Origin of the sequence: Duganella sp. Leaf126 (assembly GCF_001423125.1) — a bacterium.
Taxonomy (GTDB): Bacteria; Pseudomonadota; Gammaproteobacteria; order Burkholderiales; family Burkholderiaceae_D; genus Rugamonas.
The window spans coordinates 115,344-228,278 of record NZ_LMNW01000023.1; the positions used below are offsets into that span (position 1 = coordinate 115,344).

The window sequence follows — 112,935 nt, forward strand, 5'->3', positions numbered from 1 at the left end:
TCGTGTTCGGCAACCAGTGGACCGCCGAGAGTATCGACGCACCCGACCTCAACCTGCCCAACAAGCAGGATGACCTGATCGCCGCCGTGGCCAAGGCCAACGGCAAGACCGTGGTGGTGCTGCAGACCGGCGGCCCGGTCGTGATGCCATGGCTGAACAACGTGGCGGCCGTGCTGGAAGCGTGGTACCCCGGTTCCAACGGCGGCGCCGCGATCGCCCGCGTGCTGACCGGCGAAGTCAACCCGAGCGGCCGCCTGCCGGCCACCTTCCCGGCGTCGGTGTCGCAACTGCCACGCCCGAAACTCGATGGCGATGCGGTGACCAAGGACGAGAACATCCTCAACAGCCTGACCACCAACTACAACATCGAAGGCGCGGCGGTCGGCTACAAGTGGTTCGACCTGAAAGGCCACAAGCCGCTGTTCCCGTTCGGTTACGGCCTGTCGTACACGACGTTCGCCATGTCGGACCTGGCCGCGGCCAAGCGCGACAAGGGCATCGAAGTGACCTTCAACGTGACCAACACCGGCAAGCGTGACGGCAAGGCCGTCGGCCAGGTGTACATCGCGCCGGCCAAGGGCGGCTGGGAAGCGCCGAAGCGCCTGGGCGGCTGGGACAAGCTGGCAGTAAAAGCCGGCGAAACCGGCAAGGCCACGGTGAAAGTCGATCCGCGCCTGCTGGCCATGTATGACAGCGCCAGCAAGACCTGGAAGATCGCACCGGGCGAGTACGTGGTAACGCTGGCCGAATCGGCCGGCGCCAAGCCTGCCGCCACGGTCAAGGTCAGCCTCGACGCGCAAACCGTCGATATCCACGGCAAGTAAGCACCGCAGGACGCCTGCCAGCAAGCAGCAGGCGCCAGCAATAACGGGGCACAGCGGACATCCGCTGCGCCCCGTTTATTTTTGCACTGGTGAATCCTCACCCGTAGCTGCCGGAAATCGTTGCGCGAACGATCCGGCCCGCGCAGTTATTTCTCTTTCCAGAACACGTCCACCGTATCGATACGGTCGGCGCGCCAGGCCAGTACTTGCGCTTCTACGAACGTGCCTTCCATGTCGTCGCGCGGGGTGAGTTTGCTGACGTGGTAACGGTACTGCTCGCCGTGCTTTGCGCGGGCCAGGAATTCGGCCTTGCGCAGCAGACCGGCGTCGCGACCCAGCTGGTGGCCGCCCAGCGCCAGCAGCGCCAGGACCACGCCCGCGCCCAGCGCCAGGTGGTCGGCCGGCGGGCGGCGGCCGCTGACAACCATGGCGGCCCGCACCGGCTGGCGCAGCAGCGCGGTGCGCAGCCAGAACAGCGCGGCGCAGAACAGCACCACCGGCAGCAGCACCGCCAGCTGGGCGCCCGGGTCGAGCCGCCACTGGGTCAGCGTGAGGTCGGGCGGCTGCAGCAGGGTCAGCGCGGCCATGGCCAGCGCCAGCGGCAGCAGCACGCTGGCGATCCAGACCAGGAGCGCGGCGGCGCGCAGGCTGGCACGCAGCAGGAAGGCGGCGCAGACCATGGCCGGGACGATCATGGCGAGCGAATAAACCCACTGCGCCGAATGAGCGGCGCCGCCGGCGACGCGCCACGCCATCCAGGCCAGGTCGCACGCGCACAGCACGAGCAGGACTGCGCCGGCGCGGCGCAGGATCGAAGAAGCAGATTGTTCGGACATCAGGTGGGTGCAGTGTTCTTGCGGCGGCGCCGCGCATTCTTGGGATCGGCGATCAGGGGACGGTAGAGTTCTACCCGGTCGTGGGGGCGCAGCAGCGTGTCGGGGGTTTTCTTCTTGCCGTAAATGCCGGTCTGCAGGGTGGCGACATCGAGTCCGGGGATGGCGGCAGCCACGCCGGACAGCGCCAGCGAGTGGGCGATGGTGGCGCCGGCCGGCACCTGCACGGACTGCAGGAACTGCACGGCGTCGCTGGCATAGCACACCTGCACCGCGAATGACCCGGCGGCGCTCGCTGCAGTCATGTCATTGTCCGACCGGGGCGTTTCCATACACCGTCTCCGCGCGCTTGCAGAAGGAATCGACCATGCTGTTGGCAATCATGCCGAACACCGGACCGACCAGCTTGTCGAGCAGGGTGCTGGAAAATTCGTAGCGCAGGTCGAGCTCGATCTTGCAGGCATCTTCGCGCAGGGTCTTGAAGGTCCAGACGCCGTCGAGCGTCTTGAACGGCCCGTCCACCAGCTTCATGCGGATCGATTCGAACGGCACGTTGTCGTTGGACGTGGTAAAGCTCTGCTTGACGCCATGGTAGTTGATGCCGATGCTGGCCACGGTGCGGTTGTCGCTGCGCTCGCGTATCTCGACACCGCCGCACCAGGGCAGGAATTTGGGATAGTCCTCGATGCGGGCCACGAGTTCGAACATCTGCTGGGCGCTGTAACCGAGGAAAACTGATTTGTGCACTACTGCCATTGTCTAACCATTTGCTATGATGGGGGTTAACATTCTTTACACCGCAATTTTATACGCGAAACCGAAATTTAACCGACCCGCTACGGGTTTATCGTCGATTTACCGAATTCATGACCATAGCTGATAATAAAAAAGCATTTTTTGACTACTTCATCGAGGACCGCTTCGAAGCCGGCATCGTGCTCGAAGGCTGGGAAGTCAAAGCCATCCGCGACGCCCGCGTGCAGATCAAGGAAGCCTACGTGACCATCCGCGGCGACGAATTGTTCCTGTTCGGCGCCCACATCAGCGCCCTGCCCACCGCCTCCACCCACATCAGCCCGGAAGCGGTCCGCACCCGCAAGCTGCTGCTGCACCGCGCCCAGATCGACAAGCTGATCGGCAAGGTCGAGCGTTCCGGCTACACGCTGGTGCCGCTCAACCTCCACTACAAGGAAGGCCGCGTCAAATGCGAGATCGGCCTGGCCAAGGGCAAGAAGCAGCACGACAAGCGCGCTACCGAAAAAGACCGCGACGGCAAGCGCGAGGTCGCCGCTGCCATGAAGACGCACCGGCGCTGACCGGCTGCAGCGCATGCGCTGTTGCGCGCCCATGACACAACCCGGCCCCGCGCCGGGTTTTTTACGGGCCTGCTAATTTCCAACGAGAAACAGCCATGTTACACTTGCTCTCGAAGAATTTGTCATTCGTGGTCCGCGCAGGTCCGTATGACAAAGTTTAAATTTAATAAAGAGGCAATGTATGGTGCTGAAACTTACCATGGCTGTCGCAGCCGGCTTGATCCTGTCCGGATGCGCGGCCCGCTATACGCCCACGCCGCTGGCGGCCAACTTCCCGTCCACCAAGCAGGCCAAGCTGCAGGCAAGCTACCACTGGAGCATTGTCGCTGGCGCGGTCGAACGGCAGCTGGCGGTGGAGCTGAAGAAGACGCCCACCCGGCCGCTGTTCATCGCCATGCCGGCAGATCCGAGCCCGTTCCAGCGCGCGCTGGTCACCCAGCTGACCACGGCGCTGGTCAACGATGGCTATACGGTAGCGCGTGCGCCGGCCGGCGCCCTGAAAATCGATCTCGAGGTCCAGGCGCTGGTGTTTGCCGCCAACCGGCCCCAGTACCGGCAGTATTTCGGCCAGCGCATGCCGCTGGCCAGCGGCGTGTGGATGGCGCGCGAACTGACCGCGCCGCCGGTGGAAAACGAACCGCTCGATCCGGTCGACTCGGAATTTGCGCCGGGCGCCACGCCGCGCACGGAGATCATCGTCACCATCTCGGTGTCGGACCAGTACCGCTACCTGGCGCGCAGCACGTCGGCCTATTATGTGGCCGATGCCGACCATGCGCTGTACGGCATCACCGAACCGGAACCCGACAGCACCAGGCTGACGCGGGTGTTCAAAGTGCGCGGAGACCTGTAATGATGAACTCGACCCTCGTCCGCGTCCTTGCATTGGCAGCGCCGCTGCTGCTGTCGGCCTGCGCCACCAACAAGGACAAGGAGCAGCGCGACTACACCACGATCTCGTCGAACCAGTTCATCGACGCCAATTACAAGGCGGCCGATTCGCTGATGCGCCAGCTGACCGGCAAGCTGGCCGGTGACAAGCCGCTGATCATGGCCACCATCGTCAATATCGACGAGCTGGAACAGACCACCACGCTGGGCCGGCTGGTGTCGGAACAGCTGTCCACCCGCCTGGCCCAGGGCGGGCTGTCGATGGTGGAAATGAAGTTGCGCAGCAATGTCTATCTGAAGCGCAACCAGGGCGAACTGATGCTCACGCGCGAAATCGGCGAAGTGGCCACCGCCCACAATGCCCAGGCCATCGTGGTCGGCTCCTACGCCGAGACCAGCGACATGGTGTTCATTAATGTGAAAGTGATCCAGCCGAACACCAATTTCGTGCTGGCCGGCCAGGATTATGTGCTGGCCAAAGAGGCCGTTGTTCGGTCCATGCTGCAGCGCAATTAGCGCTGCGGATCGCCGCCGTCGCGGAGCGCGTCGACGGCCCCTGGCCCGGAACCGTCCTTGCCGCCGGTTTATTCGAGCAGCAGCGGCAGCACGTCGATGGCCGACGCTTCCACCTTCAGGCCGATCAGGTCATCGGCGCGGGTCTTGCCCAGGTTGATCGCCGCGATCGGCTTGCCGGCGGCGGCCGCCAGCTTGCAGAAGCGGTAGCCTGAAAACACCATCAGCGACGACCCCACCACCAGCAGGGCATCGGCCTGCTCCGCCAGCGCCAGCGCGCACGCCGTGCGCTCGGCCGGAATGTTATCGCCAAAAAAAATCACGTCCGGCTGCAGCACGCCGCCGCAGCACGAACAGACTGGCATGTGAAAGGTCTGGCCGTTCAGTTCCAGCTCGGCGTCGCCGTCGGGGCGCGCTTCCGGCACCACGCCATCGACCGGTCCGGTGTGGACCATGTGCGGATTCTCGCGCGCCAGCCAGGCCTGGATCTCGGCGCGCGGATGGACGGTGCGGCACGCGAGGCACACCACGCCGTGGATATTGCCGTGCAGCTCGATCACCTGCCGGCTGCCGGCCTTGTGGTGCAGGCCATCGACGTTCTGGGTGATGATGGCGTCGATGCGCCCTGCCGCTTCCAGGTCGGCCAGCGCGTAATGGCCGAGATTGGGCGCGGCCTGCGACATCACCGGCCAGCCGGCCATGCTGCGCGCCCAGTAACGGCGCTGCACCGCGACGTCGCGCCGGAAGTCCGGACCCTGGATCGGCGCCCGGCCGCGCCGCACGCCTTCCTTGTCGCGGTAATCGGGAATGCCGGAGGCGGTGGACAGGCCGGCGCCGGTCAGCACCAGCACGCGGCGGTGCTGGTGCAGGAAGGTCTGGAGCTGATCGATCTGGGCGTGGAGGTTCATGGGCCACATGGTAGCACCGTGCCCGCCAACCGGCAGGCGCACGCACGAGAGTGTTACCATCGACCAATTAAAAATTTCCCGATTGATAGAACCGTTAGTCAGCAAGCAGGTATCAACGGTGACAAGGAGGATGGCGGATGCAGCATCGACAGGGCCACACGGCGGCCGTGCAGACAGACAGCGACGAAACATGCCTGCTGGCCAGTATCGCTGCCGGCGACCGGTTGGCGTTTGAAAGATTATATAAAATGTATTTTTCCAGGCTGACCCGGTTCGTCGGCCGCATGACGCGCAGCGCGCCGCTGATCGAAGAGGTGATCAACGACACCATGCTGGTGGTATGGCAAAAGGCGGCCACTTTCGACGGCACCTGCAAGCCGTCCACGTGGATATTTGCGATTGCCTACCGAAAGACCCTGAAGGGCTTGCGCGCCAGCGACGAACCGGTCGAATCCGACGCCGCACTGTACGAAGATGAAGACGGGTTGCAGCCCGAGCAACACATGCACCGCCAGCAGTTGCAGCAAGCCGTGGCCGAAGCGCTCGACGCGCTGCCTGCGGCGCAGCGCGCGGTGATGGTGCTCACCTATTATCACGAGATGGCCTACACCGACATCGCCGACATCGTCGCCTGCCCGGTCAATACGGTCAAGACGCGCATGTTCAACGCGCGCCAGAAATTGAAGGAAGTGTTGTGGAACGAAAGAGAGTACAAGCGATGAACGCGGGTGTTTTCAACATCGATGGATCGGGCCCCGAACACCGGGCGGCGCAGGAACTGCTGCCCTGGTATGCGGCGGACACGCTGTCGTCCGACGAGCGCCAGCGCGTGGCGCGTCACCTGCAGCACTGCGTGGTCTGCCGCCGCGACCTGGCGCACGAGCGCGCGCTGCTGGCCGCCGCCAACGACGACCGCGTCGCGCCGCCGGATCTGGACATGGACGCCGCCCTGGCGCGCCTGCTACCCCAGCTCGGGCCGCAACTGCCCGCGCAAGCGGAACCGCCCCAGGCATGTACGCAGCCGTCCGGCGACGCCGACACGCACACGCGACTGCAACCACCGTCCCGTGACGCCGACATGCAGCAGGGACCGCAACAACCTTCCGGCGACGCGGACACGCAGCACGGACGGCAACAGCCGCGCGGGAACGCCGAGACGCAGCCGCTGCCTGAGGCCGCAGCACCGGGCATGCCGCCGCCGGCGCCGCTGCGCCCTGTCCTGCCCTGGTGGCGCCGCGCCGCCGCCAACGAGCCGTCGTGGCTGCGCTGGGCTGCTGCCGCCCAGTGCGCGCTGATCGTCGGCATGGCCGCCATGCTGGCCCGGCCCGACGCGGCCGATACGGCCAATGCGCCGGCCTACCACGCGCTCGGCAATGGCGCTGCGCCGGCCGGCGGCAACCTGGTGGTGATGTTCGCCCCCACCACCACCGAGCGCGAGCTGCGCCACATCCTGCAGCGCCATGGCGCGCGCGTGGTGGACGGGCCGACCGTCACCGATGCCTACCTGCTGCGGGTGCCCGATGCCGAGCGCCAGCGCACGCTCGACGCGCTGCGCAACGATCCGGCGATACGCCTGGCCGAAGCGCTGGACGAAAGCGGCGCGCCATGAGCGCTTGCCGGACCCGGCGCCTGCCCGCCTGGGCGACAGCGGCAGCAGCGGTTGTACTGATTGCCGCCGCGGTATGCGCGCCTGCCCACGCCTGGCAACGCGACAGCCAGGACGGCAGCGACCTGCCGCTCAGCGCCGCGGTCGGCGACGCTGCCGGCGCGCTGCCGGCCGGCAGCACCAGCCAGGCCGATGCCGAGACGGCAGGCGATCCGAACCGCCGCCAGCTGCTGGTCATGCTGCGCCTGCCCGCCCCCCACTACCGGCCGGACGCCACCTACGGCGGGCGCTACATGGACGACAACGGCAATGGCGCGCGCCGGCGCCGCGCTGAAGCGCTGGCGCGCGAGCATGGGCTGACGCTGGTCGAGAGCTGGCCCATGTCGCTGCTCGGCATCGACTGCTACGTGATGCAGTACGGCGCCAGGGACGACCCGCAACAGCTGATCGCCCGGCTCAGCCGCGATCCGCAGGTGGAATGGGCGCAGACCGTGGCGCGCTTCGACGGCATGGCGCAAGTGCCCGATGCGGCCGCTGCCGATGCTGCCGATGCGCTGTACCAGGTGCAGCCGGCCGCACGCTACTGGCATGTCGCCGACCTGCACCGCTACGCCACCGGCCGCGAAGTGCGGGTGGCCGTGGTGGACAGCGGCATCGACGGCGACCATCCCGACCTGGCCGGCCAGCTGGCCGTCAACGCCAATTTCGTCGATGCCGGCGCGCCGCCGCCCGAGCTGCACGGCACGGCAGTCGCCGGCATCATCGCGGCGCGCAGCGGCAACGGCGGCATCGTTGGCGTGGCCCCGCGCGCGCGCCTGATGGGACTGCGCGCCTGCTGGCAGACCGGCAGCCAGCGCACGCGCTGCAACAGCTTCACCCTGTCCAAGGCGCTCAATTACGCCATCCTCAACAACGCCAAGATCATCAACCTGAGCCTGTCCGGGCCGCCCGACAAGCTGCTCGACCGCCTGCTCGACGTGGCGCTCGAACGCGGCATCAGCGTGGTCGGCGCCATCGATCCGCAGGGCGAGGGGCCGGCATTCCCGGCCAGCCATCGCGGCGTGCTGGCGGTGGCCTCGCAACCGCGTCCCGGCCTGGCGCGGACCACGGAGCTCAGGCAAGCCAAGGCCGAAGCCGGCGCGATGCCCGGCCTGCTCGCGCCAGGCAACGACATTCCGACCACCTCGCCCGGGGCACGGTGGTCGTTCGTCAATGGCAGCTCCTACGCGGCGGCCCACGTTTCCGGCATGCTGGCCCTGCTCGAAGAACTGCGGCCGGACGCCTCGCCCACGCAACTGCGCACCATGTTGCAGCCTGTGGGCGCACTGAAGGCTGCTAATATTGATGCATGCGCCACCATTTCCCGCCTGATCCGTCAATGCAGTTGCAGCTGCCCCGTTCCCGCCATCCGGCAAGCACCGCTGCCGTGACCCGGCGCCGGCCGGCCTGCCAGGCCCTGGCGCCCCTGTTGTTGATGCAATCGATGCTGCTGGCGCCCGGCCCAGCGCTGGCCCAGCTCGACGTCACCGGCAGCGTTGCCGTGCAATCGGAATACCGCTACCGGGGCCAGAATCCGGGCGAATATGGCCTGACGCCGCAAGCGACCATCAATGTCGATACGGACCGCGGCTGGTATGGCGGCGGCTTTGCCAGCGCGATCACCGTCGGCGACGTGCGCGGCTACAAGCTGCAGGGTTACGCCGGCTATGCGCGGCGGCTGCAATCGGGGGGCAGCTGGGAACTCGGTTGCAGCCACATCAACTACACCCAGGCCCACGAGAACAATTTCAACGAATGCTATGCGGGCCTGAGCTTCGAGCGCGGCAGCACCCGCCTCTATTATGCGCCCCGGTACCTCGGTTACGATGCGCGCGTGCTGTACGGCGAAATCAACGCCTTTTATCCGGTCCACCCGCGTTTCAACCTGGTCGGGCACCTGGGCCTGCTGCACAACCTCAGCGGCGGTTTCTTCCCCGGCATTCCCGATGCGTGGCGCTACGATGCCCGCATCGGCGTCGGCATCCCCTTCGGCCGCGCCACGCTGCAGCTGGCGCGCGAGCACGTGCAGGATGACGGCCGCCGTTACACGATGTACCCGGTCCATCCGCCACGGCGCTGGAGCTGGGGTCTGAGCTACGCGTTCTAGGTGCGGTCGTGACCAAGTCCGAGGCTTATCCGCACACGCCCGACGGGCGCTACTTCGTGGTCCGTGGCCGGCTCTGGCGACTGAGCAATCCAGGGCTGGCGCCCGCACAGCGCGAGGTGCTGGTCAAGCAGCTGATGGCGGCCCGGCGCGAAGTGGGCGCCGCCCGCAAAAGCCAGGATGCGGCGCGCGAACGCGCAGCACGCGCCGCAGTGGATCAGGCCAAGCATGGACTGGGCGAACGCGGACCGGTCTGGTGGACCGATGGCGCGCCCGACTTCAACCGCCGCATGGTCAGGAACACCCCCTACGCGCAGTGGTACGACGCGCTGACCGCATCCTGACGCGCGCTGCGGGCGCGCGTGTCAGCCGTGCCGTTCGCGGCCGTCATGCCGGTCGCGATTCTGGTGGCTCTCATGATTTTCATGGTTCTCACGGTGCGGCGCATCATGCCGTTCCATCTGGGCGGCCTGATGCGGTTCGGCCTGGTGCGGCGGCGCGGCATGCATGGCCACCATCTCCTGGCGGTTGAACTGTGGCTGGCCGCGATCGGGGGCAGCGTCGCGGTGCGGCGCGGGCGCGGAATGCATCGCCTGCTCCATGCGCGGCGCCGGCTGCATCGGGACCGACGCAGCGTGACGCTCGCGTGCCATGGCGTCGGCATGCTGGCGCTCCATCTGTGCCTGCATCTGGGCCTGGGCCTGCATGCGCTCGGCGCCGCGCTCGTCATGCACGGGCCGCGCTGCCTGCGGCGCTGCCATCCCTGCCGCCTGCGGCGGCGCGATCCGGGCTGCCTGCAGCATATGCGGCGCCTGCTGCTGGGCCGGCTGAATGTGTTGGGCTTGCTGTGCCGGTGGTGACGGCGGCGACTGCCGGGCGTCGCGCCAGGCCTGCTGGCCCTGCTGCGCTGGCTGCCAGCGCTGGGCCTGCTGGCCCGGCTGGGCGGAGGGCATCGCGTGCTGCGGCATCGCCGGCATGGTGTGCGACGCGAACTGGTTCATCTGCGGCGCGGCGCCGGCATGCAGCGACTGTGCCGCTGCTGCAGGCAACGGACGGGCGCCGGCCACGGTGTCGCGCTGGCTGAAGTGCGGCATGGTCATCATCGCGTTCTGGTGCGGCTGCGCTGGATTGGCAGCCATCAAGGCATTGCGTCCGGCGCCGAACGGGGAGCCGTGCTGTGCGCCATTGGGCGCAAAACTGGCGGCGGCAGCCGGGCCGGCATGCGTGCCGAAGCTGGGCCCGAAATTGGGCGGGTTCGCTGCCAGGCGCGACGCGCCCATCACGGCGCCGGGACGCATGCCGCCATTGTTACCGGCAAAATTTTGCGTACGGTTGTTGACGTTGTTGGTCGTCGCGACATTGGTCCGGTAGTTGTTGGTGTTGACGCTGTTGTTGAAATTGTTGTTGGTGATGTTGTTGACGCGGTTGACCACGGTGACCGACTTCGACACATAGGTCGTGTTGTTGTACACCACGGCCGGACGATGCCAGCCGCCGTTGTAGCTGTTATAGCCGTTGTAACCGCCATACGGGGCGGGACCGCCCCAGTTCACGCCCCAGGCATTCCAGCCCCAGTCGTGGTGATGGCTGACGGCCGCGCCCACCAGCACACCGATGCCGAACGACAGCGCCCCGGTTTCCACCAGCGTTTCGGTGCTGTACGACGGACGTGTCTCGACCCAGCCCGGATACACGGGCACCGGCGCACCGTAGACCACGGTCGGATTGTAATGCGGTACGTACACCACATCGGGCTGGGCCGGCTCGATGATGATGGTCTGCTGCGGCGGCGGGATCACGGGCGGGCCGCTGTACACGACCGGATCCGGGGACGAGCGTTCGATGTAGGTCGACGATGAGTTCGACGCCGGAGCCGTGGCCGGATAGGCGGACTCCGTGGTGCGGCTCACCGTGGCCACCCGCAAGTGCTGCGAGGTTTTCAGGTTGCCCGATTGCTGGGCGCGTGCGCGCAACAGCTGGATCGCGTTCATCACGTCGTTGGGATCGTTGACATAGGCTTCGCCGAGCGCCGTGGTCCATTGGATGTTGCTGGCCATCTGGCCCAGTACCGACGGGAACGTGGTCAGCGACTTGACGCTGACATCCCAGGGCTGGCCCGCCTCGGCATTTTGCAGCGCATCGCCCTTGAGCGTGGGATTTTGCGCCAGCCACTGGTTGGCGGCCGTGATCTGCTCGGGGTAGGTGGCGCCAGCCAGCACCTGGCCGACCAGCTTGTCGGGGAATAACGCGATCGGCGCCACCATCTGCGACAACTGCTCGGCCGTGGGCGGCGTATAAGGTGCAGGTTGGGGCTGCGCGGCGGCGGTCGCGCCCGCTTGCGGCGCATCGCCCGGCTTGTTACAACCGGCCAGCACCAGCAAGCTCAGTATCAATGACGACGACACCGCTGTGTTGAATTTCCTGGCATGAGCGTCCATGACCCACATCCTTCCTCGTTAAAAGTATGAATGCAGATTAACAGGAGCCCGCTGTTTAAGCTGTTACCTGTTGTAACGAACGTAACGCGCGCGCCCGCGCTCAGTCCAGCCGCGCCGCCAGTTCATCAACCGCAGCGCGCCATGCGGCGTAATGGTCGCTCTCTTCCCACAGCTGGCGCAGCTCGGACGAATCGGAGACGATGCGCGCCAGCGCCAGCTGCGCCTTGGCCGTCAGGTCGGAGCGCGGCTTGCGCGGGCCCTTGGCCTCGGCCTTGGCCTTGCGCGCATCGACCCATTCGTCGACCGATGCGCTGTCCTCGGTGCGGGCGCCGCCCCTGCCCTGCAGCCGTGCCAGCACCTCGATTGCGACCAGCGCTTCGGCTGCCAGCGGCGCTTCGAGTTCCGCGCCCGTGTCACTACCGGCCAGCGCCGTGTCGAGCGTGTTCTCGATCGCGTCCATATTGCTGGTCTCGTGCAGGTCTTCGGCCCAGTCCTGCGCGAAGTCGTTGCCGAAAGCGTCTACCGCCCATGTGCCCATGTCTTCTTCCTCACGTCGTGCTGTTTATAGGGTGCTTCGTGTGTTCTGCTGTCTACGCCCGCGCCGGCTTGACCAGCGGCGCTCCCTGCGGCGCCGTGGTTTGCGTACGGACCACCTGCATCGCGGTGGCGATCAGGCCGCTCATGTCACCCAGGTTGGCCGGCACGATGATGGAATTGTTGGTCTTGGCCAGCTTGCCGAACGCTTCCACGTACTGCTCGGCCACCTTCAGGTTGACCGCATCCTCGCCGCCCGGTTCGCGGATCGCCGCGCCCACCTGGCGCAGCGCGCTGGCGTTGGCCTCGGCCAGCGCGACGATGGCGGCCGCCTCGCCGTGGGCGCGGTTGATCGCGGCCTGCTTGTCGCCTTCGGACCGGGCGATCTGCGCCTCGCGCTCGCCGTTGGCGATGTTGATCTGTTCCTGCTTGCGCCCTTCCGACGCCGCGATCAGCGCGCGCTTGCCGCGCTCGGCCGTGATCTGGGCCTGCATCGCGTGCAGGATCTCGGCCGGCGGCGTCAGGTCCTTGATCTCGTAGCGCAGCACCTTCACGCCCCAGTTGGCGGCCGATTCGTCGATGGCGTTGACGATGGTGGTGTTGATGTGGTCACGCTCTTCGAAGGTCTTGTCGAGTTCCATGCGGCCGATCACCGAGCGCAGCGTGGTCTGCGCCAGCTGGGTGATGGCGGCAATGTAGTTGGACGAGCCGTACGACGCGCGCATGGCGTCCGTCACCTGGAAATACAGGATGCCGTCCACCTGCAGTTGCGTGTTGTCGCGCGTGATGCACACCTGCGGCGGCACGTCGAGCGGGATCTCCTTGAGCACATGCTTGTAGGCGATGCGGTCGACGAACGGGATCACGATATTGAGGCCCGGGCCCAGCGTCGCATGGTACTTGCCGAGCCGCTCCACCACCCACGCATGCTGCTGCGGCACCACGTTGATGGTCTTGAACACGAACACCAGCGCCAGCACGAACAGCACCAGCGTGACATTACCGAAACTGAATTCCATCGAGGTCTCCTTAATTTGACATTGAACAGCGGACTGCCATCTGGCAGAGAGAATCGGACAGTGAAAATCGGGCAGTGGATCAGGCCGCGACGATCAGGCGGCTGCCGCGCACTTCGCGGATCACGTACTGGCCGGGCGCCGCCGTGGTGGGGCCGACCGATGCAGTGCGCTCGAGCTCCACGTCCCACAGCGCGCCGCGGTACATCACGCGCGCCACGCCGTCCTGCCAGGCCGGCACGGTGATGGTCTGGCCGATGTCGAGGTTGACATTGGGATCGCGCTCGGCATCGACGCGCGTGCCCATGCGGCCGAAGCGGCTGCGCCGCAGCGCCAGCGTGGCGGCCACGCCGACCAGCGCTGCCACCAGCGTCTGCACCGGCAGGGCGAGGTTCATGGCAGCAGCGAGCGCGCCGAACAGCAGGCCGACCGCGATCATCAGCAGGTAGAAGGTGCCGACGAACAGTTCGATCGTCACCGCGACGCCGGCCGCGATCAGCCAGAAACTCCAGTCAGCCATGATGTCCTCTCCCGTGGTGAGCAGCGTTCAAATATAAAAACCCCCGCAGCCCAATATGGGCCACGAGGGTTTCCGGCGCAAGCGCGATTTTCGTGGAGTAAAGAGCAATATTGTTCATTCACTCCAGTCTAAATCATTTTTTGTCCTGCATAAACTTTTTATTTGGGCTGCAGGCTGGCCAGCTTCTGCCAGGTGTCGATCACCGAGTCCGGATTGAGCGACATCGACTCGATGCCCTGCTCCATCAGCCAGACCGCGAAGTCCGGATTGTCCGATGGACCCTGGCCGCAGATGCCGATGTACTTGCCCTGCTCGCGGCAAGCCTTGATGGCCAGCGACAGCAGCGCCTTGACTGCCGGATCGCGCTCGTCGAAGTCCGCTGCCAGCAGCGCCATGCCGGAATCGCGGTCCAGGCCCAGCGTCAGCTGGGTCAGGTCGTTGGAACCGATCGAGAAACCGTCGAAGTGCTCGAGGAACTGCTCGGCCAGGATGGCGTTCGACGGCACTTCGCACATCATGATCAGGCGCAGTTCGTTTTCGCCGCGTACCAGGCCGTTCTTGGCCAGCAGGCTGACGACTTTTTCCGCCTGGCCCAGGGTGCGCACGAACGGCACCATGATCTCGACGTTGGTCAGGCCCATGTCGTTGCGCACGCGCTTCATGGCCTGGCATTCCATTTCGAAGGCGCCGGCAAAGTCGTCGGCCAGGTAGCGCGCCGCGCCGCGGAAGCCCAGCATCGGGTTTTCTTCGTCCGGCTCGTAGCGCGAACCGCCGATCAGCTTCTTGTACTCGTTGGACTTGAAGTCCGACATGCGCACGATGACCTTTTTCGGCCAGAAGGCGGCAGCGATGGTGGCGATGCCCTCGGCCAGCTTGTCGACGTAGAATGCCTTCGGCGAAGCGTGACCGCGCGCCACCGACTCCACCGCCTTTTTCAGGTCGGCGTCGATGTTCGGATATTCGAGAATCGCTTTCGGGTGCACACCGATATTGTTATTGATGATGAACTCGAGGCGTGCCAGACCCACGCCGGCATTCGGCACCGACTGGAAATCGAACGCCAGCTGCGGATTGCCGACGTTGAGCATGATCTTGGTCGGCAGCGCCGGCAGTTCGCCGCGCTGCACTTCCGACACTTCCGTCTCCAGCAGGCCGTCGTAGATCATGCCTTCGTCGCCTTCGGCGCACGACACGGTGACAAAGGTGCCGTCCTTGAGCACCTCGGTGGCGTCGCCGCAGCCGACGACGGCCGGCACACCGAGTTCACGCGCGATGATGGCCGCGTGGCAGGTACGGCCGCCACGGTTGGTGACGATCGCCGAGGCGCGCTTCATCACAGGTTCCCAGTTCGGGTCGGTCATGTCGGCCACCAGCACGTCGCCCGGCTGCACGCGTTCCATCTCCGACGGATCGGTGATCACGCGCACCGGACCGGCGCCGATCTTCTGGCCGATGGCGCGGCCCGAGGTCAGCACGGTGCCGGTCGACTTGAGCTTGAAGCGCTGCTGGACATCGGTGGCCTTCTGCTGCGACTTCACCGTTTCCGGGCGCGCCTGCAGGATGTACAGCTTGCCGTCGCGGCCATCCTTGCCCCACTCGATGTCCATCGGACGGCCGTAGTGGTTCTCGATGATGACGGCGTATTTGGCCAGTTCCACCACTTCGGTGTCGTTGAGCGAATAGCGGTTGCGCAGCTCGACCGGCACGTCCACGGTTTTCACCGAGCGGCCGGCCTTGGCCTCGCTGGTGAATTCCATCTTGATCAGCTTGGAGCCAATGTTGCGGCGGATGACAGGCGACTTGCCCTTCTCCAGCATCGGCTTGTGGACATAGAATTCGTCCGGATTGACGGCGCCCTGCACCACGGTCTCGCCCAGGCCGTAGCTCGAGGTGACGAACACCACGTCCTTGAAGCCCGATTCGGTATCGATGGTAAACATCACGCCCGAAGCGCCCAGGTCCGAGCGCACCATGCGCTGCACGCCGGCCGACAGGGCCACTTCGGCGTGGGTGAAGCCCTTGTGCACGCGGTAGGAAATGGCGCGGTCGTTGTACAGCGACGCGAACACGTGCTTCATCGCGTCGAGCACGTTGTCGATGCCGACCACGTTCAGGAACGACTCCTGCTGACCGGCGAACGATGCGTCCGGCAAGTCTTCGGCGGTGGCCGACGAGCGCACGGCAAACGACACCTCGGTGGTGGAATCGGCCACCAGGCGCTCGTAGAAGGCCGTGATCTCGGCCTGCAGGCGTGGCTGGAACGGGGTTTCGACGATCCAGCCGCGGATCTCGGCGCCCGCCTGCGCCAGCGCGCGCACGTCGTCGATATTGAGGTCGGCCAGGCGGTCGGCGATGCGCTCGGCCAGCGGCTTGCCGCCGTCGACGCTATGGGTGAGGAAATCGCGGAATGCCTGCGCCGTGGTGGCAAAGCCACCGGGCACGCGCACGCCGGCGCCAGCCAGCTGGCTGATCATTTCGCCCAGCGATGCATTCTTGCCGCCGACCGACTCGACGTCGGTCATGCGCAAATTTTCAAACGATGCGACGTAGACTGCCTCGCCGGTCTGCTCCTTCATTGCTGCGTTAGACATAAAAACACCTTTTTGATGATAGAAATCTGTCGCCGGGTGCAGACGTCTCCGTTTGGCTTGTTCTTGTTATTCTGTTCGTCGTGCACCACAATCTCGCTGTTGGCAACTATTCTACAGCCTGTAGCAAGAATTGACGATTCCCGATCAACACCGGCAGAAAATCTCATGACACAAGAACAACGTCCTACCTTCCCGACCGCCTCGCGCACCGTGTTTTTCGTCTCCGACGGCACCGGCATCACGGCGGAAACCTTCGGCCACTCGGTGCTGACCCAGTTCGAACTGCGCTTCCGCCAGATCCGCCTGCCGTTCATCGACACCCTCGACAAGGCGCACGAAGCGGCCCGCAAGATCAACGATGCGATGGTGGCCGACGGCCAGCGGCCGATCATTTTTTCCACGCTGGTGCAAACCGAGTTGTCGGACGTGATCCGCCGCTGCAAGGGCATGTACATGGACCTGTTCCAGACCTTCGTGGCGCCGCTCGAGCAGGAGCTCAACGTCAAGTCGACCCATACCATCGGCCGCTCGCACAACATCGTCGACAGCGAGGAATACAAGAACCGCATCGAGGCGATCAACTTCTCGCTGGCCCACGACGACGGCCAGTCGCACAAGAACCTGGCCTCGGCCGACATCATCCTGGTGGGCGTCTCGCGCTCCGGCAAAACCCCGACCAGCCTGTACCTGGCGATGCAGTACGGGATCAAGGCCGCCAATTACCCGCTGATACCCGACGACTTCGAACGCGGCCGCCTGCCGTCGCAGCTGTACGAATTCAAGCCGAAGATCTTCGGCCTCACCATCACGCCCGAGCGCCTGTCCGAGATCCGCAACGAGCGCCGCGCCGGCAGCAAGTACGCCTCGATCGAGAACTGCCGCTACGAAGTGAACGAGGCGGAAATCATGATGAAGCGCGAAGGCATCCGCTGGCTGTCGTCCACCACCAAGTCGATCGAGGAGATCTCGACCACGATCCTGCAGGAGATCAAGCCCGACCGGCGCGACTATTGACCGGGGAGCGCGGACCGGGGACCGCGGACCGCGGACCGCGCAGGCGCCGCTAGAAGAAGTGGCGCCAGTCCGACAGCCAGTCGGGAAATTCGTCGACCGGCATCGGCTTGGCGATGTAATAGCCCTGGGCATAGGTGCAGCCGAGCCCCTGCAGGAAGTCCCAGTCCTGCTTGGTCTCCACGCCCACCGCCACCGAGCGCCGTTCCAGGCTGCGGGCCAGGCCCAGGCAGGAGCGCAGCACGGTGGCGATGGCCGGCTTGCGGAACGCACCATCGACGAAGCTGCGGTCGATCTTCAGTTCCGAGAACGGCACCCGCGCCAGCAGTTGCAGGTTGATCAGGCCGGTGCCGTAATCGTCGATGGCCAGGCCGAAGCCCTTCATGCGCAGCCGCAGCAGCCGCTCGAGAAAGTGCGGCGTGGTGGTCAGCACCGCCTTTTCCGTCATCTCGAAGGTCAGGTAGTCGGGCATGATGCGGTGCCGCTCCAGGCAGGCGTCGATCTGCTCCATGAACTGCGGGTGCGCCAGCGTGCTGGGATCGACATTGACCGAGAACGAAATCGGAATACCGTCGTCGTGCAGGCGGCGGCAGGCCTGCACCGACTTGTCGATCAGCGCCCAGTCGAGAAAATCGATGCGGTGGTTTTCCACCAGGGCCGGCATGAACGATGCGGGACCGAGCAGGCCGTAACGCGGATGGCGCCAGCGCGCGAACATTTCCAGGCCCTTCACGCGCCCCGTCTCGAGCTCGATCTTGGGCTGGAAGTGCGGCGCGAACTCGTTGTTGTTCAAGCCGTGGCCGACCTCCGCGAACGACAGCGTGGGCACGCGCTCGCGCCGCACCTCGGGCGGCTTCAGGTAGCTGGCGATCACCGCTTCCAGGCGGCCGGCGATCAGCGGCTTGGTCATTACGCCCAGCACGTCGAGGCCGAAGGCGTCGGCCATCGACTCGATCGAGAACAACACGGAATTGGTCTGCGAGCCGAAGATGATCAGGCCCGCGCGGCTTTGCAGGTCGCCCATGCGGCGGATCACTTCCAGCGCATCGGTGCCGGGCAGCTGCAGGTCGAGGATGATCACATTGACCGCCGGCTGGTAGCGCAGCCCAAGGCAGCGCAGCGCGGTGTCGCCATCGAGCGCCTCGGTGATCTGGACGGCGCCCACGCGGTGCAGGATATCGACCATCACGCGGCGCTGCGCGTCATCGCCTTCCGCTACCAGAAAGTGCAACTGCCCGATATCCATAACCGCTCCGTTCGAAACTGCCTGCCCTGTCGCCTGCTGCCTGCTGCCTGCTGCTGCGCTAGGCTTGATTTTGCCTCAGTTGCTCGAAAAAGCATACTGCCGCGCAAGCGGCGACGTTGAGCGACTCCACCCGGCCCGCATGCGGTATGACGACCTGGTGCGTAGCGAGCGCCAGCAGGTCGTGCGCCACGCCCTGCCCTTCGTGGCCGAACAGCCATGCCACCGGCTGGCGCAGGTTCACATCGTAAAGGCGCTCGCTGGCGTAGCCGCTGGTGGCCAGCGACATCACCGTCGCGGTGGACACCAGCGCGGCCAGGTCCACGTTCTCGAAGATATCAAGCACGAAGTGGGCGCCCATCGCTGCGCGCAGCACCTTGGGCGACCAGCAGAACGCGGTGCCGGCGCTGCAGTACACTTGCGTGATGCCAGCTGCGGCCGCGCTGCGCAGGATGGAGCCGACGTTGCCGGGATCCTGCACGCCGTCCAGCAGCACGGCCGACACCGCCAGCGGCGCGGTGACTGCGCGTTCCGGCGTGGGGATCGAAAACAGCACGCCCACGCCGTGCTCGACCTGGCTCAGTGCGTTGTACAGCGCGTCGGGCAGGGCCAGCACGTGGGCCCGTTGCGCTTCGAGCTGGCCGACGATTTCCATCACTTCCGGATTGTGCAGCGCGCTTTCGCTGACCACGCACTGTTCGGGCAGGCCGCGCAGCTGCAGGTAGGACTGGCACAGGTGCACGCCGTCGAGCAGCGTGCGGCCGGCCTTGCGGCACGCCTGGGCGCTGCCGGCCAGCTTGACCAGTTCCTTGTACTGCGCATTGTCGCGCGAGGTGATGGTCTTCATGCGCCCACCTCGACTGCGATGGTGGCGCCGTGCACGCCCAGCACGGCCCGTACCGGCGCGAACGAGCGCCGGTGCACGGGCGAGGCGCCGTGTTCGCGCAGGCGCGCCAGGTGCAGCGCCGTGCCGTATCCCTTGTGCTGGTCGAAGCAGTAGTGCGGGTACTGCGCGTGCAGCGCCACCAGCGCGGCGTCGCGCGCGGTCTTGGCCAGGATCGAGGCGGCCGAAATGGCGTCCACCTTGTCGTCGCCGCCGATCACGGCAATCGACTGGATTTTCATCACCGGGCAGCGGTTGCCGTCGATCAGGGCCAGGGTCGGCACCGTGCTCAGCGCCTCAATCGCGCGCCGCATGGCCAGCATCGAGGCCTGCAGGATATTGAGCTGGTCGATCTCGTCTTCCGACGCCTGGGCAATGGCCCAGGCCAGCGCCTGCGACTTGATCACCGGCGCCAGCAGGTCGCGCCTGGCTTCGGTCAGCTTTTTCGAATCGCGCAGGCCGAGGATGGGACGGCCGGGATCGAGGATCACGGCCGCCGCGAACACGGGACCGGCCAGCGGACCGCGGCCCGCCTCATCGACACCGCAGATGATCTCGTCGGGGGAAGATGGCAGGTCGTCGAACAGGCCGGGAGTGGGGTTTTTCATGGTTTTACTTCTCTTGTTGCTGATGCATAAAATTGGATCGCCGCCTGCGCGGGGATGACGTTCCCGGATCCGCGCCTGCGGGCGGATGACGACGTCAAAGCCGTCATTCCCGCGCAGGCGGGAATCCAGTCATTTCAGCCGCGACCGATCACCCTGAGCACCGCCGCCGCGCTTTCGACCGCGCTGTTGCGCAGCAGGCTGTGGTGCATCTCGGTGAAGCGCTGGGCCAGCTGCAGGCGGTGCGGCACGTCCGACAGCTGCTGCCACATGGCGTCGGCCAGCGCCTGCGCACTGGCGGCGTCCTGCAGCAGCTCGGGCACCACGAATTCGCGCGCCAGGATGTTGGGCAGGCCCACCCATGGCTGGTAATTGCAGTGGCGCAGGATCTGCCACTCCAACGCCATCATTTTATAGGCGATCACCATCGGCTTCTTGAACAGCGCCACTTCCAACGACGCCGTGCCCGAGGCCACCAGCACCGCATCGGCAGCGGCAATGGCCGTGTGCGACTGGCCGTCGAGCAGCAGGATCTCGACATCCTGCAGGCCCGCCTGCGCCACCAGTTCCAGGAAATAGCGGCGCTGGCGTTCGCCTGCCATCGGCGCGACAAAGCGCAGCGAGCGGTCGCGCTGCTGCAGCAGCCTGGCCGCCTGCACGAACGCCACCGTATTGTATTTCAGCTCCGACATGCGGCTGCCGGGCATGATGGTCACCACGTTGGCGTCCTGCGGCAAGCCGAGCTTGACGCGCGCGCCCGCCTCGTCCGGCGCCAGCGGAATCACCTCGGCCAGCGGATGGCCGACATAGCTGACCGGCACCCCGGCCTGGCGGTAGATCTCCTGCTCGAACGGGAACACCACCAGCATGTGCGACACGGCGCGGATGATCTTCTTGATGCGCCCGCCCCGCCAGGCCCAGATCTGCGGCCCGATGTAGTGGACGGTGGGGATGCCGGCCGCTTTCAGCTGCTCTTCCAGTCCCAGGTTGAAGCCAGGGTAGTCGGCGCCGATGAAGGCGGCAGGCGGGTCGGCCAGCAGCCGGTCGCGCAACTGGTTCTGGATGCCCTTGATCTCGCGGTAGCGCGGAATCACGGCCAGCAGCCCGCGCACGGTCAGCTGGTCCATCGGGAAGTGCGATTCGAAGCCCTGGGCGATCATGTGTTCGCCGCCGATGCCGTGCAGGCGCGCGCCCGGCAGGTGCGGCTTGAGCCCGGAAAGCAAACGGGCGGCCAACAGGTCGCCCGAGGGTTCTCCGGCGACCATCGCCAGCGACAGCCGGTCAGCGGACGATGCCACGCGTTGCCGTATCGAGGAATTCGCGCATGGCGCGGATATGCACCGCGCCGGCCGGCGAAGCCTGCTCTTCGGCCAGCAGCGCGGCCTTGGCTTCCTCCAGCGTCAGGCCCGAGCGGTACAGCAGCTTGTAGGCGGTGCGGATGCCGTTGATCTCTTCGCGCGTAAAACCGCGGCGCTTGAGGCCTTCGATGTTGACGCCGTGCGCCTGCGCCGGGTTACCGTTCAACAGCACGAACGGCGGCACGTCCTGGGTCAGGCTGGTGCTCATGCCGACGAAGGCGTGGGCACCGATCTTGCAGAACTGGTGGACGTTGGCGAAACCGCTCATGATCACCCAGTCGCCGATTTCGACGTGGCCGGCCAGCTGCGCATTGTTCGAGAAAATCGTGTTGCTGCCGACCTGGCAGTCGTGCGCCAGGTGCACGTAAGCCGAAATCCAGTTATCGTTGCCGAGCGAGGTGACGCCCCGGTCCTGCACGGTGCCGGTGTTGAAGGTGCAGAACTCGCGGATCGTGTTGCGGTCGCCGATGGTCAGGCGGGTCGGCTCGCCGGCCCATTTCTTGTCCTGCGGCGCGGCGCCGATCGACGAGAACTGGAACAGCTTGTTGTCGCGGCCGATCGTGGTGTGGCCTTCGATCACCACGTGCGGGCCGACCACGGTGCCGGCGCCGATTTGCACGTGGGGACCGATGACCGTGTAGGCGCCCACAGCGACGCTGCTGTCGAGCTGCGCTTGCGGATCGATGATGGCGGTGGGGTGGATGGTGCCCATGGTGGTCGCCATTACGTGCCGGTGGCGAGCTGGCTGGGGTTGCTCGCGCTGCGGATGGTGCACATCAGTTCAGCTTCGACCGCCACCTGGCCATCGACCGTGCCCACGGCCTTGTACTTCCAGATGCCGCGCGCATGGCGCACGATTTCCACGTCCATTTTCAGCTGGTCGCCGGGACCGACCGGGCGCTTGAAGCGCGCGCTGTCGATGCCGACAAAATACACCACCGAGTTTTCGTCGGGCGTCACGCCCGAGGTTTTAAACGACAGCAAGGCGGCGGTCTGCGCCATCGCTTCGATCATCAGCACGCCGGGCATGACCGGCTTGTGCGGGAAGTGGCCGTTGAAGAATTCTTCGTTGACGGTGACGTTCTTGATGGCGGTGATGAACTTGCCCTCTTCGTAGGCGAGAACGCGGTCCACCAGCAGCAGCGGGTAACGGTGCGGCAGGTAGGACTTGATCTCGCAGATGTCCATGGTCTTGGCTTGGGGTGTGTTCATGATTCGTTTTCTTTATTGGTCTTGATGTTTTTTTCCAGCGTGCGCACCTTTTCGCGGATCAGCGGCAGGTTGCGCAGGATGGCGGCCGACTTTTCCCAGTCGGCGTGCTTGGCCATCGGGTAGAAACCGGTGTAGTGGCCCGGTTCGGTGATCGTGCGCGAGATCATGGTCGAGGCGCCGATATGGGTGTGGTCCGGTATCGTGATGTGGCCGTTGATCATGGCCGCGCCGCCGAACGTGCAGTACTTGCCCACGGTGGTGCTGCCGGCCATGCCGACGCAGCCAGCCATGGCCGTGTGCGCGCCGATGTGGCAGTTATGGCCGATCATGATCTGGTTGTCGAGCTTGACGCCGTCCTCGATGACGGTGTCGGCCAGCGCCCCGCGATCGACCGTGGTATTGGCGCCGATATCGACATCGTCGCCGATCACCACGCGCCCGGTCTGCGGGATCTTGATGTACACGCCGTTCTCGTTGGCGAAGCCGAAGCCGTCGCTGCCGATCACGGCGCCCGAGTGGATGATGCCGCGCGCGCCGATGATGCAGTGGGCGTGGAACGTGACGTTGGCAAAGAAGTGCGTGCCCTCGCCCACTTCGGCCTCGCGGCCGATGTAGCAGCCGGCGTCGATCACCGCGTGTGCGCCGATCACGGCGCCCGCCTCGATCACCACCCGCGCGCCGATGTGGGCGCTGGGCGCCACGTGGGCGCCGTCGGCCACCACCGCGCTCGGATGCACGCCGGCCGGCGGCACGTAGGCGGTCAGCGCGTCGAAATACTGCGCCACGCGGGCAAAATACACGTAAGGGTTGGCGGCGACGATGCGCGCGCCCTGGTAGCCGGCAGCGATGAATTCGTCATCCCTGGGCGAGACGATCAGCGCCGCCGCCTGGCTGTCGCGCGCCTGGACGCGCAGCTTGCTGTTGCTGAGAAAGCTGATGTGCGAAACGCCGGCCTGGTCGAGCGGCGCGATCCCGGACACTTCCAGGTTGCCGTCGCCCACCAGTTGACCTCCGAAACGTTCGACCAAAGTGCCTAGTCGAGTGCCCATCCTGATTCCTTTATTTGCTTGATTTACTTGTCTTTGTCGAGCGCTGCGAGCACCTTGTCGGTGATGTCGATGCGCTTGCTGGCCCAGACCGCGTCCTGCAGCACGATGTCGAACCCTTCGGTATCGGCCATCTGGCGGATGATCTTGGTGGCGCGGTCGGAAATGGCCTGGCGTTCCTCGTTGGTGCGCTGGCTCAGGTCTTCGCGGAACTCGCGCTGACGGCGCTGGAATTCCTTGTCGAGCTCGAACAGGTCGCGCTGGCGGCGCGTGCGCTCGGCCTCGGCCAGCGACGGCGCGTCTTTTTCGAGCTTGGCGGTCGCCGCCTTCAGGCGCCCTTCCATCTCCTGCATGGCTTTTTCACGCGACTTGAACTCTTCCTGCAGCTTTTCGCTGGCCAGCTTGGCCAGCTTGGATTCGTTGTAGATACGCTCCGGGCTGAGCCAGGCGATGCGCGACAACGAAGTCTGCGCCTGCGCCGGCGCCATCGTGCACCAGCCCAACGTTGCCAGCGCCAGCGAAGCGGCAAGCGAGGTCGCAAGCGAGAAGCCCAAAGATTTGGTGTTCGTGGCAGATGCAGTCTTCAACTTGTTTCTCCGATTAAATATAAATAGCCGAGTACGGCACTGGATGCGGGGGCGGCCAGGCCGGTCAGAAACCGGTCCCCATCTGGAACTGGAAGCGCTCCAGACGGTCGCCCGGCTTGGCATTGAGTGGCTTAGCATAGCTCAACTTGAGCGGGCCCACCGGCGAAATCCAGCTGATACCAAGACCGGTCGAGTAACGCAGCTGCGAATAGCGCATCTTTTCGCCTTCCTGGTACACCTGGCCCGTATCGAGGAAGCCGAACCAGCGCAGGCTGCGGTCCTGGCCGGAGCCGGGGAATGGCAGCTGCAGTTCGGCGTTACCGATCAGGCGCGAGGCGCCGCCCAGCGCATCGCCGTAGCGCGAGTCGACCGCGCCCAGCGACGAACTCTCGTAGCCGCGCACCGAACCGATGCCGCCGCCGTAGAAGTTCTTGAATACCGGGTAAGGCGTGTCGCCCAGGCCGCGGCCGTAATCGACCTCGCCCTTGAGCGCCAGCACGGTTTTCCAGATCAGCGGCTTGAAGTACTGGTGTTCGTAGATGGCGCGGTAGTATTTCTGGCGGCCGATCACGTCCAGTTCGAGGTTCAGGCGCTGGTAGCGGCCGGCGGACGGGGTCAGACCCGAGTCGCGGCTGTCGCGCGACCAGGCCAGCGTGAACGGCACGGCCGTGGTTTCGGCCTTGCCGATGCCGCTGCGGTTGCCGGTGACGTCGGCCACGTATTGCTGGAAGCGCGTGGGCGAGGTGGAATCGGTTTCGATCGACGAGCGTTCGAGGCCGATACCGAGGAACACGGTGTCGGTTTCCGAGAACGGCACGCCGTAGCTGATGCGGCCGCCCTTCTGCTTGATGGTGTAGCTGCCGATGTTGAGCGCGGGCGGACGCTGGGTACGCAGGTACACCTCGTACGAGCGCGAGATGCCGTCGTCTGTGTAGTACGGGTCGAACTGCGAGAACGAGATCGTGCGGCTGTACTTGGACGTATTGAGTTCCATGCCGACGGTGGTGCCCGAGCCGGCGAAGTTGGCCTGCTGGATCGCCGCCTGGAACGTGAATTTTTCCGACTGCGAGAACGCGCCGCCGATGGTGAAGTTACCGGTCGGCTTTTCCACCACGGTCAGGTTGACGTCGACCTGGTCGGACGTGCCCTGCGCTTCCGGGGTGTCGATGGTAACATCCTTGAAGTAGCCGAGGCGGTCCACGCGGTCGCGCGAGAGCTTGATCTTGTTGGCGTCGTACCAGGACGATTCGAACTGGCGGAATTCGCGGCGGATCACCTCGTCGCGCGACGTCGTGTTGCCGGCGATGTTCATGTGGCGCACGTAAGCGCGCTTGCCCGGGTCGATCATGAAGGTGAAGCTCACTTCACGCTTGGCCTGGTTGATGTCCGGGTTGGCGTTGACGTTGGCAAAGGCGTAGCCGAACGTGCCGAGGCGGTCGGAAATGCGCTTGTTGGTGGCGGTCAGCAGCTCGCCCGAATACACGGCGCCCTTGCGCAGCAATACCAGCGAGCGCAGTTCGTCCTCGCGGCCGAACGTCTCGCCTTCGAACTTGATATCGGCGACATTATATTTTTCACCCTCGGTGATATTGATGGTGATGTAAATGTCTTTTTTATCGGGCGAGATCGAGACCTGGGTGGAATCGATATTCATCTCGATGTAGCCGCGATTGAGATAAAACGATTTGAGCGACTCGATATCGCCGGTCAGCTTGGTCTTCGAATACTGGTCGGCCTTGGTGTACCAGCTGAACCAGCCGCCCGTGTTGAGCGCGAGCTGGTCGAGCAGCTCCTTGTCCGAGAATACCTTGTTGCCGATGATGTTGATCTGCTTGATCTTGGCGACCTCGCCCTCGTCCACCGCGAACGTGATGTTGACGCGGTTGCGCTCGAGCGGGGTAACGGTGGTCACCAGCTTGACGCCGTACAGGCCGCGCGACAGGTACTGGCGCTTGAGCTCCTGCTCGGCGCGGTCGACCGAGGCCTTGTCGAAGATTTTCGCTTCGCCCACGCCGATGTCCTTGAGCGCCTTGACCAGCACGTCCTTTTCGAATTCCTTGGTGCCGGTGAATTCCACCTTGGCGATGGCCGGACGTTCCTCGACCAGCACCACCAGCACCTGCCCGTCCGCCTCCAGGCGCACGTCCTTGAAGAAGCCGGTCGCGTACAGCGCCTTGATGGCGGTCACGCTCTTGTCGTCGTTGAAGGTCTCGCCCACGCGCACGGGCAGGTAGCTGAAGACCGTACCGGCTTCCGTCCGTTGAATGCCTTCGACACGGATGTCCTTGATCACGAACGGTTCGATCGCCATGGCGTTGCCCGCGCACAGCGCCAGGACGGCGGTGCCGATCAGACTGCGGCGCATGGAAGATGGAGTAATACGGTCAGAATATAATTTCATCGGGGTTATTCAATGTCTCATTCAACGAACTGCTATGTCACTGTCGGTGCGTACCGCGCCGCTGGCGCCTGATTACATGAGGCGGGTGATATCGTTAAATACCGCCAGCACCATCAAGGTCATCAATAAACCGATGCCGATGCGCTGAGCAAACTCCGCGACGCGCGCCGATACCGGACGGCCGGTCAAAACTTCCAGCGAATAATACAGCAAATGCCCCCCGTCCAGAACGGGAATCGGTAGCAAATTCATGACGCCCAGGCTGATACTGATAAAGGCGATGAAGCTCAGATAACTGGCCAGGCCCATGCGCGCGGTCTGGCCGGCATAATCGGCGATGGTGATCGGGCCGGTGACATTTTTGAGCGAGGCTTCGCCGGTCACCATCTTGCCGATCATCTTCAGCGTCATGGTGCAGGTGTCCCAGACCCGCTGCACCGCCTTGCCCAGCGCGGCCAGCGGCGCCGCGGGCACGGTGATCATATCGGGCTGCAGCGCCACGTAAGCGCCGATCTTACCGACTGTTACAGCTTGTTGACCGGGCTTTTCACTGTGCGCGACGTCGGCCTGCGGCGTGACGGCCAGCGTGCGCAGCTGGCCGGCGCGCACCACGTCCACCGGCAAGGTTTTGCCGGGCGCAGCGCGGATGAGCTCGATGAACGCGACGCCGTCCTGCACCGCCACGCCATCGACCCTTTTGAGCAGGTCGCCCACCTGCAGCCCGGCGCGCTCGGCGGCCCCGCCCGGCAGCACCTGCTGCACCACCGGCGACGGCCGCGCCAGCCCGATGCCGAGGTTGCCGACGATGTCGCCGTCGAGGTCGAGCGTAGACAGCACCGACGCCGGCAGCACGGCGGTCAGATAGCCGTAACCGGGACGCTCGATGGCCAGGCGCGCATCCTTCTTGTCGATGGCGGCCTGCATCAGGTTCCAGCGCAGCTCGGACCACGCGGCCACCGCTTCGTCGTTGACGGCAGTGATGTGGTCGCCGCTGCGCAAGCCGGCCAGCGCGGCGGGCGTGCGGTCGGCGTCGGCCTGCTGGCCGGCGGCGCGCACGCTGATCTTGCTGCTCGGCTCGGCCACGCCGTGCAGATACAGGCCGGCAAACAGCGCAATGGCCACCAGGAAGTTGGCCAGCGGTCCGGCCGCGACGATGGCGATGCGCTTCCACACGTTCTGGCGCGTAAATTCGCGCGCCAGGTCTTCTTTGCTCACGCTGGAGAGATCGCCCTCGCGGGCGTCGAGCATCTTGACGTAGCCGCCCAGCGGCAGCGCCGACACCGCCCACTCGGTCTGGTCGCGTCCGAAACGGCGCGACCACACGACCTTGCCCATGCCCACCGAAAAGCGCAGCACCTTGACGCCGCACCAGCGCGCCACCAGGTAGTGACCGAGCTCGTGGATCGTGACGAGCGAGCCGAGGCAGACGGCAAACGCCAGGATGGTGGTCAGCAGGTTCATGGCGTCGGTCCGGTCAGTGGAGCGCGGCGATGCAGCGCCCGGCGGCAGCGCGCGCCGCCACATCCTGCGCCATCACGGCGTCGATGCTGTCGGCAGCGCCGTGCGGCAGCTGCTGCACCACCTCGGCGATCACGCGGTCGATCTGGCGGAAGCCGATCTGGCGGTCGAGGAAGGCCTGCACCGCCACTTCGTTGGCGGCATTGAGCAGCGCCGGCGCCGTGCCGCCGGCGCGCAAGGCGTCGAAGGCCAGCGCCAGGCACGGAAAGCGCGCATAGTCGGGACGGTGGAACTGCAGCGTGGCGAACGCGGTGATATCGAGCTGGGCCACGCCGGACGCGATCCGCTCCGGATAGGCCAGTGCATGGGCAATCGGCGTGCGCATGTCGGGGTTGCCGAGCTGGGCCAGCACCGAGCCGTCGACATACGACACCATCGAGTGGATCACCGACTGCGGGTGGATCACGACCTCGATGCGGTCGGCCGGCGCGCCGAACAGCCAGTGCGCCTCGATCACTTCCAGGCCCTTGTTCATCATGGTGGCCGAATCGACCGAGATCTTGCGGCCCATCGACCAGTTTGGATGCTTGCAGGCCTGCTCGGGCGTGACGTCCTCCAGCGTGGCGACATCACGCGTCAGGAACGGGCCGCCCGACGCGGTCAGCAGGATCTTGGCCACGCCGGCGGCCGCGTCGCGCACGGCCGGCATGCGGCTGCCGAACTGCGGCATCGACTGGAAGATGGCGTTGTGCTCGCTGTCGATCGGCAGCAGGATGGCGCCCGATTCGGTCACCGCGTCCATGAACAGCTGGCCCGACATGACCAGCGCTTCCTTGTTGGCCAGCAGGACCTTCTTGCCGGCGCGGGCGGCAGCCAGCGTGGGCGCCAGGCCGGCGGCGCCGACGATGGCCGCCATCACGCTGTCCACTTCCGGCGCCGCGGCAATCGCGCACAGCGCCGCTTCGCCGTAATCGATGTCGGTGTTGACGCCGGCGTCGCGCAGCAGCGCGCCCAGGCGAGCGGCCGCCTCGGCCGTGCCGACCACCGCGCGTTGCGGCCGGAACGCGATGCATTGCGCCGCCAGTTCATCGACACGGCTGTGCGCCGACAGCGCGTAGACCGCGTAACGTTCGGGATGGCGCGCCAGCACGTCGAGCGTGGACACGCCGATCGAACCGGTGGCGCCGAGGATGGTGATGCGTTGCATAGGAAAGTCTTTCAGAGCCAGGCCGACAGCAGCGCTGCAATCGGCAGCACGGGGATCAGCGCATCGACGCGGTCGAGCACGCCACCATGGCCGGGCAGCAGGTTGCTGCTGTCCTTCATGGCAGCGCGGCGTTTGAGTTGGGATTCGAACAGGTCGCCGATGATGGACGCAGCCACGATCACCAGCAGCGCCAGCACCGTCACGGCCCAGCCGAAGCGGGCCTGCAGGTGCACGGCAAAGGTGTCCTGCAGCCACGGTGCGGCAGGCGCGGCCAGGATCGAGACGGCGGTAATGACCAGCACGGCAATGCCGCCGCCGATCGCACCTTCCCACGATTTGCCGGGCGAGATGGTCGGCGCCAGCTTGCGCTTGCCGAAGGCCTTGCCCGAGAAATAGGCGCCGATATCGGCAATCCACACCAGCACCAGCACCGACAGCAGGTACACGGGCGAACGCAGGTACAGGCCGACGATGGCAAAGAAGCAGACGAACACGGCAAAGCTGAAGGTCAGCGCCATCGACCAGTTGGCGGCCGTGCCGAGCTTGGGCAGGCCCAGGCCCAGCGACGGCGCATAGCGGATCAGCCACAGCAAGGCGGCGATGCCGTACAGCGCGATGACCGAGCCCGGCTGGGCCTTGTACATCAGCAGCACGAACAGCAGCGCGCCGACGATGCCGGCGATGCGTGCCGGACCGTCCTGCAGGCCGAACAGGCGCGCGCCCTCCCACACGGCAGCGCCGAGGAACAGCGTCACCACCACGGCAAACGCCGGGAAGTACTGGAAGAACAGCACCGGCAGCAGCACCGCCAGCAAGACCAGCGCAGTTATGATCCGTGTTTTGAGCATCAGGTTTTCTTTTCTGCCAGTTGCGCGCCGGTGCGGCCAAAGCGGCGTTCGCGGTGCTGGTAGGAGGCAATCGCCTCGTCGAGGCGTTCGATCGAAAAATCGGGCCAGTAGGTGTCGGTAAAGAACAGCTCGGTATATGCGAGCTGCCACAGCAGGAAATTCGAGATACGCTGTTCGCCGCCGGTGCGGATGAACAGGTCCGGCTCCGGCGCATACGCCATCGCCAGGTGCGGCGCCAGCTGCGCTTCGGAGAAGTCGGTCATGCCGGGATGGGCGGCGACCATCTTGCCGACGGCCTGCATGATGTCCCAGCGCCCGCCATAGTTGGCGCAGACGGTGACGGTCAGGCGGGTATTGTTGGCGGTCTTGCGCTCGGCGTTGGCGATCATGGTGCGCAGCTTGTCGTCGAAGCGGGACAGGTCGCCGACCACGCGCAGGCGGATATTATTGGCGTGCATCTTGGACACTTCGCGCTCGAGCGCGGTCATGAACAAGCGCATCAGCAGAGAGACTTCCTCTTCCGGGCGGCGCCAGTTTTCGGAACTGAAGGCAAACAGGGTCAGGTATTCCACGCCGCGGTTGGCGCAGGCCTCGACCACGGTGCGCACCGCTTCGACGCCCTTGACGTGACCGGCAACGCGCGGCAGGAAGCGCTTGGTGGCCCAGCGGCCGTTACCGTCCATGATCATGGCGACGTGGCGCGGCACCTGCGGTGCGTCCGGTACCTCGGTGGTCGAACTCGTATATTTCATGAAAACTTTACTGCCAAAGGATAAAGTATTGCAGGTACGACGAAAAAAGACAAGACGCCAGCACCAGGCTGCCCTTCGCGCGGCGCGAAGTGGCAAAGTGGTCGCTGGCGTCCCGGCATGACGGCTGAAGCTTACACCGTCAGGACTTCTTTTTCCTTCTCCGCGACCATCTTCTCGATGTCGGCGATGAACTTGTCGGTCAGTTTTTGCATCTCGTCGACGGCGCGGCGCTCGTCGTCTTCCGAGATCGACTTGTCCTTGACCAGCTTTTTCAGCGACTCGTTACCGTCGCGGCGGATGTTGCGCACGGCGATTTTCGCATCTTCGGCTTCGCTCTTGCACAGCTTGACCATTTCCTTGCGGCGCTCTTCGGTCAGCGGCGGGGTCGGCACGCGGATGATGTCGCCCTGGGCCGACGGGTTCAGGCCCAGGTCGGCGTCGCGGATGGCTTTTTCGATGGTCGAGGCCATGCGCTTCTCGAACGGCTGGACGCCGATGGTGCGGGCGTCGATCAGGTTGATGCCGGCCACCTGCGACAGCGCGGTCGGCGCACCGTAGTACTCGACCATCACGTGGTCGAGAATACCGGTGTGGGCGCGGCCGGTGCGGACCTTGGCCAGGTCGGCGCGCAGGGTTTCCAGCGATTTGGTCATGCGCTCCTGCGCATTCTTTTTAACGTCAGCTACGGACATTGCTGCTCTCCTGTATACGGATAGGTGAATCTTAAACGTGAACCAGTGTACCCTCATCCTCGCCCATGATCACGCGCATCAGCGCGCCGGGCTTGGTGATCGAGAACACCTTGATCGGCAGTTTCTGGTCGCGGCACAGCGCAAACGCGGTAGCGTCCATGACCTGCAACTGCTTGGCGATCGCTTCGTCAAAGCTGATCTTGTGGTACAGCGTGGCGCTCGGGTCTTTCTTCGGATCGGCAGTGTACACGCCATCGACCTTGGTTGCCTTGAGCACGATTTCGGCGCTCACTTCGGAACCGCGCAGGGCGGCGGCGGTGTCGGTGGTGAAGAACGGGTTGCCGGTGCCGGCCGCGAACACGACGACCTTGCCTTCTTCCAGGTACTGCAGCGCTTTCGGGCGCACATACGGCTCGACCACCTGCTCGATGCCGATCGCCGACATCACGCGCGCGGTGATGCCGACATGGCGCATGGCGTCGGCCAGCGCCAGCGCGTTCATCACGGTGGCCAGCATGCCCATGTAGTCGGCGGTGGCGCGGTCCATGCCCTGGGCGCCGGGCGCGACGCCACGGAAGATGTTGCCGCCGCCAATGACGATCGCCAGTTCCACGCCCAGTTTCGCGACCTCGGCCACATCAGCTACCATCCGCTCGATGGTGCTGCGGTTGATGCCGTACGGGTCATCCCCCATCAGCGCTTCGCCGGACAGTTTGAGGAGGACACGCTTGTAGGCTGGTTTGGACATGAGACGGGGCTCCTAAAGTTGGTGGTTTCGGGTGGCTGCCGGCGCCTATCATACCCCGAGACTTCCCCGAGGCGGCGCCAGCAGCGCTCTAATTGCATTACAGATAATATTACGTGTTCAGGCTAAAAAAACGGGCCTCGCGGCCCGTTTTCTGATCTTGCAAAGCGATTAAGCCTTGTTGGCGGCCATTTGAGCGGCCACTTCTGCTGCGAAATCGTCTACCTTCTTCTCGATGCCCTCGCCTACCACGTACATGGTGAACGATTTGACCGTGGTGCCTTTTTCTTTCAGCATCTGCTCGATCGACTGCTTGTCGTTTTTCACGAAAGCCTGGTTCAGCAGCGACACTTCCTTCAGGTACTTCTGTACCGAGCCTTCCAGGCGCTTGGCGACGATGTCGGCAGGCTGGGCTGGCTTGCCGGCGGCAACCGCAGCGGCTGCATCTTCGTCGGCCTTCAGCTGGGCCACCGAACGCTCTTTTTCGATCAGTTCGGCTGGAACGTCGGTCGACGACAGCGCGACCGGCTTCATGGCGGCGATGTGCATGGCCACGTCTTTACCGACCTGCTCGTCGGCGCCGTCGAACTCGACGATCACGCCGATGCGCGAACCGTGCAGGTACGATGCCAGCTTGGCGCTGGTGTCGAAGCGCTTGAAGCGACGGATCGACATGTTTTCGCCGATTTTACCGATCAGGGCGGCGCGCACTTCGTCCAGGGTCTGGCCGTTGCCAGCTGGCAGAGCCAGCAGGGCTGCGACGTCGGCCGGGTTGTGCTCGGCGACCAGCTTGGCGGCGTTGGCGGCCAGTGCCAGGAAGTCGTCGTTCTTGGCAACGAAGTCGGTTTCCGAGTTCACTTCGACCAGTGCGCCGACGCCGCCATTGATGAAGCTGGCAACCACGCCTTCGGCGGTCACGCGCGACGATGCTTTCGACGCTTTACCGCCCAGCTTGACGCGCAGGATCTCTTCGGCACGACCCATGTCGCCGTCGGCTTCGGTCAGTGCTTTTTTGCATTCCATCATAGGCGCATCGGTTTTCGCGCGCAGTTCGCCTACCATTGCTGCAGTAATCGCTGCCATGTGTTTTCTCCTGTTGTTCGGTATTCGGGGGGATGGGGAACCGTTATGGCTCTAACCCATTGATGTTAAAAAAAAGGGGGAGCTGGTGGCCACCCCTTTTTTCCGCGACCGGCCACGAAGGGAAGCCCTTCGCGGCCGGCGACAAACGATTAAGCCTGCTCGACTTCGACGAATTCGTCGCCGGCGGCAGCTTTAACCATTTCAACTACTTCGTTACCGGCAGCAGCACGGCCTTCCAGGATCGCATCGGCCACACCGCGAGCGTACAGGGTGATGGCTTTCGACGAGTCATCGTTACCTGGGATGACGTACTTCACGCCTTCTGGCGAGTGGTTGGTATCGACCACGCCGATGACCGGGATGCCCAGTTTTGCGGCTTCGGTGACAGCGCCTTTGTGGTAGCCGACGTCAACGACGAAGATTGCGTCAGGAACGCCGCCCATGTCCTTGATGCCGCCGATCGATTTTTGCAGCTTGGCGATCTCGCGCTGGAACATCAGCGCTTCTTTTTTCGACAGCTTCTCGACCGAACCGTCTTCGAGCTGAGCTTCCATGTCTTTCAGACGCTTGATCGAAGTCTTGATGGTCTTGAAGTTGGTCAGCATGCCGCCGAGCCAGCGCTGGTCGACGAAAGGAACGCCTGCGCGTTGCGCTTCAGCAGCGATGATATCGCGCGCCTGGCGCTTGGTGCCGACCATCAGGATGGTGCCGCGGTTTGCAGCAACTTGCTTAACGTGCTTCATCGCTTCCTGATACATACCCATCGTCTTTTCCAAGTTGATGATATGGATCTTGTTGCGGTGACCGAAGATGAACGGTGCCATCTTTGGGTTCCAGAAACGGGTTTGGTGACCAAAGTGGACACCGGCTTCCAGCATTTCGCGCATCGTTACAGACATTTTTTAACTCCAGGGTTGGGTCTGGAATCCGACCAGTGACCCGGTGATTAGGCCAGGCACCCTTGTCGATCGGATTCGAGTTTATTAACAAAAATAGTTTATTTTTACTACATTGCCCGGATCGGAATTCAGGCAACCCGGGATTATATGCTGAAGCGGCGCTTCATGGCAAGCGCTGCACTACCGCGCCCCTGCCGCTGCCCGCGGTCCGCCGCTACCCCACGCTGTGGCGCCGATGCGTCGCCACCGGCGCTGATGACGCAACAAATCGTCACTTTCATCAAAAAATTGTTACACGGAAGTGTTTCGCATGTAATATTTGTGCGTGACCAATATTTTTATCACAGCGACAATATTGCTGTCATCATTTCCAATGAGCGTCAGCGATCAACCGTCGTTTTCCGGAGTATAGATGTCCGTCCTGTCTGCCGTAGCCTTGGCTTTCGCCACCACCACAACCACGCCGATCGACTGCTCCTGGGACCAGCCTGGCGTCAATCCCTACACCGGCAGCATCGCCGCAGCGATCGACCGCTACCCGGACTTGCCCGACAAGGTGCGCGCCAGCCTCAAATACCGTCTTCAGTATGGCAACCCGGACGACACGGTCACCATCACGCGCGACGCCATCACGGGTGGACACACGTATGACGCGGCCATCCGCGACATGCATTTCGGCAAAGACCAGTTGTGCCACACGGTCAGCCGCGCCAGGTGGAGCCCCCGCCACACCGAACCGGGCGCCGTGTATTGCGCCGATGGCCATTGCATCCTGGTGCCGCAGATCTGCGGCAATGTCAGCCGCATCGTCCGGCGCGACGGCCGCCCCGCGGGCGGGCCCGAGCTTGGGTCCGATGGGCGGCCCGAGGCGCAGCGCGACCCGCGCCAGATGCCGCCATCGGAACCGCCCGCGGTGGCGGCCCGGCAGCCGGTCGAAAAAACACCGGAGATCGACTGGACCGGCCACGTGGGTACCTATGAACTCGGCCTGATCGACGCGCCGGAGCAGGACGACGAGCGGGTGCGCGTCATGCTCGGCACGCCGGTCTTGCCGCCGGCGTGGGCGCCGGTCGCGGACTATGCGGCCCTGCCGCACAAGCCGCGCCAGCTGGCCGGCACCCGCGGCCCGGTCACCGACCAGCCGGCCACGCCGGTCCCCGAGGCCGGCACCTGGACCATGCTGCTGGCCGGACTGGGCTTGATCGGCTGCCTGCGCGTACGCCGGCGCCGCCGCCGTTAGCCTGCGCGGGCGGCGCCGACGGCGTTCTTCCGTGCGGCGGCGCGGCCCGCGCACAGGGCAAGGCTGGCGGCGCCGGGGCCACAAGCTGCCACCGCGCGCACGCCTCGTCTATAATTCCACCTTATCAGCTGGCGCCGGGCCGACCCGCTCCGTTCGCCGCCCGCGCCCGTTCAGCCTCCATACACAGAATATCCAGCTTATGTCCATTTCCATCAAATCGCCCGAAGACATCGAAGGCATGCGCGTGGCCGGCCGCCTCGGCTCCGAGGTGCTCGACTACATCACCCCGTTCGTCAAGGCCGGCGTCACCACCGGTGAACTCGACCGCCTGTGCCACGAGTACATGACCAATGTGCAGGGCACGATCCCGGCGCCGCTCAACTACCAGCCGCCCGGTTACACGCCCTACCCCAAGGCCATCTGCACCTCGGTCAACGACGTCATCTGCCACGGCATCCCCGGCGACAAGGTGCTCAAGAGCGGCGACTCGGTCAACCTCGACATCACCGTCATCAAGGACGGCTACCACGGCGACAACAGCCGCATGTTCCTGATCGGCGAACCGTCGATCATGACCAAGCGTTTATCGGAGATCACCTACGAGTGCATGTGGCTCGGGATCGCCCAGGTCAAACCGGGCGCCCACCTGGGCGACATCGGCCACGCCATCCAGCAGCATGCCGAGAAGGCCGGCTACAGCGTGGTGCGCGAATTCTGCGGCCACGGCATCGGCAAGGTGTTCCACGAGGAGCCGCAGGTGCTCCACTACGGCAAGCCGGGCACGCTGGAGGAACTGAAGCCGGGCATGATCTTCACCATCGAGCCGATGATCAATGCCGGCAAGCGCGAGATCCGCGAGATGGGCGACGGCTGGACCATCAAGACCAAGGACCGCAGCTTGTCGGCGCAGTGGGAACACATGGTGCTGGTGACCGAGACCGGTTACGAAGTGCTGACCCTGTCGGCCGGCAGCCCGCCGCCGCCGGCCTTCATCACCAACGCCGGCAAATAAACCGCCCCATGGACAAGGAACTCCGGGAACAGCGCATCGCCGGCCTGCGCGGCCAGCTCAAGGCCGAGCGCCAGGCCATCATCGACACCTTCCGCGCCGACGGCATGCCGGAAAAGCTGCTGCGCAGCCTGCGCCAGAGCGTCGATGCGGTGCTGACCACGGCCTGGCACCATGCGCGCCTGCCCGCCAACACGGCGCTGGTCGGCGTCGGCGGCTATGGCCGCGGCGAACTGTTCCCGTATTCCGATGTCGATCTGCTGATTTTGCTCGAGCACGCGCCCGACGCCGCCACCACCGAAAAGCTCGAGGCGCTGGTGCAGCTGCTGTGGGACCTGGGGCTGGAAATCGGCAGCAGCATCCGTACCGTCGATGAATGCCTGAGCGAATCGAAGGCCGACATCACCGTGCAAACCAGCCTGCTCGAAGCGCGCCTGATCTGCGGCGACGAGCCGCTGTTCGACCAGCTGCAGCAGCGCTACCGGGCCGCGATGGATCCGCAAGCGTTCTTCCAGGCCAAGCTGCTGGAGATGCGCCAGCGCCACGCCAAGTACGAGGACACGGCATTCAGCCTGGAGCCGAACTGCAAGGAAAGCCCGGGCGGCCTGCGCGACCTGCAGGTGATCCTGTGGCTGGTCAAGGCGGCCGGCCTGGCCAACTCGTGGCGCACCCTGTCCACCAGCGGCCTGATCACACAGACCGAAGCCAAGGGCCTGATGGAAAAGGAGCGCGCGTTCAAGGACATCCGCGTGCGCCTGCACCTGCACGCGGGCCGGCGCGAAGACCGCCTGCTGTTCGACGTGCAGACGGCGATCGCCGAATCGCTGGGACTGGAAAACACGGGATCGGGGGCCGAGCTGCGGCGCGCCAGCGAGTACCTGATGCAGCGCTACTACTGGGCCGCCAAGGCGGTCACCCAGCTCAACACGATCCTGCTGCAAAACATCGAGGAGCGGCTGTTCCCGCGCGCCGGACACGCGGAGCAGATCAATGACCGCTTCAACGACGTCAACGGCCTGATCGACATGCGCGACGACGACACGTTCACGCAGACGCCGTCGGCCATCCTCGAAATTTTCGTGCTGATGACGGAGCGCCCGTCGCTCACGGGCATGACCTCGCGCACCATGCGCGCGCTGTGGAACGAGCGTTTCCTGATCGACGCCGCGTTCCGCGCCGATCCGGCCAACCGCGCGCTGTTCCTGCGCATCCTGCAGGCGCCGCAGGGCATCATCCACGCGCTGCGGCGCATGAACGACCTGTCGATCCTGGGCCGCTACCTGCCGAACTTCCGCAAGATCGTCGGCCAGATGCAGCACGACCTGTTCCACGTGTACACGGTGGACCAGCACATCCTGATGGTGGTGCGCAATATGCGGCGCTTCTCGATGGCCGAACACGCGCACGAGTACCCGTTCTGCAGCCAGCTGATGGCCAACTTCGGCCAGCCCTGGCTGCTGTACCTGGGCGCGCTGTTCCACGATATCGCCAAGGGCCGCGGCGGCGACCACTCCACGCTGGGCAAGGTCGATGCCGAGCAGTTCTGCCGCGACCACGGCATGAGCGAGGCCGACACCGAACTGGTGTCGTTCCTGGTCGAGCACCACCTCGACATGTCGCAGGTGGCGCAAAAGCAGGACCTGTCCGATCCCGACGTGATCGCCGCCTTCGCCCGCAAGGTTGGCGACGAGCGCCACCTGACCGCGCTGTACCTGCTGACGGTGGCCGACATCCGCGGCACCAGTCCCAAGGTGTGGAACGCCTGGAAGGCCAAGCTGCTCGAAGACCTGTACCGCGTGACGCGGCGCGTGCTGGGCGGCCAGCCGCACAGCGCCGACCACGAGCTGCAGAACCGCCAGCAGGAGGCGCTGGCCACGCTGCGCCTGTACGGCCTGGCGCCGGAAGCCCACCTGCCGTTCTGGCAGCAGCTCGACGTCGCCTATTTCCTGCGCCACGACGCTTCCGACATCGCCTGGCAGACGCGCGCCCTGTACGACCGCTTCACCGGCGAGCAGCCGGTGGTCAAGTGCCGCCTGGCGCCGATCGGCGAAGGCCTGCAGGTGGCCGTGTACCTGCGCGACCAGCCCGACCTGTTCGCGCGCATCTGCAATTATTTCGACCGCAAGAACTTCAGCATCCTCGACGCCAAGATCCACACCACGCGCCATGGCTACGCGCTCGACACCTTCCTGGTGACGGCGCAGAATTTCGCCAACAGCTACCGCGACATCATCAGCCTGATCGAGCACGAGCTGTGCGCCGCCCTCACCCGCGCCGAGCCGCTGTCGCCGCCGGCCAGGGGCCGCCTGTCGCGGCTGTCGCGCACGTTCCCGATCCAGCCCACCGTGGATCTGCGCCCGGACGAGCGCGGGCAGTACTACCTGCTGTCGATCGCCGCCAACGACCGCACCGGGCTGCTGTACGCGATCGCCAACGTGCTGGCCAAGTATCGCCTCAACCTGCACACGGCCAAGGTGATGACGCTGGGCGAGCGCGTGGAAGACGTGTTCCTGATCGACGGCGCAGCGCTAGGCAACCCGCGCCACCAGCTGCAGCTGGAAACCGACCTGCTCGAGGCCATGAAGGTCTAGCGCACATCACCACTCTATAAAGAAGCATCATGTCAGAAGAATTATTACGCCTGTCCAAACGCATGTCCGAACTGGGCCTGTGCTCGCGCCGCGAAGCCGACGAATGGATCGCGCGCGGCTGGGTACGCGTCGATGGCAAGGTGGTGTCCGAACTGGGCACCAAGATCTACCCGAGCCAGCGCGTGTCGGTCGAGCGCCAGGCCGCCGCCGAGCAGTCGAAACGCGTGACGGTCCTGATCAACAAGCCGGTGGGCTATGTCAGCGGCCAGGCCGAAGACGGCTACCAGCCGGCCGTGGTGCTGGTCAAGCCGGAAAACCGCTGGGCCGACGATCCGTCGCCCGAGCAGTTCCACCCGACCCAACTGCGCTCGCTGGTGCCGGCCGGCCGGCTCGACATCGACTCGGTCGGCCTGCTGGTGCTGACCCAGGACGGCCGCGTGGCCAAGCAGCTGATCGGCGAGACCACCGAGGTGGACAAGGAATACCTGGTGCGGGTCGAATACACGAAGCCGGGCAAGCTGCCCGACAGCGACCTGAAAAAGCTCAACCACGGCCTGTGGATGGACGGCAAGCCGCTGCTGCCGGCCAAGGTGCGCTGGCAGAACGACGACCAGCTCAGTTTTACGCTGCGCGAAGGCAAAAAGCGCCAGATCCGCCGCATGTGCGACATGGTAGGCCTGAAAGTGGTGGGCTTAAAGCGCGTGCGCATCGGCAAGGTCAAGCTGGGCGACCTGCCGGTCGGCCAGTGGCGCTACCTGCGCGCCGACGAACAGTTTTAGGCAAATCAGCACCGCGAGTTAAAATAACTTGCCGCACTGCAAGCCAAACGCCGATTTAGGCGATACACTGTCCGATTTCGGCCTTGCAGGGCAAAGTTAGAGAAGAGATATGCCGTCGTGAACGATCACCTCCCCATTACCATGCGCCGTGGACCACCGCTGCTGAAAGACGCGGTGGAGCCGATCGCGCCGGGTTCCCATCAGCACGACATGAGCGACGAGCAGGACATCGCCGAAGCCCTGTCGCTGATGGCGCAGAACGGCGATCCGGTCTCGGTGTACCCGGCCAGCACCGGCACCGTGGTGCTGGGGCGCATCAAGGCCGTGCACCCCGAGCTGCCCCACTTCACGTTCGAACTGAACGAGGGAGAGTTCATCCCGCCGGGCGAAGCGACCTTCGTCGCCTGGCTGCGCTCGTCCAAGATGCAGTTCAGTCTTGCCTACGACAACTGGACGCCGGTGCCCGACCAGCCCACCCTGCTCCCGCTCGACTTCCCGCTGCATTGCCAGGTGCTCAACCGGCGCTCGTCGACCCGGCTTGAGACGCCGCTCGGCATCTATTACATGGCGTCGTTCGTCCTGAACGGCAAGCCGTACGAACTGCAGCTGTACGATTTTTCGGCCGGCGGCGTGGGCATGCGGGCGCCGCCACGCGACACCGTCGGCCTGCACGTGGGACGCAAGTTACAACGGGTGCGCCTGGAACTGGGCCCGGACGCGGTCTTGATCGCCGACCTCGAAATACGGCTGTCGCGCACGTTCCGCTCCTTCCTGCTCGGCGAGCAGGTGCAGATCGGCTGCCAGTTCGTCAACCTGTCGCCGGCCATGCAGCAAGACCTGGACCGCATCCTGATCGAGATGAACGCCAGCCGCCAGCGCTGACCGGCTGCTGCGTCACCGCGACGCTGTTGCCTGCCGGCGGTGACGCTGTATTGCGGCTTGTTGCCGGCTTATTGCGGCGTTGCCGCAGCCTTGGCCTGCGCAATCCAGCCATCGAACTGCTTCTGGTGGAACTTGATCCAGCCGGCCGTGTGGCGGGCGATGTCGGCCTCGGTGTTCTGGCCGCTGCGCATGCGTTCGTTCTGGGCGTTGATGTCGGCGATCGGCAGGCGCATCACTTCGAACAGCTTCAGGGCAGCCGGATTCTTTTCGGCCCAGGCGCGGTTGACCACGATGCGGGTGGTGTTGACGGCAAAGCCGTAATCGCTGCCGTCGGCCATGCGGGTATCGGTCTTGTCCGGGTTGGACGAAAACGGCACCTGCAACCACGTCACGTCCTTGCCCGGCACCAGCACGCCGCTGACCCAGTACGGGGTCCAGGTGTAGTACAGGATGGACTGGCCGCGCTTGTAACGACCGATGGTGTCGGCAATCAGCGCCGAGTAGCTGCCCTGCACGTGCTGCACGGTGGCGCGCAGCTTGTAGGCATCCATGTGGTTCTCGATCATCGCCTCGCAACCCCAGCCCGGATTGCAGCCGGTCAGGTCGGCCTTGCCGTCGCCGTCATGGTCGAACAGCTTGGCGATCTTCGGGTCGCGCAACTGGTCGATGTTGGTGATGTGGTACTTGTCGGCGGTGGCCTTGTCGATCAGGTAGCCCTGCGCAGCGGGACCGGCGTACTGGCCCACGCGCATCAGCTTGGCGTCGCCGCCGGCGTTGTCATAGTAATCCTTGTGCAGCGGGTCCCAGTGCACGGCCAGGAAGGTGGCGTCGCCATTGGCCACCGCGATGTGCGCGGTCGGGTACTCGACCTCCTTCACCGGCTGCATCTCGTAGCCGAGCTTTTCCAGCGCGCGCTCGACCAGCATGGTCTGGAAGGTCTCCTCCGCGATCGGACTTTGCAGCGCCTGCACCTTGATGCCCTTGCCGGGCAGGCTGGCGTTTGGCGTTTGCGCCATGGCCAGGCTGGTGCCGAGCACCAGTGCCGCGATGCCGAGGAACGACAGCCACTGGAACTTGCGCTGCGACTTGCGGGTGACATTGAAGTGTTTGACTTGATTCATGCTGTTCCTTTCTTATTGGGTGGCCAGCTTGGCCGGCACGGTATCCTTTACGGGCGCTGCGTCTTCGGCCGGTGCAGCGCTCGACGCGGGGCCCCGGCCCAGCAGGCGCATCACCAGGCCGGCGGGGCCGGTGTGGTACCAGTGGCGCACGCCGCGGCGCGGCTGGCCCATCGCCTGCGTCAGGCGGTCGAGCGTAATGGCCAGCAGCACGATACCGAGGCCGCCCACGGTGGCCAGTCCCATGTCAAGGCGGCCGATACCGCGCAACACCATCTGGCCCAGGCCGCCGACCGCGATCATCGAGGCGATCACCACCATCGACAGCGACAGCATCAGCGACTGGTTGATACCGGCCATGATCGACGGCATCGCCAGCGGGAACTGCACGCGCGAGAGCAGCTGCCACGGCGAAGCGCCGTAGGCGCGCGCCGCTTCGATCAGGTCTGGACGCACCTGGCGGATGCCGAGGTTGGTCAGGCGTACCAGCGGCGGCAGCGCGAAGATGATGGTGACGATCACGCCCGGGGCGTTACCGATACCGAACAACATCACCACCGGCACCAGGTACACGAATGCAGGGGTGGTCTGCATGGCGTCGAGCAGCGGACGCAGGATGTTTTGCGCGCGATCGCTATTGGCCAGGAAGATCCCCAGCGGCAGGCCGATCACGATGCAGAACGCCAGCGAGGTCAGGACCAGCGACAGCGTGATCATCGCCTCGGGCCAGATGCCCAGCATCGCCACCACCGCCAGCGCGACGACGGTGCCGATGGCCAGCGCGCGGCTGGTCAGCTGCCAGGCCAGCAGGCCGACGATGGCGATGATCGCCAGCGCCGGCACGGCCAGCAGCATGTCGCTCACGCCGTTCAGGGTAGCGTCGATCGGCGTGCGCACCGCCTGGAAGAACGGCCGGAAGTTGGCGACGACCCAGCCCAGCCCCTGGTTGATCCACGATTCGAGCGGCAGCGAACCGTCGAACAGCTGCGAGACGTGGAAACCGCTGGCGTGCGCCGGCGCGGCTGCCGAGCCGGCGGCGTCGAGCCACGAGGTGTCGGTGGGCGGCTGCGGCAGCCACGGATTCTGTGCCGCCTGCTCGGCGGTCGACTGGGCGACGCTGGCCGCATTGGCCGCATTGGCCGCATTGGCGGTAGCTGCGTTAACGGTGTTCATGCTTGTCCTTTCTGTACTTGGGGTTCGGCGATGGCTGGCGTCTCGCGATCGAGGAACTTCAGCAAGGTGGTCTTGCTGATGGCGCCTCGGAAGGTGCCGTCACTGGACACCACGGGCACCGCGTACGGCAGCTGCGCCACCTGGCCGAACAGGCCGGCCACCGGTTCGTCGGCATCGATGGTCTGCACGTCGGGCAGATAGGCGTGCGCCAGGCCGAGCGGGCCGACATGGCCGTCGAGCGCAGTGCGCAGCGAATCGGCCGAGACCACGCCCAGGTATTTGCGCTGCGGGCTGACCACGTAGGCGTAGGCGCGGTCCTGCTCTTCCAGCATCGACAGCGCAGCGCGCGAGCCGCGGCTGGGCGACTCCGACACCACGATCTGGCTCTTGCGGGCGATATCGCTGGCCTTGAACACGGCAGCGGCATCGACGCCGCGCACGAAATTGCGCACGTAGTCGTTGGCCGGCTTGCGCAGGATCTCTTCGGGCGTCCCGACCTGCACCACGTGACCGTCCTTCATGATGGCCACGCGGTCGCCGATGCGCATCGCCTCATCGAGGTCGTGCGAAATGAAGACGATGGTGCGGCGCTTGATCTGCTGCAGGCGCAGCAGCTCGGACTGCATCTCGGTGCGCATGATCGGGTCGAGCGCGGAAAACGCTTCGTCCATCAGCAGAATCGACGGGTCGCAGGCCAGCGCCCGGGCCAGGCCCACGCGCTGCTGCATGCCGCCCGACAGTTCGTCCGGATAGCTGGCAGCGTAGCCGGCCAGGCCCACCTGCTCGAGCGCCTCGAGCGAGGCCGCATGGCGTTCGGCTTTCTGAATGCCGGCCAGTTCCATGCCGAAGGCGGTGTTGTCGAGCACCGTCAGCTGCGGCAGCAGCGCGAACGACTGGAACACCATGCTGATGTCCTTGCGGCGCAGAGCGCGCAGCTCCTTGTCGGGCAGCGTGTTGATGTCGCTGCCATCGACCATGATGCGGCCGTCGGTCGGCTCGATCAGGCGGTTGAGCATGCGCACCAGCGTGGATTTGCCAGAACCGGACAAGCCCATGATGACGAAGATCTCGCCCGCCTCGATGGTAAAGGTGGCGTCGAACACGCCGATGGTGCAGCCGGTCTGCGCCAGGATCTCCTGCTTGCTGGCGCCCTGGCGGACCATGGCCAGCGCTGCGTCGGGCTGGTCGCCGAAGACCTTGAAGATATGGTCGATAATAATTTGTTTAGCCACGTCGTGGTTCTCCCTCGATTGGACGAATGGATGGAACGCTGCAAGCCATGAGGCTGCGGCGGCGAATGTGTAGCGAATAGCGTCGGCGATGTCGCGGCGCGAATGCGCACGCAAGCAAGTGACGTACAAGGGGCGGGCGCCGCTCCAGCGCGGCGCCAGGCAGTCCTGATATGGGCGGGGAGCCCGTGAGTCGCGCGCCACGCTGGAGGTGGCGTACAACCGGCAGCAACGTTGCGTGAAATTGTTACAGCACTGGCGCGTGTCAGTGCGACTTATCTGTTGCTACTTGTTACAGCTGTTGTAAATATGCATCAATTATAACAACAAAAAGTTCGCCTGTCCAATAGCTTTCCAAATCGAAATGTGCTAGCAATGTTATTTAGCGTACATAACTTCGCTTATGCATGAGACTGGTTTAATGCGAGACGAGGCCATCGCGATGGTGACAAGCGCAGCGCCGCAAGGTTCAAAACTGTCCGGCTGCCGGATCGGTTCCCGAATCCGGATGGGTCAGCGCCAGCGGGACGCCGCGCGCCCAGCGGTTCGACGACAGCGAGAACGTCAGGGCGCGGACCTGATGGTACCAGCCGGCGGGGACGAACAGCAGGTCGCCGGGGTGGACGATGACCTCCGTGCAGCGGGCCTGGCGGGCCAGCGGGTAACGGTCGTAATCGGGGGCTTCGGGGTCGAAGGGCGAGCCGAACAGGATGGCGTTCGCTTCCTTCGGATACAGGAAGGCATCGTGGTGCGGTGGCGCCAGGAAGATGCGCTTGCTTCCCCAGATCTGGGCGAAGACGTTGTCGTCGTAATCGCAGTGCAGCGGCGTCATGGTGCGTACGGGGCCGAGCCAGAATCGCGGCGGGCCCATTTTCTGAAAATAGCCGGGCCAGTGACACATGCCGTTCAATTCGCGCAGTTCGAGATTGCCGACGTACGGCGGCAAATCATCGGTGCCGGCCAGGGAGATGTCGAGGTAGTCGCGCATTGTCATGTCGCGCATCGGGCGGTCGGCGGCAAAGGCGTTGCCGATGTAGTCGCCCACGCGGGCGCGCACCGGCACGTCGCCGTATCGTTCGCGCAGCTGCTGCGGCGTGAACCGGCACAGCGGCCAGCGCCCTACCACGTCCGTGATCAGGAAGGGCAAGCCTTGCGCGGCGCGGGTGCGGAACGCCGCCGCGTCGAGCTGACCGTAGCGTGGCACGTCGGTGAGCACCGGCAGCGCGCGGCTGGCGTGGCGGATGGCCTCGCGCATCTCGGCGATCGAGCGCACGCCGCGGATCTGTGCGTCCTTCTCTTCCCGGGCGATTCTGCGGGCCTGCGCCTGTTCCGGTGTATCGCTTGTCCTGCGCGGCGGCAGGCGTGATTGTTTTAACATGCTGGGTAATCGGTGACGAGGAAAACGCGCCAGTATAGAGCCTGCGGCGCCTGCGCTCGACACCGGCTGGTGTTAGCATAGGGAAACTCCTCTTTACCCACTGTTCGGAGCGCAATGATGGACACCGGCGGCAGCCGTATTCTTTTGACGGTCATGGCAACAGCGCTGCTGACCGGCATCGCGCGCGCGGACGACATCGCCGTGACCATCTACGCCGATGCCGGTTACCCGCCCTATTCCTATGACCAGGGCGGCAAGGCTGCCGGCTTGTACCACGAGATCGTCACGGCCGCGCTAGCGCGCATGCATGGCTACAAGGTGGCGATCAAGCCGCTGCCATGGAAGCGCGGCATGGCGCTGCTGCAGTCGGGCGCCGGCTTTGCGCTCTACCCGCCCTACATGAATACCCGCGATGAACCGTGGACCTGGCCCTATTCGCGCCCGCTGCACGAGGAACATGTGGTTGCCGTCTGCCGCAAAAGTGTGCTCAAGGGACGCGGCAGGCAGTGGCCGCAGGATTTCTAAGGGCTCACCATCGGCAACAACGCCGGCTTCATCGTCGGCGGCGAGGCATTCGACCAGGCCGTGCGGGCGGGCCGCATGCGCGTGTCCGAGGCGCGCGACAGCGCCGCCAACATCCTCAAGCTCAAGCTCGGGCGCATCGACTGCTACATCAACGACCGCTACGCCATCGCGTGGACCACGCGCCAGCTCGAAGCTGACGGCCGGCTGACCGACGCCGCGCTGCGTACCGAAGTGGTGGAGGCTGCAGTCATCGCGGTCAAGAGAGGCTACCTCGGGTACACCAGCCGCGACCAGGGCCGCTTTCCGTTCAAGGCGGACTTCGTGCGCCAGTTCGACACCGCCATCGACGATCTCAAACGCAGCGGCCAGCTCGATCACATCGTGCGCAGCCATCTGCAGCAGACGCTCAAATAAAGCCGGGCCCCGCGCACAGATCGACCATCAGCAGCGGCACGCACGACCAGGCGATGGCCACCAGCGCCAGCGCCGCAATCGCCAGCGCGGCCCAGTCATGCAGTGCGGCGCCCCCCTGCCCCCGGGCGCACACGCGGCGCAGCGCCCGCGCCAGCAGCACCGCCGAGACCGCGGCAGCCAGCACGGACGCTGCCGCCAGCGCCAACGTGGCGCCGGCGCCGCGCTCGCACGCCACCGCTGCCCAGGCATAGCAAAAGAAGAAATGCACGCCCCAGACCAACAGCGGCAGCGTGACGGTCAAAACGCGGGACAATAAACGGTCGCGGGTGCGCATCATCGCTCCATCAGCCAGGGCAGCGCCTGCAGCACCACGGCGATGGTCACGCCCTGCAGCGTGGCGTAGTGCCAGACCAGCGCGCAGTTGTCGAGCGTGGCGCGGTTGACCGCAGTCAGCCTTCCGCTCCACGTGCGCGCCACCAGGTACAGCGCCAGGATGGTCAGCACCACCACGTGCAGTCCCTGGTACGACAGCATGGCGGCAATCGTCGCTGCCCAGGCATTGGCGGTCGGTTCGAGCCCGGCCAGGAACTGGCTGCGCAAGTCGCCGGCAAATGCACCGAGCACGCAGGCCAGCGCGGCCAGCACCATCGACACTTTCAGCCGACCGTTACCGACGGTGGCGTCGATGCGGCGCACCCACTCGATCAGCGCCGAGCCGGCGGCCAGCAGCGTGCACGACAGCAGTGGCCAGAACGCGTCCGGCACCCGGCTGCCCGGCGGTGGACAGACGTCGAGCCGCATCGTGGTGTGGATGTGGGCAAACAGGAACGACGCGAAGATGGTCGCATCGACCACCAGCATGATCATCGTGCCCCACCAGGAATGGGCGGCGGGTCCGCTGGCGCCCACCGGCAGCGCCACCGTGTCGCTCACCTGGGCCGTACGCTGCATCGGCAGCCGGTCCGACTGCCACATCCAGATCACCACGCCGGTCACGGCCACGATGCCGCAGGTGCTTGCCACCAGCGTCCACTCGATCGTCAGCAGCAGGAAAAAACCGGCCGTGCCGACGGCCGCGATCAGCGGCCACCAGCTGTCGCCGGGGAGGATCTGCAGGTATAGCGGACGGGCGCTGACCGGGCTGGTGATGATGGTTTCGCGGCGGCCGGTGGCGGTGCCGGGCAGCCAGTGAAGCCCGGCCGGCACTTCGGTCATCAGCTCGGGGCAATCCCACAGCGGCTCGTGCGACCGCACGTCGGGAATGCTGCGTGTCGCGTAGTCTTCATTCGGCAGCCATTCGAGCGTGGCGGCCTGCCACGGATTGCCCGCTGCGCGCGCGGGCCGGCGCAGCGTGCGCACGGCGTCCACGATAAACAGCAGCACGCCGAGGGCCAGCACCAGCGCCCCGACCGACGAGGCCAGGTTGTAACCATCCCACTCCATCTCGGCGCCGTAGGTGTACACGCGGCGCGGCATGCCGAGCAGGCCGGCGATATGCATCGGGAAGAACGCCAGGTTCATGCCGACGAACATCAGCCCGAACACCCAGCGCCCGACCTGTTCGGAGAGCTTGTTGCCATTGATGAGCGGCATCCAGTAGTACATGGCCGCGAACATCGGGAACACCAGCCCGCCGATCAGCACGTAGTGCAGGTGGGCCACGATGAAATAGGTATCGTGGGCCTGCCAGTCGAACGGCAGCAGCGCCACCATCACCCCGGTCAGGCCGCCCAGCACGAAGATGAACAGGAAGCCGAGCAGGAACAGCGTGGGCGCAACCATGCGCAGCTGGCCGCGCCACATGGTGGCCAGCCAGGCGAAAACCTGCACGCCGGTCGGTATCGCCACCGCCATGCTGGCGGCCGAGACCAGGCTGGTTTCCAGCACGCCCAGGCCGGCCGTAAACATATGGTGCGCCCACAGCGCGAAGCTGAAGAAACCGACGACCACCAGCGCGGCGACGATGGAGCGGTGGCCGACCAGCGGCGTGCCGGCCAGCGCCGGTATCATGGTCGAGACCATGCCCGCCGCCGGCAGGAAGATGATGTACACCTCGGGATGGCCGAAGAACCAGAACAGGTGCTGCCACAGCACCGGGTCGCCGCCGCGATCCGGGATGAAGAATGGCCAGTCGAAGGCGCGCTCCATTTCCAGCAGGGTGGTGCCGGCGATGACGGCCGGGAAGGCGAACACGATCATCACGCCGACCACCAGCATGGCCCATGCATACACGGGCATGCGCGCCAGCGTCATGCCCGGCGCACGCGTAAACAGGATGCCGACGATCAGTTCGATGGCGCCGGCAATGGCTGAGATTTCGATGAAGCCGATGCCCAGCAGCCAGAAGTCGGCGTTGAGGCCCGGCGAATATTGCTTGCCGGTCAGCGGCGGGTACATGAACCAGCCGCCATCGGGCGCCAGGCCGACGAACAGGCTGGTGAAAAATCCGAGGCCGCCCACCGCGTAGGCCCAGTAGGCATAGGCGGACAGGCGCGGAAACGGCAGGTCGCGCGCGCCCAGCATGCCGGGCAGCAGATAGACGGCGATCGCCTCCACCACCGGTATCGCAAACAAGAACATCATCACCGTGCCATGCATGGTGAAGACCTGGTTGTAGGTGGCAGGCGTGAGCAGGCCGGCGTCGGGCACGGCCAGCTGCGCGCGGATCAGCAGGCCCAGGATGCCAGCCAGGATGAAGAACAGCAGCGCGGTGCCGATGTACAGCAGGCCGATATTGGTGTTATTGACGGTGCTGAAGAACGCCAGGCCGCGCGGCGTGCGCCAGACGCGTTCAAGTTTTTCCAGCTCGTCGGGCGGTCGCGGCAGTGAGCTGGGCAGCTCGCGCGGGGATTCGGTGGCGGCGGTCATTGCAGGCTTTCCAGGTAGGCGGCCAGCGCTGTGAGCGTGGCCGGGTCCATGTCGGTGCTGGCGGGCATGCGCACGCCGGGTTTGGCGATGTGCGGGTCAGCGATCCAGGCGGCCAGGTTGGCGCGGTTGTTCGGCCGCGCGCCGGCGCCCAGGTACAAACGGCTGCCGAAGTGGGTGAGGTCGGGCGCGCCGATATCGGCTGCGCGCACGGTGGACGCTGCCGCCGCCGGATCCGTCACCCCGCGCACCGTGTGACAGGCGCTGCACCGCTGCGCGACAAAGGCGCGCCGGCCGTGCGCCACCTCGGCCGATGACGGCGCCTTGGCCGGCTGCGCCTGCGCCATCAGCCACGCCCGGAACTGTTCGGGCGGCTGGGCCACGATGTGCAGCGCCATGCGCGCATGCTGCTCGCCGCAGTACTCGGCGCACTGGGCGCGATAAACGCCGGCGCGGTCGGCCTGCAAGGTCATGCCGTGCACGCGGCCGGGAATCATGTCGACCTTGCCGGCCAGCGCAGGCGCCCAGAAACTGTGGATCACGTCCGCGCTGCTCAAGCCCAGGTACACGGGCTGGCCCACCGGCAGCCGGATTTCGTTGGCAAGCACCACGTCCTCGCGGCCGCCGGGATGGCTGTAGCGCACTTCCCACCACCACATGTGGCCGATCACGGCAATCTTGACCGCGTGCTGCGACGACGGCTGCGTCAGCTGGACCGAGCGCCACGTGCCGAACACCAGCAGCGCGGACAGCAGCACCAGCGGCAGCAGCACGCCGCCGCCGAGCAGCCAGACCATCGGCTTGATCTTCGGCCTGCCGGCGCTGCCGCGCCGCAGGCTCACCGCGCACAACGCCATCACCGCGACGAACAGCACGGCGCCGCCGATGAACAGGATCCATGTCAGCTGCAGGATGATGGCCGCATCGGGGCCCGCCGGGTGCAGCACCGATTGCCAGGCGATGCCGGGCACCGGCGCGTCGGACGCGTTCATCGCAACTCCGTCAGGTAGGCGGCCATATCGCGCGCATCGTCGGGCGACACGCCCATCGCCGGCATGCTGGTGCCGGGTTTGAGGGCGGCCGGATCGACGATCCAGCGCGCGAGCGCCTCGGGCGCGTTGGGGATGTGGCCGGCGATGTAGCTGCGCCGGCCATAGCCGTCAAGCGACGGACCCACCACGCCGCGCGCGGCAGGCACGCCGGCGATCGCATGGCAGGCGCCGCACTGGTACTGCGCCATCAGCAGCTTGCCGCGAGCGGCATCGCCGCTGGCTTGGGCGAGCGGCGCCTTTTTGCCATTGTCGCAGGCGGCAAGCAGGGCGCAGCAGGCGCACACCAGCGGCAGTAAAGTCAGGGTCATGCGCACGATAGGAACCTGGTATCAGCTAGTGTCCCGATATAATACAAGAAAGATATTAATTTATTAACAGCAACAGAACATGCGTTCGCACGGCTTCCTGCCACTTTGCCGCCACTGGACCAGCCCATGATCGATTCCCGCCGCCGCCTCGTTATCCGTACTGTTGCCGCCACCCTGGCAGGCATCGGCGTCGTGGGCGGCATCATCGGCACGGCGGTGCTGTACGGCGGCTTGTACGACATCAGCGCAACCAAGTCGCATTTCCCGCAGGTGTACGAACTGCTCGAACGTGGCCTGCTGCAGTCGGTGCGTTTTCACGCGCGCGACGTCGATGTGCCCGGGCCCATCCTGCAGGAGGCGCAGACCGCGCCGGGCGCCCCGTCGGCCGCGTATCGGCGTTCGCCCCAGGTGGTACGCGGTGCGGGCCTGTACCGCGACAACTGCGTGGTCTGTCACGGCGCGCCGGGCGTGGCGCAGGACGATATCGGCAAGAGCATGCAGCCGGTACCCGGTCCCCTGTCCGATGCGGCGCGCCGCTGGCGCCCGAATGAGCTGTACTGGATCACGCGCAACGGCATCAAGATGAGCGGCATGCCGGCCTGGCAGTATCACCTGGCCGAGGAAGACCTCTGGGCCGTGGTGGGCTTTCTGGTGGCGCTGCCCTCGCTCACGCCCGCCGATTACGCGGACATCAGCGCGCAGGCGGGGCCGCAGCCGCGTGCACCGCGGCCGTCGTACGCCCGGCCGGACGTGGCGCGCGGCCGGCTGGCGCTGTCCCAGTACGCGTGCCATGCCTGCCACATGGTGCCGGGCGTGATCGGCTCGCCGACTGCGGTGGGGCCGTCGCTGTTCGACCTGCAGTCGCGCCAGTTCATCGCCGACGACTTGCCCAACAACGCCGACAACCTGGCGCGCTTCATCCGCGCGCCGCAAACTTTCAGCCCCCATGGTGCCATGCCGGCCATGGGTGTGACGGAATCGGATGCGCGCGACATGGCGGCCTACCTGCTGCAGCACTAGCCTGCGGCCGGTTGAGAACAGTCCGGGCGCCGCGCGCGATCCTGCCCAACCTGGCGCGCCGTGGCAAAATACCGCCTTCTTCGTAAAGGAACCGCCATGACCATATTTGCTGCCGCCGTGTTCGATGCCACCGTGATCTACGAGGGGATGGAACTGTTCAAGGGCCAGGGCGCCGCGCGCGGCTGGGCCGAGAAGCTGTCCAAAGAGCTCGAGTGCCCGATCGGCGTCGAGAAGATCGGCACCGGCTGGGCGCTGGTGGGCACCGTCGATGGCGCGCCGCGCAAGTGGGGTATCGTCGGTCAGCGCCTGAAGAGTCTGGACTAAGTCTGGACTAAATAAGGTGCGTTCGCGCACAACGCGCGGTCAGCGCCGGGGGTAGCATCGTGCCGATACTGCTCAACGAGGACTGCGATGAAGCGCGACGACATCACTGAGGCACCAGGCGGCGTGGCCGACGCACCGGCTGCCGCCAAGTCGGCCGGACTGCGCTATGTGCACGACGACCAGCCCGGCATCGTCCGCAAGCAGCGCGGCAAACATTTTTATTATGTCGACGCCGACGGCGCCGCGGTCAAGGACGAGGACACGCTGGCGCGCATCAAGTCGCTGGTGATTCCACCGGCTTACCAGGATGTCTGGATCTGCAAGCATGCCAACGGCCACCTGCAGGCGACCGGCCGCGATGCGCGCGGGCGCAAGCAGTATCGCTACCACCCGAAATGGCGCGCCGTGCGCGACGAATCGAAGTACGAGCGCATGCTCAGCTTCGGCAAGGCGCTGCCGAAGATCCGCCGCGCGGTGGACGAGTCGCTCAAGCTGCCCGGCCTGCCGCGCGAAAAGGTGCTGGCCACCATCGTCTACCTGCTCGAAGCGACCATGATGCGGATCGGGAATGAGGAATATGCGCGCGAAAACAAGTCGTTTGGCCTGACCACGCTGCGCGAGCGCCACGTACGGCTCGACGGCACCAGGGTCGAATTCCGCTTCCGCGGCAAGAGCGGCGTCAACCACTCGGTGCAGGTGCAGGACCGGCGCCTGGCCAACATCATCCGCCGCACGCTCGACCTGCCGGGACAGGACCTGTTCCAGTACATCGATGACGACGGCAACCCGCACACGGTCGGCTCGGCCGACGTCAACGAGTACCTGCAGTCGATCGCCGGCGAGGATTACACGGCCAAGGATTTCCGCACCTGGTCCGGCACCGTGCTGGCGGCGGTGGCCCTGCTCGAATACGAAAAATTCGACTCGGAAGTGCAGGCCAAGAAAAACGTGGTGGCCGCCATCGAGTCGGTGGCCAAAAAGCTCGGCAACACGCCGACCATCTGCCGCAAGTGCTATGTGCACCCGGCCGTGATCGAGACCTACCTGAGCGGCGCCATGAAGACTGCCTTGCGCAAGCGCGCGCAGCAGCAGTTACAGGACGACGTGCACGCGCTGCGGCCCGAAGAAGCGGCGGTGCTGGCGCTGCTCCAGCGCCGCCTGCAGACCTGAGCGCGAATGCAGCATACGGTGCGCCGGCGCGGTAGAATCGGTTTTTTCACCCGCCCGCGTGTTGAGACATGCCTGCTGCCCTGCCCTTCCCGATCCGCAAGGAGTGTCCGCCCGGCGCCTGCGTCTGCCGCCAGGGGGAGCTGCTCGACGCGTGGGAACGCGACCCCGCCACCGACATCCGCATCCTGCGCCTGACGCGCGACGAGGAAAAAGCGCTGATCGCCCGCATCGAGGCGATCGACAGCTATGAGGCGCTGGGCCGTATTGCGCAGCGCCTGTACGACCTGCTCGGCATCCGGCTGACGATCACCCCCAGCGCCAACGGCGTACGCACCGTGATGGGCCTGAACATCAAGCTGGCCGACCAGCCGGGCCTGTGCCGCCGCACGCACGAAAGACTGCCGGCAGCGGTGCGGCGCTGCCTGGGCGAGCATCCGGAAATCGTCTATGCGCTGCTCAATGCGCGCGACTTGCTGGGAACCTCGTAAAACCTACTGCGCGACGGTTTTTCGAGGTCCCCTTGCTGGGCAGCGGCCCGGAGCAGTCTCAGGCCGGCTGGCGATCAGTCGTCGTCGTGCGGATCGAGCTCCGGGAACATCACCGAAGTAAAACCGAACTTCGAAAAATCGCGGATGCGCGCCGGGTACAGGATGCCCAGCAGGTGGTCGACTTCGTGCTGCACCACGCGCGCGTGGAAGCCGTCCACCTCGCGCCGGATCGGCTGGCCGTGCTGGTCCACGCCTTCGTAGCGCAGGCGGGTGTGGCGCGGCACGCTGCCGCGCAGGCCGGGCACCGACAAACAGCCTTCGAAGCCCTCTTCCATTGCGTCCGATAACGGGGTGAGCACCGGATTGATCAACACGGTTTCCGGCACCTGCGGCGCCTCCGGGTAGCGCAGATTCTGCTTGAAGCCGAAGATCACCAGTTGCAGGTTGACGCCGATCTGCGGCGCGGCCAGGCCGGCGCCGTTGGCCGCGTGCATGGTGTCGAACATGTCGTCGATCAGTGCGCGCATGGCTGGCGTGTCGAATTCGGTGACCGGTTCGGCCACGCGCAGCAGGCGCGGATCGCCCATTTTCAAAATCTCGCGTACCGTCATGGCGCGTCCTTATTTTGCCGCCAGCAGCGCCAGCAGGCCTGCTTCGTCGAGGATGGTCACTTCCAGTTCCTGGGCCTTGGCCAGCTTGCTGCCGGCGTCGGCGCCAGCCACCAGGTAGTGGGTCTTTTTCGACACCGAGCCGGACACCTTGCCGCCCTCGGCCTCGATCAGTTGCGCGGCCTGGTCGCGGCCCATGGTGGGCAAGGTGCCGGTCAGCACAAACGTTTTGCCGGTCAGGTGGCCGGCGCTGGCCACCGTCGCCGGCAACTGCGCCAGCAGGTCGTCGCGCAGCGCCGCCAGCGCCTTGACTTGCTGACGGTTGGCCGGCACATCCATCCACGCCTGCAGCGCATCGGACACCGTGGCCGGCAGCCCGAACACATTGTAGATGGTCAGGTGGGCCAGCACGTCGAGCGTGACGTCCTGCTCGACCAGCTGCTTGCTGCGCGCCTCGGTCAGTTTCGGGATGCCGAGCGCCGCCATCAGCTTGACCGGTTCGAGCTTGTCGCGCAGCTTGGCGCTCGGTGCATGCTCGCCCTTCGGCGTGACGCCGGCAGCGAGCAGCGCGTCGATCGCCTGCTGGTTCTTCGGCTCGGCAAAGAACTCGGCGATCGCGATGGCGACCACGCCGCCGATGTCGGGCAGCACGCGCAGCAGCGCGGCCGGCACCCGGCGCACCAGGTCGAAACGGCCGAGCCACTCGGCCAGCGTCTTGGCGGTCGATTCGCCCACGTGGCGGATGCCGAGCGCGAACAGCAACCGTTCGAGCGGCGGATTCTTGCTGGCCTCGATCGCTTCCAGCAGGTTCTCGGCCCACTTGGTGGCGATCTTGCCGTTGGCGACCGTCTCCGGGACGGTGCCGTCGCGCTCGTCGGCCAGGCGTTTCATTTCCAGCAGGTCGTCAAGCGTGAGCGCGTACAGGTCGGCCACGCCCTGCACCTTGCCGTGTTCGACCAGGTTGTCGATGTAGCGGTCGCCGAGTCCTTCGATGTCCATCATGCGCCGGCCGGCAAAGTGGCGGATCGCTTCCTTGCGCTGGGCCGCGCACGTCAGGCCGCCCGAGCAGCGCGCCACGGCCTCGCCCTCTTCGCGCACCACGTGCGAGCCGCACACGGGGCAGGTTTTCGGCAGCACGTAGATCGGCGGCGCCGGCTCGGGGCGGCGTTCCATTACCACCGACAGCACTTCCGGGATCACGTCGCCGGCGCGGCGCACGATCACGGTGTCGCCCACGCGTACGTCCTTGCGCCGCACTTCATCCTCGTTGTGCAGCGTGGCGTTGGTGACGTTGACGCCGCCGACGAACACGGACGCCAGGCGCGCCACCGGCGTGATGGCGCCGGTGCGGCCCACCTGCACCTCGATGGCCTGGACGATGGTCAGCGCTTCCTCGGCCGGGAACTTATGGGCCAGCGCAAAGCGCGGCGCGCGCGAGACGAAACCGAGCGTGCGCTGGTCTTCCAGGCGGTTGGCCTTGTAGACCACGCCGTCGATTTCGTACGGCAGGGTGGGACGGGCGGCGCCGATGGACTTGTAGTATTCGATCAGGCCATCGTAGCCGCGCACCACGGCCGCCTCTTTCGCCACCGGCAGTCCCAGCGACCGGAACCAGTCCAGCAGCGCACTGTGCGAGGCCGGCATCTCGGCGCCTTCGAGCAGGCCGACGCCGTAGGCGAAGAAGCGCAGCTTGCGCTGGCGCGTGATGCGCGAATCGAGCTGGCGCAGGCTCCCTGCCGCCGCGTTGCGCGGGTTGACGAATTCCTTCTGGCCCGCTTCGCGCTGGCGCGCGTTGAGCGCGGCGAAGTCGCTCTTGAACATCAGCACTTCGCCGCGCACGTCGAGGATGGCCGGAGCATTTTTGGTATCGAGGCGCAGCGGGATCACGCTGATGGTGCGGATATTGGCGGTGACATCCTCGCCGGTATAGCCGTCGCCGCGCGTGGCGGCCTGCGTCAGCAAGCCGTTTTCGTAGCGCAGGTTGATGGCCAGGCCGTCGTACTTGACTTCGGCCGCGTATTCCACGGCCGCCGAGGTATCGAGGCCGTCGCGCACGCGGCGGTCGAAGTTCTCGATGTCGTCGTCGCTGAAGCCGTTGTTGAGCGACAGCATCGGCACCGAGTGCGTCACCTGGTCGAACTGCGGCAGCGGCGCCGCACCCACGCGCCGCGTGGGCGAATCGGGCTGCACCAGGTCCGGGTGTTCCTGTTCCAGCTGCTGCAGGGCGAGGAACAGCTGGTCGTACTCGGCGTCCGGTATGGTCGGTGAATCGAGCACGTGATAGGCGTGCAGGTGCCGATTGAGTTCGGCGCTCAGCGCCGCGATGCGCGCCTGGATATCCACTTCGGTCATCTCAGTTCCCGCTTCAGCTGAACAGGCGCAAGGCGCGGGTGGAACCGGCCGGGATGTCGGCGTCGTTCATTTCGGCGTAAAAGTCCTGCACCTGCTTGGCGATTTCGGCCAGGGCAGCATCGGACAGTGGCTGGTTGTAGTCGTCCACGATGGTGGCGTCGAGGCGGCTCATCAGCGAGCGCGCGCAGGCGACCATGGCGCCGAAACCGTCGCGCGCGGGCGCCACGCACGGCACGTCGAGCAGCAGCGTCAGGCGCGACGTGGTTTCCTCGGCCAGCGTGACGTTGGTCGACAGCGAGAACAGGAAGCCGCCGTCACCGTCGGGCATCACGTAGCGGCCGTCCGGACGCAGGTCGAAGCCCTGCTTTTCCAGCGCGCCGATCAGGGTGTTGATGGCCCATGGCGCGCCGTTGCTCTGCAGGTTGACGCCCAGCTGGGCGTCGTGGCTGGCGACGAAGCGGTGCAGGTTGCGCGCTTCGGCCATCACTTCGATCATGTCCGGCACTTCCGGCTCGGCGCCGATTTCGTCGGACATGGCGCGCAGGCGCGTGACCAGTTCCGAGTATTCGAGTTCATTGAGGGCCGTGCTGCGGCTGGCCAGCTGGATGCCGCCCTGCAGCTTGGTGTAGACGCCGCCGTAGGCGATCGGCTCCCAGTCGCCGGAGACGGCCAGGCCGATGTAGTGCAGCGGCTTGTTGCCGACCATGCGCAGCGTCTGCAGCACCGGCAGCAGCTTGTCGCCGCGCAGCGGGGTTTCCAGCGCCAGCGGCAGCAGGCAGTCGATCAGCGGATCGACCAGCGCCGTGGCCTGCTCGGCGGCAGCAGCGGCGGCGGCATTGGCGCGCGCGGCCAGTTCGTCCACGTCCGGTTCGGGCGCACCGGGCGCCACCGGGTCGATGGTGAATTCGGGGATGGGCGGTAGGGCCGGGCTCACGGGCGTGGTGACCGCGCTGAACGTGTCGGCGCTCGGCGCTGCCGGTGCAGCCGACGACTCGGGCGCAGGTTCATCGAGCGAGAAGCTCGGTTCCTGGCGCATGGCGGGATCGCGCCCCGACGCCGGTGACGGTACGGCGGACGGTGCAACCGCCGGGGCATTCGACGGCGCGGGCGCAGTTGCGCGCATCGCAGGCGACGCTGCCGGCACTGCGGGCGTCGGCTGCTGGGCGTAGGATGGTCCCGGCGGCAGGTTGGGGTCGCGCATCAGCACGTCGTCATGATCGGTGCCGAAGGCGCGCTCCACGCTTTTCTTGGCCTTGTATTCCTGGACCTTGTTATAGGTGAAGACGCCGGCCACGAACACGCCGGCGAGTCCGATCAAACTCAGTTGGAGATCTGTCATGCTGCTTGTACCTCAGTTGCAAAATTGGCGGCGGACTGCATGTCCACGGCCACGATGCGCGACACGCCCTGCTCCTGCATCGTCACACCGATAAGTTGATTGGCCATCTCCATCGCAATCTTGTTGTGCGAAATGAAGAGGAATTGGGTATGTTCCGACATGCGCTTGACCATGCGGCAGAAGCGCTCGGTATTGGCGTCGTCCAGCGGCGCGTCGACTTCGTCGAGCAGGCAGAAAGGCGCCGGATTGAGACGGAACATCGAGAACACCAGCGCGGTTGCCGTCAGCGCTTTTTCGCCACCGGACAGCAGGTGGATGGTGGCGTTCTTTTTGCCCGGCGGCTGCGCCATGACCTGCACGCCGGCGTCGAGGATCTCGTCGCCGGTCATGATCAGTCTGGCCTGGCCGCCGCCGAACAGGATCGGGAACAGCTCGGAAAAATGGCCGTTGACGCGGTCGAAGGTATCCTGCAGCAGGTCGCGGGTTTCCTTGTCGATCCGGTGGATGGCGTCTTCCAGCGTGGCGATCGCTTCGAGCAGGTCGGCATTTTGCGCGTCAAGAAAATTCTTGCGTTCCGAGGCCGTGGCCAGTTCGTCGAGTGCAGCCAGGTTCACGGCGCCCAGCAGCGAAATGGCGTTGGTCAGGCGCGTGACTTCTCCCTGCAGATAAGACGCCTTCATGTCGGGCTGGAGCTTCTGTGCCAGCGCCGCCACGTCGGCCTGCACCTCGGCCAGCTGGGTCGCGAACTGTTCCTGGTTCAGGCGCGCGGCCTGCTCCTTGAGCTGCAGTTCCGTGATCCTGTCGCGCTGCGGCTGCAGTGCGCGCTCGGTGGTCATGCGCCCTTCCTCGAAGGCGCGCATCTGCTGCGCCACCTGGTCCAGTTCATGGCGGGCGTCGGACAGCGCTTGTTCCTGCTCGGTGCGGCGGTCAAGCAGCGCCTGCAAGCCGTCGTCCGCGGTGCCGGCATCGAGGCTGGCCAGTTCCGCCTGGCCCGCTTCCATGCTGTCGCTGACCTGCACCACCTGGGCGCTGGCGGTGGCAATGGCGCGGCGCAGTTCCTCGATCTTGTTGCGCTGGGTTTTCTCGGCAAACGCGATTTCCTGGGCCGTGCGCTCAAGGTCGCGGGCGGCATCGCGGGCGTCGGCCAGGCGCTGCTCCTGTTCCAGGAACGCCGTCTGGCCGTCTTCGTGTTCGCCTTGCAGCTCGCCGAGTTCCATGTCGAGCTGCTCGAATTTTTCCTCCGACGCGAGCTTGATCTGGGTCTGCTCCTCCTCCTGCGCCACGATCTCGGCCAGGTCGGCGTCGATCTGCGTGCTGCGCTGGTTGAAGCGGGCCTCGATCTCGGACAGCTTGACCACCTCGATCTGCAGCCGGTGCACCGACTGCTGCAGGCTTTGCAGCTTGACGCGGGCGCCGCCGAGCTGGCGCGTGTGGGCGCTCAGCGCCGCGTCGGCGCGCGTGGCGCGGGCGCGCGCCTCGTCGGCCAGCATCTGCTGGGCGCGCAGCTGGCGCGTGAGGTTGTCGATCTCCTGCTGGCGGCCCAGCATGCCGTCCTGCTCGGCGTCGGCCGCATAAAAACGTACGCTGGCAGCGCCGATCAGATGGCCCTGCGGCGTGACGAAACAGCCGCCCAGCGGCAGGCGCGCGCGCTCGGCAAAGGCGCTGGCCGCATTGGGCGCCTGGTAGGTGTTGTGCAGCCAGTCCTGCAGCAGGCCGCGCAGGCCGGGATCGTTCAGTTTCAGCAGGTCGATGAATGGCGTCAGGCCGGACGGATCGGGCAGCGCTGGCGCGGTCACGGGCGACGGTGCGTAGAGCGCCAGCCGGGCCGGCGGCGCGTCGCTGAAGAAGGCTTTGGCCCACTCGATATTGGACAGTTGCAGCGCCGCCGTGCGTTCGCGCAGCACGGCTTCAAGCGCGGTTTCCCAGCCCGCTTCGATCTGCAGCGTTTGCCAAAGGCGCGGCAAGGCGTCGAGTTCGTGCTTTTGCAGCCAGGGCGTGACCTTGCCCTCGGTCTGCACCCGCTCCTGCAGCTGGCGCAGCGCCGTCAGCCGCGCTTCCAGCTGGGCGTTGGCGGCCGTCTCGGCATTGACCTGCTGCTGGGCGTCGCGCCGTTCCTGCTCGAGCGCCGGCTGCTGCGCCACCAGCTCCTCGACCAGTCCGGTCTGTTCTTCGAGCTGGCATTGCTGCTCTTCCTGCTGTTCGCGCAACTGGGCCAGGTGTGCGCTGTCGGGCAGGCTCAGGCCGTGTTTTTCCTGCTGCAGGCGCTCGCGCCGCATGGCCAGGCTGCTCAGGATATTGCTGGCGTTGCGCTGGTGCGCCGATTCCAGTTCAAGCTGCTGCTGGGCCTGCATGATGCGGGCGCGCGACTCGGTACTTTTTTGCTGCGCGGCGCGCCAGGCCTGCTCCAGCAGCGGCAGCGATTCGGCTTTCTGTTCGGCGCGCAGTTGCGCCTCTTCCACCCTGGCGCCCAGTTCCTCGAGCGTGTATTCCGCTTCCTCGATCTGGCCGCCGTACTCGCGCGCCTGCTGCTGCCACTGCTCGCGCTGGGCCGTGAGCGTAGCCAGCTGCGACTGCAGCCGGCTGCGCGACTCGATCACGAACTTGATCTGCGCTTCCAGGCTGCCGATTTCGGCATTGGTCTGGTACAGCGCCCCCTGCGCCGTGTGCAGGCGGTCGCCGGCGGCAAAATGCGACTGGCGCAGGTGTTCGAGCGAGAGCTCGACGTTGCGCAGCTTGGCGGTCTGCTCTTCGAGGTCGTTCTGGGCCTGCTCCATCTCGCGGAACAGGCGCTGCTGCTCGTTTTCCGCTTCGACCTTGCGCAGCAGCCAGAGCAGCCGCTGCTTCTCTTCCTGGTCCGCCTGCAGCTGGTGAAAGCGGGTAGCGACGGCAGCCTGGCCTTCGAGCTTTTCCAGGTTGCTGTTCAGCTCGCGCAAGATGTCTTCCACCCGCAGCAGGTTCTCGCGCGTGTCGTGCAGGCGGTTCTCGGTCTCGCGCCGGCGTTCCTTGTACTTCGATACCCCGGCCGCCTCTTCCAGGAACACGCGCAGCTCTTCGGGGCGCGACTCGATGATGCGGCTGATCATGCCCTGGCCGATGATGGCGTAGGCGCGCGGCCCGAGGCCGGTGCCGAGGAAGATATCCTGGATGTCGCGCCGCCGCACCGGCTGGCCGTTGATGTAATAGGTGGACGTGCCGTCGCGCGTGAGCGTGCGCTTGACGGCGATCTCCGCGTACTGGCCCCACTGCCCCGCTGCCTTGCCGGCGGAATTGTCGAATACCAGTTCTACCGACGAGCGGCCGGCGGGCTTGCGGTGGGTGGAGCCGTTGAAGATCACGTCCTGCATCGACTCGCCGCGCAGCTCGGACGCCTTCGATTCGCCCAGCACCCAGCGCACGGCGTCGATGATGTTGGACTTGCCGCAGCCGTTCGGTCCCACCACCCCCACCAGCTGCCCCGGCACCTGGAAATTGGTGGGATCGACAAACGACTTAAATCCCGACAATTTGATCGATGAGAGACGCACGTTGGATAGACTGGAAGATCGGCTGTAAAGGTTCGCAATAATACCATTTAGATTATGGCGTCACGCGAAATCCCGCGCCAGCAAGCGTGCGGCGCCAGCGTCCGTACCCTAGTTCGCCGTGCTGGCGTTATGGTGGTGCCACATCGCGCGCGAGTACGGATGGTCGCGACCGGAGAGCTTGAGCGCAGCCTGCGTGATCCAGTCTTCGGCCGGAATCGGTTCCACGTTCGGGGCCACCAGCACGATGGGCAGGCACAGCACGGCCAGCATGCGGCTCAGCGCCCAGCGGTGCTCGCGGCTGGCAAAATAGATGAAGACGCCGGCAACGGCCAGGCCGAGGATGGCGCCGCTGACCACTTCCGAGACCGAGTGGGCCAGCGTGGGCACGCGCGAGATCGAAATCAGCACCGCCAGCAATACGCCGACGCCGGCGCCGACGTAACGGGCGTACGGGCCGCTCGAGCGCAACACCAGGTAGCCTGCCACCGGGTACACGGCGGCCGCGCGCATGGCATGGCCGCTGATGCCCGCGAACTCGACGGACTCGATGCCGATGCCCCAGCCGACGAACAGCATCTTGGTGACCACGACGACTGCCATGCCGACGCCGAACAGCAGGCCCCAGGCCAGCGTCAGTCGCCATTGCTTGCCAGCGATCAGGTAAATGGCGATGGCAGCGCCGACGGGGCCCGTCACTGCCAGGCTGCCGATCAAACTCAGGAGGTGCCAGAAATACATCATCCGTATAGCCTTTCATTTATTGCATTGCACCATGCTATTTAAACACAGCGGACTCGACGAGGCCAATTAATGCCGCGAAGCAACGAAATGAATGACAGGGAAACGGGCGTCTCAGATATTGGTCACGCGCTGGCCGCGCGGCGGCACGAAGTCCTTGATACCGCTGACCATGCCCACGTCGCGCGCGTCCGACGCCGTCAGGTGCAGGTCGGAATACGCGTGCGTGCGCCAGTGTTCTTCGGACAGCTGCACGTGTTCGCGCAGGATCTGCTCGGTGCGGGCGTCGTCGGCCTGCAAGCCTTCGACGATGATGCGCAGCGCATCGGGGCGGGCGCCGTGCGGCGCACTGGCGTGCGACTTGTGCACCATGAAGCGCGCGGTCTCGCTGGCGTAGCGCTCTTCGCCGGCCAGGAACAGGATCACGGCGATCGACGCTACCGCGCCGGCGTTATACGTGACGATCTTGATCGGCAACTTGCTCAGGTAGTTGTACAGGCAGATGCCGTCGCTGACATAGCCGCCGTTGGACTGGATCAGGATGTGGGCGGTGGTGATGCGGTCTTCGGTCATGTCGGCAACCGCGTCGAACACGCGGCGCACCATGTCGCTGTTGACGTCGCCGGACAGCGTAAACCATGCCTGCCCTGCGTGCTCGTCTAATATTTGTTGGTCTTGGCTCATGGCTGGGCTCTCAAAATGTGTTTTTTATTCTAGCAAATAGTTGTCTTTTGAGCTTTTTCGCCGTGCGCCAGTCGTGCGCCCTGCGACGGCCTCGTCTGTGCGCTGGGCCACCACCCTGCAAGATTGACTTATGCACCCTTCTGACTTATATTCCCGAGTCTTGATCGGGAGAGGGCAACCAGCGTTGCCGCCGAAGGGGCACTACCCAAAAACTCTCAGGCAAAAGGACCGGTCAAGGGGCGTCGCATGGCAGCATGCGCGGCTCAAACTCTGGAGAGCGATTGCTGCCGCAATCCACCGAAGGGGCGCACGGGACACTTCCCGTTATCTCTCAGGTACCAAGGACAGAGGGGTTTGCAACATTGCGGTACGGCCCGGGCCGTGCCTTGTCAGCTCTGTTAACCCCCTTCGATTCTGGACCGCCATGACGCTCAAAGCCACTCCCCTCAACAACGCACACCGCGCAGCCGGCGCCCGCATGGTCGATTTCGGCGGCTGGGACATGCCGGTCAACTACGGTTCGCAGATCGAGGAACACCATGCCGTGCGCAGTGACGTCGGCATGTTCGACGTCGCGCACATGTGCGTGGTCGACATCAAGGGCGACAACGCGCGCGCCTTCCTGCGCGGTCTGCTGGCCAACAACGTCGACAAGCTGCAGGTATCGGGCAAGGCGCTGTACTCGTGCATGCTGAACCCGCAAGGCTTCGTTATCGACGACCTGATCGTCTATTTCATCAACGAAGGCTGGTTCCGCCTGGTGGTCAACGCCGGCACCGCCGAAAAGGACGTGGCCTGGATGCAGGCGCAGAACGACGCCACCGGCAGCGGCCTGACCATCACCGAGCGCCGCGATGGCGCCGACGCCATGGCGCTGATCGCGGTGCAGGGTCCGAACGCGCGCACCAAGGTGTGGCAGGCGATCCCGGAAGCGCAGGCAGCCACCGCCGAGATGAAGCCGTTCAACGTGGCGTTCGTGCAGAGCGCGCAGTTCGGCGAGGCGATGGTCGCCCGCACCGGCTACACCGGCGAAGACGGCTTCGAGATCGGCGTCGCTGCGACCGAGGCCGAAGCGTTGTGGAACGCGCTGGTCGCCGCCGGCGTCAAGCCGGCCGGCCTGGGCGCGCGCGACACGCTGCGCCTCGAAGCGGGCATGAACCTGTACGGCCAGGACATGGACGAAACCGTCAACCCGCTCGACGCCGGCCTGGCCTGGACCATCGACCTGGTGTCGGAGCGCGACTTCATCGGCAAGGCCGCACTGCAGGCGATGGGCCAGAACAGCCAGTTCGTGGGGCTGATCCTGCGCGAAAAAGGCGGCGTGCTGCGCGCCCACCAGAAAGTCATCGTGGCCGGCAGCGATGCGGTCGGCGAGATCACCAGCGGCACCTTCAGCCCGACCATGCAGCAGGCCATCGCGCTGGCGCGCGTGCCGAACGGCGTGCAAGTCGGCGACACCGTGCACGTCGAAATCCGCGACAAAAAGCTGGCCGCCTCGGTCGTCAAGCTGCCGTTCGTGCGCAACGGCAAGATCCTGGCCGTTTAATTTTCAAGTACCACGAGTACCGTTTTCAGCAGCCCTCACCCTACCCACTGGAGCTTTACATGAACATTCCTGCCGACCTGAAGTACACCGAATCCCACGAATGGGTACGCACTGAAGCCGACGGCACCGTCACCGTCGGCATCACCGAGTTCGCGCAGGATGCGCTGGGCGACATCGTCTTCGTCGAACTGCCGAAAGTGGGCACGACCTACGGCGCCGGCGAGGACGCCGCCGTGGTGGAATCGGTCAAGGCGGCCAGCGACATCTATGCGCCGGTGGCCGGCGAAGTGGTGGCAGTCAACGACGACGTGGTCAACGCGCCGGAATCGATCAACAGCGACGCCTACGCCAGCTGGCTGTTCAAGATCAAGCCGAGCGACGCTGCTGCCGTCGACGGCCTGCTCGACGCCGCTGCCTACGGCAGCGCGACCGCTTCCTGATTCATCAGGCGCGTTAGCCACGCGTTCCGCTGCGGCGGACCGCCGCGCTCGCGGGAACCCAGTTGTTGCCGCTCCGCCGCAATGCCGGCTACCTTGGATCCCCGCCTGCGCGGGGATGACGGATTTTCCGTTCCGTGTTCTTCAGTCACCCTTAAAGCTCCCCGACCTCATATGACCCGCACCAGCCTGACCCAACTCGAAGCCCGCGACGCCTTCATCGCGCGCCACATCGGCCCGGACGCCGCCGAACAGCAAGCCATGCTGGCGACGCTCGGCTATGCCAGCCGCGCCGCCCTGATCGACGCCATCGTTCCGGCCAATATCCGCAACAAGGCCGCCCTGCCGCTGGGCGCCTACTCGGCGCCGCTGCCGGAAAGCGAAGCGCTGGCCAGGCTGAAGAAGATCGCCGCAAAAAACAAGGTGCTCAAGTCGCTGATCGGCCAGGGCTACTACAACACCACCACGCCGGGCGTCATCCTGCGTAACATCTTCGAAAACCCGGCCTGGTACACCGCGTATACGCCGTACCAGCCCGAGATTTCGCAGGGCCGCCTGGAAGCGATCCTGAACTTCCAGCAGACCATCACCGACCTCACCGGCATGGGCATCGCCAATGCCTCGATGCTCGACGAAGGCACGGCTGCTGCCGAAGCGATGACGCTGATCCAGCGCGTGGGCAAGTCGAAATCGACGACCTTCTATGTCGCCGACGACGTGCTGCCGCAGACGCGCGAAGTGCTGGAAACGCGCGCCAAGCCGCTCGGCATCACCATCAAGTCGTTCCACCCGGCCGAGCTGTCGGGCATCAGCGATGCGTTCGGCGTGCTGCTGCAATACCCGGGCGTCAATGGCGTGGTGCGCGACTACCGCGCTGGCGTGGAAGCGGTCAAAGCGGCCGGCGCGATGGTGGTGGTGGCGGCCGACCTGCTGGCGCTGACCCTGCTCACGCCGCCGGGCGAATGGGGCGCGGACGTGGTCGTCGGTAATAGCCAGCGCTTCGGCGTGCCGCTGGGCTTCGGCGGCCCGCACGCCGGCTACCTGTCCACCCGCGACGAATTCAAGCGCAGCATGTCGGGCCGCCTGGTGGGCGTCACCGTCGATGCGCAGGGCAACAAGGCCTATCGCCTGGCGTTGCAAACGCGCGAACAGCACATCCGCCGCGAAAAAGCCACGTCCAACATCTGCACCGCGCAGGTGCTGCTGGCCGTGATCGCCTCGATGTACGCCGTGTACCACGGCCCCAAGGGCCTGCAGCAGATCGCCCGGCGCGTGCACCGCTACACCGGCATCGTCGCCGCCAACCTCAAGGCGCTCGGCTATACCGTCACCAACGAAACCTATTTCGACACGCTGACGGTGGCCACCGCCAATGCCGAACAGCTGCATGCCTCGGCCCACTCGCACGGCGTCAACCTGCGCGTGATCGATGCGTCTCACGTCGGCATCTCGCTCGACGAGACCACCACCCGTGAAGACATCGCCCTGCTGTGGACCGTGTTTGCGCACCCGGTCGGCGGCCCGGCCCATGGCCCCGATCTCGACAGCGTGGAAGCGGGCATCGCCGAAGCCTTCCCGGCCAGGCTGGCGCGCACCAGCGCCTACCTGACGCACCCGGTCTTCAACCGCTACCACTCCGAAACCGAGATGCTGCGCTACCTGCGCAGCCTGGCCGACAAGGACCTGGCGCTGGACCGCACGATGATCCCGCTCGGTTCGTGCACGATGAAGCTGAACGCGACGTCCGAAATGATCCCGGTCACCTGGCCCGAATTCTCGAACATCCACCCGTTCGCGCCGGACAGCCAGACCGTCGGCTACCGCGAAATGATCGCCCAGCTCGAAGAAATGCTGTGCGCCGTGACCGGCTATGCCGCCATCTCACTGCAGCCCAATGCCGGCTCGCAGGGCGAATACGCGGGCCTGCTGGTGATCCAGGCTTACCACCAGTCGCGCAATGAGGGCCATCGCAACATCTGCCTGATTCCCTCGTCGGCGCATGGCACCAACCCGGCTTCGGCCAGCATGGTCGGCATGCAGGTGGTGGTCACTGCCTGCGACGCCAACGGTAACGTCGACCTGGCCGACCTCAAGGCGAAAGCCGAGCTGCACTCGAAGAACCTGGCCTGCGCCATGGTCACCTACCCGTCCACCCACGGCGTGTTCGAGGAAGGCATCCAGGAACTGTGCCAGATCGTGCACAGCCACGGCGGCCAGGTGTACATCGACGGCGCCAACATGAATGCCCTGGTCGGCGTGGCCGCACCGGGCGCGTTCGGCGGCGACGTCTCGCACCTGAACCTGCACAAGACCTTCTGCATTCCGCACGGCGGCGGCGGCCCCGGCGTCGGCCCGATCGGCGTCGGTGCGCACCTGGCCAAGTTCCTGCCGAACCAGCGCTCGAACGGCTATATCCGCGACAACGCCGGCATCGGCGCCGTCAGCGCCGCGCCGTACGGCTCGGCCAGCATCCTGCCGATTTCGTGGATGTACATCGCCATGATGGGCGCCGAGGGCCTGACCGCGGCCACCGAGAACGCCATCCTGGGCGCCAACTACATCGCCCGCCGCCTGGCGCCGCACTACCCGGTGCTGTACACGGGCCACGACGGCCTGGTGGCGCACGAGTGCATCATCGACCTGCGTCCGCTGCAGGATGCGACCGGCATCACCAACGAGGACGTGGCCAAGCGCCTGATGGACTTCGGCTTCCACGCGCCGACCATGAGCTTCCCGGTGCCGGGCACCCTGATGATCGAGCCGACCGAGAGCGAATCGAAAGCCGAGATGGACCGCTTCATCGACGCCATGATCGCCATCCGCCACGAAATCGCCAAGGTCGAAAGCGGCGAATTCGACAAGCTCGACAACCCGCTCAAGCACGCCCCGCACACGGCCGAAGTGCTGACCGCCGACAAGTGGGAACGCAAATACAGCCGTGAAGTCGCTGCCTACCCGGTACCATCGCTGCGCAAGCAGAAATACTGGCCACCGGTCGGTCGCGCCGACAACGTCTACGGCGACCGCAACCTGTTCTGCGGCTGCGCCCCGATGAGCGACTACGAGTAAGCCACACCTACTTCGGGGTCAAATCCTGTTGCTGTTTAAGTTAGGGTCTACATAGCCGTCGTACCCGCGTAGGCGGGTACCCAAGTTTTGCGAGATACATCGGTATGTCAGCCAATTGGGTCCCCGCCTGCGCGGGGACGACGTTTTTACGCTAACGAAATTAACACTTTTCGCTTAACTTGGCGGCATGAGGAACTGCCCCCGAAGTTTTTGTTACAGCGGGATACTGATAATGCGGTCGTCACCGGTGCGTGGCGTGCCGCGGCCGTCGGTGTTGTTGGTCATGATCCACAGCTTGCCGTCAGGTGTGATGACGGCGTCGCGCAGGCGGCCGTAGTCGCCGGTGTAGCGTTCGGTGGCGGTCGATGGGGCCGCCAGCGGGATCTGGCGCAGCCGTTCGCCGCGCAGGTTGGCGATGTAGATCGCACTGCCCTGTATCGCCATGCCGCTGGGGCTGGCTGTCGAGGTGGGCCATTGCTGCAGCGGGTTGGTGTAGCGACTATCGGTGCCGGTGCCCTCCACCACTGGCCAGCCATAATTGGCGCCGGGCGTGATGCGGTTCAATTCGTCCCAGGTGTTCTGGCCGAATTCGGACGCGTACATGGTGCCATCGGCAGCCCAGGCCATGCCTTGCGGGTTGCGGTGGCCGAGCGTGTAAATATACGAGCCGGGGAACGGATTATCGCGCGGCACGGCACCGTCCGGTGTCATGCGCAGGATCTTGCCGCCCAGGGAAGCCAGGTCCTGCGCCCGCGCGGTGTTGGCGGCATCGCCGGCCGTGGCGTACAGCATGCCGTCGGGGCCGAAGGCGATGCGGCCGCCGTTATGGGTGCTGGCCGCCGGTATGCCGCCCAGTATCGTCTGCACCGCGCCCAGGCGCAGATTGGTACCGTCGCCTGTCAGCGGATAGCGCACGATGCGGTTCTCGGTGCCGGCCGTGAAATACACATAGAGGTAATCGTCACGCACGGCAATGCCGAGCAGTCCGCCCTCGCCCGTGCCATTGACACCGGCGATCACTGCCACCTCGCTGAGGGTGCCGTCGCTGCCCACGGCGACGATGCGGTCGGTATCGCGCTCGCTGACCAGCGGCACGCCCTTGTAAAATGCGATCGACCACGGCGCGCGCAAACCGCTGGCCACGATCGTGGGCGTGGCTGGAGCAGTCGGCGTACCGGGATTGGCAGGCGGGTTGACCACCACTACGGTGCCATCGCTGCCGCCGCAGGCGGCCAGGACCAGGGCTGTGGTCATCACGCAGCCGTACCTGGCCAGGCGGACTGCGGTGATGGTGTGGCGGGTACAGGTATCGCGGGTAAAGGTGTGGCGGGTGAAGGCAAGGCGGATCATGGCGGTCTCCTGGATTCCTGGTAAAGGTGCAGGGCGTACCATGTCAAGCTACAGGTTTTCGCCGCAGGCAGGCGCACCGCTAGCGGTCGCTCGCGCGGTGTCTTGCACGTGGCGCCTTGCCTGGCTGGCCAGTCAGCGCAGCAGGCAAGCGGGACGCGCCTGGCGCCGTGCGGCGGGTAAGATGGCGCTGCCGTGCAGCGATCGCCATGCAAGTTTTGTCCCGGCCTGCACCGCCAAGAACATCAGACAGGAGCGCAGTTCATGAAAGCAAAAACCAAGGCCGTCCTCATTTCCGCGCTGCTGTTTCCCGGGCTGGGCCATTTCGTGCTCAGGCGCGCCATGCGCGGCTGCCTGTTCATCGTGCCCACGCTGCTGGCGATCGGCGTGCTGTTGCGCACCACGCTGAACCTGGCCGACCAGCTGGTGGCGGAGATCCAGAGCGGCGCCCTGCCGCTCGATGTGCCGCTGATCATGGAACGCATCAGCGCGGCCGGCGGCGACGACACCAGCACCAATGCGGCCTCGCTCGTGATCGTCATCTGCTGGGTCGGGGCGATCGTCGATGCGTGGTGGCTCGAGCGGAACAAGTAAGAGACTTCGAAAACCGTAGCGAACGACCCGCTACCATCTTGCGTAGCGCAAGCGTACGCAGGTACGCTGAGCAAACGAGCGGCGATAGCGGGTGGCGTAGCAGCTGTTTGGAGGCCCCGGTAGTCAGCCGGTTTTGCCGTCGTGATCGTCGTTCTTGAAAGCCCCGCGCACATTGGTCACCACCAGGCACAGTTGCAACGCGATCAGCGCCCAGGCCTGGTCGTGCCAGCCCCAGGCCACCCACAGCGCATTGCTGGCCAGGAAGCACCAGAAGCCGAGCTTGCGGCGCCGGTGGTGTTCCGAACCCACCAGCCAGGCGGCCAGCAGGGTGACGGCCATCGCAGGCCATTGCAGTAAATTGATCAAATCGTCCATCAGGGCAGCGTAACGTCGCGCCGACCTGCGCAATGTTAGCGAACCCACCTTCAGCGCGACACAGTGATGCCTATAATGCATCCGATTGCGAGGAGATCCCATGTTCGACCTGGACTTGCCCTGGTGGGAGCTGGTGCTGCGAGCCGGCCTCATCTACATCGCCCTGCTGGTCATGATGCGCTTCACCGGCAAGCGCACGGTGGGTCAGTTCACGCCGTTCGATCTGCTGGTCGTGATGCTGCTGTCGGAAGCGGTGTCGAATTCGCTGTCGGCGGGCGAGGACTCGGTGGCCGGCGCGCTGATCTCGGCCGGCACCCTGATCGTGCTGAACATGGCGATTGCAATCGGCACGTCGCGCAGCGAGAAGATCGCGCGCCTGGTCGACGGCGAACCGGTGCTGCTGGGTCGCGACGGCACCATCTTTAAGGACGCCATGAAGCGCGAGCACGTGGCAAAGGGAGACGTGGACCAGGCATTGCGCGAAGCCGATTGTCCGCTTGATAAAATGAAGTACGTTTTCCTCGAAGCGAACGGCCAGATCACCGTGCTCCAGGAACAGTCATCATCCACATAAGGAATTCCATGCGCATTGCCTCCTTCAATATCAACGGCATCGGCGCCCGCCTGCCAGCCCTGCTGCAATGGCTGCAAGACACCCAGCCCGATGTCGTGTGCCTGCAGGAGCTCAAGGCGCCGCAGGAAAAATTTCCCGAAGCGGCGATCCAGGAGATCGGCTACGAAGCGATTTGGCATGGCCAGAAAAGCTGGAATGGCGTCGCCATCCTGGCGCGCGGCGTGAAACCGATCGAAGTCGGGCGCGGCCTGCCGGGCGACCCTGAAGACGAGCAGAGCCGCTACATCGAGGCAGTCGTCAACGGTGTACTGATCTGTGGGCTGTATCTGCCGAATGGCAATCCGGCTCCCGGCCCCAAGTTCGACTACAAGCTCAAGTGGTTCGAGCGCCTGATCAGCCACGCGGCCGGCCTGATGGAGGCAGGCACGCCGACCGTGATCGCCGGCGATTTCAACGTCATGCCCACCGACCTCGACGTCTACAAGCCCGAGCGCTGGGTCGACGACGCCCTGTTCCGCCCCGAAACGCGCGAGGCCTTTCACCGGCTGCTGGCGCAGGGCTGGACCGACGCCCTGCGCACCATGCACCCGGGCGAAAAGATCTACACGTTCTGGGATTACTTCCGCAACGCCTATGGCCGCGACGCCGGCATCCGCATCGACCATTTGCTGCTCAGCCCCGACCTGGCGCCGCGCCTGAAACAGGCCGAAGTGGACCGTGACGTGCGCGGCCGCGACAAGCCCAGCGACCACGCGCCGGTATGGATAGAACTCGACCTGGACGGAGACCATTGATGGGCATACTGACTGACCAGCCGGACGACGACGTCGCCGACATCTTTACCGAGACACCGTCGCAGAAATGGCCGCAGACCATCTGGCTGGTGCGCCACGGCCAGAGCGCCGGCAATGTCGCGCGCGACGCAGCCGAAGCGGCGCAGCAGTTCCTGATCGATATCGCCGACCGCGACATGGACGTGCCGCTGTCGCCGCTGGGCGAATGCCAGGCCAGCGCAATGGCCGACTGGCTGCTGGCCCTGCCGGCCGACCAGCAACCGACCGTGGTGCTGTATTCGCCCTACGTGCGGGCACGGGCCACTGCCAGGGCCGTCATCGACCGCATCGGCCGCGACGCCCTGGTGGCAGCCGTGATGGACGAACGCCTGCGCGAAAAGGAATTTGGCATCCTCGACCGCCTGACGCCGCTGGGCATTCACGACAAGTACCCGGAACTGGCCGAACAGCGCCAGCACGTCGGCAAATTCTATTTCCGTCCGCCCGGCGGCGAGAGCTGGTGCGACGTGATCCTGCGCCTGCGCAGCGCGCTCGACACCATCGTGCGCGAGTACCGCGGCGAGCGCGTGCTGATCGTCGGCCACCAGGTGATCGTCAACTGCCTGCGCTATCTGCTGGAACGGATGGACGAGGAGACCATCCTGGCCATCGACCGCGAGGCCGACGTACCGAATTGCGGCATCACCGAGTACCGCTTCGATCCCGCGCTGGGCAAGCGCGGCAAGCTGGCGCTGGTGCAGGCCAATTTCGTCGCACCGCTGGAGACCACCGGCACGCCCGTCACCGACCAGCCGGACATGCCGGCGGCGCCGAAGTCATGAACGCCGCCACCTCGTCAGGCGGCGCTGCCGGCGCACTGCGCGACGTCACGGCCGCCATGCTGCGCGACTGGCCACTGCCCATGCCGGGCGCGCACGCCGACAAGGAAGTGCGCGGCCATGTGCTGATCGTGGCCGGTTCGCCCGAAATGCCGGGCGCCGTGCTGCTGGCCGCCACCGCCGCCCTGCGCGCGGGCGCCGGCAAGCTGACCATTGCCACCGCCGCCAGCGTGTCGGCCGCGCTGGGCGTCGCGCTGCCGGAGGCGCGCGTGATCGGACTCGCGGAAACGCCGGACGGCGGGCTGCTGGCCGGACCGGCTGCCGACGGCGCCGCGATCGTGCCGTCGCTGCAGCAGGCCTGCGAACGCGCTTGCGCCATCCTGATCGGGCCCGGCATGCAGGACCAAGCGGCGTGCACCGCGCTGGTGACGGCGCTGCTGCCGTGCTGCGGCACGACGCCGGTGATCCTGGACGCCGGCGCCATGTGCGTGGCCGGCGGCGACGACGGCATGCGCTTTGCCACGCCGGTGCTGCTCACACCGCACGCGGGCGAACTGGCAGGGCTCAGCGGCGCCGACAAGCAGGCGATTGCGGATGACCCGCATGCAGCGGCGCACGCGGCCACGCAGCGCCTCAACGCAGTGGTCGCGCTCAAGGGCGCCACCACCGTCATCACGGCGCCGACCGGTGAAACCTGGTCGCACACGGGCGGCAATACGGGACTGGCGATATCGGGATCGGGCGACGTGCTGGCCGGACTGATCGCCGGTCTGGCCGCGCGCGGCGCCGCGCTGGAGCAGGCCGCCGCCTGGGGCGTGGCCCTGCACGCACTGGCCGGCGAACAGCTGTCGCTGCGCCACGGCCCGCACGGCTACCTGGCGCGCGAGATCAGCGCCGAGGTGCCGGCGCTGCTGCGGGCGCTGTCGGCGCATTGATCAGAAGGTCGATTAAGGGAACCTCGTAAAAGCTGGTGCGCGACCCGCTATCGCCTTTCCGTTGCTCAGCATATTTCCGTACGCTTGCGCTACGCAAGACGATACGGGCCGCTCGCCACGGTTTTTCGAAGTCCCTTTGAGCAGCGATCTGGCCTGCAGCGAGTTTGTTACACCAGCTTCGCCGAGTGCTCGCGCGTGGCATGGAACTGCAGCTTGGGCCAGCGCTCCTGGGTCAGGCGCAGGTTGACGCCCGACGTGGCCAGGTAGGCCAGGTTGCCGGCGGCGTCGTAGGCGACGTTGTGGCCCAGTGCATCCTCGAAGTCGGCCAGCGCCTTCTTGTCGTCGCTCGACACCCAGCGCGCGCTGCTGATGCTGGTGCCTTCGAAGACGGCATCGACGCCGTATTCGTTGAGCAGGCGACTCGCCACCACCTCGAACTGCAGCACCCCGACCGCACCCAGTACCAGTTCGCCGCCCTGCACCGGCTTGAAGACCTGCACCGCGCCCTCCTCGCCCAGCTGCTGCAAGCCCTTGTGCAGCTGCTTGATCTTGAGCGGATTACGGATGCGCACCGAGCGGAAGAAGTCCGGCGCAAAATACGGGATGCCGGTAAAGGTCAGCATCTCGCCCTCGGAAAAGCTGTCGCCGATCTGCATGTTGCCGTGGTTGGGCAGACCGATGATGTCGCCGGCATAGGCCTCTTCGACCTGCTCGCGCGACGACGCCATGAAGGTCACCACCGACGACACCTTGATCTCGCGGCCCAGGCGCAGGTGCTTGACCTTCATGCCGCGCTCGAAACGTCCCGAGCATACGCGCAGGAACGCGATGCGGTCGCGGTGGGCCGGGTCCATATTGGCCTGGATCTTGAACACGAAACCGGTGAACGGCTGCTCTTTCGGATCGACCTCGCGCACGGTGGCGTTACGCTCGCGCGGCGCCGGCGCCCAATCCACCAGCGCCGACAGGATTTCGCGCACGCCGAAGTTGTTGATGGCAGAGCCGAAGAACACCGGCGTCTGCACGCCGGACAGGAATTCCTCGAGATCGAACGGATGCGACGCGCCCTTGACCAGCTCCACTTCCATGCGCAGCTGATCCATCTCGAGCGGGAACATCTGCTGCAGGCGCGGGTTGTCGATGCCCTCGATGATTTCGAAAGCGCCGTCGGCCTTTTCCTCGCCGGCCTTGAACAGCATGATGGTGTCGTTGAGCAGGTGATACACACCGCGGAAGTTCTTGCCCATGCCGATAGGCCAGGTCACCGGCGCGCACTGGATCTTCAGCACCGATTCCAGTTCGTCGAGCAGCTCGAGCGGATCGCGGGTTTCGCGGTCCATCTTGTTCATGAAGGTGACGATCGGCGTGTTGCGCATGCGGCAGACGTCGAGCAGCTTGATGGTCTGCGCTTCCACACCCTTGGCGGCGTCGATCACCATCAGCGCCGAGTCCACGGCCGTCAGCACGCGATAGGTATCTTCCGAGAAGTCCTGGTGGCCCGGGGTATCGAGCAGGTTGACCACGTGATCGCGGAACTCGAACTGCATCACCGACGAGGCAACCGAGATGCCGCGCTGCTTCTCGATGTCCATCCAGTCCGACGTGGCGTGGCGGCCCGATTTGCGGGCCTTGACGGTACCGGCCATCTGGATCGCGCCCGAGAACAGCAGCAGCTTTTCGGTCAGCGTGGTTTTACCGGCGTCCGGGTGGGAGATGATGCCGAAGGTGCGGCGACGCAGCACCTCGCGCGCGATCAGCGCCGGCGTCTTGGTGCTGGCAACGGCGACAACCGGTGCGCCATCGTCGTTATTCTCGGGTATTACGTTTTCGATATCGTTGGACATGTGTGCGCGATCTGAGGCGGTTCTGCAAAACCCTCGATTTTACCGATAGTTCTCGCTGCTGTGTGAACTTTCCCGGGGTTGATCAGGCGCCCCGGCTGGAACCTTCAGCCCCGTGTCAGATGGCACGCTGAAAAAGTCGAGTTGCGATTGCTGGAGCTTTTTTCACCAGTTCCGCCATATTGGACATGGTGTTGCTGACCATTTTCGGCCTATCGCTTTAACGCCGCGTGGTCGAAGTGACGAAGTAAATGGCCGCCCCACTTGCAATCCCCGGCCCGAGGCCAAGTGCAAGATTGCCGATTGCGACGCCGATTGCGCATCCAATCGCCACGCCAAAAGCAATCCAACGGCCCATGGATTTTCGTTTGTTTTTGTCAGCTGTATAGTTCATCGATCGTTTTATGCGGATGTCGATCGTTGCCCGATGTTGGGCAAAGGTAATCAGGATAACAGCTTACGCCATAATCAAAAGCGTTTTTGGCTGCATGTCGAGCCATTAGTCGGCGCATGGAAACGTCTGCTGTTGGCCGCTATCAGACCTCTTGCAACACGCCCCATGATTCACATACGCCACCAAACTGGGCCGCCATTTCAGAGACGGATTTTTGTATAGACATCACTAATTCGTATGTCAGCACGGCATTTAAAACGAATTGGACATAGCCATCATCGTTCGAGTCGGGCGAATAAATCTTTACATTTTTGAATTGCGAACGAAGCGTATTCACCAGTTCTGCGGAAGGAGGGCACGCATCAAAATCTACATTAAAGTCGATATCGACAGGCTTATCGAAGTCAAACCCACTTTTCTGCATTCTACGAAAAACATCCCCATCTGCGTCATTGGGCCAACTTGGATTTGAAAACACCCATTTTCTCCTTAAAATACGACCGGCTGCTCTTGGCCGAATGCTGTAGCCTATTGTGGATTGGGAAGCATTATTCGCGCATTTTCCTTAAACGCGTCGCAGAAAAAATTATGCTACCGAGCGCTGAAAACAGGCCGACGAACGCAGCACGACTCCAATCCAGCTCATGCACATCGCTAAGAAAGCGGGTATATAGCAACGTTCCAACTGCTGCCCCAAGAAGAAGAGCAATAAACCGTTTCATTAATTTCCTTTCGTAGGAACGACATGGTGCGCTTCTGGCCGGTTGCTGCCGCCCCAAAGCGAACACCCCCGACAAAAGGCAGTGATCTTATGAAACCCATGTCAACCTTTCTTCGATGACTAGCCATTTGCCGCCGCGCTTTTCTAGCTGGTAAACGTGGCCCGATCCATTTTCCGCGCCACGAAAATATCTGCCTGTAATAGCCATACTTGTATCGGTTTTCCAAGTCACGCCTTCTACCCACAGCCGTGACCCAGGGCTATTCGAACCCTTCACAACAACACCGTACCCTCGGTTGTAATCACAGTCGGACCCCTTTCGTACTTTATGACGCCCATCGTTAAGACGTTGAATCATTTCCTGCGGCGGGTCCGATCTGGTTTCTGCGGCAGTATCAATAAATTCAACACAGAAGGTATCGACACCATCTGCAAGTGCAAACTCACTACTTGTCAGCTGATAACGAACAACCGCTTCCCTGGCAGCGAGCAAGTCCTCGGGCGTACCAGCTTTTCCAGCAATAAGCAAAAGCGGTGGAAGTGAAAGTAAAAGCGCAAGTGTAATTACAAAGTAGCTGCGCAGCGTTAAAGTCGAAAACATACGCCCCTGTCTGGAAAAGTGAACTAGCGTCCGCTCCTGGCCGACACCCGAAGTTCAACCAGTGTACCGCAATCATTAACTATATCGCAACAAACGACCTTGCCTGCGCAATTTTCCAGCGTTTGTATCACATTAAATCAGCACAGCTGTCATATTCTGCGTCAGCCGACAGCAAGCCACGGCGATCGAGGTTTTGAAAATGCCCGCTCACTCGCCACGCACGCGGCGCCAGCCAACGCGGTGCGCCTCGGCCGATACTTCTTCCACGCCGCGGTCGGTTTTCTTGGTGCCATCGGCCAGCGTGGTGATGATCTTTTGCTGGCCGTCCGGGAGCCGCACCACTACATAGCCGACCGCTGCAGACGCGTTCGACAGCGTGCTGCCCGCCGGGTAGCTGCGTACCGCGTGGCCGTTGCAGACATTGAGCTGGTACAGATTGCTCGAGCCGCCGACCGAACAGGATGACGACGAGGTCGGCATATTGGTCACCAGGTTGGCCACGCCGCTGACGATTTGCGGATCGAGGTTGATGCGCTCGCCGGCATTGAGCGAAAAGTCCAGGTACCAGCCGTCGCGCTGCGCCAGGTCCACCGCGTTGTCCGTGATCGCGTACACATTGGTGTTGGTGCCGGTGCCCGATAAGCTCAGCGACTGCTTGACCATGGTCGGGCCGCGCACGTCGACGGCAGCGCCGCTGTCCTTGACCACGTACAAGCTTTGCAGGTCGGTGTTGGCCGTGTCCGGAATATCGAGCAGCCTGCCCGTTCCCCACAACACCATGCGCACGCCCTGCAGCACGGTGCTGGTGACGCCGTTGCTGGTGCTGGCCGTCGGCACGCCGCACAGCGTGACATCGGGCCGCGTGGTGATCGGCTTGAGCGCGCCGCCATCGCCCATCTTGAGGACCGCCACCGCGCCGCTGGCGGCGGTAAAGTCGAAGCGCCACATCTGGCCCAGCAGGTCGCCGCCGTACACATAGGTGGCGCGCGGGTCGGCGGACGGATCGGCGGAGATGGCTGTGATGCGGGCCAGGCCCGAGGGCGTGGTGGTGTCGCCGGCGCCGGTGCCGATCTTGTTCAGCAGTTCGCCCGTGTAGGCGTCGAGTACATACAGATAGCCCTTGCCGTCGCCGCCCGCCACGCCGTCGATGCCGGGCACGTTGTTATAGCCCGAGGTCAGGAACACCACCCAGCGGCCGTTGGCCAGCGTGCCGAATTGCGGATTGCCGAACGTGAGGCCGATGTCGGCGTCGCTGCGCGCACACACGCTGGCGTCGGCGCAGAACTCCCACAACTGCTTGGGCGGCGCATGGGTATCGGTGATGTCGAGCGCGTAGTAGCCGCGACCGCCCGCATTGAGGCCCGCCACCAGGATCGTGCGCCACTGCTTGCCGGCGCCGATGGTCACCTTGACATCGGCCACTTCGGGCGAGCCGTCGGTCGTGTACTGGTGGTTGGTGCCGTAGGTGCTGCTGGCCAGGCCGGGCAGCTTTTTCATGGTAATGCGCGGCACATACGCCCACAGCTCGTTGCCGCTGGGGCCATCGAAGGCGTGCAGCATGCCGTCGTTGGCGGCCACGAAGACGGCGCCGCGCCGGTACAGCGGGTTGCCGGGATCGGTGCGCGCGTCCTTGAAGCTGTCGTAGCTGCTGTCGGGGTAGGCCGCCAGCGGTGCGCGCACATAGGCCGGTTTCGAGGATGCGATATCGCCGAGCACGATCGGCAGCGGGCCGGTGGCGCCGGCCGGCGTGTTGACCGTCACCGCGTAGGCGCGCAAGCGGATGTCGTCGGCATACTGCTGCTGGCCGCGCAGCCAGTTGACCATATTGGTGCCGTCGTTGACGATGGCCTTGTCGGCGGCGGACAGCTGGGTGCACTGCGCCAGCGCGCTGCACTTGTTGCTGAACCAGCCGGCCACGGCGCCGCTCATGTTGGCGTAGGTGAACGGCACGGTGTCGCTGCCGGCCGTGCCGGCCGGGTTCAGCATGACGATGGTGCGTGCATCGGTGGCGGCGGCCACCTGTGCGCCCAGCGTGCCGTGGCTGCTCCATATCGGCGCCGAGTTGGCGGTGCCGTCGGTGATGTCGATCTTCTGGTCCAGCAGCTCGCCGTACCATTTGACGGTGGTGAAGGTGCTGGAAAAGATGTCGTTGTCGGACTGGGTCACGTTCGGGGTGGACGTGGCGGCAGCCGCCGCCGCGCCGGTGCGGATCTGCATATTCGACAGCGCCTCGCTCAAGCCGCTCACCACGTCGCGCGGCTCCTGGGCGCTGAAGTACTTGCCATGCCCGTTGATGGCCGCATGCCACAGATCGTCCACCCGCTCCTGCACCGTGTTGGCCGACAGGCTGGTCTGCGGATCGGGCCAGACATAGGGGCCGTTGTTATTCCACGGGCAGCCGCTGGCGGCAGCCGTGATCAGGTTGTAGAAATCGCCGCCGGGCCGCGGCGACTTGTCGTAATTCGGTTCATACGTCATCACGCCGTCCACGCCCAGTCCGAGCGTATAGGTGTTCATGTGCAGGTGGGTGTTTTCGCCGGCGCCGGCCGGGACCGAACCGGCCCTGGTCATGTCCTCGAGGTCGGGCCGCAGCGACGTGGTGCCGGTGCTGGAGCCGCCGTTATACCAGTGCAGCGCCACGTCCGAAATCGACGGCTGCGTCTGCGCGCGCGGATCGACGCAGCCACGCGCCTGGGTGCAGAAGCGGGCCGGATTTTCCACGTTGTCGTTGTTGCGCACATTGGCCGTGCTGCTGCCGTTCCAGTAGCCGTCGGTGGTGAGGATCATGAAATTCTGCTGGCACGGGTACTGCACCACCTCGGCGCCGCTGGCATACGCATACGGCGACAGATTGGCGAACATGCGGCCAACGTTGTCCATCGCGGTGCGGATCGGCGTCGAGCCCGAGGACGTGGTGTTGTACAGCATGGCATACCAGTTCTCGCGCGCGCTGCCGGTAAAGTCGGCCGGCTTCATATCGATGGCGCCGCCCACGCCGGCCGTGGACAGTTTCACGTAGCCGACCTTGTAGTTGCTGGTGATCGGCGAAAACGCGATGCCCAGCGACGTCTTCATCATCTGCAGCCGGGTCTTGTAGTACACGTACCAGTTGGCGAAGTTGGTCATTTCTTCGGCATAGGTGCAGCTGGTGCCGGCGCAGTCGCTGCGGTCGGTGGCCTTGGGATAGGTACGGCCGCTGACAATATTCACGCGCACGAAGGGATTGGGAGCGCCAAGGCCGCCCGAGATCGAGGCCGTGGTGACGGGGATGCTGTCGTTGACGGGCGCCGCATAGCCGCTGGTGGCGCCGCGCACCCAGCTCAAGCCGCCCTGGTTGTCGATGGTGAAATTGCTGATCGCGGCGTTGTTGGAGGTGGCGTTGTAGTCGAGCAGGCAGACATTGGCCGTGGACAGGTTCGGGCACAGCGCATTGCCGCCGATGTAGGCGCGGATACTGCCGCCGGTGCCGATCCGGGTGGCGATGGCGTTGGCCACGTAGGCGGCATTGCGGTTGCGCCCCAGGTCGAGGTAGGCGGGACTGGAAAAGGCGCTGTTGCCGATCAGCGTGGTCGAACCGAACGCCAGGTTGCGCACCACGGCGTTGAGTACCGTCGACGTATTATTGCCGGCAAACGTGATCACCGAACGCGCCGGCGTGGCGGCGCTCACCTGCACCTGCGTGGTATCGACCGTCAGTCCCCAGCCCTGGCGACTGAGATCGTTGACCGGCACGCAGCTGCTCAGGCTTTTGGTCGTGCCCACGCACAGCAGCGGCACCACCGCCACCACGTTGTCGGCGCCGATGGTGATGCCGAACTGGCTGCACGGCGGCACGGTGGACTGCCCGGTGGGCGTCTTCACACAGGCATACATCTGGCGCCCCGACGCGTTGGGCGTGGCGATGATGGCTGCGGCCAGCGCACTGGCCATGGTCTGCTGCTTGAACGCGGTATTGGTGCCGGCCGGTGCGCTGACGGTATTGCCGATCAGGGCGCTGCTGTTACCCTGCGCATCGGTCAGCGTCACGGCGCGGATGCCGAGCGCGGTGGCGGTGGACGAGGCGCCGATCGAGATGGTGCCGTAGGCGGCCAGCGCGCCGGTCGGCTGCGAATAGGCGGGATAGATGAAATTGCCCACGCGTTTGCCCTGGCATTGCGTGAGCTGGCGGTCGCTGCACCAGCGCACCTTGACCGGCACCGGGTAGCCGGGCGGCGCGTTGGCGCCGATGGCGGTCGAGACGCAGCTGCGCAAGGTGTCGTCGGCGCAGTACTGGCCGACGCCGATGGTGTAATAGTACGGGCCGGACGTGGTGGCGTACGGCGTCTGGTACACGAGGTCCGGGTAGGTGTAGCTCGACGTGTTGGTCTGGCAGGTCAGCACATTGTTGACCACCACGCACCAGCGCAGGTCGGGAAAGCCGGTCACCAGGTTGATATTGCCGTTGACAGGATTGCCGGCCAGGTCGGCGCGGCTGACGCCATAGCCGTCCGGGCTGACCGACGTCCAGTTGCTGGTGGTGGCGGCATTCTGCACCGGGTAGGCGCTGCCGTCGGCGCGCAGCGGCACGGCGTAGCGGATCTGCGGGTTGTAATACTGCTTGTTGAAGTCGGGACTCATGAACGGCGGATGGCCGACCGCGCACGCCATGGTGCCGAAAGCGAGCGTGAGGCTGCTGCGGCAGATATTGTCGTCAACGTAGTCCGGCGTGTAGGTCTGGTCCATCGAGCCGGAATTATCGAACAACAGCATCAGGTTCGGTTTTACCGTGCCGGTGCCGGTGATGTTGAGCAGCGGCACCTGGGCAATCTGGGTTTGCGCGGCCATGGCGGACCATGGCGCCAGCGCCAGCAGCAGGAAAAACCGGAAGATGTGCATCATGTGTAGTTTCATGGTCAGGGTCCTTTCAGCACCACCGCCTGCGTCACCACATTGCCGCCGCGCGGGCCGGCGATGCGCGCCGTCACCAGGTAGTGCAGCTGCGGTTGGGTGGCATAGCGGGCGCTGCCCAGCGCCAGCGAACTGCCGAACGCCACCGGCGTCGGTGCGTCGGGCCGGGCCGAGGTCTTGATGCAGTCGTTGCCGTTGTACGGGCCGGGGAACACGCACAGCCGGTGGATCACGTATTCGACCCGGTCCCCGGCCGCGTTGGGCGCCATGGTGACGGAGCCGGTCCAGAACGCCGGCGTGCTCACGGTCCAGGTGGAGGTCAGCGTGGCGACGTACCCCTGGGCCGGCTGGTTGGTGTCGAGGTCTGCCTTGTTGACCACCGTGCGCAGGTAGGCAAAACCGGCGTGCAGGCCGGCGTCGGCCGCCTTGGCCAGCGCCGAGTCGTAGGCCAGGTTGGCCGTGGTCAGCGTGCTGGACGTGCTGGACTTGATCAGGTAGATGCCGCTGACCATCATCACGGTCAGGATGATCAGGATGACGGGCAGTGCGATGCCGCCCTGGCGCGCGCTGCTGGCACGGTGGCGCATCATGGCCGCCACTGGGCGTTGCGGATCGGGACGATGGTCTCGAACACGCGGTAGCGGTAGCACTTCCAGTCCACCGGGTCGCCGGCCACCGCCACGTTGACCTGCACCGGCGCCGCCACCACGCCGGCCGGCGCGGCCTGCGCAAACACGGTAGGCAGCACGGGGGTGGCCGTGCATGCGCCGTTGGCGCCGGGCCGTTGGCTGCTCTTGCTGCGCGCCACCACGGCCAGCCGCACCGCCCCCACCCGCTGGTAGTCGCCGGCGCCGCCGACCAGGCCGTCGCCATCGGCGTCGATCATGGTAGCGCTCCAGACGCCGATGCGCATGCCGCTGGTCGTGGTTTCGCCCCAGCTGCTGTTGCCGGGCGTATTCGGGTTGTAATTGGTCACGGACCGGTTGTCGAAGCCGTACTGCGCCTTGATCGACACGATGTTGTCGCTGACCGAGGCGCCGTTCGCTTCCGAACCGGGCATGTCGGTGGCGCGCAGCAGCAGCACGCCGGCGCGCACCGACCAGGTATGAAAGTGCAGCTGGTCGGCGCTGCCAAGGTTGTACAAGTAGGCGAGGTTGAGCGCATACGGCAGGCCCAGCCCGGCCTGCGGATTGAAGCGGTACGGGCCGCCGGTGGCAATGGTCAGCCGCGTGGCGGCGGCGCCGGTGCCGGTACCCGACATCTGCATCAGCGTGCAGCGCGCATTCGGGGACGCCAGCGGCGCCACCACCAGCACGTCGCCTGCGTTGAAATCGTAGGGGCTGCGGCTATCGACCGCGATCGAGCTTTCGCCCGGCGTGTAGTCGGCCGCCAGCTTGACCGAACCGATGCCCGTTTGCGACGTGCCGCTGTAAAACGTCACCAGGTCCGGATCGGCGCCGCGCGACTCGATCACCACCGGCGCCAGCGGCGTGATGTCGAGCCCGGCGCGCTGGGCGACCGCCATCCGAAAACCGCGGCTGTCGGCAAACTCGGTATTGCAGCCGGCCAGCATCGGGTCGTTCAGGCCCCAGCCGGCGTCGCCGGCGTCGTTGCTGAGCGAGTACAGCGCCAGCATGCCATTCTGCATCGCATCCGAGCCGCCCACGGCCGCATCCTTGGCCTTTTCGCCGCCGATCACCAGGCGCGTGGCAAAGGTCAGCGCCAGCATGCCGATCACGATGCTGACCATCAGTTCGACAATGGAAAATCCGTGGCGGCGGAGGTGATGGCGTGCGCGGCGCATGGCGTCAGTTGGCAATGTAGGCGGTGACGACATGGCGGTTCTGCTGGCCGCCGGCCTTGCGCTGCCAGCTGATGCCGATATCGACCTGCGACTGCTGCGGCTGATTTTGTACGCGCACCGAGAGCCGCGCGCCGGGAATCGCGCGCTGCGTCTCCTGCGCCCACGGCGCCAGCAAGGCGTTCGGCGCCGCCCCTTCGGCCAGGTTGTAGCTGGCCAGGTTGGCGATGTCAGTATTCATCACGCCCAGCAGCTTTTCAGCGGCCATGGTGGCCTCGGCGCGCATGCTGGCGTCCGACAGTGCCGCGTAGGCGCGCGCCTGCAGACCGATCATTCCGAGCAGTCCGATGCCGAGGATGACGATGGCGATCAGCGCTTCGAGCAGCGCGATGCCGGACTGGCGCCGGCCACGTCTTGCGGTCGCTGCGGGTCCGGCAGCGCGCACCGGCGCGACCACGCCCCTGAATCGAGGCAGGCTGGGGCGTGCGGCGTTCATGGCGGACAGCCCCGGCTGTCGGTACTGGCCACGACGGGATTGCACTTGGTCGGCATGCCCGCCAGCGTGACCACCAGCGCCACCGGCGGCACATCGGCCGCATAGGCGCTGGCCGGGAGCAGGCGCAGGCTGACCAGCCGGTTGCCCACCACCGGATCGACCCAGCCCAGCGCCGTGTAGTACACGCCGCTGGCGCCGTCGGGCAGGATGGCCGGCGCCAGCACCTCGCTCGGCGGCAAGGTATCGGCGGCGCGGAACACCGATTTCCAGCCGGCCGCACCGAGCGGATCGGCAGCAGAGGCCGCGGTCGTGGTGGACCAGGCGCCTTCGGCATCGGTACAGCGCGCATCGGGCGTCGGGAAGCAGATATCGACCTGCCAGTCCATCTGGCCGGTCGTCACGTTCGGCGTCAGCGTGATGCGGCTGTGGCTGTTATGGGCAATGGCCTGCCGCCGCGCCAGGCTGAAGCCGTCGGCATAGAACTCGCTGGCGGCACGCGCGCGGTTGGCCAGCAGCCAGTGGCTGGCGCTCGGTATGCCCACGGCCAGCATGATGCCGATGATCGATACCGTCACCAGCAGCTCGATCATCGTCAAGCCATGCTGCACGCCGGGGGCGACGCTCAGTTGGAACACGTGCCGCCCTTGTGATCGACCCAGCACGAGGCACTGGTGCCCCACCCCGGCGGACTGGCAGTGGTGGCGCGGGTGCCGTTCTGGTCAACGGTATAGACGAAGCCGGCAGTCTTGCCGACGCCGGTGGCGGTCAGCGTGTAGCCGGAAGCGCTGGCGTTGGCGAGCGCGTAGGTGAAATTGGCGGTATTGGCGGGAAAGCCGGTGGCGGCCGCGAAGCCGTCGTAAGTGCGGTTGTTCGACCAGAACTGCTCGGCCGCCGGCTGCGCCCCGCCCAGCGCCGAGAAGGCCTCGCTGAGCCGGCTGCGGGTCACGTAATCGGTGTACAGCGGAATCGCCACGGCCAGCAGGATGCCGATGATGGCGACGCTGACCATCAATTCGATCAGGGTAAAGCCGCGTGGCTGGTGATGCTTCATGGCTGTCTCCCAAGGCATGATTACAGGAAACAGTGTACCGCAGAATGCTTGCATTTCCCTGAGGGAATGCTGACGGATTGCTGACAATGCTGCTGACACTGTGGCCGGCTGTAGTGGCGGAACAGCAGCGTGGCCTGCGCCATGGCGCAGGTCACTGCGCGGGCCCAGGAGGTCAAGCGTATTGCGCGGCCCGATGGGCACCCGATGACCGGTATGATGTTTCGCTCCTGGAAAACGGTACCGATATCGAAGCCTTCGTCTGTGTGACCTGATTGCCAGGCCGTCAGCTCGACCGGCGCCAAATCAGGTGCCTCCTGCGAAGCGCACCGCAAACAGCGCCCCCCGCCCTTGCGCCCCATGCCCCACCGTCAGCCCCGCCCCGTGCACGGTGGCGATGTCGCGCACGATTGCCAGGCCCAGGCCGCTGCCGTGGGATTTATCGTCGAGCCGAACGTAGCGGCTGAAAATATCCGCGCGTCGCGCTGCCGGGATGCCGGGACCGTTGTCTTCGACTTCCAGCAGCGCGCCCTCGCCGGCCGGGCCGCAACGCACGGTCACCGTGCCGCCGGCCGGCGTGTAGCGCAGCGCGTTGTCGATCAGGTTATCGATCAGGTCGCGCAGCAGGAAGCGGTCGCCGCTCACCAAGGCCGGCTGCAGTTCGAAGCCGAGGTCGATGCCTTTGCGGGCGGCCTGTTCGACGAAGGGCTGGATCGCCTCGCCGACCAGCGCGTCCAGCGCCAGGGGCTCGAGCCGGGCCTTTTCGAAGTGGTGCGGCTCGGCGCGTGCCAGCGACAGCAACTGGTTGGTCTGGCGGATCATGCGCTCGGTGGCGGCCTGCATCAGGCGCAGCGATTGGGCCGTTTCAGGTTCGGCGTGGCGGGCATCGAGCCATTCAAGCTGGGTTTTCAGGCCGGCCAGCGGCGTGCGCAGCTGGTGCGCCACGTTGGCCAGGAAGTCCTGGCGCGCTCGGGCGCCCTCGCCCACTTTTTCCAGCAGCCCGTTCATGGCGGACACCACCGGCACAAGCTCGTACGGCACGCGCGCGGGGTCGAGCGGCGCCAGGTCATCGGCTTCGCGCGCGCCCAGGTCGGCGCGCAGGCGGCTCAGCGGTCGCAGGCCGTTGCTGACCGAGAACCAGACCAGGCCGATGCTGGCAATGGCAAATACGCCTTCCATCATCAACAGCGCGCGCAGCAGCGCCGTTTGCAGCTGCGCATGCTTACGATCGGCGCCGGCCGGCGCGCCAGCTGCGGCGGTAGTCCCAGTGGTGGCAGGGGCAGTGGTAGCAGTTTGGGCAGACAACACCGCCATCTTGTAGGCGAGCACGCCACCGACCACATTGATCAGCAGGACAGGCGCGATCAGCCACTTGAGCAGCCGCAGCCGGATGCTGGTCATGGCGCGTCGTGCGCGACCGGTTCCAGCATGTAGCCGAAACCGCGAATCGTGCGGATGGCCACGCCGGCGTCGGCGATCTTCAGCCGCAGGCGCGACACGTACACCTCCACGGCATTCAAGGTCAGGTCGTCGCCCCATGGCAGGATCGCGTCGATGATCTGCTGCTTGGACACGACCCGCGCCCCATGTTGCAACAGGTATTCGAGCACGGTCCACTCGCGCACCGAGAGCTCGATCACGCGGTCGCGCACGCGCGCGCGCCGGGTGGCGCAGTCGAGCGTGAGATCGCCCATTGCCAGCAGCGCCGGCGGTGCGCCATGGCGCCGCGCCAGTGCCCGTACCCGCGCCACCAGTTCTGCGCTGGCAAACGGTTTGACCAGGTAATCGTCGGCGCCCGTCTCCAGGCCGCGCACGCGGTCCGCCACCGCATCGCGCGCGGTGAGCAGCAGCACCGGCACCCGCCCGCCCCGTGCCCGCAGGCGCCGCACGACCTCGAAGCCGTCGAGGCCCGGCAGGCCGATGTCGAGCACCACCACCTCGGGCGTGTCAGCGCGCTGCAGCAGCAGGTCGGCGGTCGCGCCGTTATCGACCACCTGCACCGTCATCCCCTGTGCGGTCAGTACCCGGCACAAGCCGTCGGCGATCACGCTGTCGTCTTCCGCTACCAGTATCTGCATCGGGTGCGCCGTATTTGTTGGATATGTGCATTATGCGCTGAAACCAAAAAGTCCTCGTAGGACCAGGACTACAAACCTTCGTAGTCCTCGCCTACAACGGGGCGCCGCCTGGTCTTATGTTCGGGAATTAACATTGGCCATAAAGTGTCAGCTGTACGTGAGGTAGCTCACACAACGCTGCAAAAGCAGGGTTTGCAACACCGAATACATCAGTAAGCAGTCAGAAATTGTTTCACACAAAGCGAGGAAAAATATGATCAACGTCCACAACAACGCCACCATTGCACCGGTACCGCGCCGCCTTCCGGCGGGCACCGATCCTGCCAAGGCTGCGGCGCGGCCGGTGATCAGCTACAGCGGCGCCCAGCAAAACGAATTGCTCGCTGCCCTGCCGCGCGACGTGCTCGAGTCGCTGTTCGAACACCTGGAACTGGTGACCATGCCATTCGGTAAGGACCTGTTCACGTTCGGCGGCGCCATGGACTACGTGTATTTCCCGACCACCGCCATCGTCTCGCTGCTGTACGTGATGGAAGACGGCGCCACCACCGAGATCGCGGTGGTCGGTCACGAGGGCGTGATCGGCGTGTCGCTGTTCGAAGGCGAGCGCGCCATGTGCAGCGCCGTGACCCAGTCTGCCGGCTACGGTTACCGCATGAAAACCCAGCACCTGCGCCAGGCATTCAGCCAGGGCGGCGCCCTGCCCGCCCTGCTGATGCGCTACAACACGGCCCTGTTCGCGCAGATGGCGCAAAACGCCGTGGGCGGACGCCACAGTTCGATCGAGCAGAAGCTGTGCCGCTGGCTGCTCGACCGCCTGGACCGTTCGCCAGGCAATTCGCTGAAGGTCACACAGGAGATGATTTCGACCATGCTCGGCGTGCGCCGCGAAAGCATCACCGCTGCAGCCGGCAAGTTGCAGGATGAAGGATTGATCACCTACCGTCGCGGCAATGTCACCGTGCTCGACCGCGCGGCGCTGGAAGCCTATGCCGGCGAGTGCTACAAGGTTGCCAAGACCGAATACGACCGCCTGCTGGTCGATGTCGGCCGCTGCTGACCGCCAGCCTGGCGCGCCGGCACAACGGTACACGCCGCAGCCATCTTGTTGACGGCGTTACTGCTGCAATAAGGTTCAGGCGGCCGGCGCCGCCCGGCGATCCACCATCTCGAAGACGGGCGCAGCCCGTCTTTCTTCTTGTGGCGCCACATTATTACGCACGGGAATCGCCACCTCGATGCAGGTACCGCAATCGTTGCGGCCACGGCGGATGTTCAGGGTGCCACCAAGCAGCAAGGCGCGTTCGCGCATGCCCAGCAAGCCGTGCGACATGGGCTTGGCGATGTTGGCGGCAGAAATACCGACGCCATCGTCGATAATGCGCAGCATCAGGCCATCGGGATTACGGTGCAGCATGACCGACACGCGGCTGGCCTTGGCGTACTTGCGGATGTTGTTGAGTGACTCTTGCACGATGCGGAACAGCGCGATCGACAGGTCGCCCGATTCGCGCGTGAGCAGCTCGATCTCGTCGTCCACGTCGCAGTCGCAGCGTACCGACGCCATCCGGCTAAATTCCTGGCAATAGCTCTCGATTGCTGCGCACAGCCCGAGGTTGTCGAGCAAACTGGGGCGCAAGTTCTCGACGATGCGCCGCTTCATTTCCACCACTTCCACCAGCGAGCCGCGCGCCCGCTTGAGCTGGGCAGCCAGTTCGGGATCGGATTTTTGCAGCTGCATGGCCACTGCCGCGATGTCCATGTTGATCGACGTCAGATGCCCGCCGATCTCGTCGTGCAGCTCGCGCGACAACCGCACCTTTTCTTCCTCGCTGATGCTGATCAGGTGGCGCGACAGCACCGACAGCTGTTCGGTGCGCTGCTCGACCTGCGACTCCAGGCTTTCGTTGGCCAGTTTCAGTGCGTGCTCTGCCTCGGCACGGTTGGCAAAGCTGCGGCCCACCAGCTGGTAGAACATGATCAGCACCACGATGGCAACCGCGTTGATGCCCATGCCCAGCAACACGGCCTTCTGGTATTCCTCGTAAAACATGGCGCTGCGCGCCTTCAGCGTTTCGTTCTGTTCCTGCTCCATGATCACCACCTGCAGGCGGATTTCATCCATGCTGGCGCGGCCGTCGCTGACGCGCGCGATCTTGACGATCTCGTTCAGCCCGCCTTCGCGGTACACGTCGAGCGACTGCGACATGATGGTCAGGCGCCGGCGCACCAGGTTTTTCAGCTGGGCCAGGTTTTTCAGCTGGTTGGGATTATCGGCCAGCAGCTTTTCCAGCTCGCGAAATTCGGCCTCGCTTTCGGCCAGCGCGGTACGCGTGGGGCCAAGATAGGCATCGTGGCCGGACAGGAAATAGCCGCGCATGCTGCTCTCCGCATCGAGCACCAGCACATTCAGGTATTGGAGGCGGTCGGCGACGCGGGCGGTCTGGCCGATCAGCAGCTGGGCGCCGCGCAGCGCCTGCAGGTTGTGGAACAGGCTGAAGCCGTTGACGATCAACAACAGTGCGCAGGTGACACACAGGACGGTCTTGTACAGCGGCAAGCGGCGATGCGGCGCTGAATCGACGGTGAAATACATCCTCTTCCTTCTATCAGTAAGGCGACGACACGCCCAAGCCGGTCAATTATAGACGGGAAGTAAGATAAATGCGCACCGCAACAGTGCAGAAAGAAAAGATTGTCTTTCGTGAACACCACGAAGATTTCTCTTCGTGGCATCACCTCAGGCGGGATTAATCGAGCAGATTATTTTTCATGGCGTAATAGGTCAGGTCGCTGTTCGACTGCATGCCCATTTTTTCCATGATGCGGGTGCGATAGGTGCTGACGGTCTTGATGCTGAGCGACAGCGCCACGCCGATGTCCGACACGGTGGCACCGCGCGCCAGCCGCAGAAAGACCTGGAACTCGCGGTCCGACAGCTCGGTATGCAGCGCCGTGTTGGGATCGCGGTCGAAGCTCTGTGCCAGCAGTTCGCCGACGGTGGAGCTGACATAACGCCGGCCCTGGTACACGGTACGCACGGCGGTCATCAGCTCATCCGCCTCGCATTCCTTGTTCAGGTAGCCATTGGCGCCCATTTTGAACAGATTCAGCGCGTATTGCTGCGCCGGGTAACCGGACAGGATCAGCACCGGCAGGTCGGGCTGGCCCTGACGGATGGTGCGCAGGGTATCGATGCCGCTCTGATCGGGCATGGCGATATCGAGCAACAGCACATCGCAGATTTCGCGCCGCGCGATATCGAGCGCTTCACGCCCGGTGCCAGCTTCTGCCACCACGTCGAAATCGTCCGAAGACGAAAAAATCTGTTTGAAGCCTGCTCTTACTATTTGATGGTCGTCACAAATGGCAACGCGTATCATTGTTTCCTCTCGTCGTGTCCGGCTCAGCGCCCTCGGGGACCGGGCCAGACTTCACGCCACCGTATTTCAGCAGTCGCTGACTTATTGAATAATATTGAAAGTATATCAGCAATCGCACTGTTGACGCATCGTTCGCCAGCGGTGCGCACCAGGCAGAGGCGACTAGCCTTGCCTGAGCAGCGCCAGAATACCGAGCAACTCGCCGCGTATCAATTCACGGTCCAGCGGCGCCGGCGCCGGCGCCTCGACCGCAGCGCTGTCGCCGCCCGCTGCCTGTGCATCAAGCTCCTCCGCCATCTCGCCGGAGGCCCGGCGGTCGAGTTTGTTGCGTGCGCCGCTGATGGTGAAACCTTGTTCGTACAACAGTTCGCGGATACGGCGTATCAGCAGCACTTCGTGGTGCTGGTAATAGCGGCGGTTACCGCGCCGCTTGACAGGTTTGAGCTGGGTGAATTCCTGCTCCCAATAACGCAGCACGTGCGGTTTCACGCCACACAGCTCGCCCACTTCGCCAATGGTGAAGTAGCGCTTGGCGGGGATCGGTGGCAGAGCCACCAGCTCGGACTTGGCGGGACGATCGTTCATCTACACTCGGCTCCGGTCAGGCGGCGCGCGCCATCGGATTGCTCTCTTCGACCATGCCCTTGAGTTTTTGGCTGGCATGGAAGGTCACGACGCGGCGCGCCGTGATCGGAATTTCTTCACCGGTCTTGGGATTGCGGCCCGGGCGCTGCGGCTTGTCGCGCAGCTGGAAGTTGCCGAAGCCGGACAGCTTGACGGCCTCGCCGCGCTCGAGCGCGTTACGGATTTCGTCAAAGAAGGTTTCCACCATGTCCTTGGCCTCGCGCTTGTTCAGGCCCACCTGCTCGAACAGGAGTTCGGCCAGTTCTGCCTTGGTGAGCGTGGGCAGATCTTTTTCTGCATCCTGGCGTACCTTGGCCACCTGCATGGCCCGGTGCAAATCGGCAGCCAATGCTGACTGGAGTACGGCGGAATCAACGTCGTGATTATTAATTTTCCTGCCCTGCCTTCAAAAACGCATGCGCCCGGCCAAGTGGCCGGACGCCCGGATGATAAAAAGAAATGGGTGCTGCCTGATGCAGGCCCGCTATGCTATCACGCCCGCAGCCGCGCGCCGTTCTTCTGCTGTGCGGCACTGCCTGCGGCAGCCATGATGGCTTCGACGACATCGTCCTGCAAGGTGTTTTGAGTATCTTGTAAGCTAAAGCGGAAAGCAAGCGATTTCTCGTCCGCCTCCAGTCCCTTGCCGCGATATTCATCAAATAAAACAATGGCTTGCACCAAGTTCCCTTGCGGACTTGCTTTCACCGCGGCATGGAAAGCATCGAGCACTTCCTGCGCCGCCACGTGCTGCTTGACCACCACCGCCAGGTCGCGCGTGGCGCCCGGGAACTTGGAAATCTCGGCATACACGGGTACCGGGCGCCGCTGCAGCGCATCGGCGTCCACCTCGAACACGACCGGCGCATTCGGCAGTTCGTACTTCTGCAGCCAGCGCGGGTGCAGTTCGCCGATGAAGCCGATGACCTCGCCGTTCAGCAGCACCTGGGCAGAGCGGCCCGGATGCAGCGCCGGGTGTGCGGCTTTTTCGAACCGCAGCACGTGCGGCGCGAACAGGTGCTCGAGGTCGGCCTTGAGGTCGAAGAAATCGACCGCGCGGCTGTCCTGGCCCCACTGCTCGTCCGCCACGCCGCCGTAGGCCATCGCCGCCACGCGCTTGGGCTGGCGATAGCCGGCCACCGTCAGCGGACCGTCGGCCACGCTGTCGTCGCGCTGGTACACGGCGCCCACTTCGAACACGCGCACGCGATTGGTTTTGCGGTTCAGGTTGTAGCGCACATTGGCCACCAGGCTGCCGACCAGGGTCGAGCGCATCACGCTCATCTGGCTGGCGATCGGATTCTGCAGCTTGATCGGCTGGTCGTTGCCGCCGAAGTCCTGCTCCCAGGCCGCTTCCACAAAGCTCATGTTGACCACTTCCTGGAAACCGAGGGCGGCCAGCTGGTGGCGCACCGCGAACAGCGAGCGCGTATCTTCCGGCGCGATCACCATGGTGTTGGCAGCCACCGGCGCCACGGCCGGGATGTTCTCGAAGCCGTACACGCGCGCCACTTCCTCGATCAAGTCTTCCTCGATCTCGATGTCAAAGCGGTAGCTGGGCGCCGTCACCGAGAACACGCCGTCGGCCAGCGTGAACGGCAGCGCCAGGCGGGTGAAGATGTCGGCAATGACCTGGTCGTCGAGCGGCACGCCGATCACTTTTTGCGCGCGTGCCGTGCGCAGCTGCACCGGGGCGCGCTGCGGCAGGTTGACCACTTGGTCGTCGACCGGGCCGACGGCCGTTGCCGGCGTACCGCAGATCTCCACCAGCAGCGCCGTGATGCGCTCGAGGTGCTCGACCACGGTGGCGTAATCGACGCCGCGCTCGAAGCGGTGCGCCGCATCGGTGGAAAAGTTGTACTTGCGGGCACGGCCCTGGATGGCGCTCGGCCACCAGAATGCCGCTTCCAGGTAAATCGATGTGGTGTCGAGCGAGACGGCGGTGGAATCGCCGCCCATGATGCCGGCCAGCGATTCGATCTGCTGGGCGTCGGCGATCACCCCGACCCACTCGTTGAGGGCGACGGTGTTACCGTTGAGCAGCTTCAGGGTCTCGCCCGGCTTGCCCCAGCGCACGTCGAGGCTGCCGTGGATCTTGTCCAGGTCGAACACATGGCTGGGACGGCCCAGCTCCAGCATCACGTAGTTGGAAATATCGACCAGCGCCGACACCGAGCGCTGGCCGCTGCGCTCGAGGCGCTGCTTGATCCAGTCCGGCGTGGCGGCACGGGCGTTCAGGTGACGGATCACGCGGCCGGCGAAACGGCCGCACAGGTCCGGCGCCGAAACCTTCACCGGCAACACTTCGTCGCTGGTGACCGGCACTGCGCTGAAGGTCGGCGCCGTCAGTGCTGTACCCGTCAGCGCCGATACTTCGCGCGCCACGCCGAGCACCGACAGGCAGTCCGCCTTGTTCGGGGTGAGCTTGATGGTGAACTTGAGGTCGTCGAGCGCGTAGTAGTCGCGGAAGTTCCGGCCCACGGGCGCATCGTCGGGCAGTTCCAGCAGGCCACTGCCCTCTTCCGACAGTTTCAGTTCCTTGGCCGAGCACAGCATGCCTTGCGACTCGACGCCGCGCAGCTTGCCGACCTTGATGTGGAACGGCTTGCCGTCGGCGCCAGGCGGCAGCACCGCGCCCGCCATCGCGCACACGACTTTGAGGCCGGGGCGCACATTGGGCGCGCCGCAGACGATGGTGAGCAGCGTGCCGGTGCCGACATCGACCTGGCAGACATTGAGGCGGTCGGCGTCCGGGTGCTTGACCATGTCGCGCACATGGCCGACGACCACGTTCGAGAACGGCGGCGCCACCGGTTCGACCTCTTCCACTTCCAGGCCGGACATCGTCAGCAGGTGGGCCAGCTCGTCCGAAGTCATCTTCGGATCGACCATGGTGCGCAGCCAGTTTTCGGAGAATTGCATAATCTCGCTTTCTAAGAATAGTTCCACGGGAGCGCCGGCAAGTGCCGCGCTCAACCGTCGCTGGGATGTTAGTTGAACTGCTTCAGGAAGCGCAGATCGCCTTCGTAGAACAGCCGCAGGTCATTTACGCCGTAACGCAACATGGTCAGGCGCTCGAGGCCGGAGCCGAAGGCGAAGCCGATGTATTTTTCCGGATCAAGGCCGAAATTGCGCACCACCGAAGGATGGACCTGGCCGGAACCGGAAATCTCGAGCCAGCGGCCCTTGAGCGGACCGGAGCCGAACGCGATGTCGATCTCGGCCGACGGCTCGGTGAACGGGAAGTACGACGGACGGAAGCGCACCTGCAGGTCGTCGGTCTCGAAGAAGGCCTTGACGAAGTTCAGGTACACGCCCTTGAGGTCGGCGAAGCTGATGTTCTCGGCGATCCACAGGCCTTCGACCTGATGGAACATCGGCGAGTGGGTGGCGTCGCTGTCCACCCGGTAGGTGCGGCCGGGGGCGATTACCTTGATCGGCGGCGTGTGGCTGCGCGCGTAGCGCACCTGCATCGGGCTCGTATGCGTGCGCAGCAGCAGCGGCTTGCCTTCGCTGTCGTTGCCGTCGATATAGAACGTATCCTGCATCGAACGGGCCGGATGGTTTTCCGGGCTGTTGAGCGCAGTGAAATTGGTCCAGTCGTTTTCGATCTCGGGGCCGTCGGCCACCTCGAAACCGATCGAGCGGAAGATCGCTTCCACCCGCTCCCAGGTACGCATCACCGGGTGCAGGCCGCCGCCGGCGCGTCCGCGGCCTGGCAGCGAGACGTCGATCGCCTCGGCATTCAAACGGGCTTGCATCTGGGCGTCGGCCAGCGCCTCGCGCCGGGCCGTCAGGGCCGCTTCGATCTGCTGTTTGGCCGCGTTGATCAGGGCGCCCTGCGCCTTGCGTGCCTCCGGATCGAGCTTACCCAGGCCTTTCATCAGTTCGGTGATCTGGCCGGTCTTGCCCAGGTATTTGGCTTTGGCGTTTTCCAGTGCGGCGGCATCGTCCTGCGCCACCGTGAAGTCCTGCACTGCTGAGGCAACGAGTTGTTCCAGGGAGTACATGCGTTTCTTTTCCTCAATCAAAAACGGGGCACAGGTTCACACCTTTGCCCCGTTCTTCGCGCTGCCCGGTAACGGGCAACGATCATCAAATCAGTGCTTACGCAGCGATTTTAGCTTTTACGACGTTGACAATCGCAGCGAATGCTGGCTTGTCCATCACTGCCATGTCGGCCAGGACTTTACGGTCCAGTTCGATTGCAGCTTTCTTCAGACCGTTCATGAATACGCTGTACGTCACGCCATGCTCACGCGAAGCGGCGTTGATACGGGCGATCCACAGGCGGCGGAAGACGCGCTTCTTGTTACGACGGTCGCGGTAGGCGTACTGGCCAGCGCGCATGACTGCTTGCTTGGCAATACGGTACACCTTGCTGCGACGACCGCGGTAACCCTTGGCCAGGTTCAGTACTTTTTTATGACGGGCACGAGCTGTAACCCCACGTTTTACTCTAGGCATAGTAACTCCTTAAATTGAGTGTGAGATTAAGCCGATGGCATCATTGCATAGACGCGCTGGACGTCCGTTGCATCGATGTTGCGGGTGCCGCGCAGTTGACGCTTGTTCTTGGTCGTCTTCTTGGTCAGGATGTGGCGTTTGAAGGCCATGCCCGATTTAACGGTACCACCTGGGCGCACGCGAAAACGTTTTTTCGCGGAGCTTTTGGTTTTCATTTTTGGCATAGATATTCTGCCCTCTCGGACAGCTCCTATTAAACAGGATTACAGGTGGTGACCCACTGTCACGCTTAGATGCCTGCTCTCACTTGTTTGTGCAGCGGATGCGAGTCCACTACATTGACTACAGCCGGCGATTATAGCCGACTTTGTGGCGAAGTGCAGCAAATAAAAAAGGCGCCAACCTGGCGCCCTTCCTTCACGCAGCCGGGGCTGCACGGGCCTCGAGAACCGTAGCGAGCGGCCCGATATCGTCTTGCGTAGCGCAGGCGTACGGACGTACGCTGAGCAACGGAGAGGCGATAGCGGGTCGCGCAGCAGGTTATCGAGAATCCCTTTTACTTCTTCTTTTTAGGGGCCAGCACCATGATCATCTGGCGGCCTTCCATTTTGGGGAACTGCTCGACCTGGCCATGCGGCTCGAGGTCGGCTTTCAGGCGTTCCAGCATACGGAAACCAATATCCTGGTGCGCCATTTCACGGCCGCGGAAACGCAGCGTGATCTTGGTCTTGTCGCCGTCCTCGAGGAACTTGATCAAGTTGCGCAGCTTGATATTGTAGTCGCCATCATCGGTACCCGGACGGAACTTGACTTCCTTCACGGAGATGATTTTCTGCTTCAATTTCGCCTCGTGAGCCTTCTTTTGCTCCGAGTACTTGAATTTGCCGTAGTCCATCAAACGGCATACCGGCGGGACCGCCGTAGGGGCGATCTCGACCAGGTCGACGTTTGCCTCTTCCGCCAGGCGGAAGGCTTCGGCCAAAGTCACGATACCGAGTGGCTCGTTATCGACCCCGCTTAAACGCATTTCAGGGGCAGTGATTTCGCCATTGATGCGATGCGACTTGTCAGTAGCTATGGTGATTCCTTTTTAAAATCTGAAGATAAAGCGCATGCGATCAGGCTTTGTTGGCGACGTCTTGCTGGAGTCGCTCGATCAGGGCATCGATGGACATGACGCCCAGATCGACATTGCCCCGCGCCCGCACGGCCACGGTGTTGGCATCCCGCTCCTTGTCGCCCACCACGAGGATGTACGGCAGTTTTTGGACGGAATGTTCACGTATTTTATAGTTTATTTTCTCGTTGCGCAAATCCACCTGTACGCGGAACCCGCTGCGGCGCAGCTTTTCGGCCACTTGCTGCACGTAATCGGCCTGCGCATCGGAGATGTTGAGCACCGAGACCTGCACCGGCGCCAGCCATGCCGGCAGCGCGCCCGCATAGTTTTCGATCAGGATACCGATAAAGCGCTCCATCGAACCGACGATCGCCCGGTGCAGCATGACCGGCACCTGGCGCGTGTTGTCGGCCGCCACGTATTCGGCGCCGAGGCGCTCCGGCATGAAGAAGTCGACCTGCATGGTGCCGACCTGCCATGGACGGCCGAGCGAATCCTTCAGGTGGTACTCGATCTTCGGGCCATAGAACGCGCCCTCGCCCGGCAGCTCGGTCCAGGTCACGCCGCAGGCACGCAAGCCCGAACGCAGCGCCTCTTCCGCCTCATCCCACACGGCGTCGGTGCCGATCCGGTTATCGGGACGCAGCGCCAGTTTCACCTCGATGTTATGGAAGTGGAAATCGGCATACACTTCCATGGCCTGGGTATGGAACGACACCACTTCCGGCTCGATCTGCTCGTGCGTGCAGAAAATGTGGCCATCGTCCTGGGTGAAACCGCGCACGCGCATGATGCCGTGCAGTGCGCCCGACGGTTCGTTGCGGTGGCACTGGCCGAACTCGCCGTAGCGCAGCGGCAGGTCGCGGTACGAGCGCATGTTGCTGTTGAAAATCTGCACGTGGCCGGGGCAATTCATCGGCTTCAATGCATACGAGCGGTTTTCCGACTCGGTGACGAACATGTTTTCGCGGTAGTTGTCCCAGTGGCCGGTCTTGCCCCACAGGCTGGCGTCGAGAATCTGCGGCGCCTTCACTTCCTGGTAGCCGTTGACCTGGTACTTGTGGCGCATGTACTGCTCGACCTGCTGCCAGATGGTCCAGCCCTTCGGGTGCCAGAACACCAGGCCCGGCGCCTCGTCCTGGAAGTGGAAGAAATCGAGCTGCTTGCCGAGCTTGCGGTGGTCGCGCTTTTCCGCCTCTTCCAGCTGGAACAGGTATTGTTCCTGGTCTTCCTTCCTGGCCCAGGCGGTGCCGTACACGCGCTGCAGCATTTCATTGTTGCTGTCGCCGCGCCAGTAAGCGCCGGCCAGCTTCATCAGCTTGAACACCTTCAGCTTGCCGGTGGACGGCACGTGCGGTCCGCGGCACAAGTCGGTGAAGCCGCCTTCGCTGTACAGCGACACATCCTGGTCGGGCGGGATCGAGGCGATGATTTCCGCCTTGTAGGCTTCCCCGATCGACTTGAAGTACGCCACGGCCTCGTCGCGCGGCAGGACCTTGCGCGTCACCGGCTCGTCCTTCTTGGCCAGTTCCGTCATTTTCTTTTCGATCGCCACCAGGTCGTCGGGCGTGAACGGGCGCTTGTACGAAAAATCGTAATAAAAACCGTTGTCGATCACGGGACCGATGGTCACTTGCGCGTCGGGGAACAGCTCCTTGACGGCGTAGGCCAGCAAGTGGGCGGTCGAATGGCGGATCACGTCCAGTCCTTCCGGATCCTTGTCGGTGATGATGGCCAGGTCGACATTCTTGTCGATCAGGTGGGAAGTATCGACGACCTTGCCATCGACCTTGCCGGCCAGGGCAGCCTTGCCGAGGCTGGTGGCGATGCTGGAAGCGACCTGGGCAACGGTGACGGGGCCGTCGAATTCGCGGGCGGAGCCATCTGGAAGGCGGACTGAAAGCATGGAGATCTCCCTCTCGGCGCGCAGCGCCGCTGGTAATGGTGGATACTGGACAATACAACAAAAATGCGGACGAAAAAAAACGCGGACTAGCCGCGTTTTCTCTTTTTTCAAGCAAAAGAATCCCGTTCGACTAGCGTCACTCCCAAAGCTTGGTAGTAGTTCGCGGTGTCATAACCGGGATGCCTTTCTCGCTCTTACTGACAGGCTGTTCAAAACGACTGCGGTGGCGCGCCTCGCTGCAATCGCCTTGAACAACCTTTATTGAATTCTGGTGGGCGGTGAGGAATTCGAATCCCCGACCCCTTGGATGTCGACCAAGTATTCTAACCAGCTGAACTAACCGCCCTTTTTTACTGCACTTTACGACTCGATACCACGATACTGCGAATTCTGGTGGGCGGTGAGGAATTCGAATCCCCGACCCCTTGGATGTCGACCAAGTATTCTAACCAGCTGAACTAACCGCCCGAAGACCAGCATTATAGAGAGCGAAAAGCAGAATGACAAGGGGCATTCAAGGGAAAGATTTACGATACGCACGATGGCATCGGCAACAGCAGCCACGGCAGCAACAGGCGCGCGTTGGCGCCACGCTTGCAGTAAACTGCATCCATCATCGATCACTGCCCGCCCCCATGTCCGCTGAACTTCCCGCCGCCTCACCGTCCGCCCATTTACACGAGCACCGCAGCGACGACGCCAAGTACAAGCACGTGAGCGTGCAGCGCAGCCAGAAGGTGCTGGCCTGGGCGCTGCTGCTGACGCTCGGTTTCGCGGTGGTGGAAGCGGTCACCGGCTTCATGGCCAATTCGCTGGCGCTGATCTCGGATGCCGGCCACATGGTGACCGACGCCGCTGCGCTCGGCCTGGCGCTGCTGGCGCAACTGATCTCCAAGCGGCCGCCATCGGCGCGCCACTCGTTCGGCTTCGGCCGCGCCGAAGCGCTGGCTGCCTTCGTCAACAGCCTGGTGCTGCTGGTCCTGGTCGCATGGATCATGGTCGAAGCGGCGCAGCGCTTCAGCCACCCGGAACAGGTCCACGGTTCGACCGTGTTCATCGTGGCCGGCATCGGCCTCGTGATCAACCTGCTGCTGGCCTGGATGCTGACGCGCGGCGACAGCAATATGAACACGCGCGCAGCGCTGGTCAACGTGATGGGCGACCTGCTCGGCTCGGTGGCAGCGCTGGTCTCCGGCGCGGTGATCTATTACACGGGATGGATGCAGGTCGATCCGCTGCTGTCGATCTTTGTCGCGCTGCTGATCCTGCGGTCGACCATCGGCGTGCTGCGCGAGTCGTACCACTTCCTGATGGGCGGCGTACCGGAGCCGATCGACTACCTGGCCGTGGGCGCCGACCTCGAACACATCGATGGCGTGTGCTCGGTCCACGATCTGCACGTGTGGGACATGTCGCCCGGCCAGCCGGCGCTGATCGGCCACGTCGAAATCGTCGAACTGCAGCGCTGGCCCGAGATACTGCAGGCGATCAAGGCCATGCTGCTCGACAAACACGCGATCGATCACGTGACCCTGCAAGCCGAAATCGCCGCTTCGGGGTCGGATACGGCATTCGGACCCAAGTCCGGCAATAACGTCTGACCTACCGTGGAGCCGAGGCGTCAACGCGCCGGCGCCACGCATCGCGCACCGCTTCTTTCCACCACCAGAATTACACCATGCACAATTTCGAAAAGCGCCGCGACCGCTATGAACTGTTTGCGTCGTTTGAAAAGCCGCTCGTCAACCTCAGCTTCGAGTTGCCGGTGCCGGATTTCCGCCCCTACTGCAAGGCCAACGGCCTGCCGCCGTTCCACTTCTTCCTGTTCTGCGTGCTCAACGCCGTCAAGGGCATCGACAATTTCATGTACCGGGTGCTCGACGGCGAAGTGTTCAAGCTAGACGACTTTGCGGCGTCGTACACGGTCATCAACCAGAATAACGATCTCAACATCACCAAGTTCGAGATGAGCGACGATCTGCACACCTTCATCGCACGCAGCCTGGCCGCCAAGCAGATTGCCGAGACGCGCACCGAGCTGGCCAACATGGGCCCGTTGATGACGCCGCTCGAGCAAAAGCAGAATGTCCACATCACCTGCATGCCGTGGTTCAAGTTGACCTCGGTCGAACATCCGATCTACCGCCATGCCGACTACGACATCCCCTCGCTGGCCTGGGGCCGTTTCGGCGACGCCCGGGCCGACGGTACGATGGTGGTGCCGTTTTCTGTGCAGGCGCACCATGGTTTTGTCGATGGCTACCACGTGCACCTGCTGGCGCAGTCGATTGCAGCGCGGGCGCGGGATCTGATCGGCCAATAAGACTGCAACGACCGGCAGCGGCGCCCGGCAACGATTACATTTCGATACATGCATGCCGGTGTTCAGCGCTAAGATGAAACCACATTCATGGAAGACTTGTGATCCCCGGGAGGCTGTATGCGGCATCTGTCGAAGGCTATCGCATTGAGCATGCTGTGCTGCACGGTTGCCGCGCAGGCCCGGCCACGACCGGACCAGCCCTTGCCGCCGCGCCTGATCGCTGCCGAACGTGACGGACGGCTGCTGTTGCTGCTGCCGGAAACCCATGCCGGATTGCGCGACCAGTACGACCATTATTTCAGGGCCGTGATCATGCCGGCGTTCGCTGCCTCGAGCGCGCTGTTCAGCGAACGTTCATCGCCGGTCCAGGCCGATACGCAGCTGCGCTACCGGCCCTGCGCCGACCAACAGCCGGACGAAGCGCAGGTCGATGCGGCGCTCAACGCCACCCTGCCCGAGCTGCTGCCCGCCACGTACTGGGGTGTGCAAACGCCGCCTGCGCCGGTCACCGGCTTCAGCCGCTTCATGCGCGTGCAGATGGTGCTGGAAGATGCGTATTTCAATTCCGCAGGCTGGTATGCACCCCCGTGGCAGCCGCAGCCGGTGCCCGACTTGCCGTCGGACCTGACCACCCATTACGCCGCCCGCCTGATGCTGGACGCGCCGCGCCGCGCGGTGTCGGTGGACACGCCGGACAGCAGTTTCAAGGCTTATTGTTCGCTGACGCCAGCGCAACGTACGGCGCTGGCGCGGGCTGCCATGCAGCAGCGCCTGCGCCAGGCCGGCCACGCGCCGCCGCGCGATCAGCTGGACCGGCCGGTCGACGCTGGGGCCGTAGAGCGCCAGGATTTGCAGGACGAGGTCGCGCAGATGGACGCCGACTATCGGCAGATTCTGAAACGCATCGCGCAGGCGCTCGAGCGGACAGACCTTGCCGACCCGATCGGCAAAGTCGGCAAAATTGACCGAAACAGCGAAAACGACACGAACGACACAAACGACATACACGGCAAAGTCGGAAAATTCGCCAATGACGCCAGCGACCAGAACCAGCGCGCCATCGACCGGTATCTGCTCGGCGCCCGCAACCGGGTATGGGTGGCGCAACTGCCGCAGATGACGGCCGGCCAGCGCCTGCCGTTCATGGTGCTGGGCGCGGCCCATTTCCTCGACGCCGATGCCGATAGTGGCCCGGGCCTGCTGCGGCTGCTGCGCGACGATGGCTACCGGCTGACGCTGGTGCAAGATCGCCGGCAACTGGCCGTCTTGCTGCGCAAGCTGCCGCCTCCGCCCGCGCAGGCATCGCCAGGGTGAACGAGCGCGATACAGTTAGAAAATGTCCGAATGATTGAGCGCCCTGTCGGCACTGACCCTCATGCCGTTAAGGGACCTCGAAAAGCCTACTGAACGACCCGCTATCGCCTCTTCGTTGCTCAGCGTACCGCCGTCCACTTGCGCTACGCAAGACGATATCGGGCCGATCGCTATGGTTTTCCAGGTCTCATTAAATTAAGCGAAAAATCTTGATTTTGTTAGCATAAACACGTCGTCCCCGCGCAGGCGGGGACCCAATTGGCTCACATGTCGACGCATGCGCAGAACTTGGGTACCCGCCTTCGCGGGTACGACGGATAAAGACCTTAGCTTAAGGGCATTAGGTATTGCTCCCGGCGTGGCAACGCTCAGCTGCGCCGCGCTTCCTGGACGCCGGCCACTTCGGTGATGGCGCTCAGGGCCTTTTGCAGTTGCGCGGTGGCGCCGATTTCGGCGGTGAAGGTCATGCGCGCGTAACCTTTCGTGCTTTGGGTGTTGACGCCGATGACGTTGATCTTTTCGCGCGAGAAGACTTCCGAGATATCGCGCAGCAGGCCCTGGCGGTCGTTGGCCAGCACGAAGATGTCGACCGGGTAGACCGTGTCGGTGACGGCGCGGCCCCATTCGGTGACGATCACGCGCTCGGGCGCCTTGGCGCGCATTTCGGCAAAGTTCTTGCAGGTGGCGCGGTGGATCGAGACGCCCTTGCCGCGCGTGACAAAACCGACGATGCCGTCCGGCGGCGCCGGCTTGCAGCACTTGGCCAGCTGCGTCATCAAGCCTTCGGTGCCGACCACCAGCACGCCGGACTTGGCGCCCTGCTCCGTGCTCGAGGCGCGGCTCTTGCCGAGGAAAACTTCATCGACCGGCTCGGCCGGTTCGCCGCTGTCGTGCAGCGCGTGCTCGATATGGCGCAGGCTGAATTCGTCCTTGCCCACCGACAGGAACAGGTCATCGACCTTGGCAAAGCCGAGCTTGTTGGCCAGCGCTTCCAGGTTGACCGCCGTCTTGCCTTCGCGCTGCAAGGTCTTTTCCACCATCGAGCGGCCGTGTGACAGCGTTTCCTGCATGTCGATGGCATGGAACCAGGCACGGATCTTCGAGCGCGTGCGGGTGGCCACCGTGTACTCGTCGCTGAGCCAGTCGCGCGACGGGCCGGCCGTGCCCGGCGCACCCTTGGCAGTGATGATCTCGCAGGTCTGGCCGTTTTTCAGCTGGGTGTTGAGCGGCACCATGATGCCATCGACGCGCGCGCCGCGGCAGCGGTGGCCGACGTCGCTGTGCAGGTAATAGGCAAAGTCGATCGGCGTGGCGCCGACCGGCAGCTCGATCACGCGCGCCTGCGGCGTGAGCACAAAGATGCGGTCGTCGAGCGCCGCGGACTTGAGTTTTTCCACCCACTCGCGCTGCTGTTCTTCCTCGCCCACCACCGATTCGGCCACATCGGTCTTCCACGCCAGCAGCTGGCGCAGCCAGGCGATTTTTTCCTCGTACTTCTGGCCCACCGAGTTGGCGCCGCCTTCCTTGTAGCGCCAGTGCGCGGCGACGCCATACTCGGCAAAGCTGTGCATTTCCTGGGTGCGGATCTGCACTTCGAGCGGGCGACCGTCTTCGGCCGTGACCACCGTGTGCAGCGACTGGTAGCCGTTGGGCTTGGGGCGCGAAATATAGTCGTCGAATTCCTTCGGGATCGGGGTCCAGATATTGTGGACCACGCCCAGCACCGTGTAGCAGGTCTTGACGTCGGCCACGATCACGCGGAATGCGCGCACATCGTAGAGGTCGGTAAAGTCGAGCTCCTTGCCCTTCATCTTGCTCCAGATCGAGTAGATGTGCTTGGGCCGGCCGAACACTTCGGCCTCGATGCCGGCTGCCGCCATCTCCGCCTGCAGGCGCGCGATCGCGTTGGTGACGAAGCCTTCGCGCATCATGCGCTTTTCTTCGAGCATCCTGGCAATGCGCTTGTAATTGTCGGGCTCGATGAAGCGGAACGACAGGTCTTCCAGTTCCCATTTCAGCTGCCAGATCCCGAGCCGGTTGGCCAGCGGCGCATACAGGTCCAGCGTCTCGCGGCCATACGCGCAGGTCATGTCGTTGAACAGCTTGATGTCGGCAAAGTAGCGCAAGGTCGTCACGCAGGACGCCAGGCGCACCAGCACCACGCGCATGTCCGACGCCATGGCCAGCAGCATCTTGCGCAGCGTTTCCACCTGCGCCACCGCCTGCTGGGCAGCGTTGCGGCCGCGCGCGGGACCGGCGCCGGCCGGTTGCGCCGGGACCTGGTTCTGGGTCAGTTCGCGCAGCCGGATCAGCTGCCGCACGCCGGCAACCAGGTCACCCACTTCCTGCCCGAAGCGCGGCTCGATGACGGCCGCCTGCTCCGGCTCGAGCAAGGTCAGTTCGAAGACCAGGCCGGCAATGCGGGTTTCGACATCGCTGCGCATATAGGCCAGCGTGGCGGCCACGCCGGTAGCAAACTCCAAAGCGGACTGGCCGCTGGTGGTGGTGCGGTCGGCGTAGGCGGTACTGGCAAAATCGAGCGCGGACTGCATGCGCATGCTGTCGTCAGGTGACAGGCCGGACAGCAGGGAATCGGTGGGAGCGGACGTGGCGCCCGCCAGCGCGGTGGTTGAAACCATGATGCTCCTAGCGCTGGGCGGCAACGACGACGATTTCGATGCGCCAATCGGGATTGGCCAGCTTCGCCTGCACGGTGGCGCGCGGCGGCGTGTGGCCGTTCGGCACCCAGGCGTCATACTCCTGATTCATGCCGTCGAAGTCGGCCAGGTCGGCCAGGTAGATCTGGCAGCTGAGGATGCAGGTCTTGTCGCTGCCGCACTCGGCCAGCAGGCGGTCGATATGGCCGAGCACTTCGCGGGTCTGGCCTGCGATGTCGAGGCTGGTATCGTCGGGCACCTGGCCGGCCAGATAGACGGTGTTGTTGTGAATCGCCGCCTCGGACAGGCGGGCGCCGACGTGCAGTCGTTTGATTTCCATAGTCATTCCTTAAAATTATTATTATCGTATGTATTACTTAGTAAATGGTTAGCACGCGCGTAGTGGCCGGCTAGCCCAGCAAGAATTGCCGCGCAATCGCGATCTGCTCGTCGTGGATGAACGTCGGCGCGTGGCCGACGTCCGGGATTTCCACCAGCGTCGCTCTCGGTCCGCGCTGCGTCATGGCCTGCGCCGTGTCGCGCGTGAGCAGGTCGGACTGGGCGCCGCGCACCAGCAGGGTCGGGCAACGGACGGCGTCGTAGGCTGCCCACAGCAGGGCCTGGTCCGCCTTTGCCGATTCCGGCGTGACGGCGCGAAACGGCAGCGCCAGCCCCATATCGTAGTGGCGCACCCACTTGCCGTCCGCATCCTGGCGCAGCACATCGGTGGCAAGCTTGTGCCATTCCTGCTCCGTGTGCGCGCCGAACGAGGCCGACACGTCGCGGATGAACTGCGCACCTTCGTCGAAGGAGTTGAAGCGCAGGTCCTGGCCGATGTAGTCGCCGATCCGCTGCAAGGCGGCAGGCTCGAGCACGGGGCCGATATCGTTGAGCACCAGCTTGCGGATCGGGTTGCCCGGCAACGAAGCCAGTCCCAGGCCGATCAGGCCGCCCATCGAGGTGCCGAACCAGTCCACCGTTTGCCGTTCACCGTCGGTGACGCGCGCCAGCAGGGTGACCATGTCGCTCACATACTGGGGAATGCCGTAGAACTGCGGATTCTTCAGCCAGCCGGAACGGCCACGGCCGACCACGTCGGGACAGATCACGCGGTAGTCGCCGCTGAGGGCACGCGCCAGGTGGTCGAAGTCGTCGCCGACGCGGGTGACGCCGTGCACGCAGATGAGCACGCGTGGATTGTGGCGATCGCCCCACTCCTTGTAAAACATCTGGTGCAGGCCAGCGGGCGACATGCAGGTGACAAAGTGATGTTGGGCGACGGTCATGCGACTTCCTTGATCAATTTTTAAGTTGGCACTAATGACATTTTACCGGGCTATGTGCTTAAATCCTAACGCAGTGTAGCGCAGCGCGCCTTCCATCTCCAACCCAACAGAGGACACCATGATGAACAACACTTCAAGCGGCAATTCAAGCGGGAACTTGCGCGGCAAGACCGCGCTGGTCACCGGCTCCACCTCGGGCATCGGCCTGGGCATCGCGCGCAGCCTGGCGGCAGAAGGCGCCAACGTCATCCTCAACGGTTTCGGCGACGCTGCCGACATCGACCGCCTGCAAGCGGACCTGGCCAAGGAGTTCGGCGTGCAGGCCCTGTACCACAACGCCGACATGTCCAAGCCGGCCGAGATCGCCGCGATGATCGCGTTTGCCGACGACCAGCTCGGCGGCGTCGATATCCTGGTCAACAACGCCGGCATCCAGTTCGTCGCCAATATCGAGGATTTCCCGGTCGAGAAATGGGACGCCATCATTGCCATCAACCTGAGCTCGGCCTTCCACACCTCGCGCCTGGCGCTGCCGGGCATGCGCAAGAAAAACTGGGGCCGCATCATCAACCTGGCGTCCACCCACGGCCTGGTCGGCTCGGCCGGCAAGTCGGCCTACGTGGCGGCCAAGCATGGCCTGCTGGGTTTGACCAAGGTCGGTGCGCTGGAAACGGCCGGCACCGGCGTGACCGTCAACGCCATCTGCCCCGGCTTCGTGCTCACGCCGCTGGTCCAGAAACAGGTGGACGACCGCGCCGCCAAGGATGGCATCAGCAACGACGATGCCAAAAAGGCATTGCTGTCGGACAAACAGCCATCGGGCGAATTCGTCACACCGGAAGAGCTCGGCGCACTGGCCGTGTTCCTGGCCAGCGACGCCGCGCGCCAGGTGCGTGGCGCCGCGTGGAATATGGATGGCGGCTGGGTGGCGCAATAATGCCGCTGCACGCCCGCCTTATCAGCGCCGCCGCACTTGGTTATCACCAGCAGTGATACGGACGCGACACCTGCGGTTTTCCACAATAGTGATAACTGTTATTTTCACGGATGATGACCTCCTCAATTGAATGAACGCGAGGAGACCCCGTGAAAAAAAAGCCGTTTTATAAGGTACTGTACATCCAGGTGCTGTTCGCCATTGCCTGCGGCATCCTGCTTGGCATCTACCTGCCGACCGACGCCGTTGCCATGAAACCGCTCGGCGACGGCTTCATCAAGCTGATCAAGATGATCATCGCGCCCGTGATTTTCTGTACCGTGGTGTCCGGTATCGCCGGCATGCAGGACGTGAAAAAAATCGGTCGCGTCGGCGGCAAGGCGCTGTTGTACTTCGAAGTCGTCTCCACCTTCGCGCTGGCGATCGGCCTGGTCGTGGCCAACGTGCTCAAGCCGGGCGCCGGCTTCAATGCCGATCCGGCCCACCTGGACGCCAAGGCGATCGCGCAGTACACGCACGCCGAAGGCCTGACCACCACCGACTTCCTGATGAACATCATCCCCAAGACCTTCGTGGATGCGTTTGCCAAGGGCGATATCCTGCAAGTGCTGCTGATCGCCATCCTGTTCGGTTTCGCCCTGTCGCTGCTCGGTGAGCGCGGCCGTCCGGTTACCAAGCTGATCGACGAGCTGTCGCATGTCATCTTCGGCATGGTCAACATCATCATGAAGGTCGCCCCGATCGGCGCGTTCGGCGCGATGGCCTTCACCATCGGCAAATACGGTCTGGCCTCGCTGATCCCGCTGGCTAAACTGATGGGCTCGTTCTACCTGACCTGCGGCCTGTTCGTGTTCGTGGTGCTGGGCATCATCGCCCGCTACACCGGCTTCTCGATCTTCAAGTTCATCCGCTACATCAAGGAAGAATTGCTGATCGTGCTGGGCACCAGCTCGTCGGAAAGCGCCCTGCCGTCGCTGATGACCAAGCTCGAGCGCATGGGCTGCTCCAAGCCCGTGGTCGGCCTGGTGGTACCGACCGGCTACTCGTTCAACCTCGACGGCACCAACATCTACATGACGATGGCGGCCCTGTTCGTTGCCCAGGCAACCAACACCGAACTGACGCTGTGGCAGGAACTGACCATCCTCGGCGTGGCCATGCTGACCTCGAAGGGCGCGTCCGGCATCACCGGCGCCGGCTTTATCACGCTGGCGGCCACGCTGGCCGTGGTGCCGACCATCCCGGTAGCCGGCATGGCGCTGATCCTCGGCATCGACCGCTTCATGAGCGAATGCCGTGCCCTGACCAACTTCGTCGGCAACGGCGTGGCAGCGGTCGTGGTGTCGAAATGGGAAAAAGAGCTGGACATGAACACCCTGCATGCCGAGCTGAACAACCCGGGCTCGACGCTGGTAAAAGACGACCTGGCGCCAGCCGCGGTGCCGGCAGCAGCGCACTGATCGCCTTGCTTTAAGAAAAAGTCCCGCACAGCGATGTGCGGGGCTTTTTTTATTGCCGACCGGCCACGTACGCGATTCTGCTTGCCGCGCGGACGAAAAAAAACCGCGAGGCGTATCGCATCGCGGCTTTCCGTTGTCGTGCGTCGGGCTCAGAGCGCCGTGAGGTCCAGCTCCACGCCGGTGGCAGCGATGATCTGCTCGCGCGTTACGCCGGGCGCCAGTTCGATCACCTTGAGGCCGGTCTCGCCCACTTCCATCACGCCCAGGTCGGTAACGATCAGGTCCACCACGCCCACGCCGGTCAGCGGCAGATCGCATTTTTTCAGCAGCTTGTGCGAGGTGGTGCCGTCCTTGGCGGTGGCCACGTGCTCCATCAGCACGACCACGCGCTTGACGCCGGCCACCAGGTCCATGGCGCCGCCCATGCCCTTGACCATTTTGCCGGGGATCATCCAGTTGGCCAGATCGCCATGCTCGGACACCTGCATGGCGCCCAGGATGGCGAGGTTGATCTTGCCGCCCCGGATCATGCCGAACGAGTCCGCCGAGCTGAAGTAGGCGGCGCCCGGCAAGGCGGTCACGGTCTGCTTGCCGGCGTTGATCAGGTCGGCATCGACTTCATCGTCGGTCGGAAACGGACCGATGCCGAGCAAACCGTTTTCCGACTGCAGGAATACTTCCATGCCAGCCGGAACATAGTTGGCCACCAGCGTGGGCAGACCGATGCCGAGATTGACGTAATAACCATCTTGCAGTTCCTTGGCCGCGCGCGCGGCCATTTCATCACGAGTCCATGCCATAGTGTTCTCCGTTATTCCTGGGGGGCGCGTACCGTGCGCTGCTCGATGCGTTTTTCGGGGGTGGCGTTGACCACAATGCGGTGCACGAAAATGCTGGGCAGGTGCACGGCGTCGGGATCGATCTCGCCGATCTCGACCAGTTGCTCGACTTCGACGATGGTGACCTTGCCGGCCATGGCGGCATTCGGGTTGAAGTTGCGCGCGGTTTTGCGGAACACCAGGTTGCCGGCCTTGTCGGCCTTCCACGCCTTGACCAGCGCCACGTCGGCCACCAGGCTGCGTTCCATCACGTACTGTTCGCCGTCGAATTCACGGATTTCCTTGCCTTCCGCGACGATGGTGCCGACGCCGGTCTTGGTAAAAAAGGCCGGAATGCCGGCGCCGCCCGCGCGCAGCTTTTCGGCCAGCGTGCCTTGCGGCGTGAATTCGAGTTCCAGTTCGCCGGCCAGGTACTGGCGCGCGAATTCCTTGTTTTCGCCCACGTAGGAAGCGATCATTTTCTTGATCTGCCGGGTTTCCAGCAGCTGGCCGAGGCCGAAGCCATCGACGCCGGCGTTGTTGGAAATGGCGGTCAGGCCCTTGACGCCGGCATCGCGCAGCGCGCCGATCAGGGCTTCGGGGATGCCGCACAGGCCGAAACCGCCCACGGCGATCGTTTGACCGTCTTGCACGACGCCATCCAGCGCACTGGCAGCATCGGGATAGATTTTATTCATAGTGTCCCTTGTTAACTTCGTTCGCTCATTCGTTGACTTCACACTAAACTTTTTTGAATGTGAAGAGTCTGAGGATAGGATAGCCTAAATAAAAACACAATACCGTAGAACTACCGCGGATGCAGCGCAACCGACCATTGATATGCATTAAACACCCCGTGATCACGCCATGACCTCACCTATTGCCATCGACTACGAAACCATCTTCATGCAGGCGCCGGTCGGCATGTGCATCTCGGAACACCGGGTGATCCAGAACGCCAACGACACGCTGGCCGCCATGTTCGGCTACACGCGCGCGCAGCTGCAGGGGTTGTCCTTCCTGGCGCTGTATCCGACCATGGACGAATTCCTGCGCATGGGCCTGCGCATTGCGCCCATCATGAATGCCAGGGGGCGCTATGCGGACGAGCGCATCATGCGCCGCGCGGACGGCGAGCTGTTCTGGTGCCACGTCACCGGCCACGCCCTGCACGACGACCAGCCGCTGGGCGCCGGCATCTGGACCTTCGAAGATGTCAGCGAAAACCGCCCCGTCACGGCCGACCTCACCCCGCGCGAACGCGAAATTGCCGCGCTGCTGGTGGAAGGCAAAACCAGCAAAACCATCGCCCGCCAGATCGACCTCAGCCCCCGCACCGTCGAAATGCACCGCGCCAAGCTGATGCGCAAATTCTCGGCAGCCACCTCGTCCGAACTGGTCCACAAACTGATCGGCATGCGTTTTTAATCAACTATAGCGCTCGCTAAAACCGGCAGCGGCTTTAGAAATAGCAGACTACTCGCGAGCGCCCGCTAAAACCGGCGCCAGCGAGACGCCGCGACGAAGACAGTGCGCCAGCACGGCAAGGCGCGGCACCGGCCTTGGAAAGAACCAGCGACTTGCTAGCGCCCGCTAAAACCGGCGCCAGCGAGGCGCCGCGACGCAGACAGTGCGCTAGCACGGCAAGGCGCGGCAACAAAGCTGGGGCCGGTTTTAGCGGGTGCTACATGGCGGTCATGCCGTCGTCGGCCGAGATAATCGCCCCGTTAATGAAATTCGCATCCTCACCCGCCAGCAACAACAGCAAGCCATCGAGATCCTCGGGCTTGCCCGGCCGCTTGCGCGGCAGCATCTCGATCAGGCGCTGCCCTTGCTCGCTGGCGAAATACGCTTCGTTGATCTCGGTGGCGATATAGCCGGGGCAGATGGCGTTGGTGTTGATGCCGTACTTGCCCCACTCCACCGCCATGGCCTTGGTCATCTGCACCACGCCCGCCTTGCTGGTGCAGTACACGCCGATCTGCGGCATCACGCGCAAACCTGCTACCGAAGCGATGTTGATGATGCGGTGCTTCTTGGTCGGATCGCCCTTGGCGCGCGCGATCATGCGCTTGGCGGTCTGCTGGGCCACGAAAAAGGCGCCGCGCAGATTGGTGTCCATCACGAAGTCGTAATCGTCGGGCGTGACGTCCACCAGGCGCTGGGTGGTGGAGACGCCGGAATTGTTGACCAGGATGTCGATCGGGCCGGCCTCGGTTTCGGCATGGGCGATGGCCGACTTGATGCTGGCGTAGTCGGTCACGTCCAGGCTGACCACGTGGGCGGCGCCGCCGTCCGCTTCGATCTCGGCGCGCAATTCCTTCAGGCGCTCGGTGCGGCGCGACGCCAGCACCACCTGTGCGCCGGCCTGCGCCAGCACCTTGGCGAACCGCGCGCCCAGGCCGCTCGAGGCGCCGGTGACCAGCGCGATTTTCCCTTCAAAATTGACTTCGATGCCCACGGCAGCTCCTCTGTATGACGATGGTGAAATCCACGGCGTTTTGCTGTACACGCTGTCTGATCGCCATCATTACACAAAATATCAGATTAGATTGCGATGTCTAATAATGTCCCGCAGAATAGCGCCACCATTGCAATCGGGGCGAAAAAGAAGCACACTCGTGCTAAAATTTTCCCCACTTCTACAAGACACTATAAAAACATGACACAGCCCCAGAATCTCATCGAACAGTACGGCCCGCGCGAAGCGATGGAGTACGACGTCGTCATCGTCGGTGGCGGCCCGGCAGGCTTGTCGGCAGCCATCAAGATCAAGCAGCTCTCGCCCGATACGTCGGTGGTCGTGCTGGAAAAAGGCGGCGAGCTCGGGGCGCACATCCTGTCGGGCGCCGTCATGGACCCGCGCGCGCTGACCGAACTGATTCCTGACTGGAAAGAGCAAGGCGCGCCGCTCAACACTGCCGTGACCGAAGACCGCGTGCTGTTCCTGACCGAAACCTCGTCCTACAAGACACCCAGTTTCGCCCTGCCCGCCTGCTTCGAAAATCATGGCAACTATGTGATTTCGCTCGGTAACGTGGTGCGCTGGCTGGGCCAGCAGGCCGAGAGCCTCGGGGTGGAAATCTTCCCCGGCTTTGCGGCAGCCGAGATCCTGTACAACGACGACGGCTCGGTCAAGGGTGTCGCGACCGGCAATATGGGTGTGAAGCGCGACGGCGAAGCCGGTCCCGACTTCCAGCTCGGCATGGAGCTGCATGGCAAGTACACGCTGTTCGCCGAGGGGTCGCGCGGCCACCTGGGCAAGCAGCTGATCGCCAAATTCGACCTGAACAAGGGCAAGGATCCGCAATCGT

At 64.6% G+C, this 112,935-nt stretch carries 107 protein-coding genes, 2 tRNA genes and 2 riboswitches (2 of these 111 running past the window's edge); of the genes, 37 read left to right on the top strand and 72 right to left on the bottom strand.

Annotation, left to right across the window (positions count from 1 at the left end; all coding sequences use genetic code 11):
- Positions 1-824, top strand: partial view of a glycoside hydrolase family 3 C-terminal domain-containing protein gene (locus ASF61_RS11690; protein ID WP_056156568.1) — the end only. 1,381 nt of this gene lie to the left of the window's left edge; 824 of the gene's 2,205 nt are visible here — the last part of the coding sequence; its start codon lies off the left edge, out of view; its stop codon occupies positions 822-824.
- A gap of 146 nt (positions 825-970) precedes the next feature.
- Here ASF61_RS11690 and ASF61_RS11695 read toward each other — a convergent pair whose 3' ends face one another.
- From ASF61_RS11695 to ASF61_RS11705, 3 genes are read right to left on the bottom strand one after another with little or no spacing between them, the layout of a single operon-like run.
- Complete coding sequence (locus ASF61_RS11695) at positions 971-1,660, bottom strand: hypothetical protein (protein ID WP_056155812.1); 690 nt, start codon at positions 1,658-1,660, stop codon at positions 971-973.
- Entirely contained in the window at positions 1,660-1,962 is a 303-nt protein-coding gene (locus tag ASF61_RS11700) for an RnfH family protein (protein ID WP_056155815.1), read from the bottom strand. Before ASF61_RS11700 ends, ASF61_RS11695 begins: the two co-directional genes overlap by 1 nt.
- A gap of 1 nt (position 1,963) precedes the next feature.
- The gene (locus ASF61_RS11705; protein ID WP_056155818.1) at positions 1,964-2,413 is read right to left on the bottom strand and encodes a type II toxin-antitoxin system RatA family toxin; all 450 of its coding nucleotides are present in this window, start codon (positions 2,411-2,413) and stop codon (positions 1,964-1,966) included.
- Positions 2,414-2,523: 110 nt separating this feature from the next.
- On the opposite strand from ASF61_RS11705, the gene smpB reads away from it, so the two are divergent.
- From smpB to ASF61_RS11720, 3 genes are all read left to right on the top strand, one after another.
- Entirely contained in the window at positions 2,524-2,973 is a 450-nt protein-coding gene (gene smpB / locus ASF61_RS11710) for an SsrA-binding protein SmpB (protein ID WP_056155820.1), read from the top strand.
- 181 nt (positions 2,974-3,154) lie between these two features.
- Complete coding sequence (locus ASF61_RS11715) at positions 3,155-3,826, top strand: hypothetical protein (protein WP_056155823.1); 672 nt, start codon at positions 3,155-3,157, stop codon at positions 3,824-3,826.
- Complete coding sequence (locus ASF61_RS11720) at positions 3,826-4,380, top strand: FlgO family outer membrane protein (RefSeq protein ID WP_200919849.1); 555 nt, start codon at positions 3,826-3,828, stop codon at positions 4,378-4,380. Before ASF61_RS11715 ends, ASF61_RS11720 begins: the two co-directional genes overlap by 1 nt.
- A gap of 68 nt (positions 4,381-4,448) precedes the next feature.
- Here ASF61_RS11720 and ASF61_RS11725 read toward each other — a convergent pair whose 3' ends face one another.
- Positions 4,449-5,294, bottom strand: a complete 846-nt coding sequence (locus ASF61_RS11725) for an NAD-dependent protein deacetylase (RefSeq protein ID WP_056155824.1) — start codon at positions 5,292-5,294, stop codon at positions 4,449-4,451.
- Positions 5,295-5,422: 128 nt separating this feature from the next.
- On the opposite strand from ASF61_RS11725, the gene ASF61_RS11730 reads away from it, so the two are divergent.
- The 5 genes from ASF61_RS11730 to ASF61_RS11750 are packed head-to-tail and all read left to right on the top strand — an operon-like array spanning position 5,423 to position 9,378.
- The gene (locus tag ASF61_RS11730) at positions 5,423-6,007 is read left to right on the top strand and encodes an RNA polymerase sigma factor (protein WP_056155827.1); all 585 of its coding nucleotides are present in this window, start codon (positions 5,423-5,425) and stop codon (positions 6,005-6,007) included.
- Complete coding sequence (locus ASF61_RS11735; protein WP_056155830.1) at positions 6,004-6,894, top strand: zf-HC2 domain-containing protein; 891 nt, start codon at positions 6,004-6,006, stop codon at positions 6,892-6,894. The genes ASF61_RS11730 and ASF61_RS11735 overlap by 4 nt, the downstream gene beginning before the upstream one ends.
- Entirely contained in the window at positions 6,891-8,321 is a 1,431-nt protein-coding gene (locus tag ASF61_RS11740; RefSeq protein WP_056155834.1) for a S8 family serine peptidase, read from the top strand. Before ASF61_RS11735 ends, ASF61_RS11740 begins: the two co-directional genes overlap by 4 nt.
- The gene (locus tag ASF61_RS11745; protein ID WP_229205816.1) at positions 8,318-9,037 is read left to right on the top strand and encodes a TorF family putative porin; all 720 of its coding nucleotides are present in this window, start codon (positions 8,318-8,320) and stop codon (positions 9,035-9,037) included. Before ASF61_RS11740 ends, ASF61_RS11745 begins: the two co-directional genes overlap by 4 nt.
- Before the next feature lie 8 nt (positions 9,038-9,045).
- The gene (locus tag ASF61_RS11750) at positions 9,046-9,378 is read left to right on the top strand and encodes a hypothetical protein (protein WP_056155840.1); all 333 of its coding nucleotides are present in this window, start codon (positions 9,046-9,048) and stop codon (positions 9,376-9,378) included.
- A 21-nt stretch (positions 9,379-9,399) separates the two neighbouring features.
- On the opposite strand, the gene ASF61_RS11755 is transcribed toward ASF61_RS11750, so the two are convergent.
- The 5 genes from ASF61_RS11755 to ppsA all read right to left on the bottom strand — a co-directional run bounded on the left by ASF61_RS11755 (position 9,400) and on the right by ppsA (position 16,118).
- Complete coding sequence (locus ASF61_RS11755; protein WP_156369574.1) at positions 9,400-11,472, bottom strand: DUF3300 domain-containing protein; 2,073 nt, start codon at positions 11,470-11,472, stop codon at positions 9,400-9,402.
- A 100-nt stretch (positions 11,473-11,572) separates the two neighbouring features.
- Positions 11,573-12,010, bottom strand: a complete 438-nt coding sequence (locus ASF61_RS11760) for a DUF4259 domain-containing protein (protein ID WP_056155847.1) — start codon at positions 12,008-12,010, stop codon at positions 11,573-11,575.
- 52 nt (positions 12,011-12,062) lie between these two features.
- Positions 12,063-13,025 (bottom strand): SPFH domain-containing protein, encoded by a 963-nt coding sequence (locus ASF61_RS11765; RefSeq protein WP_056155850.1) that lies wholly within the window; start codon positions 13,023-13,025, stop codon positions 12,063-12,065.
- A gap of 79 nt (positions 13,026-13,104) precedes the next feature.
- Complete coding sequence (locus ASF61_RS11770) at positions 13,105-13,542, bottom strand: NfeD family protein (RefSeq protein WP_056155853.1); 438 nt, start codon at positions 13,540-13,542, stop codon at positions 13,105-13,107.
- 158 nt (positions 13,543-13,700) lie between these two features.
- Entirely contained in the window at positions 13,701-16,118 is a 2,418-nt protein-coding gene (ppsA, locus tag ASF61_RS11775; protein ID WP_156369591.1) for a phosphoenolpyruvate synthase, read from the bottom strand.
- A gap of 180 nt (positions 16,119-16,298) precedes the next feature.
- Between ppsA and ASF61_RS11780 the strand changes: the two genes are divergently transcribed.
- Entirely contained in the window at positions 16,299-17,147 is an 849-nt protein-coding gene (locus tag ASF61_RS11780; protein WP_056155856.1) for a pyruvate, water dikinase regulatory protein, read from the top strand.
- A gap of 49 nt (positions 17,148-17,196) precedes the next feature.
- Here ASF61_RS11780 and ASF61_RS11785 read toward each other — a convergent pair whose 3' ends face one another.
- From ASF61_RS11785 to rpsB, 17 genes are all read right to left on the bottom strand, one after another.
- On the bottom strand, positions 17,197-18,390 hold the full coding sequence (locus ASF61_RS11785) for an EAL domain-containing protein (protein ID WP_056155859.1): 1,194 nt from the start codon (positions 18,388-18,390) through the stop codon (positions 17,197-17,199).
- Between the two features lie 58 nt (positions 18,391-18,448).
- Positions 18,449-19,234 carry an RNA methyltransferase gene (locus ASF61_RS11790; RefSeq protein WP_056155861.1) on the bottom strand — a complete coding sequence of 262 codons (786 nt, stop codon included), beginning with the start codon at positions 19,232-19,234 and terminating at the stop codon, positions 18,449-18,451.
- On the bottom strand, positions 19,231-19,878 hold the full coding sequence (gene rnhB / locus ASF61_RS11795; RefSeq protein WP_056155865.1) for a ribonuclease HII: 648 nt from the start codon (positions 19,876-19,878) through the stop codon (positions 19,231-19,233). Before rnhB ends, ASF61_RS11790 begins: the two co-directional genes overlap by 4 nt.
- A 134-nt stretch (positions 19,879-20,012) precedes the next feature.
- Entirely contained in the window at positions 20,013-21,173 is a 1,161-nt protein-coding gene (gene lpxB, locus ASF61_RS11800) for a lipid-A-disaccharide synthase (RefSeq protein ID WP_056155868.1), read from the bottom strand.
- Entirely contained in the window at positions 21,157-21,945 is a 789-nt protein-coding gene (lpxA, locus tag ASF61_RS11805; RefSeq protein ID WP_056156572.1) for an acyl-ACP--UDP-N-acetylglucosamine O-acyltransferase, read from the bottom strand. Before lpxA ends, lpxB begins: the two co-directional genes overlap by 17 nt.
- Before the next feature lie 11 nt (positions 21,946-21,956).
- Positions 21,957-22,445, bottom strand: a complete 489-nt coding sequence (fabZ, locus tag ASF61_RS11810) for a 3-hydroxyacyl-ACP dehydratase FabZ (protein WP_056155872.1) — start codon at positions 22,443-22,445, stop codon at positions 21,957-21,959.
- Positions 22,442-23,494 (bottom strand): UDP-3-O-(3-hydroxymyristoyl)glucosamine N-acyltransferase, encoded by a 1,053-nt coding sequence (lpxD, locus tag ASF61_RS11815; RefSeq protein ID WP_056155875.1) that lies wholly within the window; start codon positions 23,492-23,494, stop codon positions 22,442-22,444. Before lpxD ends, fabZ begins: the two co-directional genes overlap by 4 nt.
- Before the next feature lie 23 nt (positions 23,495-23,517).
- Positions 23,518-24,078, bottom strand: coding sequence for an OmpH family outer membrane protein (locus ASF61_RS11820; protein WP_082491546.1), 561 nt, complete (start codon positions 24,076-24,078; stop codon positions 23,518-23,520).
- A gap of 64 nt (positions 24,079-24,142) precedes the next feature.
- Complete coding sequence (gene bamA / locus ASF61_RS11825; RefSeq protein ID WP_056155878.1) at positions 24,143-26,479, bottom strand: outer membrane protein assembly factor BamA; 2,337 nt, start codon at positions 26,477-26,479, stop codon at positions 24,143-24,145.
- A 72-nt stretch (positions 26,480-26,551) separates the two neighbouring features.
- Positions 26,552-27,940 carry an RIP metalloprotease RseP gene (gene rseP / locus ASF61_RS11830; protein WP_056156577.1) on the bottom strand — a complete coding sequence of 463 codons (1,389 nt, stop codon included), beginning with the start codon at positions 27,938-27,940 and terminating at the stop codon, positions 26,552-26,554.
- 13 nt (positions 27,941-27,953) lie between these two features.
- The gene (gene ispC, locus ASF61_RS11835; protein ID WP_056155881.1) at positions 27,954-29,144 is read right to left on the bottom strand and encodes a 1-deoxy-D-xylulose-5-phosphate reductoisomerase; all 1,191 of its coding nucleotides are present in this window, start codon (positions 29,142-29,144) and stop codon (positions 27,954-27,956) included.
- An 11-nt stretch (positions 29,145-29,155) separates the two neighbouring features.
- Positions 29,156-29,992: a phosphatidate cytidylyltransferase gene (locus ASF61_RS11840; RefSeq protein WP_056155883.1), complete on the bottom strand. Its 837-nt coding sequence runs from the start codon at positions 29,990-29,992 to the stop codon at positions 29,156-29,158.
- Complete coding sequence (gene uppS, locus ASF61_RS11845; RefSeq protein WP_056155886.1) at positions 29,992-30,744, bottom strand: polyprenyl diphosphate synthase; 753 nt, start codon at positions 30,742-30,744, stop codon at positions 29,992-29,994. The genes ASF61_RS11840 and uppS overlap by 1 nt, the downstream gene beginning before the upstream one ends.
- A 131-nt stretch (positions 30,745-30,875) precedes the next feature.
- Positions 30,876-31,436, bottom strand: a complete 561-nt coding sequence (frr, locus tag ASF61_RS11850; RefSeq protein WP_056155889.1) for a ribosome recycling factor — start codon at positions 31,434-31,436, stop codon at positions 30,876-30,878.
- Positions 31,437-31,467: 31 nt separating this feature from the next.
- A complete protein-coding gene (pyrH, locus tag ASF61_RS11855; protein WP_056155891.1) occupies positions 31,468-32,184 on the bottom strand; it encodes a UMP kinase in 717 nt (238 codons plus the stop codon).
- Positions 32,185-32,352: 168 nt separating this feature from the next.
- Complete coding sequence (gene tsf, locus ASF61_RS11860; RefSeq protein WP_082491548.1) at positions 32,353-33,264, bottom strand: translation elongation factor Ts; 912 nt, start codon at positions 33,262-33,264, stop codon at positions 32,353-32,355.
- Between the two features lie 149 nt (positions 33,265-33,413).
- A complete protein-coding gene (rpsB, locus tag ASF61_RS11865) occupies positions 33,414-34,163 on the bottom strand; it encodes a 30S ribosomal protein S2 (RefSeq protein WP_056155898.1) in 750 nt (249 codons plus the stop codon).
- A gap of 412 nt (positions 34,164-34,575) precedes the next feature.
- Between rpsB and ASF61_RS11870 the strand changes: the two genes are divergently transcribed.
- The 5 genes from ASF61_RS11870 to ASF61_RS11890 all read left to right on the top strand — a co-directional run bounded on the left by ASF61_RS11870 (position 34,576) and on the right by ASF61_RS11890 (position 40,664).
- The gene (locus ASF61_RS11870; protein ID WP_056155901.1) at positions 34,576-35,403 is read left to right on the top strand and encodes an MHFG family PEP-CTERM protein; all 828 of its coding nucleotides are present in this window, start codon (positions 34,576-34,578) and stop codon (positions 35,401-35,403) included.
- Between the two features lie 199 nt (positions 35,404-35,602).
- Positions 35,603-36,415 (top strand): type I methionyl aminopeptidase, encoded by an 813-nt coding sequence (gene map, locus ASF61_RS11875; protein WP_056155903.1) that lies wholly within the window; start codon positions 35,603-35,605, stop codon positions 36,413-36,415.
- An 8-nt stretch (positions 36,416-36,423) separates the two neighbouring features.
- Positions 36,424-39,003 (top strand): [protein-PII] uridylyltransferase, encoded by a 2,580-nt coding sequence (locus ASF61_RS11880; RefSeq protein ID WP_056155907.1) that lies wholly within the window; start codon positions 36,424-36,426, stop codon positions 39,001-39,003.
- 29 nt (positions 39,004-39,032) lie between these two features.
- The gene (locus tag ASF61_RS11885) at positions 39,033-39,782 is read left to right on the top strand and encodes a pseudouridine synthase (protein ID WP_200919850.1); all 750 of its coding nucleotides are present in this window, start codon (positions 39,033-39,035) and stop codon (positions 39,780-39,782) included.
- 117 nt (positions 39,783-39,899) lie between these two features.
- On the top strand, positions 39,900-40,664 hold the full coding sequence (locus tag ASF61_RS11890; RefSeq protein WP_307155919.1) for a flagellar brake protein: 765 nt from the start codon (positions 39,900-39,902) through the stop codon (positions 40,662-40,664).
- Positions 40,665-40,732: 68 nt separating this feature from the next.
- Here ASF61_RS11890 and proX read toward each other — a convergent pair whose 3' ends face one another.
- The 4 genes from proX to ASF61_RS11910 form a co-directional block, all read right to left on the bottom strand.
- Positions 40,733-41,785 (bottom strand): glycine betaine/L-proline ABC transporter substrate-binding protein ProX, encoded by a 1,053-nt coding sequence (gene proX / locus ASF61_RS11895; protein ID WP_056155914.1) that lies wholly within the window; start codon positions 41,783-41,785, stop codon positions 40,733-40,735.
- A 12-nt stretch (positions 41,786-41,797) separates the two neighbouring features.
- Positions 41,798-42,955, bottom strand: a complete 1,158-nt coding sequence (proW, locus tag ASF61_RS11900) for a glycine betaine/L-proline ABC transporter permease ProW (RefSeq protein WP_056155917.1) — start codon at positions 42,953-42,955, stop codon at positions 41,798-41,800.
- Positions 42,952-44,187: a glycine betaine/L-proline ABC transporter ATP-binding protein ProV gene (proV, locus tag ASF61_RS11905; RefSeq protein WP_056155920.1), complete on the bottom strand. Its 1,236-nt coding sequence runs from the start codon at positions 44,185-44,187 to the stop codon at positions 42,952-42,954. The genes proW and proV overlap by 4 nt, the downstream gene beginning before the upstream one ends.
- 466 nt (positions 44,188-44,653) lie before the next feature.
- Positions 44,654-45,562 (bottom strand): cupin-like domain-containing protein, encoded by a 909-nt coding sequence (locus ASF61_RS11910; protein WP_056155923.1) that lies wholly within the window; start codon positions 45,560-45,562, stop codon positions 44,654-44,656.
- Positions 45,563-45,676: 114 nt separating this feature from the next.
- On the opposite strand from ASF61_RS11910, the gene ASF61_RS24050 reads away from it, so the two are divergent.
- Both ASF61_RS24050 and ASF61_RS24055 read left to right on the top strand, forming a co-directional pair.
- On the top strand, positions 45,677-46,087 hold the full coding sequence (locus ASF61_RS24050; RefSeq protein ID WP_229205817.1) for a transporter substrate-binding domain-containing protein: 411 nt from the start codon (positions 45,677-45,679) through the stop codon (positions 46,085-46,087).
- A gap of 75 nt (positions 46,088-46,162) precedes the next feature.
- Complete coding sequence (locus ASF61_RS24055; RefSeq protein ID WP_229205818.1) at positions 46,163-46,501, top strand: transporter substrate-binding domain-containing protein; 339 nt, start codon at positions 46,163-46,165, stop codon at positions 46,499-46,501.
- Here the strand turns inward: ASF61_RS24055 and ASF61_RS11920 are convergent.
- The 4 genes from ASF61_RS11920 to ASF61_RS11935 are packed head-to-tail and all read right to left on the bottom strand — an operon-like array spanning position 46,494 to position 50,726.
- A complete protein-coding gene (locus ASF61_RS11920; protein WP_229205819.1) occupies positions 46,494-46,838 on the bottom strand; it encodes a hypothetical protein in 345 nt (114 codons plus the stop codon). The genes ASF61_RS24055 and ASF61_RS11920 overlap by 8 nt on opposite strands.
- Positions 46,835-49,369, bottom strand: a complete 2,535-nt coding sequence (gene ctaD, locus ASF61_RS11925) for a cytochrome c oxidase subunit I (protein WP_056155930.1) — start codon at positions 49,367-49,369, stop codon at positions 46,835-46,837. Before ctaD ends, ASF61_RS11920 begins: the two co-directional genes overlap by 4 nt.
- A complete protein-coding gene (gene coxB / locus ASF61_RS11930) occupies positions 49,366-50,358 on the bottom strand; it encodes a cytochrome c oxidase subunit II (protein ID WP_056155933.1) in 993 nt (330 codons plus the stop codon). The genes ctaD and coxB overlap by 4 nt, the downstream gene beginning before the upstream one ends.
- Positions 50,355-50,726, bottom strand: coding sequence for a cytochrome c family protein (locus ASF61_RS11935; protein WP_056155935.1), 372 nt, complete (start codon positions 50,724-50,726; stop codon positions 50,355-50,357). Before ASF61_RS11935 ends, coxB begins: the two co-directional genes overlap by 4 nt.
- Positions 50,727-50,852: 126 nt before the next feature.
- Here ASF61_RS11935 and ASF61_RS11940 point away from each other — a divergent pair, with 126 nt between their 5' ends.
- The 4 genes from ASF61_RS11940 to ASF61_RS11955 all read left to right on the top strand — a co-directional run bounded on the left by ASF61_RS11940 (position 50,853) and on the right by ASF61_RS11955 (position 53,728).
- Positions 50,853-51,746, top strand: coding sequence for a c-type cytochrome (locus ASF61_RS11940; protein ID WP_082491610.1), 894 nt, complete (start codon positions 50,853-50,855; stop codon positions 51,744-51,746).
- A 96-nt stretch (positions 51,747-51,842) separates the two neighbouring features.
- Positions 51,843-52,070 (top strand): hypothetical protein, encoded by a 228-nt coding sequence (locus tag ASF61_RS11945; RefSeq protein WP_056155941.1) that lies wholly within the window; start codon positions 51,843-51,845, stop codon positions 52,068-52,070.
- Between the two features lie 87 nt (positions 52,071-52,157).
- A complete protein-coding gene (locus ASF61_RS11950; protein ID WP_056155944.1) occupies positions 52,158-53,240 on the top strand; it encodes a DNA topoisomerase IB in 1,083 nt (360 codons plus the stop codon).
- A gap of 68 nt (positions 53,241-53,308) precedes the next feature.
- On the top strand, positions 53,309-53,728 hold the full coding sequence (locus tag ASF61_RS11955) for a hypothetical protein (protein ID WP_056155948.1): 420 nt from the start codon (positions 53,309-53,311) through the stop codon (positions 53,726-53,728).
- A gap of 74 nt (positions 53,729-53,802) precedes the next feature.
- Here ASF61_RS11955 and def read toward each other — a convergent pair whose 3' ends face one another.
- From def to ASF61_RS11985, 6 genes are all read right to left on the bottom strand, one after another.
- Positions 53,803-54,339, bottom strand: coding sequence for a peptide deformylase (gene def / locus ASF61_RS11960; RefSeq protein WP_056155951.1), 537 nt, complete (start codon positions 54,337-54,339; stop codon positions 53,803-53,805).
- Positions 54,340-54,348: 9 nt separating this feature from the next.
- Positions 54,349-56,688, bottom strand: a complete 2,340-nt coding sequence (gene ligA, locus ASF61_RS11965; protein ID WP_056155955.1) for an NAD-dependent DNA ligase LigA — start codon at positions 56,686-56,688, stop codon at positions 54,349-54,351.
- A 13-nt stretch (positions 56,689-56,701) separates the two neighbouring features.
- Positions 56,702-58,027, bottom strand: a complete 1,326-nt coding sequence (locus ASF61_RS11970; protein WP_056155958.1) for a cell division protein ZipA C-terminal FtsZ-binding domain-containing protein — start codon at positions 58,025-58,027, stop codon at positions 56,702-56,704.
- Positions 58,024-61,551: a chromosome segregation protein SMC gene (smc, locus tag ASF61_RS11975; protein WP_082491550.1), complete on the bottom strand. Its 3,528-nt coding sequence runs from the start codon at positions 61,549-61,551 to the stop codon at positions 58,024-58,026. Before smc ends, ASF61_RS11970 begins: the two co-directional genes overlap by 4 nt.
- Before the next feature lie 108 nt (positions 61,552-61,659).
- Positions 61,660-62,292 carry a phosphatase PAP2 family protein gene (locus ASF61_RS11980; RefSeq protein WP_056155960.1) on the bottom strand — a complete coding sequence of 211 codons (633 nt, stop codon included), beginning with the start codon at positions 62,290-62,292 and terminating at the stop codon, positions 61,660-61,662.
- Positions 62,293-62,403: 111 nt separating this feature from the next.
- A complete protein-coding gene (locus ASF61_RS11985; protein WP_056155963.1) occupies positions 62,404-62,973 on the bottom strand; it encodes an ATP-dependent Clp protease proteolytic subunit in 570 nt (189 codons plus the stop codon).
- 155 nt (positions 62,974-63,128) lie between these two features.
- A riboswitch (glycine riboswitch) is annotated at positions 63,129-63,214 on the top strand.
- Between the two features lie 19 nt (positions 63,215-63,233).
- Positions 63,234-63,331, top strand: a riboswitch (glycine riboswitch).
- A gap of 66 nt (positions 63,332-63,397) precedes the next feature.
- Here ASF61_RS11985 and gcvT point away from each other — a divergent pair.
- The 3 genes from gcvT (at position 63,398) to gcvP (ending at position 68,025) form a co-directional block, all read left to right on the top strand.
- Positions 63,398-64,519, top strand: coding sequence for a glycine cleavage system aminomethyltransferase GcvT (gcvT, locus tag ASF61_RS11990; RefSeq protein ID WP_056155966.1), 1,122 nt, complete (start codon positions 63,398-63,400; stop codon positions 64,517-64,519).
- Between the two features lie 59 nt (positions 64,520-64,578).
- Complete coding sequence (gene gcvH / locus ASF61_RS11995; protein ID WP_056155968.1) at positions 64,579-64,959, top strand: glycine cleavage system protein GcvH; 381 nt, start codon at positions 64,579-64,581, stop codon at positions 64,957-64,959.
- A 171-nt stretch (positions 64,960-65,130) separates the two neighbouring features.
- A complete protein-coding gene (gene gcvP, locus ASF61_RS12000; RefSeq protein ID WP_056155971.1) occupies positions 65,131-68,025 on the top strand; it encodes an aminomethyl-transferring glycine dehydrogenase in 2,895 nt (964 codons plus the stop codon).
- 213 nt (positions 68,026-68,238) lie between these two features.
- On the opposite strand, the gene ASF61_RS12005 is transcribed toward gcvP, so the two are convergent.
- Complete coding sequence (locus tag ASF61_RS12005; protein WP_200919851.1) at positions 68,239-69,375, bottom strand: sorbosone dehydrogenase family protein; 1,137 nt, start codon at positions 69,373-69,375, stop codon at positions 68,239-68,241.
- Between the two features lie 261 nt (positions 69,376-69,636).
- Between ASF61_RS12005 and ASF61_RS12010 the strand changes: the two genes are divergently transcribed.
- The gene (locus ASF61_RS12010; protein ID WP_056155974.1) at positions 69,637-69,966 is read left to right on the top strand and encodes a DUF6677 family protein; all 330 of its coding nucleotides are present in this window, start codon (positions 69,637-69,639) and stop codon (positions 69,964-69,966) included.
- A gap of 123 nt (positions 69,967-70,089) precedes the next feature.
- Here ASF61_RS12010 and ASF61_RS12015 read toward each other — a convergent pair whose 3' ends face one another.
- A complete protein-coding gene (locus ASF61_RS12015; RefSeq protein WP_056155977.1) occupies positions 70,090-70,341 on the bottom strand; it encodes a hypothetical protein in 252 nt (83 codons plus the stop codon).
- Between the two features lie 100 nt (positions 70,342-70,441).
- On the opposite strand from ASF61_RS12015, the gene ASF61_RS12020 reads away from it, so the two are divergent.
- Genes ASF61_RS12020 through ASF61_RS12035 form a run of 4 tightly spaced genes read left to right on the top strand, consistent with a single transcriptional unit; the run spans position 70,442 to position 73,462 of the window.
- Positions 70,442-70,915, top strand: coding sequence for a DUF421 domain-containing protein (locus tag ASF61_RS12020; protein ID WP_056155982.1), 474 nt, complete (start codon positions 70,442-70,444; stop codon positions 70,913-70,915).
- Positions 70,916-70,923: 8 nt separating this feature from the next.
- Positions 70,924-71,709, top strand: a complete 786-nt coding sequence (xth, locus tag ASF61_RS12025; protein ID WP_056155985.1) for an exodeoxyribonuclease III — start codon at positions 70,924-70,926, stop codon at positions 71,707-71,709.
- The gene (locus tag ASF61_RS12030; RefSeq protein WP_082491552.1) at positions 71,709-72,530 is read left to right on the top strand and encodes a histidine phosphatase family protein; all 822 of its coding nucleotides are present in this window, start codon (positions 71,709-71,711) and stop codon (positions 72,528-72,530) included. The genes xth and ASF61_RS12030 overlap by 1 nt, the downstream gene beginning before the upstream one ends.
- A complete protein-coding gene (locus ASF61_RS12035) occupies positions 72,527-73,462 on the top strand; it encodes an NAD(P)H-hydrate dehydratase (protein ID WP_056155989.1) in 936 nt (311 codons plus the stop codon). The genes ASF61_RS12030 and ASF61_RS12035 overlap by 4 nt, the downstream gene beginning before the upstream one ends.
- A gap of 167 nt (positions 73,463-73,629) precedes the next feature.
- On the opposite strand, the gene ASF61_RS12040 is transcribed toward ASF61_RS12035, so the two are convergent.
- The 12 genes from ASF61_RS12040 to ASF61_RS12080 all read right to left on the bottom strand — a co-directional run bounded on the left by ASF61_RS12040 (position 73,630) and on the right by ASF61_RS12080 (position 87,329).
- The gene (locus tag ASF61_RS12040; protein WP_056155991.1) at positions 73,630-75,306 is read right to left on the bottom strand and encodes a peptide chain release factor 3; all 1,677 of its coding nucleotides are present in this window, start codon (positions 75,304-75,306) and stop codon (positions 73,630-73,632) included.
- Positions 75,307-75,523: 217 nt separating this feature from the next.
- Positions 75,524-75,697 carry a hypothetical protein gene (locus ASF61_RS23755; RefSeq protein ID WP_200919852.1) on the bottom strand — a complete coding sequence of 58 codons (174 nt, stop codon included), beginning with the start codon at positions 75,695-75,697 and terminating at the stop codon, positions 75,524-75,526.
- Between the two features lie 142 nt (positions 75,698-75,839).
- Complete coding sequence (locus ASF61_RS22790; protein ID WP_200919853.1) at positions 75,840-76,175, bottom strand: ribonuclease E inhibitor RraB; 336 nt, start codon at positions 76,173-76,175, stop codon at positions 75,840-75,842.
- A 331-nt stretch (positions 76,176-76,506) separates the two neighbouring features.
- Positions 76,507-77,019, bottom strand: coding sequence for a hypothetical protein (locus tag ASF61_RS23355; protein ID WP_156369576.1), 513 nt, complete (start codon positions 77,017-77,019; stop codon positions 76,507-76,509).
- Between the two features lie 207 nt (positions 77,020-77,226).
- Complete coding sequence (locus ASF61_RS12045; RefSeq protein WP_156369577.1) at positions 77,227-81,909, bottom strand: pilus assembly protein; 4,683 nt, start codon at positions 81,907-81,909, stop codon at positions 77,227-77,229.
- A 2-nt stretch (positions 81,910-81,911) separates the two neighbouring features.
- Complete coding sequence (locus ASF61_RS12050) at positions 81,912-82,496, bottom strand: PilX N-terminal domain-containing pilus assembly protein (RefSeq protein WP_229205820.1); 585 nt, start codon at positions 82,494-82,496, stop codon at positions 81,912-81,914.
- On the bottom strand, positions 82,493-83,743 hold the full coding sequence (locus ASF61_RS12055; RefSeq protein WP_229205821.1) for a PilW family protein: 1,251 nt from the start codon (positions 83,741-83,743) through the stop codon (positions 82,493-82,495). Before ASF61_RS12055 ends, ASF61_RS12050 begins: the two co-directional genes overlap by 4 nt.
- The gene (locus ASF61_RS12060; protein ID WP_156369578.1) at positions 83,715-84,203 is read right to left on the bottom strand and encodes a prepilin-type N-terminal cleavage/methylation domain-containing protein; all 489 of its coding nucleotides are present in this window, start codon (positions 84,201-84,203) and stop codon (positions 83,715-83,717) included. Before ASF61_RS12060 ends, ASF61_RS12055 begins: the two co-directional genes overlap by 29 nt.
- Positions 84,200-84,838, bottom strand: coding sequence for a Tfp pilus assembly protein FimT/FimU (locus tag ASF61_RS12065; protein ID WP_056156001.1), 639 nt, complete (start codon positions 84,836-84,838; stop codon positions 84,200-84,202). Before ASF61_RS12065 ends, ASF61_RS12060 begins: the two co-directional genes overlap by 4 nt.
- Positions 84,826-85,254: a type IV pilin protein gene (locus ASF61_RS12070; protein WP_056156004.1), complete on the bottom strand. Its 429-nt coding sequence runs from the start codon at positions 85,252-85,254 to the stop codon at positions 84,826-84,828. The genes ASF61_RS12065 and ASF61_RS12070 overlap by 13 nt, the downstream gene beginning before the upstream one ends.
- Before the next feature lie 303 nt (positions 85,255-85,557).
- Entirely contained in the window at positions 85,558-86,652 is a 1,095-nt protein-coding gene (locus ASF61_RS12075) for a HAMP domain-containing sensor histidine kinase (protein ID WP_056156007.1), read from the bottom strand.
- A complete protein-coding gene (locus ASF61_RS12080; protein ID WP_056156011.1) occupies positions 86,649-87,329 on the bottom strand; it encodes a response regulator transcription factor in 681 nt (226 codons plus the stop codon). Before ASF61_RS12080 ends, ASF61_RS12075 begins: the two co-directional genes overlap by 4 nt.
- Before the next feature lie 253 nt (positions 87,330-87,582).
- On the opposite strand from ASF61_RS12080, the gene ASF61_RS12085 reads away from it, so the two are divergent.
- A complete protein-coding gene (locus ASF61_RS12085; RefSeq protein ID WP_082491556.1) occupies positions 87,583-88,389 on the top strand; it encodes a Crp/Fnr family transcriptional regulator in 807 nt (268 codons plus the stop codon).
- Positions 88,390-88,464: 75 nt separating this feature from the next.
- Here the strand turns inward: ASF61_RS12085 and ASF61_RS12090 are convergent, their stop codons facing one another.
- The 12 genes from ASF61_RS12090 to ASF61_RS12145 form a co-directional block, all read right to left on the bottom strand.
- Entirely contained in the window at positions 88,465-89,925 is a 1,461-nt protein-coding gene (locus tag ASF61_RS12090) for a CHASE3 domain-containing protein (RefSeq protein WP_056156015.1), read from the bottom strand.
- A gap of 154 nt (positions 89,926-90,079) precedes the next feature.
- Positions 90,080-90,712 carry a response regulator transcription factor gene (locus tag ASF61_RS12095; protein WP_026636903.1) on the bottom strand — a complete coding sequence of 211 codons (633 nt, stop codon included), beginning with the start codon at positions 90,710-90,712 and terminating at the stop codon, positions 90,080-90,082.
- Between the two features lie 162 nt (positions 90,713-90,874).
- Positions 90,875-91,297, bottom strand: coding sequence for a MerR family transcriptional regulator (locus ASF61_RS12100; RefSeq protein ID WP_056156019.1), 423 nt, complete (start codon positions 91,295-91,297; stop codon positions 90,875-90,877).
- A gap of 16 nt (positions 91,298-91,313) precedes the next feature.
- Positions 91,314-91,661, bottom strand: coding sequence for an integration host factor subunit alpha (locus ASF61_RS12105; RefSeq protein ID WP_019919772.1), 348 nt, complete (start codon positions 91,659-91,661; stop codon positions 91,314-91,316).
- Positions 91,662-91,828: 167 nt separating this feature from the next.
- Positions 91,829-94,255 (bottom strand): phenylalanine--tRNA ligase subunit beta, encoded by a 2,427-nt coding sequence (pheT, locus tag ASF61_RS12110; protein ID WP_056156023.1) that lies wholly within the window; start codon positions 94,253-94,255, stop codon positions 91,829-91,831.
- 68 nt (positions 94,256-94,323) lie between these two features.
- Positions 94,324-95,343 (bottom strand): phenylalanine--tRNA ligase subunit alpha, encoded by a 1,020-nt coding sequence (gene pheS / locus ASF61_RS12115; RefSeq protein WP_056156028.1) that lies wholly within the window; start codon positions 95,341-95,343, stop codon positions 94,324-94,326.
- 97 nt (positions 95,344-95,440) lie between these two features.
- Entirely contained in the window at positions 95,441-95,800 is a 360-nt protein-coding gene (rplT, locus tag ASF61_RS12120) for a 50S ribosomal protein L20 (protein WP_056156032.1), read from the bottom strand.
- A gap of 26 nt (positions 95,801-95,826) precedes the next feature.
- Complete coding sequence (gene rpmI / locus ASF61_RS12125; RefSeq protein ID WP_056156036.1) at positions 95,827-96,024, bottom strand: 50S ribosomal protein L35; 198 nt, start codon at positions 96,022-96,024, stop codon at positions 95,827-95,829.
- Positions 96,025-96,356: 332 nt separating this feature from the next.
- On the bottom strand, positions 96,357-96,878 hold the full coding sequence (gene infC / locus ASF61_RS12130) for a translation initiation factor IF-3 (RefSeq protein WP_082491558.1): 522 nt from the start codon (positions 96,876-96,878) through the stop codon (positions 96,357-96,359).
- A 40-nt stretch (positions 96,879-96,918) separates the two neighbouring features.
- On the bottom strand, positions 96,919-98,826 hold the full coding sequence (gene thrS, locus ASF61_RS12135; RefSeq protein WP_056156044.1) for a threonine--tRNA ligase: 1,908 nt from the start codon (positions 98,824-98,826) through the stop codon (positions 96,919-96,921).
- 269 nt (positions 98,827-99,095) lie between these two features.
- Positions 99,096-99,172: transfer RNA gene (locus tag ASF61_RS12140), tRNA-Val, on the bottom strand.
- Between the two features lie 45 nt (positions 99,173-99,217).
- Positions 99,218-99,294 (bottom strand) — tRNA-Val (locus ASF61_RS12145).
- Between the two features lie 167 nt (positions 99,295-99,461).
- Here ASF61_RS12145 and ASF61_RS12150 point away from each other — a divergent pair.
- The 3 genes from ASF61_RS12150 (at position 99,462) to ASF61_RS12160 (ending at position 102,463) form a co-directional block, all read left to right on the top strand.
- Positions 99,462-100,427 (top strand): cation diffusion facilitator family transporter, encoded by a 966-nt coding sequence (locus ASF61_RS12150; protein ID WP_056156047.1) that lies wholly within the window; start codon positions 99,462-99,464, stop codon positions 100,425-100,427.
- Between the two features lie 77 nt (positions 100,428-100,504).
- A complete protein-coding gene (locus tag ASF61_RS12155; RefSeq protein WP_056156050.1) occupies positions 100,505-101,149 on the top strand; it encodes a CatA-like O-acetyltransferase in 645 nt (214 codons plus the stop codon).
- Positions 101,150-101,266: 117 nt separating this feature from the next.
- Entirely contained in the window at positions 101,267-102,463 is a 1,197-nt protein-coding gene (locus ASF61_RS12160) for a TraB/GumN family protein (RefSeq protein ID WP_082491560.1), read from the top strand.
- A gap of 368 nt (positions 102,464-102,831) precedes the next feature.
- Here ASF61_RS12160 and ASF61_RS12165 read toward each other — a convergent pair whose 3' ends face one another.
- From ASF61_RS12165 to ASF61_RS12175, 3 genes are all read right to left on the bottom strand, one after another.
- Positions 102,832-105,102 (bottom strand): bifunctional (p)ppGpp synthetase/guanosine-3',5'-bis(diphosphate) 3'-pyrophosphohydrolase, encoded by a 2,271-nt coding sequence (locus ASF61_RS12165; protein ID WP_056156056.1) that lies wholly within the window; start codon positions 105,100-105,102, stop codon positions 102,832-102,834.
- A 7-nt stretch (positions 105,103-105,109) separates the two neighbouring features.
- Positions 105,110-105,460 (bottom strand): RidA family protein, encoded by a 351-nt coding sequence (locus tag ASF61_RS12170; RefSeq protein WP_056156059.1) that lies wholly within the window; start codon positions 105,458-105,460, stop codon positions 105,110-105,112.
- Positions 105,461-105,530: 70 nt separating this feature from the next.
- Complete coding sequence (locus ASF61_RS12175) at positions 105,531-106,406, bottom strand: alpha/beta fold hydrolase (RefSeq protein WP_056156062.1); 876 nt, start codon at positions 106,404-106,406, stop codon at positions 105,531-105,533.
- Positions 106,407-106,524: 118 nt separating this feature from the next.
- On the opposite strand from ASF61_RS12175, the gene ASF61_RS12180 reads away from it, so the two are divergent.
- Both ASF61_RS12180 and ASF61_RS12185 read left to right on the top strand, forming a co-directional pair.
- Positions 106,525-107,343, top strand: coding sequence for a 3-hydroxybutyrate dehydrogenase (locus ASF61_RS12180; RefSeq protein ID WP_304438298.1), 819 nt, complete (start codon positions 106,525-106,527; stop codon positions 107,341-107,343).
- Positions 107,344-107,492: 149 nt separating this feature from the next.
- A complete protein-coding gene (locus ASF61_RS12185) occupies positions 107,493-108,803 on the top strand; it encodes a dicarboxylate/amino acid:cation symporter (protein WP_056156065.1) in 1,311 nt (436 codons plus the stop codon).
- Positions 108,804-108,952: 149 nt separating this feature from the next.
- On the opposite strand, the gene ASF61_RS12190 is transcribed toward ASF61_RS12185, so the two are convergent.
- Both ASF61_RS12190 and ASF61_RS12195 read right to left on the bottom strand, forming a co-directional pair.
- Entirely contained in the window at positions 108,953-109,603 is a 651-nt protein-coding gene (locus ASF61_RS12190) for a CoA transferase subunit B (protein ID WP_082491562.1), read from the bottom strand.
- A gap of 11 nt (positions 109,604-109,614) precedes the next feature.
- Positions 109,615-110,319 (bottom strand): CoA transferase subunit A, encoded by a 705-nt coding sequence (locus ASF61_RS12195; RefSeq protein WP_056156069.1) that lies wholly within the window; start codon positions 110,317-110,319, stop codon positions 109,615-109,617.
- A gap of 169 nt (positions 110,320-110,488) precedes the next feature.
- Between ASF61_RS12195 and ASF61_RS12200 the strand changes: the two genes are divergently transcribed.
- A complete protein-coding gene (locus tag ASF61_RS12200) occupies positions 110,489-111,049 on the top strand; it encodes a LuxR C-terminal-related transcriptional regulator (protein ID WP_056156072.1) in 561 nt (186 codons plus the stop codon).
- Positions 111,050-111,305: 256 nt separating this feature from the next.
- On the opposite strand, the gene ASF61_RS12205 is transcribed toward ASF61_RS12200, so the two are convergent.
- On the bottom strand, positions 111,306-112,082 hold the full coding sequence (locus ASF61_RS12205; protein ID WP_056156075.1) for an SDR family oxidoreductase: 777 nt from the start codon (positions 112,080-112,082) through the stop codon (positions 111,306-111,308).
- A gap of 249 nt (positions 112,083-112,331) precedes the next feature.
- Here ASF61_RS12205 and ASF61_RS12210 point away from each other — a divergent pair, with 249 nt between their 5' ends.
- Positions 112,332-112,935: the beginning of an electron transfer flavoprotein-ubiquinone oxidoreductase gene (locus ASF61_RS12210; RefSeq protein ID WP_056156592.1), read on the top strand. The gene runs 1,013 nt beyond the window's last position; 604 of the gene's 1,617 nt are visible here — the first part of the coding sequence; its start codon is at positions 112,332-112,334; its stop codon lies beyond the right edge, outside the window.

What these genes read in the sequence shown, in the direction of transcription:
- ASF61_RS11695 (WP_056155812.1), bottom strand. Translation starts at nt 1,660, where the DNA reads ATGTCCGAACAATCTGCTTCTTCGATCCTGCGCCGCGCCGGCGCAGTC.
- ASF61_RS11700 (WP_056155815.1), bottom strand. Translation starts at nt 1,962, where the DNA reads ATGACTGCAGCGAGCGCCGCCGGGTCATTCGCGGTGCAGGTGTGCTAT.
- ASF61_RS11705 (WP_056155818.1), bottom strand. Translation starts at nt 2,413, where the DNA reads ATGGCAGTAGTGCACAAATCAGTTTTCCTCGGTTACAGCGCCCAGCAG.
- smpB (WP_056155820.1), top strand. Translation starts at nt 2,524, where the DNA reads ATGACCATAGCTGATAATAAAAAAGCATTTTTTGACTACTTCATCGAG.
- ASF61_RS11715 (WP_056155823.1), top strand. Translation starts at nt 3,155, where the DNA reads ATGGTGCTGAAACTTACCATGGCTGTCGCAGCCGGCTTGATCCTGTCC.
- ASF61_RS11720 (WP_200919849.1), top strand. Translation starts at nt 3,826, where the DNA reads ATGATGAACTCGACCCTCGTCCGCGTCCTTGCATTGGCAGCGCCGCTG.
- ASF61_RS11725 (WP_056155824.1), bottom strand. Translation starts at nt 5,294, where the DNA reads ATGTGGCCCATGAACCTCCACGCCCAGATCGATCAGCTCCAGACCTTC.
- ASF61_RS11730 (WP_056155827.1), top strand. Translation starts at nt 5,423, where the DNA reads ATGCAGCATCGACAGGGCCACACGGCGGCCGTGCAGACAGACAGCGAC.
- ASF61_RS11735 (WP_056155830.1), top strand. Translation starts at nt 6,004, where the DNA reads ATGAACGCGGGTGTTTTCAACATCGATGGATCGGGCCCCGAACACCGG.
- ASF61_RS11740 (WP_056155834.1), top strand. Translation starts at nt 6,891, where the DNA reads ATGAGCGCTTGCCGGACCCGGCGCCTGCCCGCCTGGGCGACAGCGGCA.
- ASF61_RS11755 (WP_156369574.1), bottom strand. Translation starts at nt 11,472, where the DNA reads ATGGACGCTCATGCCAGGAAATTCAACACAGCGGTGTCGTCGTCATTG.
- ASF61_RS11760 (WP_056155847.1), bottom strand. Translation starts at nt 12,010, where the DNA reads ATGGGCACATGGGCGGTAGACGCTTTCGGCAACGACTTCGCGCAGGAC.
- ASF61_RS11765 (WP_056155850.1), bottom strand. Translation starts at nt 13,025, where the DNA reads ATGGAATTCAGTTTCGGTAATGTCACGCTGGTGCTGTTCGTGCTGGCG.
- ASF61_RS11770 (WP_056155853.1), bottom strand. Translation starts at nt 13,542, where the DNA reads ATGGCTGACTGGAGTTTCTGGCTGATCGCGGCCGGCGTCGCGGTGACG.
- ppsA (WP_156369591.1), bottom strand. Translation starts at nt 16,118, where the DNA reads ATGAAGGAGCAGACCGGCGAGGCAGTCTACGTCGCATCGTTTGAAAAT.
- ASF61_RS11780 (WP_056155856.1), top strand. Translation starts at nt 16,299, where the DNA reads ATGACACAAGAACAACGTCCTACCTTCCCGACCGCCTCGCGCACCGTG.
- ASF61_RS11785 (WP_056155859.1), bottom strand. Translation starts at nt 18,390, where the DNA reads ATGGATATCGGGCAGTTGCACTTTCTGGTAGCGGAAGGCGATGACGCG.
- ASF61_RS11790 (WP_056155861.1), bottom strand. Translation starts at nt 19,234, where the DNA reads ATGAAGACCATCACCTCGCGCGACAATGCGCAGTACAAGGAACTGGTC.
- rnhB (WP_056155865.1), bottom strand. Translation starts at nt 19,878, where the DNA reads ATGAAAAACCCCACTCCCGGCCTGTTCGACGACCTGCCATCTTCCCCC.
- lpxA (WP_056156572.1), bottom strand. Translation starts at nt 21,945, where the DNA reads ATGGGCACCATCCACCCCACCGCCATCATCGATCCGCAAGCGCAGCTC.
- fabZ (WP_056155872.1), bottom strand. Translation starts at nt 22,445, where the DNA reads ATGAACACACCCCAAGCCAAGACCATGGACATCTGCGAGATCAAGTCC.
- lpxD (WP_056155875.1), bottom strand. Translation starts at nt 23,494, where the DNA reads ATGGGCACTCGACTAGGCACTTTGGTCGAACGTTTCGGAGGTCAACTG.
- bamA (WP_056155878.1), bottom strand. Translation starts at nt 26,479, where the DNA reads ATGAAATTATATTCTGACCGTATTACTCCATCTTCCATGCGCCGCAGT.
- rseP (WP_056156577.1), bottom strand. Translation starts at nt 27,940, where the DNA reads ATGAACCTGCTGACCACCATCCTGGCGTTTGCCGTCTGCCTCGGCTCG.
- ispC (WP_056155881.1), bottom strand. Translation starts at nt 29,144, where the DNA reads ATGCAACGCATCACCATCCTCGGCGCCACCGGTTCGATCGGCGTGTCC.
- ASF61_RS11840 (WP_056155883.1), bottom strand. Translation starts at nt 29,992, where the DNA reads ATGCTCAAAACACGGATCATAACTGCGCTGGTCTTGCTGGCGGTGCTG.
- uppS (WP_056155886.1), bottom strand. Translation starts at nt 30,744, where the DNA reads ATGAAATATACGAGTTCGACCACCGAGGTACCGGACGCACCGCAGGTG.
- frr (WP_056155889.1), bottom strand. Translation starts at nt 31,436, where the DNA reads ATGTCCGTAGCTGACGTTAAAAAGAATGCGCAGGAGCGCATGACCAAA.
- pyrH (WP_056155891.1), bottom strand. Translation starts at nt 32,184, where the DNA reads ATGTCCAAACCAGCCTACAAGCGTGTCCTCCTCAAACTGTCCGGCGAA.
- tsf (WP_082491548.1), bottom strand. Translation starts at nt 33,264, where the DNA reads ATGGCAGCGATTACTGCAGCAATGGTAGGCGAACTGCGCGCGAAAACC.
- rpsB (WP_056155898.1), bottom strand. Translation starts at nt 34,163, where the DNA reads ATGTCTGTAACGATGCGCGAAATGCTGGAAGCCGGTGTCCACTTTGGT.
- ASF61_RS11870 (WP_056155901.1), top strand. Translation starts at nt 34,576, where the DNA reads ATGTCCGTCCTGTCTGCCGTAGCCTTGGCTTTCGCCACCACCACAACC.
- map (WP_056155903.1), top strand. Translation starts at nt 35,603, where the DNA reads ATGTCCATTTCCATCAAATCGCCCGAAGACATCGAAGGCATGCGCGTG.
- ASF61_RS11880 (WP_056155907.1), top strand. Translation starts at nt 36,424, where the DNA reads ATGGACAAGGAACTCCGGGAACAGCGCATCGCCGGCCTGCGCGGCCAG.
- ASF61_RS11885 (WP_200919850.1), top strand. Translation starts at nt 39,033, where the DNA reads ATGTCAGAAGAATTATTACGCCTGTCCAAACGCATGTCCGAACTGGGC.
- proX (WP_056155914.1), bottom strand. Translation starts at nt 41,785, where the DNA reads ATGAATCAAGTCAAACACTTCAATGTCACCCGCAAGTCGCAGCGCAAG.
- proW (WP_056155917.1), bottom strand. Translation starts at nt 42,955, where the DNA reads ATGAACACCGTTAACGCAGCTACCGCCAATGCGGCCAATGCGGCCAAT.
- ASF61_RS11910 (WP_056155923.1), bottom strand. Translation starts at nt 45,562, where the DNA reads ATGTTAAAACAATCACGCCTGCCGCCGCGCAGGACAAGCGATACACCG.
- ASF61_RS24050 (WP_229205817.1), top strand. Translation starts at nt 45,677, where the DNA reads ATGATGGACACCGGCGGCAGCCGTATTCTTTTGACGGTCATGGCAACA.
- ASF61_RS24055 (WP_229205818.1), top strand. Translation starts at nt 46,163, where the DNA reads ATGCGCGTGTCCGAGGCGCGCGACAGCGCCGCCAACATCCTCAAGCTC.
- ASF61_RS11920 (WP_229205819.1), bottom strand. Translation starts at nt 46,838, where the DNA reads ATGATGCGCACCCGCGACCGTTTATTGTCCCGCGTTTTGACCGTCACG.
- ctaD (WP_056155930.1), bottom strand. Translation starts at nt 49,369, where the DNA reads ATGACCGCCGCCACCGAATCCCCGCGCGAGCTGCCCAGCTCACTGCCG.
- coxB (WP_056155933.1), bottom strand. Translation starts at nt 50,358, where the DNA reads ATGAACGCGTCCGACGCGCCGGTGCCCGGCATCGCCTGGCAATCGGTG.
- ASF61_RS11935 (WP_056155935.1), bottom strand. Translation starts at nt 50,726, where the DNA reads ATGACCCTGACTTTACTGCCGCTGGTGTGCGCCTGCTGCGCCCTGCTT.
- ASF61_RS11940 (WP_082491610.1), top strand. Translation starts at nt 50,853, where the DNA reads ATGATCGATTCCCGCCGCCGCCTCGTTATCCGTACTGTTGCCGCCACC.
- ASF61_RS11945 (WP_056155941.1), top strand. Translation starts at nt 51,843, where the DNA reads ATGACCATATTTGCTGCCGCCGTGTTCGATGCCACCGTGATCTACGAG.
- ASF61_RS11950 (WP_056155944.1), top strand. Translation starts at nt 52,158, where the DNA reads ATGAAGCGCGACGACATCACTGAGGCACCAGGCGGCGTGGCCGACGCA.
- ASF61_RS11955 (WP_056155948.1), top strand. Translation starts at nt 53,309, where the DNA reads ATGCCTGCTGCCCTGCCCTTCCCGATCCGCAAGGAGTGTCCGCCCGGC.
- def (WP_056155951.1), bottom strand. Translation starts at nt 54,339, where the DNA reads ATGACGGTACGCGAGATTTTGAAAATGGGCGATCCGCGCCTGCTGCGC.
- ligA (WP_056155955.1), bottom strand. Translation starts at nt 56,688, where the DNA reads ATGACCGAAGTGGATATCCAGGCGCGCATCGCGGCGCTGAGCGCCGAA.
- ASF61_RS11970 (WP_056155958.1), bottom strand. Translation starts at nt 58,027, where the DNA reads ATGACAGATCTCCAACTGAGTTTGATCGGACTCGCCGGCGTGTTCGTG.
- ASF61_RS11980 (WP_056155960.1), bottom strand. Translation starts at nt 62,292, where the DNA reads ATGATGTATTTCTGGCACCTCCTGAGTTTGATCGGCAGCCTGGCAGTG.
- ASF61_RS11985 (WP_056155963.1), bottom strand. Translation starts at nt 62,973, where the DNA reads ATGAGCCAAGACCAACAAATATTAGACGAGCACGCAGGGCAGGCATGG.
- gcvT (WP_056155966.1), top strand. Translation starts at nt 63,398, where the DNA reads ATGACGCTCAAAGCCACTCCCCTCAACAACGCACACCGCGCAGCCGGC.
- gcvH (WP_056155968.1), top strand. Translation starts at nt 64,579, where the DNA reads ATGAACATTCCTGCCGACCTGAAGTACACCGAATCCCACGAATGGGTA.
- gcvP (WP_056155971.1), top strand. Translation starts at nt 65,131, where the DNA reads ATGACCCGCACCAGCCTGACCCAACTCGAAGCCCGCGACGCCTTCATC.
- ASF61_RS12005 (WP_200919851.1), bottom strand. Translation starts at nt 69,375, where the DNA reads ATGATCCGCCTTGCCTTCACCCGCCACACCTTTACCCGCGATACCTGT.
- ASF61_RS12010 (WP_056155974.1), top strand. Translation starts at nt 69,637, where the DNA reads ATGAAAGCAAAAACCAAGGCCGTCCTCATTTCCGCGCTGCTGTTTCCC.
- ASF61_RS12015 (WP_056155977.1), bottom strand. Translation starts at nt 70,341, where the DNA reads ATGGACGATTTGATCAATTTACTGCAATGGCCTGCGATGGCCGTCACC.
- ASF61_RS12020 (WP_056155982.1), top strand. Translation starts at nt 70,442, where the DNA reads ATGTTCGACCTGGACTTGCCCTGGTGGGAGCTGGTGCTGCGAGCCGGC.
- xth (WP_056155985.1), top strand. Translation starts at nt 70,924, where the DNA reads ATGCGCATTGCCTCCTTCAATATCAACGGCATCGGCGCCCGCCTGCCA.
- ASF61_RS12030 (WP_082491552.1), top strand. Translation starts at nt 71,709, where the DNA reads ATGGGCATACTGACTGACCAGCCGGACGACGACGTCGCCGACATCTTT.
- ASF61_RS12035 (WP_056155989.1), top strand. Translation starts at nt 72,527, where the DNA reads ATGAACGCCGCCACCTCGTCAGGCGGCGCTGCCGGCGCACTGCGCGAC.
- ASF61_RS12040 (WP_056155991.1), bottom strand. Translation starts at nt 75,306, where the DNA reads ATGTCCAACGATATCGAAAACGTAATACCCGAGAATAACGACGATGGC.
- ASF61_RS23755 (WP_200919852.1), bottom strand. Translation starts at nt 75,697, where the DNA reads ATGAACTATACAGCTGACAAAAACAAACGAAAATCCATGGGCCGTTGG.
- ASF61_RS23355 (WP_156369576.1), bottom strand. Translation starts at nt 77,019, where the DNA reads ATGTTTTCGACTTTAACGCTGCGCAGCTACTTTGTAATTACACTTGCG.
- ASF61_RS12045 (WP_156369577.1), bottom strand. Translation starts at nt 81,909, where the DNA reads ATGAAACTACACATGATGCACATCTTCCGGTTTTTCCTGCTGCTGGCG.
- ASF61_RS12050 (WP_229205820.1), bottom strand. Translation starts at nt 82,496, where the DNA reads ATGATGCGCCACCGTGCCAGCAGCGCGCGCCAGGGCGGCATCGCACTG.
- ASF61_RS12055 (WP_229205821.1), bottom strand. Translation starts at nt 83,743, where the DNA reads ATGTCGTCACCGCCTACATTGCCAACTGACGCCATGCGCCGCGCACGC.
- ASF61_RS12060 (WP_156369578.1), bottom strand. Translation starts at nt 84,203, where the DNA reads ATGAACGCCGCACGCCCCAGCCTGCCTCGATTCAGGGGCGTGGTCGCG.
- ASF61_RS12070 (WP_056156004.1), bottom strand. Translation starts at nt 85,254, where the DNA reads ATGAAGCATCACCAGCCACGCGGCTTTACCCTGATCGAATTGATGGTC.
- ASF61_RS12075 (WP_056156007.1), bottom strand. Translation starts at nt 86,652, where the DNA reads ATGACCAGCATCCGGCTGCGGCTGCTCAAGTGGCTGATCGCGCCTGTC.
- ASF61_RS12080 (WP_056156011.1), bottom strand. Translation starts at nt 87,329, where the DNA reads ATGCAGATACTGGTAGCGGAAGACGACAGCGTGATCGCCGACGGCTTG.
- ASF61_RS12085 (WP_082491556.1), top strand. Translation starts at nt 87,583, where the DNA reads ATGATCAACGTCCACAACAACGCCACCATTGCACCGGTACCGCGCCGC.
- ASF61_RS12090 (WP_056156015.1), bottom strand. Translation starts at nt 89,925, where the DNA reads ATGTATTTCACCGTCGATTCAGCGCCGCATCGCCGCTTGCCGCTGTAC.
- ASF61_RS12095 (WP_026636903.1), bottom strand. Translation starts at nt 90,712, where the DNA reads ATGATACGCGTTGCCATTTGTGACGACCATCAAATAGTAAGAGCAGGC.
- ASF61_RS12100 (WP_056156019.1), bottom strand. Translation starts at nt 91,297, where the DNA reads ATGAACGATCGTCCCGCCAAGTCCGAGCTGGTGGCTCTGCCACCGATC.
- ASF61_RS12105 (WP_019919772.1), bottom strand. Translation starts at nt 91,661, where the DNA reads ATGCAGGTGGCCAAGGTACGCCAGGATGCAGAAAAAGATCTGCCCACG.
- pheT (WP_056156023.1), bottom strand. Translation starts at nt 94,255, where the DNA reads ATGCAATTCTCCGAAAACTGGCTGCGCACCATGGTCGATCCGAAGATG.
- pheS (WP_056156028.1), bottom strand. Translation starts at nt 95,343, where the DNA reads ATGTACTCCCTGGAACAACTCGTTGCCTCAGCAGTGCAGGACTTCACG.
- rplT (WP_056156032.1), bottom strand. Translation starts at nt 95,800, where the DNA reads ATGCCTAGAGTAAAACGTGGGGTTACAGCTCGTGCCCGTCATAAAAAA.
- rpmI (WP_056156036.1), bottom strand. Translation starts at nt 96,024, where the DNA reads ATGCCAAAAATGAAAACCAAAAGCTCCGCGAAAAAACGTTTTCGCGTG.
- thrS (WP_056156044.1), bottom strand. Translation starts at nt 98,826, where the DNA reads ATGCTTTCAGTCCGCCTTCCAGATGGCTCCGCCCGCGAATTCGACGGC.
- ASF61_RS12150 (WP_056156047.1), top strand. Translation starts at nt 99,462, where the DNA reads ATGTCCGCTGAACTTCCCGCCGCCTCACCGTCCGCCCATTTACACGAG.
- ASF61_RS12155 (WP_056156050.1), top strand. Translation starts at nt 100,505, where the DNA reads ATGCACAATTTCGAAAAGCGCCGCGACCGCTATGAACTGTTTGCGTCG.
- ASF61_RS12160 (WP_082491560.1), top strand. Translation starts at nt 101,267, where the DNA reads ATGCGGCATCTGTCGAAGGCTATCGCATTGAGCATGCTGTGCTGCACG.
- ASF61_RS12165 (WP_056156056.1), bottom strand. Translation starts at nt 105,102, where the DNA reads ATGGTTTCAACCACCGCGCTGGCGGGCGCCACGTCCGCTCCCACCGAT.
- ASF61_RS12170 (WP_056156059.1), bottom strand. Translation starts at nt 105,460, where the DNA reads ATGGAAATCAAACGACTGCACGTCGGCGCCCGCCTGTCCGAGGCGGCG.
- ASF61_RS12175 (WP_056156062.1), bottom strand. Translation starts at nt 106,406, where the DNA reads ATGACCGTCGCCCAACATCACTTTGTCACCTGCATGTCGCCCGCTGGC.
- ASF61_RS12180 (WP_304438298.1), top strand. Translation starts at nt 106,525, where the DNA reads ATGATGAACAACACTTCAAGCGGCAATTCAAGCGGGAACTTGCGCGGC.
- ASF61_RS12190 (WP_082491562.1), bottom strand. Translation starts at nt 109,603, where the DNA reads ATGGCATGGACTCGTGATGAAATGGCCGCGCGCGCGGCCAAGGAACTG.
- ASF61_RS12195 (WP_056156069.1), bottom strand. Translation starts at nt 110,319, where the DNA reads ATGAATAAAATCTATCCCGATGCTGCCAGTGCGCTGGATGGCGTCGTG.
- ASF61_RS12200 (WP_056156072.1), top strand. Translation starts at nt 110,489, where the DNA reads ATGACCTCACCTATTGCCATCGACTACGAAACCATCTTCATGCAGGCG.